108 protein-coding genes, 1 other RNA gene and 1 other annotated feature (2 of these 110 only partly in view) are annotated in these 114152 nt (G+C 55.9%); of the genes, 52 read left to right on the forward strand and 57 right to left on the reverse strand.

Annotated elements, in window-relative coordinates:
- Both purK and mnmH read left to right on the forward strand, forming a co-directional pair.
- On the forward strand, positions 1-770 hold the 3' portion of the coding sequence (purK, locus tag ACOTYH_RS04910; protein ID WP_003858922.1) for a 5-(carboxyamino)imidazole ribonucleotide synthase. Its footprint begins 298 nt before the window's first position; 770 of the gene's 1068 nt are visible here — the last part of the coding sequence; the start codon falls outside the window, past its left edge; its stop codon occupies positions 768-770.
- A gap of 84 nt (positions 771-854) precedes the next feature.
- Entirely contained in the window at positions 855-1925 is a 1071-nt protein-coding gene (mnmH, locus tag ACOTYH_RS04915; protein WP_015571228.1) for a tRNA 2-selenouridine(34) synthase MnmH, read from the forward strand.
- A gap of 125 nt (positions 1926-2050) precedes the next feature.
- Here the strand turns inward: mnmH and ACOTYH_RS04920 are convergent, their stop codons facing one another.
- The 3 genes from ACOTYH_RS04920 to ybbA all read right to left on the reverse strand — a co-directional run bounded on the left by ACOTYH_RS04920 (position 2051) and on the right by ybbA (position 6476).
- The gene (locus ACOTYH_RS04920; protein ID WP_017383228.1) at positions 2051-3196 is read right to left on the reverse strand and encodes a porin; all 1146 of its coding nucleotides are present in this window, start codon (positions 3194-3196) and stop codon (positions 2051-2053) included.
- A gap of 182 nt (positions 3197-3378) precedes the next feature.
- Complete coding sequence (gene ybbP, locus ACOTYH_RS04925) at positions 3379-5793, reverse strand: putative ABC transporter permease subunit YbbP (protein WP_421637591.1); 2415 nt, start codon at positions 5791-5793, stop codon at positions 3379-3381.
- On the reverse strand, positions 5790-6476 hold the full coding sequence (gene ybbA / locus ACOTYH_RS04930; protein ID WP_033486699.1) for a putative ABC transporter ATP-binding protein YbbA: 687 nt from the start codon (positions 6474-6476) through the stop codon (positions 5790-5792). The genes ybbP and ybbA overlap by 4 nt, the downstream gene beginning before the upstream one ends.
- Here ybbA and tesA point away from each other — a divergent pair.
- Genes tesA through ACOTYH_RS04945 form a run of 3 tightly spaced genes read left to right on the forward strand, consistent with a single transcriptional unit; the run spans position 6447 to position 8782 of the window.
- The gene (gene tesA, locus ACOTYH_RS04935; protein WP_003858933.1) at positions 6447-7079 is read left to right on the forward strand and encodes a multifunctional acyl-CoA thioesterase I/protease I/lysophospholipase L1; all 633 of its coding nucleotides are present in this window, start codon (positions 6447-6449) and stop codon (positions 7077-7079) included. The genes ybbA and tesA overlap by 30 nt on opposite strands.
- On the forward strand, positions 7060-7869 hold the full coding sequence (locus tag ACOTYH_RS04940; protein WP_006809829.1) for an SDR family oxidoreductase: 810 nt from the start codon (positions 7060-7062) through the stop codon (positions 7867-7869). Before tesA ends, ACOTYH_RS04940 begins: the two co-directional genes overlap by 20 nt.
- Before the next feature lie 58 nt (positions 7870-7927).
- On the forward strand, positions 7928-8782 hold the full coding sequence (locus tag ACOTYH_RS04945; protein WP_003858935.1) for a co-chaperone YbbN: 855 nt from the start codon (positions 7928-7930) through the stop codon (positions 8780-8782).
- A gap of 51 nt (positions 8783-8833) precedes the next feature.
- On the opposite strand, the gene fetB is transcribed toward ACOTYH_RS04945, so the two are convergent.
- Together fetB and fetA are read right to left on the reverse strand one after the other, a co-directional pair.
- Positions 8834-9616: an iron efflux ABC transporter permease subunit FetB gene (fetB, locus tag ACOTYH_RS04950; protein ID WP_017383223.1), complete on the reverse strand. Its 783-nt coding sequence runs from the start codon at positions 9614-9616 to the stop codon at positions 8834-8836.
- Positions 9609-10280 carry an iron efflux ABC transporter ATP-binding subunit FetA gene (gene fetA, locus ACOTYH_RS04955; protein WP_015571235.1) on the reverse strand — a complete coding sequence of 224 codons (672 nt, stop codon included), beginning with the start codon at positions 10278-10280 and terminating at the stop codon, positions 9609-9611. Before fetA ends, fetB begins: the two co-directional genes overlap by 8 nt.
- A gap of 142 nt (positions 10281-10422) precedes the next feature.
- Between fetA and ACOTYH_RS04960 the strand changes: the two genes are divergently transcribed.
- From ACOTYH_RS04960 to ACOTYH_RS04970, 3 genes are all read left to right on the forward strand, one after another.
- Positions 10423-11277: a hypothetical protein gene (locus ACOTYH_RS04960; RefSeq protein ID WP_015571236.1), complete on the forward strand. Its 855-nt coding sequence runs from the start codon at positions 10423-10425 to the stop codon at positions 11275-11277.
- Between the two features lie 154 nt (positions 11278-11431).
- On the forward strand, positions 11432-12346 hold the full coding sequence (locus ACOTYH_RS04965) for an SPFH domain-containing protein (RefSeq protein WP_003858941.1): 915 nt from the start codon (positions 11432-11434) through the stop codon (positions 12344-12346).
- Positions 12343-12795 carry an NfeD family protein gene (locus tag ACOTYH_RS04970; RefSeq protein ID WP_015571238.1) on the forward strand — a complete coding sequence of 151 codons (453 nt, stop codon included), beginning with the start codon at positions 12343-12345 and terminating at the stop codon, positions 12793-12795. Before ACOTYH_RS04965 ends, ACOTYH_RS04970 begins: the two co-directional genes overlap by 4 nt.
- On the opposite strand, the gene cueR is transcribed toward ACOTYH_RS04970, so the two are convergent.
- Positions 12792-13202 (reverse strand): Cu(I)-responsive transcriptional regulator, encoded by a 411-nt coding sequence (gene cueR, locus ACOTYH_RS04975; protein ID WP_017383222.1) that lies wholly within the window; start codon positions 13200-13202, stop codon positions 12792-12794. The genes ACOTYH_RS04970 and cueR overlap by 4 nt on opposite strands.
- A 108-nt stretch (positions 13203-13310) precedes the next feature.
- Between cueR and copA the strand changes: the two genes are divergently transcribed.
- The 3 genes from copA to ybaK all read left to right on the forward strand — a co-directional run bounded on the left by copA (position 13311) and on the right by ybaK (position 17332).
- Positions 13311-15809 (forward strand): copper-exporting P-type ATPase CopA, encoded by a 2499-nt coding sequence (gene copA, locus ACOTYH_RS04980; protein ID WP_421637592.1) that lies wholly within the window; start codon positions 13311-13313, stop codon positions 15807-15809.
- Between the two features lie 50 nt (positions 15810-15859).
- Positions 15860-16654, forward strand: coding sequence for a TraB/GumN family protein (locus ACOTYH_RS04985; RefSeq protein WP_032671355.1), 795 nt, complete (start codon positions 15860-15862; stop codon positions 16652-16654).
- A gap of 198 nt (positions 16655-16852) precedes the next feature.
- On the forward strand, positions 16853-17332 hold the full coding sequence (gene ybaK, locus ACOTYH_RS04990) for a Cys-tRNA(Pro)/Cys-tRNA(Cys) deacylase YbaK (RefSeq protein ID WP_010428207.1): 480 nt from the start codon (positions 16853-16855) through the stop codon (positions 17330-17332).
- 89 nt (positions 17333-17421) lie between these two features.
- Here the strand turns inward: ybaK and ushA are convergent, their stop codons facing one another.
- The gene (ushA, locus tag ACOTYH_RS04995; RefSeq protein WP_017383219.1) at positions 17422-19074 is read right to left on the reverse strand and encodes a bifunctional UDP-sugar hydrolase/5'-nucleotidase UshA; all 1653 of its coding nucleotides are present in this window, start codon (positions 19072-19074) and stop codon (positions 17422-17424) included.
- A 164-nt stretch (positions 19075-19238) separates the two neighbouring features.
- Between ushA and ACOTYH_RS05000 the strand changes: the two genes are divergently transcribed.
- Both ACOTYH_RS05000 and ybaL read left to right on the forward strand, forming a co-directional pair.
- Positions 19239-20459: an MFS transporter gene (locus ACOTYH_RS05000; RefSeq protein ID WP_015571242.1), complete on the forward strand. Its 1221-nt coding sequence runs from the start codon at positions 19239-19241 to the stop codon at positions 20457-20459.
- A gap of 232 nt (positions 20460-20691) precedes the next feature.
- Complete coding sequence (ybaL, locus tag ACOTYH_RS05005) at positions 20692-22368, forward strand: YbaL family putative K(+) efflux transporter (RefSeq protein ID WP_017383218.1); 1677 nt, start codon at positions 20692-20694, stop codon at positions 22366-22368.
- Between the two features lie 93 nt (positions 22369-22461).
- On the opposite strand, the gene ACOTYH_RS05010 is transcribed toward ybaL, so the two are convergent.
- The 9 genes from ACOTYH_RS05010 to ACOTYH_RS05050 all read right to left on the reverse strand — a co-directional run bounded on the left by ACOTYH_RS05010 (position 22462) and on the right by ACOTYH_RS05050 (position 31852).
- A complete protein-coding gene (locus tag ACOTYH_RS05010) occupies positions 22462-23766 on the reverse strand; it encodes an inosine/guanosine kinase (RefSeq protein WP_032104066.1) in 1305 nt (434 codons plus the stop codon).
- Positions 23767-23828: 62 nt separating this feature from the next.
- Positions 23829-24791 (reverse strand): ferrochelatase, encoded by a 963-nt coding sequence (gene hemH, locus ACOTYH_RS05015; RefSeq protein WP_017383216.1) that lies wholly within the window; start codon positions 24789-24791, stop codon positions 23829-23831.
- Positions 24792-24915: 124 nt separating this feature from the next.
- The gene (adk, locus tag ACOTYH_RS05020; RefSeq protein ID WP_006809841.1) at positions 24916-25560 is read right to left on the reverse strand and encodes an adenylate kinase; all 645 of its coding nucleotides are present in this window, start codon (positions 25558-25560) and stop codon (positions 24916-24918) included.
- 218 nt (positions 25561-25778) lie between these two features.
- Positions 25779-27653, reverse strand: coding sequence for a molecular chaperone HtpG (gene htpG, locus ACOTYH_RS05025; RefSeq protein WP_032670453.1), 1875 nt, complete (start codon positions 27651-27653; stop codon positions 25779-25781).
- Between the two features lie 110 nt (positions 27654-27763).
- Entirely contained in the window at positions 27764-28369 is a 606-nt protein-coding gene (gene recR, locus ACOTYH_RS05030) for a recombination mediator RecR (protein WP_006809843.1), read from the reverse strand.
- Entirely contained in the window at positions 28369-28701 is a 333-nt protein-coding gene (locus ACOTYH_RS05035) for a YbaB/EbfC family nucleoid-associated protein (protein WP_003858972.1), read from the reverse strand. The genes recR and ACOTYH_RS05035 overlap by 1 nt, the downstream gene beginning before the upstream one ends.
- A 53-nt stretch (positions 28702-28754) precedes the next feature.
- The gene (gene dnaX / locus ACOTYH_RS05040; RefSeq protein WP_017383214.1) at positions 28755-30683 is read right to left on the reverse strand and encodes a DNA polymerase III subunit gamma/tau; all 1929 of its coding nucleotides are present in this window, start codon (positions 30681-30683) and stop codon (positions 28755-28757) included.
- Positions 29361-29425 (reverse strand) — a sequence feature (DnaX frameshifting element). It overlaps the preceding gene by 65 nt.
- Positions 30684-30771: 88 nt before the next feature.
- On the reverse strand, positions 30772-31323 hold the full coding sequence (apt, locus tag ACOTYH_RS05045; RefSeq protein WP_000127359.1) for an adenine phosphoribosyltransferase: 552 nt from the start codon (positions 31321-31323) through the stop codon (positions 30772-30774).
- 151 nt (positions 31324-31474) lie between these two features.
- Positions 31475-31852 (reverse strand): DUF454 family protein, encoded by a 378-nt coding sequence (locus ACOTYH_RS05050; protein ID WP_015571246.1) that lies wholly within the window; start codon positions 31850-31852, stop codon positions 31475-31477.
- A 50-nt stretch (positions 31853-31902) separates the two neighbouring features.
- On the opposite strand from ACOTYH_RS05050, the gene priC reads away from it, so the two are divergent.
- Complete coding sequence (gene priC / locus ACOTYH_RS05055) at positions 31903-32430, forward strand: primosomal replication protein N'' (RefSeq protein ID WP_047734340.1); 528 nt, start codon at positions 31903-31905, stop codon at positions 32428-32430.
- A gap of 12 nt (positions 32431-32442) precedes the next feature.
- Positions 32443-32619 carry a pleiotropic regulatory protein RsmS gene (gene rsmS, locus ACOTYH_RS05060; protein WP_017694394.1) on the forward strand — a complete coding sequence of 59 codons (177 nt, stop codon included), beginning with the start codon at positions 32443-32445 and terminating at the stop codon, positions 32617-32619.
- Position 32620: 1 nt separating this feature from the next.
- Here the strand turns inward: rsmS and mscK are convergent, their stop codons facing one another.
- Positions 32621-35968, reverse strand: coding sequence for a mechanosensitive channel MscK (mscK, locus tag ACOTYH_RS05065; RefSeq protein WP_033486648.1), 3348 nt, complete (start codon positions 35966-35968; stop codon positions 32621-32623).
- A gap of 113 nt (positions 35969-36081) precedes the next feature.
- On the reverse strand, positions 36082-36735 hold the full coding sequence (acrR, locus tag ACOTYH_RS05070) for a multidrug efflux transporter transcriptional repressor AcrR (protein WP_015571247.1): 654 nt from the start codon (positions 36733-36735) through the stop codon (positions 36082-36084).
- Between the two features lie 141 nt (positions 36736-36876).
- Between acrR and acrA the strand changes: the two genes are divergently transcribed.
- From acrA to ACOTYH_RS05100, 6 genes are all read left to right on the forward strand, one after another.
- Positions 36877-38070, forward strand: coding sequence for a multidrug efflux RND transporter periplasmic adaptor subunit AcrA (gene acrA / locus ACOTYH_RS05075; protein ID WP_017694395.1), 1194 nt, complete (start codon positions 36877-36879; stop codon positions 38068-38070).
- 22 nt (positions 38071-38092) lie between these two features.
- A complete protein-coding gene (gene acrB, locus ACOTYH_RS05080; RefSeq protein WP_015571248.1) occupies positions 38093-41239 on the forward strand; it encodes a multidrug efflux RND transporter permease subunit AcrB in 3147 nt (1048 codons plus the stop codon).
- A gap of 510 nt (positions 41240-41749) precedes the next feature.
- Positions 41750-42124, forward strand: coding sequence for an Hha toxicity modulator TomB (tomB, locus tag ACOTYH_RS05085; RefSeq protein WP_006809850.1), 375 nt, complete (start codon positions 41750-41752; stop codon positions 42122-42124).
- Between the two features lie 27 nt (positions 42125-42151).
- The gene (locus tag ACOTYH_RS05090; protein WP_015571250.1) at positions 42152-42370 is read left to right on the forward strand and encodes an HHA domain-containing protein; all 219 of its coding nucleotides are present in this window, start codon (positions 42152-42154) and stop codon (positions 42368-42370) included.
- 208 nt (positions 42371-42578) lie between these two features.
- Positions 42579-43130 (forward strand): maltose O-acetyltransferase, encoded by a 552-nt coding sequence (gene maa, locus ACOTYH_RS05095; RefSeq protein WP_015571251.1) that lies wholly within the window; start codon positions 42579-42581, stop codon positions 43128-43130.
- A 116-nt stretch (positions 43131-43246) separates the two neighbouring features.
- The gene (locus ACOTYH_RS05100) at positions 43247-43714 is read left to right on the forward strand and encodes a YlaC family protein (RefSeq protein ID WP_023296041.1); all 468 of its coding nucleotides are present in this window, start codon (positions 43247-43249) and stop codon (positions 43712-43714) included.
- Here ACOTYH_RS05100 and ACOTYH_RS05105 read toward each other — a convergent pair.
- The gene (locus ACOTYH_RS05105) at positions 43686-45146 is read right to left on the reverse strand and encodes a PLP-dependent aminotransferase family protein (RefSeq protein WP_058689252.1); all 1461 of its coding nucleotides are present in this window, start codon (positions 45144-45146) and stop codon (positions 43686-43688) included. The genes ACOTYH_RS05100 and ACOTYH_RS05105 overlap by 29 nt on opposite strands.
- Positions 45147-45247: 101 nt before the next feature.
- Between ACOTYH_RS05105 and ACOTYH_RS05110 the strand changes: the two genes are divergently transcribed.
- Positions 45248-45958 (forward strand): GNAT family N-acetyltransferase, encoded by a 711-nt coding sequence (locus tag ACOTYH_RS05110; protein WP_047057871.1) that lies wholly within the window; start codon positions 45248-45250, stop codon positions 45956-45958.
- On the opposite strand, the gene ykgO is transcribed toward ACOTYH_RS05110, so the two are convergent.
- Together ykgO and ACOTYH_RS05120 are read right to left on the reverse strand one after the other, a co-directional pair.
- Positions 45955-46095: a type B 50S ribosomal protein L36 gene (ykgO, locus tag ACOTYH_RS05115; RefSeq protein WP_003859006.1), complete on the reverse strand. Its 141-nt coding sequence runs from the start codon at positions 46093-46095 to the stop codon at positions 45955-45957. The genes ACOTYH_RS05110 and ykgO overlap by 4 nt on opposite strands.
- 2 nt (positions 46096-46097) lie before the next feature.
- Positions 46098-46358, reverse strand: coding sequence for a type B 50S ribosomal protein L31 (locus ACOTYH_RS05120; RefSeq protein ID WP_015571255.1), 261 nt, complete (start codon positions 46356-46358; stop codon positions 46098-46100).
- A 217-nt stretch (positions 46359-46575) separates the two neighbouring features.
- Between ACOTYH_RS05120 and ACOTYH_RS05125 the strand changes: the two genes are divergently transcribed.
- On the forward strand, positions 46576-48144 hold the full coding sequence (locus tag ACOTYH_RS05125; RefSeq protein WP_015571257.1) for an EAL domain-containing protein: 1569 nt from the start codon (positions 46576-46578) through the stop codon (positions 48142-48144).
- Here the strand turns inward: ACOTYH_RS05125 and ACOTYH_RS05130 are convergent.
- Positions 48137-48409: a metal-sensing transcriptional repressor gene (locus tag ACOTYH_RS05130; protein ID WP_015571258.1), complete on the reverse strand. Its 273-nt coding sequence runs from the start codon at positions 48407-48409 to the stop codon at positions 48137-48139. The two genes, ACOTYH_RS05125 and ACOTYH_RS05130, sit on opposite strands and share 8 nt — an antisense overlap.
- 134 nt (positions 48410-48543) lie before the next feature.
- Here ACOTYH_RS05130 and ACOTYH_RS05135 point away from each other — a divergent pair, with 134 nt between their 5' ends.
- The gene (locus ACOTYH_RS05135; protein WP_045907189.1) at positions 48544-49359 is read left to right on the forward strand and encodes a nickel/cobalt efflux protein RcnA; all 816 of its coding nucleotides are present in this window, start codon (positions 48544-48546) and stop codon (positions 49357-49359) included.
- A gap of 35 nt (positions 49360-49394) precedes the next feature.
- Here ACOTYH_RS05135 and ACOTYH_RS05140 read toward each other — a convergent pair whose 3' ends face one another.
- The 3 genes from ACOTYH_RS05140 to ACOTYH_RS05150 all read right to left on the reverse strand — a co-directional run bounded on the left by ACOTYH_RS05140 (position 49395) and on the right by ACOTYH_RS05150 (position 54347).
- Entirely contained in the window at positions 49395-52484 is a 3090-nt protein-coding gene (locus ACOTYH_RS05140; RefSeq protein ID WP_063413622.1) for a beta-galactosidase, read from the reverse strand.
- Between the two features lie 103 nt (positions 52485-52587).
- On the reverse strand, positions 52588-53658 hold the full coding sequence (locus tag ACOTYH_RS05145; RefSeq protein ID WP_063659020.1) for a LacI family DNA-binding transcriptional regulator: 1071 nt from the start codon (positions 53656-53658) through the stop codon (positions 52588-52590).
- A 77-nt stretch (positions 53659-53735) separates the two neighbouring features.
- Positions 53736-54347 (reverse strand): YczE/YyaS/YitT family protein, encoded by a 612-nt coding sequence (locus ACOTYH_RS05150; protein WP_015571261.1) that lies wholly within the window; start codon positions 54345-54347, stop codon positions 53736-53738.
- 84 nt (positions 54348-54431) lie between these two features.
- On the opposite strand from ACOTYH_RS05150, the gene ACOTYH_RS05155 reads away from it, so the two are divergent.
- Positions 54432-55853: a PLP-dependent aminotransferase family protein gene (locus ACOTYH_RS05155; protein ID WP_045614997.1), complete on the forward strand. Its 1422-nt coding sequence runs from the start codon at positions 54432-54434 to the stop codon at positions 55851-55853.
- Positions 55854-55923: 70 nt separating this feature from the next.
- Here ACOTYH_RS05155 and ACOTYH_RS05160 read toward each other — a convergent pair whose 3' ends face one another.
- From ACOTYH_RS05160 to ffs, 3 genes are all read right to left on the reverse strand, one after another.
- Complete coding sequence (locus ACOTYH_RS05160; RefSeq protein ID WP_015571263.1) at positions 55924-56139, reverse strand: hypothetical protein; 216 nt, start codon at positions 56137-56139, stop codon at positions 55924-55926.
- Positions 56136-56387, reverse strand: coding sequence for a hypothetical protein (locus ACOTYH_RS05165; RefSeq protein WP_006809862.1), 252 nt, complete (start codon positions 56385-56387; stop codon positions 56136-56138). The genes ACOTYH_RS05160 and ACOTYH_RS05165 overlap by 4 nt, the downstream gene beginning before the upstream one ends.
- Positions 56388-56634: 247 nt before the next feature.
- Positions 56635-56731: signal recognition particle sRNA small type (gene ffs, locus ACOTYH_RS05170), an RNA gene on the reverse strand.
- A 170-nt stretch (positions 56732-56901) separates the two neighbouring features.
- On the opposite strand from ffs, the gene ACOTYH_RS05175 reads away from it, so the two are divergent.
- Positions 56902-57213 (forward strand): MGMT family protein, encoded by a 312-nt coding sequence (locus ACOTYH_RS05175; RefSeq protein ID WP_003859016.1) that lies wholly within the window; start codon positions 56902-56904, stop codon positions 57211-57213.
- Positions 57214-57250: 37 nt separating this feature from the next.
- On the opposite strand, the gene ACOTYH_RS05180 is transcribed toward ACOTYH_RS05175, so the two are convergent.
- The gene (locus ACOTYH_RS05180) at positions 57251-57778 is read right to left on the reverse strand and encodes a YbaY family lipoprotein (protein ID WP_017383199.1); all 528 of its coding nucleotides are present in this window, start codon (positions 57776-57778) and stop codon (positions 57251-57253) included.
- 203 nt (positions 57779-57981) lie between these two features.
- On the opposite strand from ACOTYH_RS05180, the gene tesB reads away from it, so the two are divergent.
- Positions 57982-58842 carry an acyl-CoA thioesterase II gene (gene tesB / locus ACOTYH_RS05185; RefSeq protein WP_015571264.1) on the forward strand — a complete coding sequence of 287 codons (861 nt, stop codon included), beginning with the start codon at positions 57982-57984 and terminating at the stop codon, positions 58840-58842.
- A gap of 95 nt (positions 58843-58937) precedes the next feature.
- On the opposite strand, the gene amtB is transcribed toward tesB, so the two are convergent.
- From amtB to ACOTYH_RS05210, 5 genes are all read right to left on the reverse strand, one after another.
- Positions 58938-60224, reverse strand: coding sequence for an ammonium transporter AmtB (amtB, locus tag ACOTYH_RS05190; protein ID WP_015571265.1), 1287 nt, complete (start codon positions 60222-60224; stop codon positions 58938-58940).
- A gap of 35 nt (positions 60225-60259) precedes the next feature.
- A complete protein-coding gene (gene glnK, locus ACOTYH_RS05195) occupies positions 60260-60598 on the reverse strand; it encodes a P-II family nitrogen regulator (protein WP_006809867.1) in 339 nt (112 codons plus the stop codon).
- A gap of 211 nt (positions 60599-60809) precedes the next feature.
- A complete protein-coding gene (locus ACOTYH_RS05200; protein ID WP_023296031.1) occupies positions 60810-62591 on the reverse strand; it encodes a SmdB family multidrug efflux ABC transporter permease/ATP-binding protein in 1782 nt (593 codons plus the stop codon).
- Entirely contained in the window at positions 62584-64338 is a 1755-nt protein-coding gene (locus ACOTYH_RS05205) for a SmdA family multidrug ABC transporter permease/ATP-binding protein (protein WP_017383197.1), read from the reverse strand. The genes ACOTYH_RS05200 and ACOTYH_RS05205 overlap by 8 nt, the downstream gene beginning before the upstream one ends.
- Before the next feature lie 33 nt (positions 64339-64371).
- Complete coding sequence (locus ACOTYH_RS05210; protein ID WP_058689257.1) at positions 64372-64827, reverse strand: Lrp/AsnC family transcriptional regulator; 456 nt, start codon at positions 64825-64827, stop codon at positions 64372-64374.
- Positions 64828-64942: 115 nt separating this feature from the next.
- Here ACOTYH_RS05210 and ACOTYH_RS05215 point away from each other — a divergent pair, with 115 nt between their 5' ends.
- Positions 64943-65989 carry a PLP-dependent cysteine synthase family protein gene (locus ACOTYH_RS05215; RefSeq protein WP_045338273.1) on the forward strand — a complete coding sequence of 349 codons (1047 nt, stop codon included), beginning with the start codon at positions 64943-64945 and terminating at the stop codon, positions 65987-65989.
- 41 nt (positions 65990-66030) lie between these two features.
- On the opposite strand, the gene cof is transcribed toward ACOTYH_RS05215, so the two are convergent.
- A complete protein-coding gene (cof, locus tag ACOTYH_RS05220; RefSeq protein WP_017383195.1) occupies positions 66031-66849 on the reverse strand; it encodes an HMP-PP phosphatase in 819 nt (272 codons plus the stop codon).
- Positions 66850-66950: 101 nt separating this feature from the next.
- Here cof and ACOTYH_RS05225 point away from each other — a divergent pair, with 101 nt between their 5' ends.
- Together ACOTYH_RS05225 and queC are read left to right on the forward strand one after the other, a co-directional pair.
- Complete coding sequence (locus tag ACOTYH_RS05225; protein WP_063134746.1) at positions 66951-68651, forward strand: SgrR family transcriptional regulator; 1701 nt, start codon at positions 66951-66953, stop codon at positions 68649-68651.
- Positions 68652-68717: 66 nt separating this feature from the next.
- Positions 68718-69413, forward strand: a complete 696-nt coding sequence (gene queC, locus ACOTYH_RS05230; protein WP_015571271.1) for a 7-cyano-7-deazaguanine synthase QueC — start codon at positions 68718-68720, stop codon at positions 69411-69413.
- Between the two features lie 3 nt (positions 69414-69416).
- Here the strand turns inward: queC and ACOTYH_RS05235 are convergent, their stop codons facing one another.
- The 11 genes from ACOTYH_RS05235 to bolA form a co-directional block, all read right to left on the reverse strand.
- Complete coding sequence (locus tag ACOTYH_RS05235) at positions 69417-69746, reverse strand: DNA-binding protein (RefSeq protein WP_022650480.1); 330 nt, start codon at positions 69744-69746, stop codon at positions 69417-69419.
- Positions 69733-70083 (reverse strand): type II toxin-antitoxin system RelE/ParE family toxin, encoded by a 351-nt coding sequence (locus tag ACOTYH_RS05240; RefSeq protein WP_032670484.1) that lies wholly within the window; start codon positions 70081-70083, stop codon positions 69733-69735. Before ACOTYH_RS05240 ends, ACOTYH_RS05235 begins: the two co-directional genes overlap by 14 nt.
- A 47-nt stretch (positions 70084-70130) precedes the next feature.
- Positions 70131-70529: a YbgC/FadM family acyl-CoA thioesterase gene (locus ACOTYH_RS05245; protein ID WP_017694410.1), complete on the reverse strand. Its 399-nt coding sequence runs from the start codon at positions 70527-70529 to the stop codon at positions 70131-70133.
- Between the two features lie 97 nt (positions 70530-70626).
- Complete coding sequence (locus ACOTYH_RS05250) at positions 70627-71007, reverse strand: helix-hairpin-helix domain-containing protein (RefSeq protein ID WP_017383193.1); 381 nt, start codon at positions 71005-71007, stop codon at positions 70627-70629.
- A 148-nt stretch (positions 71008-71155) separates the two neighbouring features.
- Positions 71156-73027, reverse strand: coding sequence for a peptidylprolyl isomerase (gene ppiD / locus ACOTYH_RS05255; RefSeq protein WP_032670485.1), 1872 nt, complete (start codon positions 73025-73027; stop codon positions 71156-71158).
- A 212-nt stretch (positions 73028-73239) separates the two neighbouring features.
- Positions 73240-73512, reverse strand: a complete 273-nt coding sequence (gene hupB, locus ACOTYH_RS05260) for a nucleoid-associated protein HU-beta (RefSeq protein WP_002444653.1) — start codon at positions 73510-73512, stop codon at positions 73240-73242.
- Positions 73513-73722: 210 nt separating this feature from the next.
- Entirely contained in the window at positions 73723-76077 is a 2355-nt protein-coding gene (gene lon / locus ACOTYH_RS05265; protein ID WP_014882775.1) for an endopeptidase La, read from the reverse strand.
- Between the two features lie 184 nt (positions 76078-76261).
- Positions 76262-77536: an ATP-dependent protease ATP-binding subunit ClpX gene (gene clpX / locus ACOTYH_RS05270; RefSeq protein ID WP_015571275.1), complete on the reverse strand. Its 1275-nt coding sequence runs from the start codon at positions 77534-77536 to the stop codon at positions 76262-76264.
- Between the two features lie 127 nt (positions 77537-77663).
- Positions 77664-78287, reverse strand: coding sequence for an ATP-dependent Clp endopeptidase proteolytic subunit ClpP (clpP, locus tag ACOTYH_RS05275; RefSeq protein WP_006809880.1), 624 nt, complete (start codon positions 78285-78287; stop codon positions 77664-77666).
- Positions 78288-78547: 260 nt separating this feature from the next.
- Positions 78548-79846, reverse strand: a complete 1299-nt coding sequence (gene tig / locus ACOTYH_RS05280) for a trigger factor (RefSeq protein WP_015571277.1) — start codon at positions 79844-79846, stop codon at positions 78548-78550.
- Positions 79847-80177: 331 nt separating this feature from the next.
- Positions 80178-80495 (reverse strand): transcriptional regulator BolA, encoded by a 318-nt coding sequence (gene bolA, locus ACOTYH_RS05285; protein WP_003859051.1) that lies wholly within the window; start codon positions 80493-80495, stop codon positions 80178-80180.
- 303 nt (positions 80496-80798) lie between these two features.
- Here bolA and ACOTYH_RS05290 point away from each other — a divergent pair, with 303 nt between their 5' ends.
- From ACOTYH_RS05290 to cyoE, 7 genes are all read left to right on the forward strand, one after another.
- The gene (locus ACOTYH_RS05290) at positions 80799-81377 is read left to right on the forward strand and encodes a lipoprotein (RefSeq protein ID WP_003859052.1); all 579 of its coding nucleotides are present in this window, start codon (positions 80799-80801) and stop codon (positions 81375-81377) included.
- 45 nt (positions 81378-81422) lie between these two features.
- A complete protein-coding gene (ampG, locus tag ACOTYH_RS05295; protein WP_017383190.1) occupies positions 81423-82898 on the forward strand; it encodes a muropeptide MFS transporter AmpG in 1476 nt (491 codons plus the stop codon).
- A 478-nt stretch (positions 82899-83376) separates the two neighbouring features.
- The gene (gene cyoA / locus ACOTYH_RS05300) at positions 83377-84324 is read left to right on the forward strand and encodes a cytochrome o ubiquinol oxidase subunit II (protein ID WP_006809886.1); all 948 of its coding nucleotides are present in this window, start codon (positions 83377-83379) and stop codon (positions 84322-84324) included.
- A 16-nt stretch (positions 84325-84340) separates the two neighbouring features.
- Complete coding sequence (cyoB, locus tag ACOTYH_RS05305; protein WP_017383189.1) at positions 84341-86332, forward strand: cytochrome o ubiquinol oxidase subunit I; 1992 nt, start codon at positions 84341-84343, stop codon at positions 86330-86332.
- Positions 86322-86936, forward strand: a complete 615-nt coding sequence (locus ACOTYH_RS05310; protein ID WP_003859057.1) for a cytochrome o ubiquinol oxidase subunit III — start codon at positions 86322-86324, stop codon at positions 86934-86936. The genes cyoB and ACOTYH_RS05310 overlap by 11 nt, the downstream gene beginning before the upstream one ends.
- Complete coding sequence (locus tag ACOTYH_RS05315) at positions 86936-87262, forward strand: cytochrome o ubiquinol oxidase subunit IV (RefSeq protein ID WP_006809888.1); 327 nt, start codon at positions 86936-86938, stop codon at positions 87260-87262. The genes ACOTYH_RS05310 and ACOTYH_RS05315 overlap by 1 nt, the downstream gene beginning before the upstream one ends.
- A gap of 11 nt (positions 87263-87273) precedes the next feature.
- Positions 87274-88161: a heme o synthase gene (cyoE, locus tag ACOTYH_RS05320; protein ID WP_017383188.1), complete on the forward strand. Its 888-nt coding sequence runs from the start codon at positions 87274-87276 to the stop codon at positions 88159-88161.
- A 40-nt stretch (positions 88162-88201) separates the two neighbouring features.
- Here the strand turns inward: cyoE and fucU are convergent, their stop codons facing one another.
- The 3 genes from fucU to fucI are packed head-to-tail and all read right to left on the reverse strand — an operon-like array spanning position 88202 to position 91854.
- Complete coding sequence (fucU, locus tag ACOTYH_RS05325) at positions 88202-88630, reverse strand: L-fucose mutarotase (RefSeq protein ID WP_033486678.1); 429 nt, start codon at positions 88628-88630, stop codon at positions 88202-88204.
- Positions 88623-90026, reverse strand: coding sequence for an L-fuculokinase (gene fucK / locus ACOTYH_RS05330; RefSeq protein ID WP_058689286.1), 1404 nt, complete (start codon positions 90024-90026; stop codon positions 88623-88625). Before fucK ends, fucU begins: the two co-directional genes overlap by 8 nt.
- A gap of 49 nt (positions 90027-90075) precedes the next feature.
- Positions 90076-91854 (reverse strand): L-fucose isomerase, encoded by a 1779-nt coding sequence (gene fucI, locus ACOTYH_RS05335; protein ID WP_032671376.1) that lies wholly within the window; start codon positions 91852-91854, stop codon positions 90076-90078.
- 407 nt (positions 91855-92261) lie between these two features.
- On the opposite strand from fucI, the gene ACOTYH_RS05340 reads away from it, so the two are divergent.
- From ACOTYH_RS05340 to ACOTYH_RS05370, 7 genes are all read left to right on the forward strand, one after another.
- Positions 92262-93761 carry a sugar ABC transporter ATP-binding protein gene (locus tag ACOTYH_RS05340; RefSeq protein ID WP_017383184.1) on the forward strand — a complete coding sequence of 500 codons (1500 nt, stop codon included), beginning with the start codon at positions 92262-92264 and terminating at the stop codon, positions 93759-93761.
- A gap of 2 nt (positions 93762-93763) precedes the next feature.
- Positions 93764-94747, forward strand: a complete 984-nt coding sequence (locus ACOTYH_RS05345; RefSeq protein WP_017383183.1) for an ABC transporter permease — start codon at positions 93764-93766, stop codon at positions 94745-94747.
- Positions 94748-94793: 46 nt separating this feature from the next.
- Entirely contained in the window at positions 94794-95744 is a 951-nt protein-coding gene (locus ACOTYH_RS05350; protein WP_000858088.1) for an ABC transporter substrate-binding protein, read from the forward strand.
- A gap of 11 nt (positions 95745-95755) precedes the next feature.
- Positions 95756-97345, forward strand: coding sequence for an FGGY-family carbohydrate kinase (locus tag ACOTYH_RS05355; RefSeq protein ID WP_058689258.1), 1590 nt, complete (start codon positions 95756-95758; stop codon positions 97343-97345).
- A gap of 61 nt (positions 97346-97406) precedes the next feature.
- On the forward strand, positions 97407-98402 hold the full coding sequence (locus ACOTYH_RS05360) for a LacI family DNA-binding transcriptional regulator (protein ID WP_015571284.1): 996 nt from the start codon (positions 97407-97409) through the stop codon (positions 98400-98402).
- Positions 98403-98430: 28 nt separating this feature from the next.
- Positions 98431-99078: an L-fuculose-phosphate aldolase gene (fucA, locus tag ACOTYH_RS05365; RefSeq protein WP_017383181.1), complete on the forward strand. Its 648-nt coding sequence runs from the start codon at positions 98431-98433 to the stop codon at positions 99076-99078.
- Positions 99079-99192: 114 nt separating this feature from the next.
- A complete protein-coding gene (locus ACOTYH_RS05370) occupies positions 99193-100554 on the forward strand; it encodes an MFS transporter (RefSeq protein WP_421637593.1) in 1362 nt (453 codons plus the stop codon).
- Positions 100555-100586: 32 nt separating this feature from the next.
- Here ACOTYH_RS05370 and ACOTYH_RS05375 read toward each other — a convergent pair whose 3' ends face one another.
- Positions 100587-101078: a YajQ family cyclic di-GMP-binding protein gene (locus ACOTYH_RS05375; RefSeq protein ID WP_017383179.1), complete on the reverse strand. Its 492-nt coding sequence runs from the start codon at positions 101076-101078 to the stop codon at positions 100587-100589.
- A 125-nt stretch (positions 101079-101203) separates the two neighbouring features.
- Here ACOTYH_RS05375 and panE point away from each other — a divergent pair, with 125 nt between their 5' ends.
- Both panE and yajL read left to right on the forward strand, forming a co-directional pair.
- A complete protein-coding gene (gene panE / locus ACOTYH_RS05380; RefSeq protein WP_033486684.1) occupies positions 101204-102115 on the forward strand; it encodes a 2-dehydropantoate 2-reductase in 912 nt (303 codons plus the stop codon).
- On the forward strand, positions 102078-102671 hold the full coding sequence (yajL, locus tag ACOTYH_RS05385) for a protein deglycase YajL (protein ID WP_047637563.1): 594 nt from the start codon (positions 102078-102080) through the stop codon (positions 102669-102671). Before panE ends, yajL begins: the two co-directional genes overlap by 38 nt.
- 94 nt (positions 102672-102765) lie before the next feature.
- Here yajL and thiI read toward each other — a convergent pair whose 3' ends face one another.
- Complete coding sequence (gene thiI / locus ACOTYH_RS05390) at positions 102766-104214, reverse strand: tRNA uracil 4-sulfurtransferase ThiI (protein WP_006809903.1); 1449 nt, start codon at positions 104212-104214, stop codon at positions 102766-102768.
- A gap of 178 nt (positions 104215-104392) precedes the next feature.
- On the opposite strand from thiI, the gene xseB reads away from it, so the two are divergent.
- The 4 genes from xseB (at position 104393) to ACOTYH_RS05410 (ending at position 108459) form a co-directional block, all read left to right on the forward strand.
- The gene (xseB, locus tag ACOTYH_RS05395; protein WP_003859094.1) at positions 104393-104635 is read left to right on the forward strand and encodes an exodeoxyribonuclease VII small subunit; all 243 of its coding nucleotides are present in this window, start codon (positions 104393-104395) and stop codon (positions 104633-104635) included.
- Entirely contained in the window at positions 104636-105535 is a 900-nt protein-coding gene (gene ispA / locus ACOTYH_RS05400; protein WP_017383172.1) for a (2E,6E)-farnesyl diphosphate synthase, read from the forward strand.
- A 24-nt stretch (positions 105536-105559) separates the two neighbouring features.
- The gene (gene dxs / locus ACOTYH_RS05405) at positions 105560-107422 is read left to right on the forward strand and encodes a 1-deoxy-D-xylulose-5-phosphate synthase (protein WP_015571294.1); all 1863 of its coding nucleotides are present in this window, start codon (positions 105560-105562) and stop codon (positions 107420-107422) included.
- A gap of 62 nt (positions 107423-107484) precedes the next feature.
- Complete coding sequence (locus tag ACOTYH_RS05410) at positions 107485-108459, forward strand: aldo/keto reductase (protein ID WP_421637594.1); 975 nt, start codon at positions 107485-107487, stop codon at positions 108457-108459.
- Between the two features lie 90 nt (positions 108460-108549).
- Here ACOTYH_RS05410 and thiL read toward each other — a convergent pair whose 3' ends face one another.
- The 5 genes from thiL to nrdR all read right to left on the reverse strand — a co-directional run bounded on the left by thiL (position 108550) and on the right by nrdR (position 112156).
- The gene (thiL, locus tag ACOTYH_RS05415; protein ID WP_421637595.1) at positions 108550-109521 is read right to left on the reverse strand and encodes a thiamine-phosphate kinase; all 972 of its coding nucleotides are present in this window, start codon (positions 109519-109521) and stop codon (positions 108550-108552) included.
- 78 nt (positions 109522-109599) lie between these two features.
- The gene (gene nusB, locus ACOTYH_RS05420; RefSeq protein ID WP_006809908.1) at positions 109600-110019 is read right to left on the reverse strand and encodes a transcription antitermination factor NusB; all 420 of its coding nucleotides are present in this window, start codon (positions 110017-110019) and stop codon (positions 109600-109602) included.
- Between the two features lie 21 nt (positions 110020-110040).
- The gene (ribE, locus tag ACOTYH_RS05425) at positions 110041-110511 is read right to left on the reverse strand and encodes a 6,7-dimethyl-8-ribityllumazine synthase (RefSeq protein ID WP_003859098.1); all 471 of its coding nucleotides are present in this window, start codon (positions 110509-110511) and stop codon (positions 110041-110043) included.
- 87 nt (positions 110512-110598) lie between these two features.
- Complete coding sequence (ribD, locus tag ACOTYH_RS05430) at positions 110599-111702, reverse strand: bifunctional diaminohydroxyphosphoribosylaminopyrimidine deaminase/5-amino-6-(5-phosphoribosylamino)uracil reductase RibD (protein ID WP_017383169.1); 1104 nt, start codon at positions 111700-111702, stop codon at positions 110599-110601.
- 4 nt (positions 111703-111706) lie between these two features.
- On the reverse strand, positions 111707-112156 hold the full coding sequence (gene nrdR / locus ACOTYH_RS05435; protein ID WP_003859099.1) for a transcriptional regulator NrdR: 450 nt from the start codon (positions 112154-112156) through the stop codon (positions 111707-111709).
- 152 nt (positions 112157-112308) lie between these two features.
- Here nrdR and ACOTYH_RS05440 point away from each other — a divergent pair, with 152 nt between their 5' ends.
- Together ACOTYH_RS05440 and ACOTYH_RS05445 are read left to right on the forward strand one after the other, a co-directional pair.
- Positions 112309-112848, forward strand: a complete 540-nt coding sequence (locus tag ACOTYH_RS05440) for a DUF3251 domain-containing protein (protein ID WP_032649957.1) — start codon at positions 112309-112311, stop codon at positions 112846-112848.
- Between the two features lie 268 nt (positions 112849-113116).
- Positions 113117-114001, forward strand: coding sequence for a nucleoside-specific channel-forming protein Tsx (locus ACOTYH_RS05445; protein WP_026080602.1), 885 nt, complete (start codon positions 113117-113119; stop codon positions 113999-114001).
- An 87-nt stretch (positions 114002-114088) separates the two neighbouring features.
- Here the strand turns inward: ACOTYH_RS05445 and ACOTYH_RS05450 are convergent, their stop codons facing one another.
- Positions 114089-114152, reverse strand: partial view of a helix-turn-helix transcriptional regulator gene (locus tag ACOTYH_RS05450; RefSeq protein WP_421637596.1) — the end only. 617 nt of this gene lie beyond the right edge of the window; 64 of the gene's 681 nt are visible here — the last part of the coding sequence; its start codon lies off the right edge, out of view; it ends in the stop codon at positions 114089-114091.

Raw genomic sequence — 114152 nt, forward strand, 5'->3', positions numbered from 1 at the left:
TTTCCGATAAGCGCGAGTGGGATGACGTGTTTGCGATGCTGGGAGACCTGGCGATTGTGAAGCGTCGCGTCGGCGGCTACGACGGCCGCGGGCAGTGGCGCCTGCGCGCGAACGACACCGCCGAGCTGCCGGACGACTGCTACGGCGAGTGCATTGTTGAGCAGGGCATTAACTTTAGCGGTGAAGTGTCGCTGGTTGGCGCGCGCGGGCATGACGGGCACACCGTTTTTTACCCGCTAACGCATAACCTGCATCAGGACGGGATTCTGCGCACCAGCGTCGCCTTCCCGCAGGCCAATGCTGACCAGCAGGCGCAGGCGGAAGAGATGCTCTCTGCCATTATGCATGAGCTGGGCTATGTGGGCGTGATGGCGATGGAGTGTTTCGTCACGCCGTCGGGTCTGCTGATCAACGAACTTGCGCCGCGCGTGCACAACAGCGGCCACTGGACGCAAAACGGCGCCTCCATCAGCCAGTTCGAGCTGCACCTGCGCGCCATCACCGATCTGCCGCTGCCGCAGCCGGTGGTGACCAGCCCGTCGGTGATGATCAACCTGATCGGCACCGATCTGAACTACAACTGGCTGAAGCTGCCGCTGGTGCACCTGCACTGGTACGACAAAGAGGTGCGTCCGGGGCGTAAGGTCGGCCATCTGAACCTGAACGATACCGACACGGACCGCCTGAGCGCCACGCTGGAAGCGATTGTTCCCCTGCTGCCGCCAGAATATGCGAGCGGTATTGTCTGGGCGCAGTCAAAACTGAAGTAAGTATCCCTCGCCGGGGAGTTGACCTTCCCCTTCCCCGGCGTACAATCCCCGCCCATTGCTGCTCAGTTTTCTTCTGGAACCACCATGAACGATGGAACGGACTATCGCGCGATCCTCGCGTCCGATACCCCTTTAATCGACGTTCGCGCGCCGATCGAATTTGCCCAGGGTGCGATGCCCGCCGCACTCAACCTGCCCTTAATGAACGACGACGAGCGTGCCGCCGTCGGCACCTGCTATAAACGCCAGGGTCCGGACGCCGCGCTGGCGCTCGGCCATAGCCTGGTCAACGGCGAGACGCGCGAGGCGCGCATCAGCGCCTGGCGGGAAGCCAGCCTTGCCCATCCTGAGGGCTACCTTTGCTGCGCGCGCGGTGGCCAGCGCTCACACATCTCCCAGGCCTGGCTGAAAGAGGCGGGCATCGACTACCCGCTGATCCGCGGCGGCTATAAGGCCCTGCGTCAGACGGCGATTCAGGTGACCATTGAGCAGTCACAAAAGCCGATGGTGCTTATCGGCGGCTGTACCGGTAACGGTAAAACGCTGCTGGTTAAGCAGCATGCGCAGGGCATCGATCTGGAAGGGCTGGCGCACCATCGCGGCTCGTCGTTTGGCCGCACGCTCACCCCGCAGCTTTCTCAGGCGAGCTTCGAGAATCACCTTGCGGTTGAGCTATTGAAAAAAGACGCCGCGCGCTGGGTGCTGGAAGATGAAGGCCGGATGATTGGCTCTAACCACCTGCCGGAGTGCCTGCGCGACCGCATGGCTGAAGCGCCTGTCGTGGTGGTTGAAGATCCGTTTGAGATCCGTCTTGAGCGCCTGCGCGAAGAGTATTTCGTCCACATGTGGGCCGACTTTTCTGCCGCCTGCGGTGAAGAGGCGGGCTGGAAAGCGTACAGCGAATATCTGCATCACGGCCTGTACGCCATTCGTCGCCGTCTGGGGCTGCAACGCTTTGCGGAATTTACCGCCCTGCTGGATGCCGCGCTTGTCGAGCAACAGCGTACTGGCAGCACTGACGCGCACTTCAGCTGGCTTGTGCCGCTGCTGAAGGACTATTACGACCCGATGTACGGCTATCAGCTGGAGAAAAAGGCGGAGAAGATTGTGTATCGCGGGACGTACGAAGAAATTGCTGAGTGGCTCGATCGCTGAAAAATAAAGCCGGGTGGCGAGGTAAAAGCAAAACGGCAACCTGGGTTGCCGTTTTTAATGTTTTTTCCCTCTCCCCGTGGGAGAGGGTCAGGGTGAGGGCATCAGGCCGCACCCTACATGACAACTTAGAAGTCGTAACGCAGACGCACCAGGTTCATATCGCCCAGGTTGTCGGTGCTGGAGGTGAACACGTGTTCGTAATCCACGCGGAAACCGTAATCCAGCTGGAAGCTGATACCCACACCGTTGTCGATGCGCTGGTAGTTACGGCCATTCACGTACTCAATACGGTCGCCCATGAAGTACGGCTGGATGGATTTCACCGCATACTGACCAACCGGGAACTTGTAACCCGCAAAGTATTCAATACCCCATGCATCACCGGCGAAGTAGTCGTTAACGGACACTTTTTTGGTGGTCAGGAAGTTTTGATACCAGCCGCCGCCTGCGGAGAAGGTCCAGTTATCCGGCGTCCAGCTCAGGGCGGTACCAAGGATATTCTGGTCGTAGGATTTGCTGTCGCCGTTGTCCGGGTTACGCATGTCCGCGCGGGTGTAGTTCCACGCTGCGCCCCAGGTCAGATCGGTAGTCAGGTGATAATCGATACCCAGTGAACCGCCGCCTTTACGTTTGTAACGCAGGCCGTTGCCCGGCAGGTATTCGCTGTCTTCAAACAGGTAAGAGGCGTAGATGTCAGCATCGCCCACGGTTTTCTTGTACTTCAGCATCTGGCGTGAACGGTAAGAGCCGTCATAGTCGCCGTTGATCCCGTTACCTGGCGCCTGACCAATCATGTCGTAGTCCCAGATATCGGTTTTTGCGCCCACTACGTCATAGTACACGCTGTTCTGCTGGCCGAAGGTCAGCGTACCCCAGGTGTCGCTCTTCAGACCGGTGTAGAGCATACGACGAGAGGTGTCGTGCGCGCCGTCGGCGTAGTGATGATCCCAGTTGAACTGCGCCGGAATGTTCACACCCAGCTCGTAGTAGCTGATCCAGCTGATGTCATCGAACAGGTAGTAATCCGCAGCGAAACGGAAGCGGGTGCCGCCGTCAAAGCCGTTGCGCTTGTAGCTGTTTTTGCCGTCATCACCGGTCATATTCTGGAACTGAGGACGAATACTGCCGCCAACGGTGAAGTTCAGGCGGCTCAGCGGGTTACCCGCCTGCGGATCCTGTTTCAGAAGGGTGATTTCCGCCTGAGATGCGAAAGAAGCCAATGCCACTGCTGCGCCGATCGTTGTCGCCAGCGCTGTTTTTCTTATAGTCATTCTTTTTCCTTGATAGACACGCTGCTAAATATTTAGCTGGTGAATATTAACCGGAAAAATTCGGGCTGTGTGGGCGGGTTTTTAATGTTTTGTGCTACTAAATACAGGGGCATTAACGATTTGTGCCGTTAAGCGATGACGCACCAGCAGAAATGCCGGTGCGTCATCATCACGTCAGTAAACTAGCTGACGAACTGGCGGAATAGCGCTTTACCTTTCAACAGCCGGGTTCCGAGCCAGCCGCCGCACAGGGACAGCAGCACGGCGCCGCAGACGGGCAGCGTGAGCCACAGCCGCCAGTCGGGCTCCCACGGGAAGTCGAAGACTTTGCTCTGGAGTACCGCCAGCGCGGTTTCCGCCCCGATGGCCGCCACCAGGCCCGCCACCAGACCGAGCAGGGCAAATTCGCTCCACAGCGTGGCGCGCAGCAGCCGTTTACTGGCTCCCAGCGTGCGGTAGACCACCAGCTCCTGATGACGCTGACGCATGCCCACCTGCACCTGCGCCAGCAGCAACAGCACGCCGCAGACGGTCACCAGCACTACCATCACCTCCAGCGCGCGGCTCACCTGCTCCAGCACCTGCCCGACCTGTTTGAGGATCGCGCCGATATCCAGCAGGCTCACCGTCGGAAATTCCCGGTTAAGCTGCGTCAGCATGCCGTTGCCGTTTTCCCAACGGAAGCTGGTGAGCCAGCTCTGGGGCTGTCCGTCCAGCGCACCCGGCGGGAAGATGAAGAAGAAGTTTGGTCGCAGGCTTTCCCAGTCCACCTTACGCAGGCTGGTAACTTTGGCGGTGAAATCCTGGGTATCACCGGTGAAGGTCACGCTGTCGCCGAGGTTCACGTTCAGCCGTGTTGCCAGCCCCTCCTCCATCGACACTTCCCCCGCTTTCGGCGGCCAGGTGCCGGCAACGATCGGGTTATGGTCCGGACGTTTCGCCTGCCAGGTCAGGTTGAGTTCGCGATTGAGCGATTCATCCTTATTTCCCTCCGTCGACTGGCCGTTGATCTGCGTCAGGCGGGCGCGCACGATCGGATAGAACGATTCCGGAATAATGTGATGCTCAGACAGGAAACCCTTCAGCGGCGTCACCTGTTCTGGAGCAATGTTGATCAGGAAATAGTTCGGGCTTTCCGGCGGAAGCTGTTGCTGCCAGCGATCCAGCAGATCCCCGCGCAGCACCAGCAGAAGCGCCAGCAGCATAAACGACAGCGAAAATGCCGAGAGCTGGCTGAGGGTAGACCACGGCTGGTGCAGCAGTCGGTTAACCGCTAACCGTATGGGGAGTGATTTAACTGTCAGCTTTCTCAGGACATTAAGCAGTATCCAGCCCACTACGCCGCACAGCAGCGCCAGCACCACCGCGCCCGCCAGCACCGCCCACAGCAGCGTACTGCCGCCCATCAGCCAGGCCAACAGCCCGACCGCCACCGCAATAATCACCGGCAGATAGAACTTCAGCGGCCAGACGCTGGCCACCACATCGCGGCGCAGCACGCGCAGCGGCTGGGTGGCGAGCAGCAGCCGGTACGGGCGTAACCCCACCAGCAGGGAGATCGTCGTCATCGCGCCGATGGCCCACAGCCACGGCCAGAGGCTGGCAGGCGGTAATGCGGCGGGCAATACCGGTTTGAGCAGCACCATCAGCAGCTTTTCAAACAGCAGCCCTATCGCCCCGCCGGTCAGAGCCGACAGCGTCAGCACCATCAGCCACTGGCCGACAATCAGCTTGCGCAGCTGCGCGCGGCCCGCGCCGAGGGTTTTGAGGATCGCCACCAGATCGTAACGGCTGCGGCAGTAGTGCCCCATCGCCACGGCAACCGCCGCAATGGCAAGCAGCAGAGTTAACAGCGCCGACAGCAGCAGGAACTGCTGGGAACGTTCGAGGGATTTGCCGAGCGCCCCGTCATCCTGCTCCAGCCCGTACCAGCGGTGTTCCGGCTTGAGCTGCGGCAGGAGCCATTTTTCGTACGCCTCCAGCTGCGCAGGCGTCCCGCCAAACTTATACCGCCAGGTGACACGGCTTCCCGGCTGGACGGCGTTGGTTTTCGCCACATCAGCGGTGTTCATCAGCAGGCGCGGCGCAAGCTGGAACGGATTAAATCCAGAGTCGGGCTCCTGCACCACTTCCCCGGCAATTTTGAGTGTCGCGTCGCCGACGTCGATACTGTCGCCTGGTTTCAGATTCAGCAGCGCCATCAGTCGCGATGCCAGCAGGACCGTACCGGCCGTCGGTTTTAGCCCCGGCGGGCTGGTTTGTAAGTCACCGTACATCGGGTAGATGTCATCCACGGCTTTTACGCTGGCAAGCTGCGGCGTGTCGCCCGCAAAGGTCATAGTCTGAAAGGTGATCTGCTCCCCTACCTTCAGCCCCTCTTTGCGCGCTTCCTCAATCCAGCCCGGCGGCACGGGGCGAGAACTTTGCAGAGCTCGGTCTCCGGCCATAAATTCCCGACTCTGCTGGCTAAGCCCTTTCTCCATACGATCGCTGACGCTACCGAGCGCCAGCACGCAGGCCACCGCCAGGCTCAACGCCAGCCAGACAATCAGCAGCGAGGGCGAGCGCCACTCGCGCCAGAACCAGCGGGCAATCATGCTTCCTCCTGAAGAATACCGTTCACCAGCCGCAGGCGGCGGTCGCAGCGGGCGGCCAGCTGCGGATCGTGGGTAACCAGAATCAGCGTGGTGCCGTGCTCGCGGTTGAGGGAAAACAGCAGATCGGCAATCTTGTCTCCGGTTTTACGGTCAAGGTTACCAGTGGGTTCATCGGCAAACAGCACTTCAGGGCGCCCGTTAAACGCCCGCGCCAGCGCCACGCGCTGCTGCTCACCGCCGGAAAGCTGTGCCGGAAGATGGTCGAGACGTTTTCCCAGCCCCAGCTGTTCCAGCAACGCCGTGGCGTGATCGCGGCTTTCACGAGTATTGTCACCACGCAGCAGGCCGGGCAGCTCAACGTTTTCCAGCGCGTTCAGCGTCGGGATCAGCATGAATGACTGAAAGACAAACCCGATATGCCGGGCACGCAGCGCGGCGCGGGCCTCTTCATCAAGCGCGTGGAGGGGCTGGCCGACCAGGTTCACTTCCCCACTGCTGCCATCGTCCAGACCGGCGAGAATGGCCAGCAGCGTGGACTTACCGGAACCGGATTCACCAATCAGGGCGATGGTTTCGGCACGTTTGACAACGAGTTCAACTCCGGTGAGGATGGAAAGCTCGTGTTCTCCCTGACCGACGGACTTCTTAAGACGATGAACTTCAACAATGTTTTCCGCTGGCATTTGCCCTTCCTGTTTTTGATGCTGATGACCTTCCGCGCGGCGGCTGCGGACACGTTATTGATTCTGGGCGACAGCCTGAGCGCGGGCTATCGTATGGCCGCCAGTGCGGCCTGGCCCGCCCTGCTCAATGATAAATGGCAGTCCCGGGCGTCTGTCGTGAACGGCAGCATCAGCGGCGATACGTCGCAGCAAGGCTTATCGCGCCTGCCTGCCCTGCTTAAGCAGCATCAACCGCGTTGGGTGCTGGTTGAACTGGGCGGTAATGATGGTTTGCGCGGCTTCCAGCCTCAGCAAACGGAGCAAACGCTGCGGACCATTTTGCAGACCATTAAGGCCGCCAATGCCCAGCCGCTGCTGATGCAAATTCGCCTGCCCGCCAACTACGGCCGTCGGTATAATGAGGCGTTTAGCGCGATCTATCCTAAGCTTGCCAAAGAGTTTGATATTCCGCTGCTGCCATTTTTCATGGAAGAGGTCTATCTGAAACCCCAGTGGATGCAGGATGATGGCATTCACCCCAATCGCGATGCCCAGCCGTTCATTGCCGACTGGATGGCAACCCGGCTGGCTCCTTTAGTAAAACATGACTCGTCAAACAGCTGAGAACCTGACAGGTAAAGTTATGCAAAAATCGGTCTTAATAACAGGATGTTCCAGCGGAATTGGCCTTGAAAGCGCCCTTGAACTGAAACGTCAGGGGTTTTGGGTACTGGCAGCCTGCCGCAAACCCGAGGATGTCGAACGCATGCGAGGGCTGGGATTTACCGGCATTCTGCTGGATCTTGATTCGCCAGAGAGCGTAGAGCAGGCCGCCGATGAGGTTATCGCCCTGACCAACAACCGTCTTTACGGTCTGTTCAACAATGCGGGCTACGGCGTGTACGGCCCGCTACAGACTCTCTCACGGGAACAGCTGGAGCAGCAGTTCTCCGCAAACTTTTTCGGGGCGCATCAGCTTACCATGCGCCTTCTCCCCGCCATGCTGCCGCACGGCGAAGGGCGCATCGTGATGACCTCCTCGGTCATGGGCCTGATCTCCACGCCGGGCCGCGGGGCTTACGCCGCCAGCAAATATGCGCTTGAAGCCTGGTCCGATGCGTTGCGCATGGAGCTGCGCCACAGCGGTATTAAGGTCAGCCTGATTGAACCGGGCCCGATCCGCACCCGCTTTACGGAAAACGTTAACCAGACGCAGGCGGACAAACCGGTCGAAAACCCCGGCATCGCGGCGCGTTTTACGCTTGGGCCAGAAGCCGTCGTTGCCAAAGTGCGCCACGCGTTTGAGAGCGATACCCCTAAAATGCGCTATCCGGTCACGCTGGTAACCCATGCCGTCGGCTGGTTGAAACGCCTGCTGCCGGGGCGGATGATGGACAAAATTTTGCAGGGTTGAGTTGAAGCGACGACGCTTACCCCCATGTAAAGAGTAAACCGATAAAAGAGAATGCCGCATGTCCGTACAGAATATCGTCAACATAACTGAAGCTAACCTGCAACAGACGCTCGAACAGTCAATGACTAAACCGGTGCTGTTCTACTTCTGGTCTGAACGCAGCCAACACTGCCTGCAACTGACGCCGGTCCTGGAAAGCCTTGCCGCGCAGTACAACGGTCAGTTCATTCTGGCGAAGCTGGATTGTGACGCCGAACCAATGGTGGCTTCCCAGTTTGGCCTGCGCGCGATCCCAACCGTCTATCTGTTCCAGAACGGTCAGCCGGTGGATGGCTTCCAGGGGCCGCAGCCGGAAGAGGCGATCCGCGCCCTGCTGGATAAAGTTCTGCCGCGCGAAGAAGAGCTGAAAGCGCAGGAAGCCATGGCGCTGATGCAGGAAGGCAAGTACGACGAGGCGCTGCCGCTGTTAAAAGACGCGTGGCAGCTGTCGAACCAGAACAGCCAGATTGGTCTGCTGCTGGCAGAGACCCAGATTGCGCTGCACCGCCCTGAAGACGCGGAAGCCGTGCTGAAAACGGTGCCGATGCAGGATCAGGATACCCGTTATCAGGGTCTGGTGGCGCAGATTGACCTGCTGAAACAGGCGGCCGATACCCCTGAAATTCAACAGCTTCAGCAGCAGGTTGCGGACAACCCGCAGGATGCCGCGCTGGCAAGCCAGCTGGCGCTTCAGCTTCATCAGGTGGGGCGTAACGAAGAGGCGCTGGAGCTGCTGTTTAGCCATCTTCAGAAGGACCTGGGCGCCGCAGACGGACAGGCGCGGAAGATGTTCCAGGAGATCCTGGCCGCGCTGGGTACCGGTGACGCGCTGGCGTCGAAATATCGTCGTCAGCTGTACGCGTTGCTCTACTAGTAAAAAAATGCCCGGTGGCGCTAACGCTTACCGGGCCTACAAAAGCCGATATTACCCCGTCTTTTTCAACTGCGTCACCACCAGCTGGTGGCGCGCGTTGTAAAACTTCCGATAGGTCAAGTAGCAGGCAATGATGGTGGACAGGCTCGCCGTAGAGAGCAGCATAAACGTCACCATAATCTGGTACTTAATCGCTTTTACCGGATCGATACCGGCAAAAATCAGCCCCGACATCATGCCCGGCAGGCTCACCAGACCCACCGTTTTGGCGGAATCCACCGTTGGGATCAGCGAAGAGCGAATGCTGTCGCGGATCAACCGCGCCGAGGCCACCTTCGGCGTCGCGCCCAGGCTTAGCTTCTCCTGAAGCTGCTGCTGTTCACTGCTGAACCGTTGCCCCAGATTGTTGTAGCACAACCCGACCGCCACCATCGCATTGCCCGCAATCATCCCGGAAATGGGGATCACCTGCATCGGCGTAAATTCTATCGAGCCGGAGAGTACCAGTACCGCCAGCGTTAACGCGGTCCCGGTAGTGATGGCGATCAACGACGAAATGAACGCTTTATCGATGTATTTACTGCGTTTCTGCGCGTTCCATGCCGCGTTAAAGCAGATAAACAGCACCATCAACAGGGTCAGCACGGCATGATTGACGTTGAAGATGTATTTCAGCACATAGCCGACGATGATGAGCTGAATGACCGCGCGGGCGATACTCCAAAGAATATCTTTTTCCAGCCCCAGCTTTTCCCGGTAGCTGACCACAATCGCCACCAGCACCAGGACCATCGACAGCGCCAGCGATTCGTTGGTTATGTTATGTTCACCCACGGTGAGCCTCCTCCATTTTCCCGCCCTGCGGCCTGAGCGTGATGACATCATCCGCATGGGTAATTTCATTTGAATCATGCGTCACCCACAGCACGGCAATATTCTGCTCCCGGGCGTAGCGATGGATAATGTCATTGACGTTGCGCTTGTTAGCGTCATCCAGCGCGCTGGTGATTTCGTCCAGCAACAGCGCCTTCGGCAAGAATTGCAGGTTACGGATCAGCGAGACGCGCTGCTTTTCCCCTCCCGACAGTTCGGCGATCGATTTGGTCAGCGTCTCCGGCGAAAGCCCGAACCGAGTCAGATCGTCGGTAAACTTTTTTGGATCAGGCGTTTGGTTGCGGATGTGCCAGGGGAAAACCAGATTGTCGTACACCGTGTCGCCAAACAGGGACGGCGTTTGCACGCAGTATGACACCTGCTGGCGATAGCTTTCCGGTGAAAGCGTGGCGATATCTTTTCCTGCAAACAGGATGGTTCCCTCCGTTGGGCTCAGTAGCGAAGCCACGATTTTCAGGAGGGTGCTTTTGCCGCAGCCGGAGGGGCCAGTTATCAGTTTAAATTCGCCCGGAGAGAGACAAAAATCAACGTGCTGAAGGATGGTGTTATCACCCACACGAAAGCCAACATCCCTGATATCCAGAAGATTTTTTTTATTATTCATTCCGATTCCATTAACCGCTGTAATAAGAACAGCCTTTAGCATAATCCTTTCCGCTACGCAGCGCGAATAGCCTTAACCTATAGCAAGTGTTAAACTTTTTGCTCGCTAATTGTCACCTCTATAACTACAGGAAGTCAGCAACATGACACATATCTTTTATGAGTTCTCTTCCCTGAAGCCTGGTGTTCCTGATGTGGAAACATTAATGGAAGTCATCAATTCTTCTGAACTCACGCGTTTTGTCATGGGTGCAGAGGTGGTCGATTTTGTTAAGAAGGCGCTCATCGTTAACACCACAATCGGTAGCTTTAAAAACTGCTATTTTGCATTCGATGATGGAGCGTACTTTCTCGAGTTTGACGGCAAGGGTAAATCCAGACGCTTTACTGAGGTGCCGGACTGGTTCGTTTCCCCCGCGGAATTTGCCCGCTCGCAATGGCTGATTAACCATGATCTGGCCGATGTGAAGGCGACGGCGTTTATTGACGTGCTGATGTCCTATCCGCTTAAAGAGCGCCGGGCGCACTGCAATCTGCTGTTTGGTCTGGATCTGCATAAGGTCAATGTGGTTCCGGCGCCTACAGCCCCTGCCGGAAAAATGGGGAATAAAAACGGAAAAACCACCAAGCCTCGCGTCACGGATCTCGGCTCTTTTGAGCTTTTTACCGCGTTCTTTGCGCGTATGAAAACCGCCGTCAATGCTAATGAATTCCCTACCCTACAGGTGCTGACCGGCCAGGAGGATCTTACAAAAGCGCCGCACAGCTTAAAGCAAGGGATCAGAACCTGGTTTAAGGCGATTACCGGCGATCTGCCGCCGAACAACAAACGTGTCGGGGCGGGCAATGCGGTATTGTTCTGCGCTCCCGTTCGCGAGCAGATCCAGCAGATAGAGGCCATCGGCCTGGAAAAATACTATCAGGGCTTATCAAAAGCCATCGCTGACGCCGGGGATGGGTTTATCACCGACTTCAGCTATACCTGGTCTGAAAAGTAACGTTTTGCGCCCCGCATTCCGAACGGGGCGTTTTATTTCTGCCAGTCCGGTTCCCACCTCTTTACAGGGGCGAAATCCTGTTCGTTAGCCGATATACTTACGTTCAACAAATACGCAGTTTTTCTCGTTACGGCATGCAAAACAGGAGGTTTTTATGCTCATCGTTGTTCCTGTCCTTATATTCGTTGCGCTGGTTATCGTGGGCGCAGGCGTCAAAATTGTCCCGCAGGGTTACCAGTGGACCGTCGAACGCTTCGGTCGCTACACCAATACTCTTCAGCCGGGTTTAAGCCTGATCGTCCCGTTCATGGACAGAATTGGGCGTAAGATCAATATGATGGAGCAGGTGCTGGATATCCCTTCCCAGGAAGTCATCTCCAAGGATAACGCCAACGTCACCATCGATGCGGTGTGCTTTATTCAGGTGATTGATGCGCCGAAAGCGGCCTATGAGGTGAGCAACCTGGAGCTGGCGATCGTCAACCTGACCATGACCAACATCCGTACCGTGCTTGGCTCAATGGAGCTGGACGAAATGCTCTCCCAGCGCGACAGCATAAATACCCGCCTGCTGCACATTGTGGATGAAGCCACCAATCCGTGGGGGATCAAAGTGACACGCATTGAGATCCGCGACGTGCGCCCACCGGCAGAGCTGATTGCTTCCATGAACGCGCAGATGAAGGCCGAGCGTACCAAGCGTGCCTATATTCTTGAAGCCGAAGGGGTGCGTCAGGCTGAAATCCTGAAAGCGGAAGGGGAAAAACAGTCGCAGATCCTGAAAGCCGAGGGCGACCGTCAGTCTGCCTTCCTCCAGGCGGAAGCGCGTGAACGTTCGGCAGAAGCGGAAGCCCGCGCGACGCAAATGGTCTCCGAGGCGATTGCCGCCGGGGATATCCAGGCCGTGAACTACTTCGTCGCGCAAAAATATACCGATGCGCTGAAGGAGATCGGCTCCGCGAACAACAGCAAGGTGGTAATGATGCCGCTGGATGCCAGCAGTCTGATGGGATCTATCGCCGGAATTGCCGAGTTGATCAAAGACGGCGGAAACGAGCGTAAAAAATGATAGAGCTCATCGTTGCACATCCTCATGCGTTCTGGCTAAGCCTTGGCGGCTTACTGCTGGCCGCCGAGATGCTTGGCGGCAACGGTTATCTGCTGTGGAGCGGGGTTGCCGCGGTGATTACCGGGCTGGTCGTCTGGCTGCTGCCTGTCGGCTGGGAGTGGCAGGGCGCGCTGTTTGCCGTGCTGACGCTGCTGGCCGCCTGGCTGTGGTGGCGCTGGCTGAACAAACGGGTGAAGGCGCAGAAGCCGGTCGACGCGCACCTCAACCAGCGTGGGCAGCAGATCGTGGGTAGACGCTTTACGCTTGATAACGCGCTGATCAACGGACGCGGTCATATGCGCGTGGGGGACAGTTCGTGGCCGGTGGTGGCCGACGATGACCTCAGCGCCGGCACGCGGGTTGAGGTCATTGCGGTGGAAGGCATTACCCTGCGGGTTAAAGCCTGTTAGGCGTGGGTTTTACGGTGGCAGCAGCCGGAAAGATTGTCGATAATCGGGCACTCGGCGCTGTCATCTCCCGGGCAGGATTCTGCCAGCTGTAACAGTTGCTCACGCATCGCCTGTAATTCGATGATATGGCGTTCGATCTCCGCCACTTTTTCCAGCGTACGTTTTTTCACGTCGGCACTGTGGCGTTTCGGATCGTTAAACAGGTTAACCAGCTCGCCGCACTCTTCAAGGTTAAATCCTACCTGTCTTGCCTGGCGCAGTAACGTCAGTTCATCAAGATGCAGCTGCGTATAGCTGCGGTAGCCGTTCTCACTGCGCAACGGTGGCGTCACCAGCCCTTTTTCCTCATAAAAGCGAATCGCTTTGCTGGTTAAGCCGGTTTTTTTCGCAACATCGCTGATATTCACATTTCCCCCTTGACCTTCCCCTTGATGGAAGGTTTAACCTTCATAACAGTTAGCGAAAAGCAAAGTGAAGGTCAACAATTGACCAGAACATTATACGGGAGTTTTGTTATGTCTCACACTATTGACCTGACACTGGACGGCCTCTCCTGCGGCCACTGTGTCAAACGCGTTAAAGAAAGCCTGGAGCAGCGTCCTGACGTGGAAAGCGCTGAGGTGAGTATCGATCATGCCGCCGTGACCGGCAGCGCCAGCGCCGACGCGCTGATTGATACCATTAAACAGGCCGGTTACGGGGCGGAGTTAAGCCACCCAAAGGCTAAACCGCTGGCAGAGTCATCATCCCCGTCGGAAGCACTGACAGCGGCCACTCCTGAGCTTCCGGTAGCTGATGATATTGATGACAGCCAACAGCTGCTGATCAACGGCATGAGCTGCGCCAGCTGCGTCTCCCGGGTACAAAACGCCTTACAGGCGGTACCGGGCGTCGCACAGGCACGGGTAAACCTGGCGGAGCGTACTGCGCTGGTGATGGGCAGCGCCTCCGCCGCAGAGTTAGTGCAGGCCGTGGAGAAAGCGGGCTACGGGGCGGAGGCCATCGAAGATGATGCCGAGCGCCGCGAGCGCCAGCAGGAAACGGCTGTCGCCACTATGAAGCGTTTCTGCTGGCAGGCGATTGTCGCCCTGCTGGTCGGTATTCCGGTGATGGTGTGGGGCATGATGGGTGACAACATGATGGTCACCGCTGACAACCGCACCCTGTGGCTGGTGATTGGTCTGATTACCCTTGCGGTGATGGTGTTTGCTGGCGGACATTTCTATACCAGCGCCTGGAAGAGCCTGAAAAACCGCACCGCGACGATGGACACGCTGGTCGCGCTCGGTACCGGCGCGGCGTGGCTGTATTCGATGAGCGTGAACGTCTGGCCGCAGTGGTTCCCGATGGAGGCGCGCCATCTCTATTATGAAGCGAGTGCGATGATTATCGGTCTGATTAACTTAGGCCATATGCTCGAAGCCCGCGCGCGTCAGCGCTCGTCGAAAGCGCTGGAAAGATTACTCGATTTAACCCCGCCGACGGCCCGCGTGGTCACGGACGACGGGGAAAAAAGCGTTCCGCTCTCAGAGGTACAGCCGGGAATGACGCTGCGCCTGACCACCGGCGACCGCGTGCCCGTCGACGGTGAAATCACCCAGGGCGATGCCTGGCTGGATGAAGCGATGCTGACCGGCGAGCCGATACCCCAGCAGAAATCTCAGGGCGATGCGGTGCATGCGGGTACGGTGGTACAGGACGGCAGCGTACTGTTCCGCGCCAGCGCGGTCGGGAGCCATACCACGCTGTCACGCATCATTCGCATGGTCCGCCAGGCGCAGAGCAGTAAGCCGGAGATTGGTCAGCTTGCCGATAAAATCTCCGCCATTTTTGTGCCGGTGGTCGTCGGTATTGCCCTGCTGAGCGCGGCGATCTGGTATTTCTTCGGCCCGGCGCCGCAGATTGTCTACACCCTGGTGATCGCCACCACGGTGCTGATCATCGCCTGCCCTTGTGCCCTTGGCCTGGCCACGCCGATGTCGATTATCTCTGGCGTCGGACGCGCCGCCGAATTTGGCGTACTGGTCCGTGATGCTGACGCCCTGCAACGGGCAAGCACGCTGGACACCCTTGTCTTTGATAAAACCGGCACGCTCACCGAGGGCAAACCGCAGGTGGTGGCCGTCAGTACCGTTGGCTGTACGGAGACGGACGCCCTGCGCCTTGCCGCCGCGCTGGAACAAGGTTCCAGCCACCCGCTGGCGCGCGCCATCCTGGAGAAAGCCGGTGATGGCCGTCTGCCGCAGGTCAGCAACTTCCGCACCCTGCGCGGTTTAGGGGTCAGCGGTGAAGCCGAAGGCCATACGCTGCTGCTGGGCAACCAGGCACTGCTGACTGAACACGGCGTTGATACGTCCGCGCTGGACGCAGAGCTAAACGCGCAGGCCTCTCAGGGCGCGACGCCGGTTCTGCTGGCGAGGGATGGTCAGGTGGCGGCGCTGCTGGCCGTGCGCGATCCGTTGCGCCAGGACAGCGTAGATGCCTTACAGCGCCTGCACCGCGCGGGCTATCGTCTGGTGATGCTGACCGGGGACAACACGACCACCGCCAACGCCATTGCGAAAGAAGCCGGTATTGATGAGGTGATCGCGGGCGTGCTGCCGGACGGCAAAGCGGACGCCATCAAGAACCTGCAAAGTCAGGGTCGCCAGGTGGCGATGGTGGGCGACGGCATCAACGACGCCCCGGCGCTGGCGCAGGCTGACGTAGGCATTGCGATGGGCGGCGGGAGCGATGTCGCCATTGAAACCGCGGCGATCACCCTGATGCGCCACAGCCTGATGGGGGTGGCGGATGCGCTGGCGATTTCGAAAGCCACGTTGCGCAACATGAAGCAGAACCTGCTGGGGGCCTTCGTCTATAACTCGCTCGGCATTCCGATTGCCGCCGGGATTTTGTGGCCGCTGACCGGCACCCTGCTGAACCCGGTTGTTGCGGGTGCGGCGATGGCGCTCTCGTCAATTACCGTGGTAAGCAACGCTAACCGTCTGCTGCGGTTTAAACCGAAGGATTGAACCTTGTACCCGTACGCGCTAGCATGAACCTTTCCGATCATGGAGCGCGTATGGGTCTGTTTAATCGTCTAAAAACATCGTTTCGCGCCCTTTTTCCCCGCCGTTATGCCTGGCCCGGTATGGATATTTCGCTTCCGGGCGGGCAGCATCTGCACCTGGTGGGAAGCATTCATATGGGCACGCAGGACATGTCCCCCCTGCCCTCCGGCCTGATTAAACTGCTGAAGCGCGCCGACGCGCTGATCGTCGAAGCCGACATCTCCGGCCATGAATCGCCGTTTGCCGGGCTGGAAAGCGATCGCCCCCTGGCGGAACGTCTTAACGAGACGCAGCTGGCTAAGCTTACCCGTCTTGCGGATGAGACCGGCGTCTCGCTCTCAATGCTCGACACTCTGCCCCTGTGGCAAATTGCCATGGTGCTACAGGCCACCCAGGCGCAGCGCCTGGGGCTGCGCGGCGATTACGGTATCGATTATCAACTGCTGAATGCGGCAAGGGCGCGCAACCTGTCCGTCATTGAACTGGAAGGCACGGACAGCCAGATTGCGCTTCTTCGCCAGCTTCCCGATGACGGCCTGATGCTGCTGGATGATACCCTGACCCACTGGCACACCAACGCGCGTCTGCTGCAAACGATGATTGGCTGGTGGCTGGATGCGCCGCCCGCAGACGGTAAGCTGGCGTTACCGTCGACGTTCAGTGAATCGTTGTATGATGTGCTGATGAACGCGCGCAACCAGGCGTGGCGGGAGACACTATATGCCCTGCCTGCCGGTCGTTATGTTGTCGCGGTTGGCGCGTTGCATTTGTACGGAGAAGGGAATTTGCCGTCGCTGCTGAAATAAAAAAATGGCCAATATCTCTATTGGCCCGTCAAAGAGGAATTTCATCGTTTTTATTATGCCGAAGTGACCTTCGGCTACGCCGATTGTCGCTCAAAGTAACCATCACTGCCAATACTATTGCGCAAGATGGTGCTATTTTTTAGACAAACGTCAGGCGTATGCTGCTGGTATGAATCGTCTGTCGTAAGAAGGATAGCCATGACTCCCGCCGTTAAATTACTCGAAAAAAACAAAATTTCTTTCCGGATCCACACCTACGATCACGATCCGAACGAAACCAACTTTGGTGATGAAGTGGTGCGCAAGCTGGGGCTGAACGCGGACCAGGTCTACAAAACGCTGCTGGTCGCGGTGAACGGCGATATGAAGCACCTCGCCGTGGCAGTGACGCCCGTCGCCGGACAGCTTGATCTGAAGAAAGTGGCCAAAGCGCTGGGAGCGAAAAAGGTCGATATGGCTGACCCGATGGTTGCGCAACGCACAACGGGTTATCTGGTCGGCGGGATCAGCCCGCTCGGCCAGAAAAAGCGTCTGCCGACGCTGATCGATGCGCCTTCGCAGGAATTTGAGACGATCTATATTTCTGGCGGCAAGCGCGGGCTGGATATCGAACTGGCCGCAGGCGATCTGGCAAAAATGCTGGACGCGAAATTTGCGGATATTGCGCGCCGGGATTGAGAAAATTGCCCGGTGGCGCTGCGCTTACCGGGCCTACGATTCGAATGTAGGCCGGGTAAGGCGAAGCCGCCACCCGGCAAAAAAACGCACTACTGCCAGCTCACCTCGCCTTTCGGCTCATACATGTTCACGTCAATCGGTGAATTTTGCTGGATAAACTGCTTCAACACTTCCGCATCAATAAACCCGGTATTTACATAGCCCGGTTTGTTATCGATATGCGGATAGCCGTCGCCGCCGGTGGCGTTAAAGCTTAACGTTGCCAGGCGGTAGGTTTTCGCCGGATCAACCGGTTCGCCTTTGATTTTGAGATCGTTAAGCTTGCCGTCCTTCGCGACGAAGCTGACGTTAGCAAACTGCGGATACGCCCCGGAATCCGGCTTCATCTGCGCCACGGCGGTCAGGTAGTCAATCACCTCCTTCCCGCTCATGTCCGCATAGACCACCACGTTGCCAAACGGCTGCACTTTGAGCACGTCTTTATAGGTGATGTCTCCGCCTTCGATGGAATCACGAATACCGCCGCCGCTCATCACGCCGAAATCCGCATTCGTGCGCGCCATCTGCGCGGCCAGCACCAGACGCCCCATGTTGGTCTGTACGAAGCGGACTTTGCTGCGGTCCCCTTCCAGTCGTCCGTTAAGCGTGCCAATCTTCACGTCCAGCTGCGCTTTCCCTTTGCTCTGGAACGGCGTCAGCAAAGAGAGCATCTGCTGGTTTTCAGCGATCTCTGGCGTGTAGAGTACCCGCTCGCTTTTGCCGTCCGGGTAGGTCACTTTCTTCTTCAGGTTGACCGGGATGAGCTGATAGTGCACCAGCTTCATCTCGCCGTTACGGAATTCGAAATCCGCGCGGCCAACGTATTTACCCCACTCGTGGGCCTGTACAATCCAGATCCCGTTCTGACGATCAGGCGCGCACGGCGTGCCGGGCACATAATCTGCCTGCTTTTTATTCTCAGAAGCCATGCAGACCGGATCCTGTGAGTGACCGCCCACAATCATCGCCAGCGAGCCCGCAGGAAGGCTGCGCGCCATCTCCACGTCGCCCGGCGCGTTAGAGCCGTGCTGACCGTTATCGTAATGCCCCATGTGGGTGGTCGCGATAATCACATCCGGTTTTTCATTCTGCTGCAACTCCTGGATCACCAGCTTCGCTTCGTCCGCCGGTTTACGGAATTCGATGTCGGTGAAAAATTCAGGATTACCAATTTTGGCCGTATCGTCGGTGGTTAAGCCGATGACCGCGATCTTCAGATCCTGACGCTTAAACAGCGCCCACGGTTTAAACAGGCGCTCGCCGGTGCTTTTCTGATAAATATTGGCGGAAAGGAACGGGAATTTGGACCACTTCTCTTGCTGGCGCAACACGCTCAGCGGATTATCAAACTCGTGGTTTCCGACCGCCATCGCGTCGTAACCAATTAAATTCATGCCGCGGAAATCAGGCTCGGCATCCTGTAAATCAGATTCCGGCACCCCGGTATTAATATCCCCGCCCGACAGCAGCAGGACGCTGCCGCCCTGGGCCGCGACCTCTTTACGAATGCCGTCCACCAGCGTTTTTTGCGCCGCCAGGCCATATTCACCGTATTCGCTGCGCCAGAAATGGCCGTGATGATCGTTAGTATGCAGAATGGTAATTTTATAGGTTTTATCTTTTTCATACGCCTGCGCGGGCAGGCTTGTCAGCCCCCATGCGGCGATGAGCGCCAGCGCGACGCCACGCTTCATTAACTTCATCTTCTCTCTCCCTGACCCATAGACAAACGCAAAAATTACAGTGACTCACAAGAATAGACAAATAAGTTTTCAGAATTGCGACTTTCTTCAAATGTCACGGACGGGTATGTTAGTCGGATAATAATTACTCCCTGCATCTCTAATAACAAATCGACGTGGTATTTATGGCAATCAGTGAATCAACCCAGCCCGTCCAGGGCGCTCCGGCGTCGCCGCCGAAATCGCGCACTTCCTTTAAAGTATTAGGCGCAATCAGTCTCTCTCATCTGCTCAACGACATGATCCAGTCGCTGATTCTGGCGATCTACCCGCTGTTGCAGTCTGAGTTCTCATTAACCTTCGTGCAGATCGGGATGATAACCCTGACCTTCCAGCTGGCCTCTTCGCTGCTACAGCCGGTGGTGGGCTACTGGACGGACAAATACCCGATGCCATGGTCGCTGCCCATTGGCATGTGCTTCACCCTGAGCGGGCTGGTGCTGCTGGCCATGGCGGGCAGCTTTGAGGCGGTACTGGTTGCCGCGGCGCTGGTGGGAACCGGTTCATCGGTGTTCCATCCGGAATCGTCCCGCGTGGCACGTATGGCCTCCGGCGGACGTCACGGGCTGGCGCAGTCTCTGTTCCAGGTGGGGGGTAACTTTGGTAGCTCCCTCGGTCCTCTGCTGGCGGCGGTAATTATCGCGCCTTACGGCAAAGGCAACGTGGCGTGGTTTGTGCTGGCCGCGCTGCTGGCGATTGTCGTCCTGGCGCAAATCAGCCGCTGGTATGCCGCGCAGCATCGCGTAAATAAGGGAAAACCTGCCGCGAAGATAACCAATCCCCTTCCGCGCAATAAGGTGATCCTTGCCGTCAGCGTGCTGCTGGTGCTGATTTTCTCGAAATATTTCTATATGGCGAGCATTAGCAGCTATTACACCTTCTATCTGATGCAAAAATTCGGATTATCAGTACAAAACGCCCAGTTCCACCTCTTTGCCTTCCTGTTTGCGGTGGCGGCAGGCACGGTGATTGGCGGCCCTGTGGGGGATAAAATTGGACGTAAATATGTGATTTGGGGCTCTATCCTCGGCGTTGCGCCGTTTACGCTTGTTTTACCCTACGCCACGCTGGAATGGACCGGAATATTGACGGTGATTATTGGTTTTATTCTCGCCTCGGCATTTTCAGCCATCCTGGTCTATGCGCAGGAGCTGCTGCCGGGACGTATCGGTATGGTTTCCGGCCTCTTTTTCGGTTTTGCCTTTGGCATGGGCGGCCTTGGTGCAGCCGTGTTGGGGATGGTTGCAGACCACACCAGCATCTTCCTGGTCTATAAAATCTGCGCTTTCCTGCCACTTCTGGGGATGTTGACCATATTCCTGCCTGACAATCGTCATAAAGCGTGACTTCACGGCTGCCAAAGTTAAACTTTGGCAGCCGGATAACCTGATGCCATAAGGCTTTCCTCTCCCTCCCCTCAGCAAATTTATCAAAATCTGCCTTTTTTCATGCTTATTGCCTTTTTATTGTGATTTCAACAATTATTCATAAACATAAGCGTAAAAATTGTCATAAACTATTAATCGGCTTTTTGGTATTTGCACCAAAAATGGATCACCCATCGCGAAAGGAGACGGAATGCACCACGCCACACCGCTTATCACCACCATTGTTGGTGGACTTGTGCTTGCTTTTATTCTCGGCATGATTGCCAATAAATTGCGTATTTCGCCCCTGGTAGGCTATTTGCTGGCGGGCGTGCTGGCAGGGCCCTTTACGCCGGGTTTTGTCGCAGATACCAAACTGGCGCCTGAGCTGGCGGAATTGGGCGTGATCCTGCTGATGTTTGGCGTCGGGCTGCATTTTTCCCTGAAGGATCTGATGGCGGTAAAGTCGATCGCCATACCAGGAGCGATCGCCCAGATAGGGGTGGCGACGCTGCTGGGCATGGCGCTTTCGGCGGTGCTGGGCTGGTCAATCATGACAGGTATCGTATTTGGGCTGTGTCTTTCAACCGCCAGTACCGTGGTGCTGCTGCGCGCGCTTGAAGAGAGACAGCTGATAGACAGCCAGCGCGGACAAATCGCGATAGGCTGGCTGATTGTTGAAGATCTGGTAATGGTGTTGACGCTGGTTCTGCTGCCTGCCGTTGCCGGGATGATGGAAAAAGAGAATATCGGCTTCGCCTCGCTGGCGCTGGATATGAGCATTACCATCGGTAAAGTCGTGGCGTTTATCGCCATCATGATGCTGGTGGGCCGCCGTCTGGTGCCGTGGATCATGTCCCGCAGCGCCGCCACGGGCTCGCGTGAACTGTTCACGCTTTCGGTCCTTGCGCTGGCGCTGGGCATTGCCTTTGGCGCCGTCGAGCTGTTTGACGTCTCCTTTGCGCTGGGCGCGTTCTTCGCCGGGATGGTGCTGAACGAGTCCGAGCTGAGCCACCGTGCCGCGCACGATACCCTGCCGCTACGTGATGCATTCGCGGTGCTGTTCTTTGTCTCCGTCGGGATGCTGTTCGACCCGCTGATCCTCATTCAGCAGCCGCTGGCCGTGCTGGGTACGCTGGCAATCATCATCTTTGGTAAGTCCGTTGCCGCCTTCTTCCTGGTACGGATGTTCGGTCACTCGCCGCGCACGGCGCTGACCATCGCCGCCAGCCTGGCGCAGATTGGCGAGTTCGCCTTTATTCTTGCTGGTCTGGGGATGGCCCTGAACCTGCTGCCACAGGCGGGGCAAAATCTGGTGCTGGCGGGGGCGATCCTCTCCATCATGCTAAACCCGGTATTGTTTGCCCTGCTGGAGAAATATCTCGAGAAGACCGAAACCCTCGAAGAGCAAACCCTGGAAGAAGCGATTGAGGAGGAGAAACAGATCCCCGTAGATATCTGCAACCACGCGCTGCTGGTCGGTTTTGGCCGCGTCGGCAGCCTGCTCGGTGAGAAGCTGATGGCCCAGGGAATCCCCCTGGTAGTGATTGAAACCTCCCGCACTCGCGTCGACGAGCTTCGCGAGCGCGGCATCCGCGCGGTGCTGGGCAACGCGGCTAACGAAGAGATTATGAATCTGGCGCATCTGGACTGCGCTCGCTGGCTGCTGCTCACTATCCCGAACGGTTACGAGGCTGGCGAGATTGTCGCCACAGCCCGTGAAAAATGCCCACATATCGAAATTATTGCCCGCGCCCATTATGATGACGAAGTGGAGTACATCACCGAGCGCGGCGCGAATCAGGTGGTGATGGGTGAGCGTGAGATTGCGAATACAATGCTGACAATGCTGACAAAACCGCCAGTTGAAGAGGCGGTGACGGGTTAAGTTTTGTGCGGCCTGATGCCCTCACCCTGGCCCTCTCCCACAGGGAGTGGGAACAAACACTAAAAACGGCAACCACAGGTTGCCGTTTTGCTTTTACCTGTCCCAATACGCCTCTTCGAGGCTGTCTTCCCGTTCCGGCAGCCCCCGCGTTAAGCGCGGTGAATGCTGGTTCAGCACCTGATAACTCACGCGGTTCGCGTACTTGCACACCTGCGCCAGCGAGGAGTAGGTCAGCCAGTTGAAGGTGTGCTTGCTGGAATTCGGCACATTGGTTTTGTGGTAGGCGTTGGCGGTGATGTCGTGCAGCAGCGCGGCCAGCGCGCCGTCGCCCGCGCCGTTGGTGTTCATGATCTTCTCGGGGCCACCCATATACGGTGCGATGTGGGAGAAGATACGCAGCGGGTTGATGCAGTCTTTATGACGCATGGCGCGGCTGAACTCGTACTGGTTAAATTCGGCGATTGCGCCCGGCAGCAGCGGGTGCTGGGTTTTCCGCTTGCTCTCTTCTTCCGTGAAGCCCGCCATATACAGCCCGACCGGCCCGGCGGTGCAGAGCACCAGATCTACCCAGTCCAGCGCCTTATCAGACGCCAGCAGCGGATCGCTTTCGCCGGTCAGCGCTTCGGCTTCTTCTTCATTCATCGCCAGAATCGAGACGTGTTCTTTCAGGAAGGCCTGCCACCACTCCGGGTTGTCGGCAATGACGAATTTGGTGCCCAGCGTCAGAACCACAGGCACGTTGTATTTCTTCGCGTACTCAATTGCCTTCATGGTTGCGTCCGGCATTGGTTCGCCCGGCTTGCAGCGCACCAGATAGGAGGTCAGTACCAGCGCAGACGCGCCCGCGATCACCTCTTCCGGGATACTTTCAGCGCGCAGCTTGTTCATATGGCCGGGGCTGATGGCAAAGGTACGCTCGCCGGAATCGCTTATCAGCGTAAAGCAGCGGCCAATCGGCCCGTCAACGCCCTGCAAATAGTTCAGATCGGTGCGGCTGGAGGTATTGCACAGGTAGCGGTAGGCATAGCCACCGATTTCGATATTGCTGCACATCACGCCAAGCAGCACCGAGCGGTCGTCTGCCAGTACGGAGTAGTTGTGCATGGTGTTGCCGATGGTGCCGCCGGCAAACTGGTGGGTGATAAGATTTTCGCGCACCAGCTCCTGATACAGCGCTTCAGCAACGTCATCCTCAATCACCAGCGAGTGCCCGGCGCTCAGACCGTAACGTGCGACAAACGCATCATCCACTTTGGCTTCAATGTCCACCAGCGTCTGATCGATACCGACCACCCAGGCAGCGCTGGTTTCGCTTTCCTGCTGAATTTGCTGTAACAGCGGATCGCGGGCATCGACGGGGAAATAGTGTTTGGACTTACGTTTACCGGGAAATTTCATGGTCTGAACTGTGCAAAGAATACGGGCCGGGAATGGTAGCACAAACCCGGCCCGTAACGCGATCAGCGGCGGGTGGTGACCAGTGACACCATCATGTCGATGTGTTCAGGGGAGTCGTTAAGCGCAGGAATGTATTCGTATTTCGTTCCGCCCGCCTCCATAAAGAACTCTTTGTTCTGGACAGCAATCTCTTCCAGCGTTTCCAGACAGTCCGCCGAGAAGCCCGGCGACATCACCTGAATGTGCTTCACGCCCTTCTCGCCCAGCATCTTAAGCGTTTCATCAGTATACGGGGTGAGCCACGGTTCACGGCCGAAGCGCGACTGGAAGGTCATCATCACCTTCTCAGGCGGCAGGCCGAGGGCGGAGACCAGCTCGCGGGTGGTATCGCGGCAACGCTGGGGGTAATCATCCCCTTCGTTCGCGAAACGCTGCGGAATACCGTGATAGGAGAGCAGCAGCAGATCCGGCTCGCCGTGTTTTTCAAACGACGCGCGCGCGCTGCTGGCAAGCGCCTGAATGTACAGCTCGTTATCGGCGTAGTCGCGGATAAAGGTGATACCCGGTATACGGCGGCGGGTCGCCAGAATGCGCGCCAGTTCGTCCCAGACGGCAGCTACCGTGGAGCACGAATACTGCGGATAAAGGGCCAGCACCACAATGTGTTCAACGCCCTGCGCCAGCAGAGAGTCGACGGCGCTTTCCAGGGACGGCTTACCGTAGCTCATGCCGAGCGCAACGGGCATGTCCGGCAGGCGGGCGGCCAGCGCCTTCTCCTGACGACGGCTGTACACCATCAGCGGCGAGCCCTCTTCCATCCACACGGACTGATAGAGCTTTGCCACACGCGGGGAACGAATCGGCAGAATGACGCCACGCAGCAGTGGCCACCACAGCAGTCTTGGGGTGTCCACGACGCGCGTGTCGCTTAAAAATTGTCGCAGGTAGCGTTTGACCGCCGCTGGAGTAGGTGCTTCTGGGGTGCCCAGATTGGCAAGCAGGATGCCGGTTTTCGCCTGACTCATTCACGCCTCTTAACCATTTGATAGGTTGTCAATTGTAGCGGAAATGCGTTTAAACGAAACCCATTGCTGTAATAGGTAAGATGAGAATTTTTCTCACCCGGGGCTCCGGGTGAGAGAGGTGTGCTTAGCCGAGGATTTTTTCCAGCTCTGCACGTACGTCAGCCACGGCTTTGGTGCCGTCCACTTTCGCGTATTTGGTGTTACCCGCCTGCGCTTCTTTGGTGTAGTAGCCGATCAGCGGTGCGGTCATCTGATGATATTCCACCAGGCGTTTACGCACGGTTTCTTCCTGATCGTCTTTACGGGTGGTCAGCTCTTCGCCGGTCACGTCGTCTTTGCCTTCAACCTTAGGTGGGTTGAATTTGATGTGGTAAACGCGGCCAGAAGCAGCGTGTACGCGACGGCCAACGATACGGTCAACGATCAGCTCGTCTGGTACGTCGAACTCCAGCACGTAATCCACGTTGATGCCCGCTTCTTTCATGGCGTCAGCCTGAGGAATGGTTCGCGGGAAGCCGTCCAGCAGGAAACCGTTACGGCAGTCTTCCTGAGCAATGCGCTCTTTAACCAGCGCGATAACCAGTTCGTCGGTCACCAGTTTGCCTGCGTCCATGATGTCTTTCGCTTGTTTACCCAGCTCGGAGCCAGATTTAACAGCGGCGCGCAGCATGTCACCGGTGGAGATTTGCGGAATACCGTATTTCTCCATGATGAACTGAGCCTGAGTTCCTTTACCCGCGCCCGGAGCGCCAAGCAGAATAATACGCATTGCGAAAATCCCCTCAAAAGTCGATTCAATTTTTCAAAAAGCGCTAAACAATACCACCAGAACGGGTATGGCTCAAGGAAGGCGGGAAGGCTGAAACGGTTAACGGGGGGAGATAATTTGGCTTCGGGCGGTCTGGTGCCCTCACCCTAACCCTCTCCCACAGGGAGAGGGAACTCTTTCACCCTCTCCCTGTGGGAGAGGGCCGGGGTGAGGGAAGATTACGCCAGCAGCAGCGCATTCACACGTTTAATGAACAGGTTAGGATCTTCCAGCGTACCGCGCTCGGCCAGCAGGGACTGATCCAGCAGCAGTTCAACCCACTCCGCAAAGCGGGCGTCGTCCTGGGTATCCGCCGCGCGTTTCACCAGCGGGTGATCCGGATTAAGCTCAAAGATATATTTCACATCCGGCACGGCCTGGCCCGCCGCAGCGAACAGTTTCGCCATCTGGGTGCTCATTTCGTCCGCATCGGTGGTGACAATGGCTGGCGTATCGGTCAGACGGTGCGTGAAGCGCACCTCTTTCACGCGGTCGCCCAGCAGCGTTTTAACGCGCTCAACGAACGGCTCCAGCGCCTTCTCGGCTTCTTTCGCGCTGTCGTCCACTTCATCCGCCAGCTTATCGATAGACTCGTCGGCTTTGGCAACGGACTGGAAGGATTTACCGTCGAACTCGGTCAGGTAGTTCATCATCCACTCGTCGATGCGGTCAGACAGCAGCAGCACTTCGATGCCTTTCTTACGCAGCAGTTCCAGATGCGGGCTGCTCTTCGCTGCCGCATAGCTGTCGGCGGTGATGTAGTAGATCTTCTCCTGCCCTTCTTTCATGCGGGAGACGTACTCTTCCAGCGACACGGTCTGGGCGGAGGAGTCGTTGTGCGTAGAGGCGAAGCGCAGCAGTTTAGCGATAGCTTCCACGTTCGCAGTATCTTCCGCCGGACCTTCTTTCAGCACCAGGCCAAACTGTTTCCAGAAGGTCTGGTATTTTTCCGCATCGTCCTTCGCCAGTTTTTCCAGCATCTGCAACGCACGTTTGGTCAGGGCGTTGCGCAGGTTACGGGTGACGGTGCTGTCCTGAAGAATTTCACGGGAGACGTTCAGCGGCAGATCGTTGGAGTCTATCAGGCCACGCACAAAGCGCAGGTAGTTCGGCATGAACTGCTCGGCGTCGTCCATAATGAACACGCGCTGCACGTACAGCTTCAGGCCGTGCTTGTGATCGCGGTTCCACATGTCCCACGGCGCCTGCGCCGGAATGTACAGCAGGCTGGTGTACTCCTGCTTCCCTTCAACACGGTTGTGGCTCCAGGTCAGCGGATCGGTGAAGTCGTGGGCGATGTGCTTGTAAAACTCGTTGTACTCGTCGTCTTTAATTTCAGCTTTATTACGCGTCCACAGCGCCTGCGCCTTGTTGATTTTCTCCCAGGAAACCACGGTTTCGCCGTCTTTCTCTTCCTGTTTTTCAATCTCTACCGGCAGCGCGATATGGTCGGAATATTTGCTGATGATGGAGCGTACGCGCCAGTCGTTCAGGAAATCGTCTTCGCCTTCACGCAGGTGCAGGGTGATTTCGGTGCCGCGATCCGCTTTGGTGATGTCATCAACGGTGTATTCACCTTCACCTTTAGACTCCCACAGCACGCCATTCTCGGCGCTGTCGCCCGCGGCGCGGGTGCGCACGGTGACTTTGTCCGCCACGATGAACGCCGAGTAGAAGCCTACGCCGAACTGACCGATCAGCTGGCTGTCTTTCGCCTGGTCAGAGCCCATGGACTCAAGGAACGCTTTGGTGCCGGATTTGGCGATGGTCCCGAGGTGGTCAATCACCTCGTCGCGGTTCATCCCGATGCCGTTATCGGCGATGGTCAGGGTGCGGTTCTCTTTATTAAACGAGACGCGCACGCGCAGCTCGCCGTCGCCTTCATACAGATCCGGGTTAGACAGCGCGCGGAAGCGCAGCTTATCCGCCGCATCAGAGGCGTTGGAAATCAGCTCACGCAGGAAGATTTCTTTGTTGGAATACAGGGAATGGATCATCAGGTGCAGAAGCTGTTTTACTTCTGACTGGAAACCACGGGTTTCTTGTCCTTTCATCTAAGTCGACCTCAACAATGCCATTTAATGGGGTTGTAAAACGTTGAGTGAGAGATGGGGATAAGGGGAGGAATTTTCAAGCGGAGGCCGCGCGCGCAGCCTCCGTTTGGTCAGAAAATAATCTTGTGACGTCCGGCCAGCGAGTGTGACAGCGTGGTGCCGTCGACCATCTCCAGCTCACCGCCGACCGGCACGCCGTGGGCGATGCGGCTGGCGTCAACGCCGTACTGCGCGCACAGTTCGGCGATGTAGTTGGCGGTTGCCTCCCCTTCCACCGTCGGGTTGGTGGCGAGGATCACCTCTTTGATGGTTTCCGACTCCAGGCGCTGCTCCAGGCGATCGAGACCAATATCGTCCGGGCCGATGCCATCCAGCGGGGAGAGATGCCCCATCAGCACGAAATAGCGGCCGGAAAACTGCCCGGTTTGTTCGATGGCGTAGATGTCCGCCGGACTCTCCACCACGCAAATCTGACCGTTTTCCTGACGACGCGGGTTCGTGCAGATGTTACATACGTCCTGCTCGGTAAAGGTCCGGCAATCCGCACAGTGGCCAATTTCTGACATGGCGCGGGTCAGAGCCTGCGCCAGGCGCATCCCGCCGCTGCGGTCGCGCTGCAATAGCGTAAACGCCATACGCTGCGCCGACTTCGGGCCAACGCCCGGCAGGCAGCGCAGTGCTTCCATTAACTGCGTGAGCAGCGGACTGGTTTGCATCAGAATGGCATCTTAAAGCCCGGCGGCAGTTGCATACCGCTGGAAACAGAGGCCATTTTCTCTTTCTGGGTTTCGTCGATACGGCGAGCGGCATCGTTAAACGCGGCTGCAACCAGATCTTCCAGCATCTCTTTGTCGTCTTCGAGCAGGCTCGGGTCGATTTCAACGCGACGGCAGTTATGCGCACCGTTGATGGTCACCTTGACCAGACCGGCACCGGATTCACCCGTGACTTCCAGCTGAGCGATCTCTTCCTGCATCTTCTGCATTTTTTCCTGCATCTGCTGAGCCTGCTTCATCAGGCCACCCAGACCGCCTTTTCCACCAAACATAGGCTTCTCTCTTCTTTCACGTTAAGGATTACAACCGTAAGTCAGACTCACGATCAAATGGGGCGAATACTCTCTTCATCCAGATCGGCGTCGAAGAACCGACGCAGGGTCTGGATGTTGTTATCCGCAATTATCGCCTCGCGCGCCTGCGCGAGCTTCTCTTCATAAATGGCCTGACGCCACTCGAGCGGCGTTTTCACCGCCGGATTATCATCTTCAATGATAGTCAATTCAACCGGTACACCCTGTAATGCGGTAAGCGCCTCGGCCAGCGCCTTTTGCGCGCCAGGGGAGTTGAGGTGCCGCTGGCCAGGGCGCAGGTGCAGACGCACCTGATTACCGTCCTGCTCTTTCCAGGCGTTCAGCGCGACCTGCTCCACCAGCTTCGGCAGTTGCAGTTTGCTGACCTCGGCGGCCCAGGCATCGCGCTCAATGGATTCTTCCGCGAGCTTCGCGGATAGCTCCGGCGTTTTTTCATGCTCCAGCGCCTTTTTCAGCGCTTTTGGCGTGGCGACCACTTCCTTGACCGTTTCAACAACGGTGGTCGCCTTCCAGCGGTATGCCTCTTCTTTCGCCGGGGCTTTTTGCTCGAGCGCGGACGGTGCCGGACGCGACTGCACGCGCTCCGTTACCGAGGCCAGTCGTTCAAGCGCGGCGTTGTTCACCGGCCGCGCTCTTGCAGGCGCTGCCGGTTCACTCTTTTTTGGTTTGGTTGCTCCCTGCGCACGTTGCAACTGGCTTCGTGCGGCAAGCACCGAACTGGTGGCATCCGACAGCGGCACGTTTTGCGGCGGCGGCGATGCCGGTTGCGGTGGCACCTGCTGCGGTGACATTACCGCGGTCGGCGCAACCGGCGCAAAGGACTGCCGGGGCGTTTCCGGCTCCGGCAATGGCTTGCGCGGATGGAAGGCCAGCGCGCGCAGCAGCGTCATTTCAACGCCCATCCGGCGATCCGGTGCAAACGGCAGCTCTTTGCGGCCAATCAGCAGCGTCTGATAATAAAGCTGAACGTCAGCCGGCGGCACGGTGCGCGCAAGTTCACGCATCCGCTGTTCAATGGTCGCCATGTCCGCGCCAATGGCCGACGGAGACAGTTGCAGCATCGCCACGCGGTGCAGCAGGCTGAGCATCTCGACCAGCAGCGCTTCCCACTCAATGCCACGGGCAGCGGCGTCGTTGACGAGGGTCATTACCCGCTCACCGTTGGCGGCAATCATCGCTTCAATAAGCGACAGCGCCTGATCGTCATCCAGCGTGCCGAGCATAGTGCTGACCGCGTCGGTGGAGAGTTTACCGTCACCGCTGGCAATCGCCTGATCGGTCAGGCTCAACGCATCGCGCAGGCTGCCGTCCGCGGCACGGGCCAGCAGTTGCAGCGCACGTGGCTCGTGGACAATGTTCTCTTCATCGAGGATATGCTCAAGCTGAGCGCGGATCTGCTCAACGTCGAGCGCCTTCAGATGGAATTGCAGGCAGCGCGAGAGGATCGTGACCGGCAGCTTTTGCGGATCGGTGGTCGCCAGCAGGAATTTGACATGCGCAGGCGGCTCTTCCAGCGTTTTCAGCAGGGCGTTGAAGCTGTGGCGCGACAGCATGTGCACTTCATCGATCAGATAGACCTTGAAGCGGCCACGCGCCGGGGCGTACTGCACGTTGTCGAGCAGATCGCGGGTGTCTTCCACTTTGGTGCGCGAGGCGGCGTCGATCTCAATCAGATCGACAAAACGCCCCTGCTCGATCTCACGACAGTTGTCGCACACGCCGCACGGGGTGGCGGTGATCCCGGTTTCGCAGTTCAGACCTTTTGCCAGCAGACGGGCAATAGAGGTTTTACCGACGCCGCGGGTGCCGGAAAAAAGATAGGCGTGATGGATGCGACCTAGCGACAAGCCGTTCGCCAGGGCCGTCAGCACATGTTCCTGACCGACAACGTCAGCAAAGGTTTGTGGTCGCCATTTACGGGCTAACACCTGATAACTCATGGGCAGGCTCTGCAACGCTGGAAGGTGAATTAATGGAGGGGAATGCTATCACAACCTCACCCATTGAGCGAGGTTGTGAGATACGGGATTAATGTCCCGGGAATGGCACCAGGCTGTAGCTGGTAATACCCTGTTTTTCCAGGCGCTGCTCGCCGCCGAGATCGAACAGGTTGATGATGAATGCCGCGTCGGTCACTTCCCCGCCCAGACGACGGATCAGCTTCACGGTCGCTTCGATGGTGCCGCCGGTTGCCAGCAGATCGTCCACCACCAGCACTTTGTCGCCTGGCTTGATGGCATCAACGTGAATTTCCAGCTGATCGGTGCCGTATTCCAGCTCATAGCTCTCAGCAATGGTTTCACGCGGCAGTTTGCGCGGCTTACGCACCGGCACAAAACCCACGCCCATCGCCAGCGCAACCGGTGCGCCAAACAGGAAGCCACGGGCTTCAGTACCTACTACTTTGGTGATCCCGGCGTTTTTATAACGCTCAACCAGCAGTTCAATGCTGAGGGCGTACGCTTTCGGGTCTTCCAGCAAGCTGGTGACATCGCGGAAAAGAATGCCAGGTTTTGGATAGTCCTGGATACTTTTGATGCTATTTTTCAGATATTCAAGCTGCTGTGCAGTTGCGGTCATCGGTTTGTGCCTAAATGAAACAGTGTTACTCACGGCGCGCGACGAGTCGGTCAAAGTAACAGTTGTTTAACCTTTGACCAGGCGCACCTGTGCTCGAAAACGGTCGAATTTACTGGCTGTGCGCCATAATTGCAACCGCCATGATGAGGCTTCAGTGCTTTTGTTGCTTTTCATCAACCACGGGGATCCGCCACATAAAGATCAGCAGGCAAACCAGGATCGCCAGCAGCAGAATGCGCACCCACATCATTTTCACCAGCCATAACGAGACGGCGAAGGTGATCAGGATGAAGGCAATGGCGCGCGGCTTGGCCCCGGGCGGCATGGCCCGGTGTTTTTGCCAGTGCCGCAGGTAGCCGCCAAACCACGAGCGGTACAGAAGCCAGTGGTGAAAACGCGGCGACGAGCGGGCGAAGCACCAGGCGGCCAACAGGATAAACGGGGTGGTCGGCAGCAAGGGTAAAACCACACCCAGCGTGCCCAGCACTACCGCGAGCCAGCCAATGATGATTAAAATAGTACGCTGCATAATGCGAATCGTTATCAAACTGAACGGCTACTTTACCACTGGAGAGCGCCTTGAAAACAGCACTGCTTCTTGAGAGGCTGCAAAATCAGCTGATCGCGCTGCGGGCGCAGGCCACGCCGTTGATGGGCCACGCCACGCTGAAACCGCGCTTTGACCGACAGCTCTTCCGCACCCGCAGCACCGTCATTGAGGATTATCTTGCTGAAGCGCAGACCAATCTCGACGAGCTTCGTCACGCGGTTGAGAGTGAACAGCAGGAACAGGTCGCGTGGCTTGCGGAGCATCTTACCGAGCAGATCACCGCCCTGCACCGGGAAATCGCCGCCTGGCCGTTACGGGCGTGGGACAGCGCCTCGCCGGGACTCGGAAAATGGCAGCGCAAGCGGCTGGAGAACCAGGAGTTTGAGCGCCGTCTGTTTGAGATGAAGCGCGAGCGCGAAGCCCGCCTGAACAACAGCGAAACGCTGGAAGAGCAGCAGTTATTAATGCGTGAAATCAGCGCGCTGGAAGGCCGCATCGTCCGCTGCCGTCAGGCGCTGGATGAGATTGAACGCGTCATCGAACGCCTGACCCGTTAACAGGAGCCACTGATGTCACTGGAAAATGCCCCCGACGAGGTCAAGCTGGCCGTCGATTTAATTATGCTGCTGGAGAATCACGAGATCCCGGCGGAGACGGTGCTGAAAGCGCTGGAGATTGTGCGACGAGATTTTGAGGGGAAACTTCCCCCTCACCCTACCCTCTCCCCAGAGGGGAGAGGGAAATAGATTAGGCGGGAGTAGGGTCGTCCCCCTTAATCTCGCGCTTCACTTCCGTATGCTCATCGCCTTTCTCGTTGCGCAGATGAACCTCAAGCTGGTTAAAGGCGATATTAATATCGTTTTCACGACACAGACGGTCAATGGTGCGGTTCAGCTCATCGACGGTGTAGCTGCGATCGCGCAGTTCGCGTACGTACAGGCGCAGCTCATGATCCAAAGTGCTCGGCCCGAAGGTGGTGAAGAATACCGCTGGCGCAGGATCGTGCATCACTTTTGGATGGTCAGCTGCCGCCTTCAGCAGTACCTCTTTCACCTTGTCCAGATCCGAGCCATAGGCCACCCCGAGTCGGATCACCACGCGAGTGGTGGTATCCGAGAGCGACCAGTTGATCAGACGCTCGGTCACAAACGCTTTGTTCGGGATGATCACCTCTTTACGATCGAAGTCGGTAATGGTGGTCGCACGAATGCGGATCTTGCTGACGGTCCCGGAGAAAGTACCGATGGTGACGGTATCGCCGATACGCACCGGACGTTCGAACAGGATAATCAGGCCAGAGACAAAGTTACCGAAGATCTCCTGCAAGCCGAAGCCCAGACCCACCGACAACGCCGCCGCCAGCCACTGGAGTTTATCCCACGAGACGCCCAGCGAGCCGAATACCGTCATCGCCCCGACAATAATAATGACGTAGTTCAGGATGGTGGTAATGGCGTACGACGCCCCCTGACGCAGGTTCAGCCTTGAGAGCACCAGCACTTCCAGCAGACCCGGCAGGTTGCGGATCAACGCCCAGGCAACCACTGACGACACCAGCGCAAAGAGCAGGCTGCCCATGGTGACGCTTTTCATTACCGCAGCGCCCGCTTCGGTACCGTTGTATTGCCAGAGCGTGATACTGTCGAGGTAGGCGAAGACGGTAATTAAATCAGACCAGATGGCCCAGAACATCACCGCAAACAGGGCGATCATCACCAGCATGGTAATACGCATCGTTTGCTGGTTAACCTGCTCCAGAGCAATGGTCGGCTCTTCCTGCGGCTCTGCCCCTTCAGCCCCCTCTTTCACCTGATGCTGCCGACGGGCAACAGCACGACGATACGCAATGCGGCGCGCCGCCACGCTCAAACCACGCAGCACGGTCTGGAACAGCAGGTTCCATACAATCACCAGATAAACCGTTTCGATCCAGCGGCCGGACAGACGCAGCGTGGTATAGAAGTAACCCGTCGCCGTCAGCACCATCAGCGCCAGAGGAATGATCGCCAGTACAGTTACGGTAGCCAGACGAAGATTGTGGGACTCTTTATCCCGCCAGCTGTCGCGGCACATTGGCCACATCAGAACGGCAATCAGCAGCAGGTTCAGCATAATCACCAGTTGCCCCAGCACGTCATCCATCAGGTGCAGCGGGGAAAGCTCCGCCACAACTGACCAGAAGTGCAGCGGCAGCAGCGCGAGGCTGATGCGCACAATCTGGCGACGCCAGTGGCTGGTGAGTTTTTCCGGCATGTTGAAGTGGCGGACGGCGACGCCATCTTTTTCCAGCACTTTCCAGCACAGACCAAACACCAGCCAGAACAGCGCCAGCTTCTTGCTGAACGCCCACAGCAGATCGCTGATATTCAGCTGCATGGTCAGCAGGATCAGGCCCACGGCGAGTATCAACAGGCAGACCGGCAGAGCACGGATCAGATCGATCAGGATCGCTTTCGGGGTGTGCAGCTGGCTGTCGTTACGCAGTTGCCCCACTTCCGAGGCCAGCTTCGCCTGGTACTGTTTCAGCCATTTCAAACGCCAGCGTATGACGCCAGCGATGAGCAGCAAAGGCAGCCCCGTCAGGAAGGCGATCATCACCGCAGGCCAGGCTTTCTCCCAGTTCACGGTAATTTTCATGCTTTTGATCTGGGATTTCAGCGTTTCCGGGAAAGATTTAAACCAGTCCCAGTCCATGGGTTTATTGCTGTTCACCCAGAAAATCTGCTGGGTCAGGATCTCCTGGAGGCTTTTAGAAACGCTCACCAGCTGCTGCTGGTTGATTTGCAGGTTAATCGCCATCATCAGCTGGTTGCCCAGCTGCTTGTTAAGCTGATCGAGCAATTCGCGGCGCATGTCCACCACCTGCAACAGCGCGTCGTGAACTTCAGCGTTCACTTCACCTGAATGGCCCTCTTCCACTTTGGCAACGAAGGTATCGCTCTGAAATAGCGCATCGCGCTGCTGGTTAACGTCAAACTGTTCAAGACGCAAATCCGCAATGCGGTTGGTCATGTCTTCCAGCTCGTCGGCGGAAGGCAGCGTCTGCTGTTGCTGGTAGAGAATGCGCGACAGCAGCAGGCTGCCCTTCAGGACGGCAATCTGCTCCTTGACGTTGCGCTCGGCCTGCAAAGCGCGATCCAGCCAGTTTTTGACCTTAATATTTTGCTGCACCAGCGCGCTGCCGTTTTCAGTCGCCTGAATCAGACGCTCGCTCAGCTGGTGGTTAATCTCCAGCTCCTGCTTCACCAGCGGGTTGGCCTGAATACGGGCCGTCTCGTCTGGCGAAACCGCTTCCTGCGCCGTTTTTTCAGTCAGTGTCAGGCGCTTGCTGTTCACCGCTTCCTGCAACAACTGAAGCTGATGCTCAAGCCGGTTGATATTCGCGGTCACGTAGTCACGCTGTTTTTGCAGCGCATCCTGTAGCACCGTGTTGCCTTCCAGACTCTTACGCTGCTGTTCAATCTCCGCGTTTAGCAGCGTCTGCTGGATGTTCAGCAGCGTTTGCTGGGTGGGACGAAGCGCCCCTTCCCCCACGGTGATGCCATTCAGACGGTTACGTATCTGCTGTAGCTGTTGCGACGCCGAGTACATGGCGTTCTGCACGCGCTCAGGCTGGGTTTGCAGCGAAACCAGCTGGCTGTTGTAGGTTGAGAGATCGGATTGCGCCGTTTGCAGATCGTCCAGCAGCTGCGCCACGCGCGACTCAAGCTGGCGCAACGACAGCGTGGCAAGCGTTTTTCGGGTTTCATCGTCGTTATCGACGTCGCTGAGCGCACTCAGCGCCTCCGTTGCCTTACGCATGTTCTCCGGCGCCTGAGCGACCTTCTGCCGTAGCTGGGCCGTTTCGGCTTTGATGCGTTCGATCTTGTCCAGCGTTTCCAGGGTTTCCGTCAGATCCTGCTGAACGAGTTTTTCCTGGGCGGAGAGATCTTTTTGCTTATTCAGGGTGTCGAGTTGCGACTGAACATCAGCACGCGTGGGAATGTCACTGCCGTTGTCTGCACGGGCCCATGAAAGCGGCGCGGCTGCAAAGTAAAACAGCAGGATCAAAAACAGGGCCAGAACAGGATGTTGCGAGCGATTGATGTGCAGCATAGTTGTGAATGTGATGTGAGAAATGACCGGAAATAGTCGGGCATGAAGGATATCACGCCCGGCTGAAGCAGAATAGTACGACGGAAAGGGTCTACGATTTTTCCCATGCCCGATCAGGCAGAGCGCGGGCTAAGTTTACTTTGAAGGGTCGGACAGAGCTGGCACATCTCAAGAAAAATTTCGACGTAGCTGCGCGCCTCTGATCTGAGATCGAACGACTCCGGAGCAAAAAGCCAGTTTTCCATCAGGCCGGAAATATAGCTGCGCATCAGGATCGCCGCCCGGCGGGTGAGTAATGTGGCAGGAAGCATTTTGGCCTGCATGCACTCCGTGAGGACCTGTTCGATGCGATCGTAGCTTTCCAGACACAGGTCGCGCTGCGCCTGTTGAACCACCGCCATTTCACCAACGAACTCACATTTATGGAAGATGATTTCCATCATCAGACGACGACGCTCTTCAACAACCGTCGCTTCAAGGATATATACTAGAATTTCTCTTAACACTGAGAGTGGATCGTGAGGGAATTTTGCCCGATACTCACTCTCAAGATCGCTAATGCTGGACTCTGAAAGCTCCCAGATTTCACCAAACAGATCGGACTTGTCTTTGAAATGCCAGTAAATCGCTCCCCGCGTGACGCCCGCGGCCTGAGCAATCTGTGCCAGCGAGGTTGCCGAAACACCCTGCTGTGAGAACAAACGCATTGCCACATCCAGAATGTGTTGTCGGGTTTCCAGCGCTTGTTGTTTGGTTTTTCGTGCCATACGTTGATGAATTTACAGGAGTCAGATTTACATACATTTATGAATGTATGTACCATAGCATGACGATAATATAAACGCAGCAATGGGTTTTTAGACTCAGGACCCTTGATCAATTTGAAATCGGACACTCGAGGTTTACATATGAACAAAAACAGAGGGTTAACGCCTCTGGCGGTCGTTCTGATGCTCTCAGGCAGCTTAGCGCTTACAGGATGTGACGACAAACAGGCTCAACAAGGAGCTCAGCAGGTGCCAGAAGTTGGCGTCGTGACGCTCAAATCCGAACCTCTCCAGATGACAACAGAACTACCGGGCCGCACCAGCGCCTACCGCATTGCGGAAGTGCGTCCGCAGGTGAGCGGTATCATCCTGAAACGTAACTTCACCGAAGGCGGTGATGTCAAGGCAGGCGAGTCTCTGTATCAGATTGATCCAGCAACCTATCAGGCGTCTTATGAGAGCGCTAAGGGCGATCTGGCTAAAGCCGAAGCGGCAGCCAAAATCTCGCAGCTGACGTTGAATCGTTACAAGAAACTGCTCGGCACGCAGTACATCAGCCAACAGGATTACGATTCTGCCCTGGCCGATGCACAGCAAGCCAACGCAGCCGTTGTGGCGGCGAAAGCGGCGGTAGAAACCGCGCGTATTAACCTGGCCTACACCAAAGTGACCTCCCCTATCAGCGGTCGCATTGGTAAATCAGCCGTCACCGAAGGTGCGCTGGTGCAGAACGGTCAAACCAACGCGCTGGCCACCGTGCAGCAGCTCGACCCGATCTACGTTGACGTCACCCAGTCCAGCAACGATTTCCTGCGTCTCAAACAGGAGCTGGCTAACGGCACCCTGAAACAGGAAAACGGTAAAGCCAAAGTGGAACTGGTTACCAACGACGGTATCAAGTTCTCACAGACTGGCACACTGGAATTTTCTGATGTGACCGTCGATCAGACCACCGGCTCTATCACCATCCGGGCCATTTTCCCCAATCCGGATAAAACCCTGCTGCCCGGTATGTTCGTACGCGCCCGTCTTGAGGAAGGGACTAACCCAAGCGCCATTCTGGTTCCTCAGCAAGGTGTGACCCGTACGCCACGCGGCGATGCGAGCGCACTGGTTGTGGGTGCCGATAACAAAGTCGAAACACGCAATATCACTGCAACGCAGGCGATTGGCGACAAGTGGCTGGTAACGGAAGGTCTGAAAGATGGCGATCGCGTAATTATTACTGGTTTGCAAAAAGTTCGTCCTGGTGCGCAGGTCAAAGCTCAGGAAGTGAAATCTGACGACAAACAACAAGCGTCGGCCGCTGGCCAGTCAGAACAAACCAAGTCTTAACTTAAACAGGAGCCGTTAAGACATGCCTAATTTCTTTATCGATCGCCCCATATTTGCGTGGGTGATCGCCATAATCATCATGCTGGCCGGGGGACTTGCGATCCTGAAGCTGCCTGTCGCGCAATATCCAACGATTGCGCCGCCGGCAGTGACGATCTCCGCAACCTATCCGGGCGCTGATGCCAAAACGGTGCAGGATACCGTTACGCAGGTTATCGAACAGAACATGAACGGTATCGATAACCTGATGTACATGTCCTCAAACAGTGACTCAACCGGTACGGTTCAGATCACCCTGACCTTTGAATCCGGTACGGATGCGGACATTGCACAGGTTCAGGTGCAGAACAAATTGCAGCTGGCGATGCCTCTGCTGCCGCAGGAAGTACAACAGCAGGGCGTGAGCGTCGAGAAATCGTCCAGTAGCTTCCTGATGGTTGTCGGCGTGATCAACACCAACGGCACCATGACGCAGGAGGATATTTCCGACTACGTGGGCGCCAACATGAAGGACGCCATCAGCCGTACGTCTGGTGTGGGTGACGTTCAGCTGTTCGGTTCCCAGTACGCGATGCGTATCTGGATGGATCCGAATAAACTGAACAACTTCCAGCTGACGCCGGTTGACGTGATCAGCGCAATTAAAGCGCAGAACGCCCAGGTTGCCGCCGGTCAATTGGGTGGTACACCGCCGGTGAAAGGCCAGCAGCTTAACGCGTCGATCATCGCGCAAACGCGTCTGACCTCCGCCGATGAGTTCAGCAAAATTCTGCTGAAGGTGAATCAGGACGGTTCGCAGGTTCGCCTGCGTGACGTGGCGAAGGTTGAGCTGGGCGGTGAGAACTACGACATCATTGCGAAGTTCAACGGTAAACCGGCTTCCGGTCTGGGTATCAAACTGGCGACGGGCGCGAACGCCCTGGACACCGCGACGGCTATCCGTGCAGAACTGAAGAAGATGGAACCGTTCTTCCCGTCAGGTCTGAAAATCGTTTATCCGTATGACACCACGCCATTCGTTAAAATTTCGATTCACGAAGTGGTGAAAACCCTGGTTGAGGCGATCATTCTCGTCTTCCTGGTGATGTACTTGTTCCTGCAAAACTTCCGCGCAACGCTGATCCCAACCATCGCCGTGCCGGTTGTACTGCTCGGGACCTTCGCGGTGCTGGCGATATTTGGCTACTCGATAAACACCCTGACGATGTTCGGGATGGTGCTCGCCATCGGCTTGCTGGTGGATGACGCCATCGTGGTGGTCGAAAACGTCGAGCGTGTCATGGCGGAAGAAGGCCTGCCGCCGAAGGAAGCAACCCGTAAATCAATGGGCCAGATCCAGGGCGCGCTGGTCGGTATCGCGATGGTACTGTCTGCGGTATTTATCCCGATGGCCTTCTTTGGCGGCTCTACCGGTGCGATTTACCGTCAGTTCTCCATCACCATTGTTTCGGCGATGGCGCTGTCGGTACTGGTTGCACTGATCCTGACGCCAGCCCTGTGCGCGACGATGCTGAAGCCGATTCAGAAAGGCGGTCACGGCGAGCATAAAGGCTTCTTCGGCTGGTTCAACCGCATGTTTGATAAGAGTACGCACCACTACACCGACAGCGTGGGTAATATCCTGCGCAGCACCGGTCGTTACCTGCTGCTCTATATCATCATCGTGGTGGGCATGGCTTTCCTGTTCGTTCGTCTGCCAAGCTCGTTCCTGCCAGATGAAGATCAGGGCGTGTTCCTGAGTATGGCGCAGCTTCCGGCCGGTGCGACGCAAGAGCGTACGCAAAAGGTGCTGGATGAGATGACCGACTACTTCCTGACCAAAGAGAAAGACAACGTCGAATCCGTGTTTGCGGTTAACGGCTTTGGCTTCGCGGGTCGTGGTCAGAACACCGGTATCGCCTTCGTTTCTCTGAAAGACTGGTCTGAACGTCCGGGCGCAGAGAACAAGGTAGAAGCCATTACCGGCCGCGCGATGGGCACCTTCTCACAGATTAAAGATGCGATGGTCTTCGCCTTTAACCTGCCAGCGATTGTTGAACTGGGTACGGCGACCGGCTTCGACTTCCAGCTGATTGACCAGGGCGGTCTGGGCCACGAAAAACTGACTCAGGCGCGTAACCAGCTGTTTGGCGAGGTGGCAAAACACCCTGACCTGCTGGTGGGCGTTCGCCCTAACGGTCTGGAAGATACGCCGCAGTACAAGATCGATATCGACCAGGAAAAAGCGCAGGCGCTGGGTGTTTCCATCAGCGACATTAATACCACGCTGGGTGCAGCCTGGGGTGGCAGCTACGTCAACGACTTCATCGACCGTGGTCGCGTGAAGAAAGTCTACGTGATGTCCGAAGCGCAATACCGTATGCTGCCGAACGATATCAACAACTGGTATGTTCGCGGCAGCGATGGCCAGATGGTGCCATTCTCCGCCTTCTCAACCTCGCGCTGGGAATACGGTTCACCGCGTCTGGAGCGTTATAACGGCTTGCCATCGATGGAAATCCTCGGTCAGGCAGCGCCGGGCCGAAGCACCGGTGAAGCCATGAACCTGATGGAAGAACTGGCTAGCAAACTGCCTGCGGGTGTCGGCTACGACTGGACCGGCATGTCCTATCAGGAACGTCTGTCCGGTAACCAGGCCCCTGCCCTGTACGCCATTTCACTGATTGTGGTGTTCCTGTGTCTGGCGGCATTGTATGAGAGCTGGTCGATTCCATTCTCCGTTATGCTGGTGGTTCCGCTGGGGGTTATCGGTGCGCTGCTTGCCGCAACGTTCCGTGGGCTGACCAACGACGTTTACTTCCAGGTGGGCCTGCTGACAACCATTGGCTTGTCGGCGAAGAACGCGATACTAATCGTGGAATTCGCCAAAGATCTGATGGAGAAAGAAGGAAAAGGCCTGATTGAAGCAACGCTGGAAGCCGTTCGTATGCGTTTGCGTCCAATCCTGATGACGTCCCTGGCATTTATCCTCGGCGTTATGCCGCTGGTTATCAGCTCCGGCGCGGGCTCCGGCGCACAGAACGCAGTAGGTACCGGCGTAATGGGTGGGATGGTAACCGCGACCGTTCTTGCGATCTTCTTCGTACCGGTGTTCTTCGTGGTGGTTCGCCGCCGCTTCAGCCGTAAGAATGAAGACGTTGAGCACAATCATTCGGTAGAACATCACTGATACCGGTTTCACATGATAAAAAGGCCGCATTTGCGGCCTTTTTCTTTTTCAGAAAAAATCATAAAATAGACCTATTGCCTTTCTATTTATTTTCCTCCTTTTTAATAAGGCCTATCATAATAGGCCGATAACTTACACCAGGAACTCAGCATTCTTTTATTATCATTTCGTGACGTAAATTATTCGGACTATTCCTAAGCAATGGAAAATATCTGAAGATATCTGGTTTCGGACTTCACATGAAACTTTGCGCTAACTCAATGAATTCTAAGGAACCGATAAAAATCGTCTTTTTTATTGATTAACGCGTTCGCTGCAAAAGGTAGATTTGCGTAAAGGCTCGAACAGTAACGATTTAATTGTAATTTTTCGTAATAGCGCGGTGAAATCTTGATCAGAGTGGCTTATAGTTAGAGTTATCAGGAACACAGCTCCCGTGTGGCTAAGCAAGTTGTATCCATCCCGACATGATGTTCGGTGAGTAAAAAATCACTCAGAAGGGGATGCGCTATGGACGAGTACTCGCCAAAAAGGCATGATATCGCGCAGTTGAAATTTCTCTGCGAATCCTTGTACCATGACTGCCTTGCCAATCTTGAAGAAAGTAACCATGGCTGGGTGAACGATCCAACGTCTGCTATCAATTTACAGCTCAACGAGCTGATCGAGCATATCGCCACCTTCGCACTTAATTATAAAATTAAGTACAATGAAGATAATAAGTTGATAGAGCAAATTGATGAATACCTGGACGACACCTTTATGTTGTTCAGCAGCTACGGCATTAACGCACAGGATTTGCAGAAATGGCGTAAATCAGGAAACCGTCTATTTCGCTGCTTCACTAATGTCAGCAGAGCTAATCCGGTTAGTCTTTCCTGTTAAAATTATTACAATTACTAAGGTGAATTTATGTCTGATAAACCATTAACAAAAGTCGATTATTTGATGCGCCTGCGACGCTGCCAGTCAATTGACACCCTTGAACGAGTTATTGAGAAAAATAAATACGAGCTGTCTGATAATGAACTGGCGGTATTTTATTCAGCTGCCGACCATCGTCTTGCTGAGCTGACCATGAATAAACTGTATGACAAGATCCCCTCTTCGGTGTGGAAATTTGTTCGTTAATCGTTGAAGAGAGACTGTAAAGGCATTACGCCCGTTGTTAAGCTGAATTTACCTTTCGAATTACGCTTCAAATGCAAACGCCAGGTTCCCGTATAAAACGTATTTATGCGCAAGAATGTTGTGACTCCCGTCACAGCCACTTTTAGGGAACGTTCCCTTTCTGGTTAATCCTCTTTACGCTGCGTAAAACGATTCCAGAGAGGTTCCCATGAGTGAAGAAAAACAGAAGATGATTGCAGGTGAATATTACCGCCCTGGCGATGACACGCTGAGGGCTGACCGTTTACGCGCGCGTCATCTTGTTCACCGCTATAACCATACCGCACCCGATGAGAAGGCCGAACGTCGCGCCTTATTAGCTGACCTGCTGGGTCAAAGCGAAGGTGCCTATATAGAGCCAAGCTTCCGCTGCGACTACGGGTATAACATCTATCTGGGCAACAATTTTTACGCTAACTTCGATTGCGTCATGCTGGACGTCTGCCCTGTCCGCATTGGCGATAACTGTATGCTTGCGCCGGGAGTGCACATTTATACGGCCACGCATCCTCTGGACGCGACCGAACGTAACAGCGGGCTGGAGTACGGTAAACCGGTCACCATTGGTGATAATGTCTGGATCGGCGGACGCGCGGTGATTAATCCAGGCGTGACCATTGGCGATAATGCGGTTATCGCTTCCGGCGCGGTAGTGACCAAAGACGTGCCGGCCAATGCGGTAGTGGGCGGGAATCCGGCGAAAATCATTAAAATGATCTAAGCGCATCCTGAGTAACTGTTATGCTTTTTCCTGGCATAACTGTTACTTTCATCGCATAAACCCCTCTCATAAAATAGGCAGATCACCTGTATTTTTAACAATCATAAAGGCAAAAAATGACAGAGATACAGCGCCTGCTTACCGCCACCATCGACGATCTCAATACCCGCGAAAAGCGCGACAATCGCCCGCGCTTTAGCATCAGCTTTATTCGCAAACACCCCGGATTGTTCGTCGCCATGTACGCCGCCTGGCTGGCAACGCTTATCGTCATGCTGAAGTCTGAAACACTGGTCGATTCCGTCTGGCTACTGGTTGTGCTGTTCGTGGTGTTTAACGCATTTTTCTTTTTCGACGTCAATCCGCGTTACCGGTATGAAGATATCGACGTACTCGATTTCCGCGTGTGCTACAACGGGGAGTGGTACAACACGCGTTACGTGCCGAAGGAGCTGATCGACAATATCCTGCTCTCGCCGGCCGTCGAAGCCGGGCAAAAAGAGAAGTTGCAGAAAATGGTCATCACTAAGGGCCAGCTCTCTTTTTATGATGTCTTTACCCTTTCCCGCCCCACTGCTGTGTAATGAGCGCCTGAAGACGTCGGATACCCGGCGCAAACTGCGAAGCAGAGGTATTACCGTAACCTAAAACCAGACCGGTTTGCCCCTGCTTCGTCTCAAGGTAATACCCGCTCAGCGCAGCGGGTGCCAGCTGAAGCGCTCTCGCCTGCTCCACCAGCCGCTGGTCGTCGATACCGTCAATCGCCAGCGTCAGGTGCATTCCCCCTTCCCCGGCAAGAACACGGTGCGGCGTATGAAGCTCTGCGCTCAGCACCTCCCGCAGCTGGCGGTAACGCTTACGATAAAGGCGGCGCATGGCGGCAAGATGTCGTGCATAGTGGCCTTCCTCAATAAACAGCGCCAGGGTGCGCTGTTCAGCGCGATGCCCGCCGCGCAGCAGCGAGCCGATGGCCGGACGCGCCGCCTTCGCCAGCGCTGGCGGTAACACCATGAACCCCATCCGGAGCGATGGAAACAGCGTTTTGCTGAACGTCCCCAGATACACAACGGGCGCATTGTTGACCATTCCGAGCATCGCCGGGACGGGCTCACCGGTATAACGAAATTCGCTGTCGTAATCATCCTCAATGATCCACGCGCTGTGCTGCCGGGCCAGTTCCAGCAGCGCCAGACGCCGCCGCGCGCTGAGCACGCTTCCGCAAGGGAACTGATGCGATGGCGAGGTAAAAATCAGCGTGGGTGAAGGCGCAGACAGCCCTTCCCAGCACATCCCCTCGTCATCCACCGGTATGCCGGACATCGCCAGGCCGGTTTTGACGAAAGCGCTTTTGGCGCCGCTATAGCCGGGATTTTCCACCCAGGCAACATCCCCCGGCTCGCTTAACAGCATCGTGCACAGATTGACGCCCTCCAGCGCCCCTTCGGTTATCACAATCTGGCTGGCATCGCAGTCAATGCCGCGGGACAGCGCAAGGTGGCGGGCAACGGCGGCCCGCAGCGTCGGCTCGCCGGCCGGGTCGCCATACCCTAACAGGGTGCTTCCCTCCTCGCGCAGAACACGATCGTACAACCGCCGCCACAGCGGTAAGGGGAAATAGTTGATGGCAGGCGTTCCCGGCGTAAACGCCATCACCGGGGTGTCGCGCAGCACAGGCGCGGGCAGCAGGGCGACACGTTTTGTCAGCCTGACGTCCGGGTCCGGTAATGTCCGGGTAATCGTCCGAGGAGCGAATTGCCCCACCCGCGTACCCTGGCGGCTACGCAGCAAATAACCTTCGAGCGTGAGCTGGTCCAGCGCCGCATTGACGGTGTTTCGGGACACCGAGATCTGCTGCGCCAGCGTTCGCGAGCCGGGCAAATGGCTGCCGGACCGAAGCCTTCCGCACAGTATGGCCTCCCGCAAAGCAAGATAGAGCGCACGCTGGAGCGTCTCTTCCCCACGTTTTTTCAGCGCAGCATGGAGCAAGGTGTAAAGCTCATCACCCGGTATATTCATCATTCCTCCTCGTGGTACCAGAAAAACATAGCCTGGTGGTTCTTTTTAAGGAACCAGCAATTCATTAATCTGGAGATCTTTTCAATATGATGGGAATAAAGATGAATACATTCAATGAGTTTGGACAACCTGTAGGTGAAAGCCTTTTCGACTGGCAGCCTCGCCCGCACCCGTCCCGGGTGATACTTCAGGGTCGCTATTGTCGGCTTGAGCCGCTGCGCGTGGAGCATGCCCCGGCGTTGTTCTCTGCGTATTCCCTGGCCGGAGATACCCGAAGCTGGACGTGGCTGCTGCGTGAACCCGATGCCACCGCAGAGGAGTTTGCCGAATGGGTGGCGAGCGTGAGCGAATTAGCCGATCCCATCCACTTTACCGTTATCGATAACCAGACCCAGTCTCCTGTCGGGACGCTGTCCCTGATGCGGATCGATCCTAAAAACGGCGTTGTGGAAGTGGGACATGTTCACTTCTCGTCACTGTTAAGTCGCACGCCCATGTCGACAGAAGCGCAGTATCTGCTGATGCGGTACGTGTTCGATACCCTGGGCTACCGGCGTTATGAATGGAAGTGCAACAGCCTGAACGAACCCTCCCGCAAAGCGGCTCTGCGTCTGGGCTTTCAGTTTGAAGGGCGTTTTCGCCAGGCGCTGGTCATTAAAGGCCGAAACCGGGACACCGACTGGTTTTCAATTCTCGACAAAGAGTGGCCAGCGCTGGCGAGCGCGTTTGAAAGCTGGCTTGCCACCGACAATTTTACCGCCGATGGCAAACAGAAAAGCGCCCTGGAAAGCTGGCGAGAGACGCGCGTTTAGCGTCTTTTTTTACGTCCCTGCACCGCCTTAAAGCGCGGGTTAGATTTGCAGATCACGTATAAGCGTCCCTTGCGTTTGACTATCTGGCAATCCGGGTGACGCTGTTTTGCACTGCGCAACGAGTTCAGCACCTGCATGATTAGCCTCGCTTCGCATCAAGAAAGCCACCAAAACGCTTGCGGAAGCGTGCCGCGCTGCCATCCGTCGAGAAGGTCTTCTGTTTCCCGGTATAAAACGGATGTGATTTAGAGGAGACATCAAGGGTAACGTAGGGATACGTTTTCCCCTCCAGCTCAATTTCACGGTCTGTCTTAATTGTTGAGCCGACTTTAAAGTATTCATTAGCCGTGGTGTCGTGAAACACAACGGTGCGATAGGTTGGATGGATATTCGGTTTCATCTCTGGCCTTCATGTATTGTTATAACATAACAAAATACTATCTGAGCTTTGCTGCAAAAACAACCCCTGTCACGCACAGCCTGTTTTTGAAAGGTTGATTCAGATACCTGCCTGAGACTGTCACATGCTATAACTATATCATTTAGCGATAAAAAACTTTTTCTTCTGGCGCGCAAACTCCAGGCCCAAGGTGGGCATATGGAAAGGATAAAGCAGCATGCGAACCCGACATCTGGTCAGCCTGGTAACAGGCATACTGATCTTCTCTGTGCTGGTCCCTGTGTGCCTCAGTATCTGGCTGGCGCATCGTCAGGCAGAGGATAAATTTGTGGACGCTCTGGACAGCTATGCCTCGCGCGTCCTGATCCGTACCGACAGAGTCGTTGCGCAGGCAAAACAGGCGCTCACGCACCTACAGACATTCCACGCCCCACCCTGCACTCCCCCGCATTTACGCGAAATGCGTCGGGTTGAATTCTCATGGCGCTATATTCAGGAAGTGATGTATATCGATAACCTGAAGCCGCTCTGCTCATCCCTTGAACAATCCAGTAATACGGCGATCTTACCGCCCCCGATGCGGATCACCGCAGACGGGTATAGCGCGTGGCTCACCTCGCAAAACGACCTCGGCATTCACCGCTATATGGCCGTTCTGGGGAAAGGACATTATCTGGTGATGGTTGATCCTGCCTCGCTTGTGGATGTTGTCCCGTTTGGTGAAATTTCGATGGATGCCGCCCTGGTGGGCAGTGAAACCCATCGGATATTTGCCAGAAGCAATATTGTCGACCCGTATATTCTTTCTGTCGTTAAGGAGCAGCAGGACGTTACGCGCGTACAATACAACGGCTCGATGTACGTGTTGAAACCTGTACCCGAACTGGGGTTTACGGTGATCGCGTGGGCGTCGTTAAAACCGCTGGCGGAATCCTGGCACCAGCAGCTGATCATCTGGCTACCGGCTGGCATCTTGCTAAGCCTGGCTGCTGCCCTTATTGTCCTGCGCATCCTCCGCCGTTTGTTATCCCCGCGTAACCGCCTGATCGACGCGATCAACAACCGGGAGATCGAAGTTTACTATCAGCCCATCGTGGCGCTGTGCAGTGGAAAACTGGTGGGTGCTGAAGCGCTGATGCGCTGGCCGCAGCCAGATGGCAGTCACCTGTCGCCCAATCTCTTTGTGCCGCTGGCTGAGCAGACGGGGCTTATTTCAACGCTGACGCAGCTGGTGGTGAATAAGGTGTTTGAGGATTTAGGCGCCTGGCTGCATCATCATCCGGAACTGCACATTTCTGTCAACCTTGCGCCATCGGATTTAACGTCCCCCGAGTTGCCTCGCCAGCTGAGTCAGTTGCTCAACAAATGGGGCGTCCACCCGCGCCAGATCGCCCTTGAATTAACCGAGCGCGGCTTTGCCGATCCCGCCGTCAGCGTGCCTGCCATCGCTGCGTTTCGCCGCGCCGGGCACGCTATCTACATTGATGATTTTGGTACAGGTTACTCCAGCCTGAGCTATTTGCAGGACCTGGATGTCGATACCCTGAAGATTGATAAATCCTTTGTGGATGCGCTGGAGTACAAGAACGTGACTCCCCACATCATCGAAATGGCCAAATCGCTTAAACTGGCGATGGTCGCAGAAGGCATTGAAACTGAAGGGCAGATTGAATGGTTGCATCGCCACGGCGTGCAGTACGGCCAGGGCTGGTATTTCAGCAAGGCACTGCCTAAAGAGGATTTCATTCTCTGGGCCGGGCACAACCTGGAGAAGCACATTACTTAAGGTACGATTTGATCACCTGCATCACGACCCCGAGATCGGCCTCGCGCTGCGCTTCCTCTGGCTCTTTCACCACGTGATCGGTTAAATGTCCCTCAATTACTTGCATCATCATGCCGTTTACCGCGCCCCTGATCGCCGCCAGCTGCTGTAACACCTCGGCGCATTCATGATCGCTGTTGAGCATTTTTTCCAGCGCAGCGCTTTGCCCCTGAATTTTTTTCAGGCGGGTCAATAACTTCTTTTTATCACGAACTGTGTGTGACATCGCTTAGCTCCTCTTAGGTGGCGTAAAAAGCATATCACGCTCTACTCCCCCTGGGTATTTTTCTACTGGGGGGTAGTATTATACTACTGGGGGGGAGTAGTATTCTCGGCATGTTTTCCACCCCGGAATGTTCAATGAACGCTTTTTCTTCTCTTCTTCAGCAGGGTAACGCCTGGCTGTTTGTCCCCAGCGCCATCCTGCTTGGCGCGCTCCACGGCCTCGAGCCAGGCCATTCAAAAACAATGATGGCGGCTTTCATTGTGGCGATCCGCGGTACGCTGAAACAGGCTGTGTTGCTTGGGTTGTCCGCAACGCTGTCTCATACGGCGGTCGTCTGGATCATTGCGATGGCAGGATTAGGGTTTGGTCGGGGATGGGACGCAGATACATCTGAGCCCTGGTTTCAGTTGATTTCCGGGGTTCTGATCGTGTTGATCGCCCTGTGGATGGCGTGGCGAACCTGGCAGGAGAGCCAGCCGCATCACCACCATGATGATCATCATCACCATCATGATCATCACGACCACGCGCATCATCACGACCACACGTCTCCTCTGGTTGAAGAGGAGTGGCAGGATGCCCACCAGCGCGCACACGCCCAGGACATTAACCGACGCTTCAACGGTAAAGAGGTCACCACCGGGCAAATCGCGCTATTCGGCCTGACCGGTGGGCTTATCCCCTGTCCGGCCTCCATTACGGTGCTGATGATCTGCCTGCAACTGAAACATTTCGCGCTCGGCGCCACGCTGGTGTTCAGTTTCAGTATCGGACTGGCGCTCACTCTCGTCGCCTCTGGCGCAATTGCCGCATTAAGCATGAAACATGCGGCGAAGCGCTGGCCCGGCTTTAGCGCCTTTTCGCGCAAGGCGCCGTGGATCTCAGCGGCACTGATCGCGGTAGTCGGGATTTATATGAGCATTCACGGCGCAAGCGGGATCCTGAGATAAGCATTGCGGCCACGGCAGTGGCCGCACGTGTCGGCTCAGCCGTTCTGCTGCCAGCTAAACGTGTAGCGCAGCCGGCGGTTTTGCAGAATGAAGGCCGGGGCTACGCTCGGGCTCCATGAGTCGTCCCCCCCTACGCCCATGTGAAACGCATCAAGATTCAACCAGCAGCCAGCCTCTTCCCGCAGCAAATGCTGATGCGTTGTCTCATGCAGCTGCCGCTGGCTATAACGGCTCAGGGAGAAATGGAACTGTCCCTGCAACTGATGGGAGCCAAACGTCAGCTCGCGGGTGTCGCAGCGCAAACCGTTCTCCGTCGGGAAGATATACGGCGTCTGCATCTCTTCCAGCGGTAATGCCCAGCGCCCCTGCTGCGCCGCCAGTTTTCTGTCCGGATAGTTCTCCAGCGGGCCTAGCCCCAGCCAGCGCACCGTTTCCGGGATATCCGCCAGCATAACGCTCAGGCCCACGCGAGCGGGCTCAGGAATGTCAGACGCCACCGTCACCTGCACATCACCGTGCAGCACCCCGTGGTCATCAATCCGCCAGAGCTTGCAGCTGATAAACAGCGCTTTACCCTGATGCTCCCAGACGTGCTGCGTGGTCACCACCACCTCACGGGCATGCTGCTCCGCTTCACACTGGAGGAGGCGCGCGGACATCCCATACATCCCTGCCGCTTTCCAGCGTTCCACCCACGCGTTCGGATCGATGCGGGTCGCCTCGCTGACGCCAATGTCATTGTCCAGCGGCGCGCGGGTGAAGTTATCCGTTAGCGGGGAACGGAGCGTTTCAGCGCCCTCGTTCCACCACTGGGTCAGGTTTCCGGTGAGACGGCTAAACTGCCAGCGCTGCTGCTGATGAGTAATGTCCAGCGCTTCGTCCTGCACCGTTAGCTGCGGAGGGGTTCCGCCTGCTTTCGGTGGCGCAAGGTACAGCGGAGCCGGGAGCGGCCACTGATCCCAGGCACAACGGTGGCCGGGCGGCGACCACGGCGTGGCCTGCGGCTGAACGATCTCCACGTTGAGCCAGACCTCGCCCGGCTCAGCATCAAGCTCAGGCGGCGGGATCTCAACGCGCTGCGTCTCCTGAGGCGCAATAGAAAGGGGTGTTTCGCCGGAAGCCAATACCGCACCGTCACGCGCCACTGACCATCGCAGATGCTCGTTGTCAGTATGACGGAACAGATAATCGCTCTGGATATCGACGACCAGCGGAACGGTGCTCACCAGCGTAAAGGTAAAGAACTGCTGGGCACGCTGCGCCTCGTAAAGGGCGGGGTGCGGAGTGCGATCGGGAAACACCAGCCCGTTGAGGCAGAACTGACGGTCGTTGGGCTTATCGCCAAAATCGCCGCCGTAGGCCCAGTATGCCGTGCCGTCTTCCGCTTTTTTCGTCAGCGCCTGATCGACCCAGTCCCAGACAAACCCGCCCTGCAACCGGGGATGGCTGCGGAATGCCTGCCAGTAGCTGGCAAAGCCGCCAAAGCTGTTGCCCATCGCGTGGGCATACTCGCACAGGATCAGCGGACGGGTTTCGTCCGGCATGCCGATCCACTTTTTAATCGACCACTTTGGCACCGCCGGGAATGGCTGATCCTGATCGACGCGGGCATACATCGGGCAGACAATATCGGTAGCGGCCGTACTGGCGCCACCGCCTTCGTACTGCACCGGCCGCGTGGGATCGGCGGTTTTCAGCCAGCGGTACAGCGCATCGTGATTCGCCCCATGCCCGGACTCATTCCCCAGGGACCAGATGATGATGGACGGATGATTCCGGTCCCGCTGCACCATACGCGTTACGCGTTCGCTCATGGCAGGCAACCAGCGCGGATCGTCCGCCAGGCGGCTCATCGGCACCATGCCGTGGGTTTCAATATTCGCCTCATCGACCACGTACAGGCCGTAGCGATCGCAAAGCGTGTACCACAGAGGATGGTTCGGATAATGCGAGCAGCGCACGGCGTTGAAGTTATGCTGCTTCATCAGTTCGATGTCGCGGCGCATGGTCGCCTCATCCATCACCTGCCCCTTCTCAGGATGATGTTCGTGACGGTTCACGCCGCGGATCAGCAGCGGTTTGCCGTTAAGCTTCAGCAGGCCGTTGCTGATTTCGACGCGTCTGAAACCGACATCGCAGGCTTCAGTCTCCAGCACGTTACCCTGCGCATCCCGAAGCGACATTGTCAGCCGATAGCATTCCGGTGTTTCAGCGCTCCACAGCGCGGGAGCGTTCACGGGGATCGCCACCGTGAGCCGTTCTGCCCAACTGCCACGTTCGTCCACGATGGCCGATCCGGGCTGCTGCGTGGTTTGCGCGCAGGCTTCGCCGTTACGCCACAGGGTAAACGCCACCTCACATTCGGCGTAGCGTGAGCCTTCCAGCGCAACGTCAACCCGGAGTATCGCCCGATCGCATTCGGCATTCAGATCGGTCACGATCTGATAATCGGCAATTCGCGTTTCCGGCTTGTGCAGCAGCGAGACGTCACGGAAAATGCCGCTCATCCGCCACATGTCCTGATCTTCCAGGTAGCTTCCGTCGCACCAGCGTAACACCATCACCGCCAGACGGTTCTGCCCCGGTCGCAGCACCGCGCTGAGATCGAACTCCGCAGGCAGACGGCTGTCCTGCGAATAGCCCACCCACTGGCCGTTACACCACAGATGAAAAGCTGAATTCACCCCGTCAAAAATAATGCGGGTTTGCCCGCTGCACAGCCAGGCGTCATTCATCTCAAATGTGAGCGAGTAACAACCAGTTGGGTTTTCAGCCGGAACATACGGCGGGTTCACATTTATCGGATAGGTGACGTTGGTATAGATGGGAGTGTCAAATCCCTCCATCTGCCAGTTCGACGGCACGGGCATCTCAACGGCGTCAGCCAGATCGTCCGTTATCCATGCCTCGGGAACCTGCTCTGGCGCCGGGAAAAAGCTGAATCGCCAGACGCCGTTAAGCAGACGCTTGCTTAGCGAAAGTTTATCCTCGCGGGCGAAGGTTTCATCGCGCCAGCTATGAAAAGGCGCGTGTGTGGCCAGACGATTCCACTGCGTCACGCCCGGGTTTTCCCAGTCACGACGCGCCAGAAGTGCGCTGAGGGTCAGCGGCAATGTAGAAGACATATCAACCTCTTTGCGAAGCGCTCACAATTTCAGCCAACATGCCCTGGTAAACGGTGGCGGTAAAGACTTTGATCGTCACCAGGCGAGCACGATCACAAAAGTGCTAGCTGCGCGCCAGTTTCTCCGCCAGCAGCGCCAGCGTTCTGAGCTGTTGCGCCAGATCTTCACGATCGGCCTGCTGTGCGGCGCGCGGCGCGGTGGAATGACGTACTATCAACGTAACGGGAAGTTGTTCCTGCCAGCATTCGTCGTGATGGTCAGGTGCCATCAGCCACTCCACGCTGCGCTCACCGGCCTCGCGGAACGCCTGCCGAACGGTGGTGAGCGGAGGTGAAAACCACGCGCTGTCAGCCGTATCATCAAACCCGACAACCGAGATCTGCCCCGGTACCGCAACGCCTTTTTCCGCACAGGCGCGTAAAACGCCAAGCGCCATCTGATCGTTAGCGACGAGGATCGCCTCCGGCAGCTGCGCGCCCGCCAGGAGCTGATGCCCTTTCTCATAGCCCGAGGCCGCGCTCCAGTCGCCCTGCGCCACCGCAAACGCCTCCACACCGGCCTGAGCCAACGTGGTTTTCCATCCCGCCAGACGAGCCCGGGCAGAGACTGAACTTTCCGGCCCGGCGAGCAGTGCAATTCGCTGGTGCCCCAGCGAAAGCAGATGCTCTGCCCCCAGGCCAGCGCCCTGTTCGGCATTGAAAACAAGGCTGTTAACCCGAGCTGTGGGGGAAACATCGAGAAAAAGAACCGGGGTCGGCGAGGCCATTTCCTGAAGCATTTCTGCCTGTGCATCTTCCAGCGGAACGTTCACCAGCAGCGCCTCCACGCGCTGCGCCAGTAATTCCTGCAAAGCAGCCTGACACTGCGCGGGTTGCTCCACCATGGAGATGAGTACGCTAGCCCCCTGCTCCACTGCACGGGATTTTACAGCTGAGGCGATTTGCGACGGCGCATGCAGCGCCAGATCGCTGGTCATTAGCCCCAGCGTGCGGGTACGTTTCCCGGCCAGCTGCTGCGCGCCACGGTTAGGCACATAGTGTAGCGCCGCCATGGCCTGCCGGACCTTTTCCCGCGTACGGGCAGAAACGTGTTCTGCGTCGTTAATCACCCGGGAAACGGTCTGATAGGAAACCCCCGCCACGCGGGCAACGTCATAAAGAGTGATCGCTTTCATACATTCTGGCGTCGTAAAAAGAGAAGTCTCTATTCTGACACAGTTACGCCATCATAGCCTGTGAGCGCTTCGCAAAATTAAACAATCCGCTCCGGCCGCGCGGCTTTCTGAATGCGCGGTCCCTGACGAAACCACGGCAAACAGAGCTGGATCAGCGGGCCGATGGTTAATGCATACAGTACGGTTCCAACGCCAAACGCTCCCCCGAGGAGGTAGCCGACGATCAACACGGTCACCTCGATCGCGGTACGCACGCTGCGGATCGACCAGCCCAGCCGGGCATGTATGCCGGTCATCAGACCATCGCGCGGGCCTGCGCCAAAACCCGCGCCGATATACATCCCGGTGGCAAGGGCGTTAACCACAATGCCGGAAACCAGCAGGGTGATGCGCACGGGCAGCGAGGTGAGCTCAGGGATCAGCGCCATTGACGCATCGGCCGCCAGACCAATACAAATCACATTACTGATAGTACCCAGTCCCGGCAGCTGACGCAGCGGGATCCACAGCAGCAGCACCGCGGCCCCGGTTAAAATAATCACCGTGCCGATGCTCATCCCGGTCTGGATGGCGACGCCAAGGTGAAAGACATCCCACGGGTCGACACCCAGATCCGAACGAATAAACATCGCGGTTGAAAGCCCGTACAGGCCTAAACCGACATAAAGTTGTACCAGACGACGTACCATTTTCTCTTCTCCGAAGAACCAGGTTCCATCTTCGGTGAAAATGGCACTATGATTAATGTCCAGTTTTCAAATAGTGGACTGCATATGTCATCACGTCGTTTTGGAAGCCAGTCTCTGGTACGCCTGTTAGGGCACTGGCAGCAAGCCTCTTCCCGCACCCCGCTGTGGCGCCAGCTGGCTGACGCGTTACGCCTGTTAATTCTGGATGGCAGGCTGGCGTTAAACACGCGCCTGCCCGGAGAGCGGGAACTGGCCGCCGCTCTGAGCGTAAGCCGCACCACCATCAGCAGCGCGCTGGCGCATCTGCGGGAAGAGGGTTATCTGGAGAGCCGTCACGGCAGCGGTTCGCGGGCGATCCTGCCAGACCGCCGCGCCGTGCCCACGCTTTCTACTGCCAGCGCGGCGCTGGATCTCTCAACCGCCGCACTCAACGCGGGACCAGAGATCCACCAGGCCTACGCCCACGCGCTGACGGCCATCACGCCGAATCTGGCGCTGACCGGGTACGATCAGCTTGGGCTTCCGGCGCTGCGTGAAGCTATTGCCGCCCGCTACACCGCACGCGGTCTGCCCACCCGGGCAGACGAAGTGATGGTAGTGAACGGCGCCGTCAGCGGCTTCGCCCTGATCTTAAGAATGATGACCGGTCCCGGGGATCGCGTGGTGGTGGATCATCCCACCTACCCGCTGGCGATAGCCGCTATTCAGGGGGCGCTATGCCGGCCCGTGGGCGTTTCGCTGCCTGAAACGGGCTGGGATACCGACGGTTTTGCCGCAACGCTTGCCCAGACCGCCCCGCGTCTGGCCTATCTGATGCCGGATTTTCATAATCCAACCGGACGTTGCATGGATGCCGCGACGCGCCAGACCATAACCGACATCGCCGCGCAGACCCGCACCACGCTGGTGGTGGATGAAACCATGGTAGATCTCTGGTTCGATGTTCCCCCGCCGCCGCCGCTGGCCGCCTTTAACCCGGAGGCCACGGTGATGACGCTGGGTTCCGCAGGCAAAAGCTTCTGGGGTGGGCTGCGTCTCGGCTGGATCCGCGCCTCGTCACGCACTATCGCCACCCTCGCGCAAACGCGCGACACGCTGGATCTGGGCTCTCCGGTGCTGGAACAGCTGGCCACGCTGTGGCTTATCGAAAACAGTGCAACCTTCCTGCCTGCCCGGCGGCAAATGCTGGCAGAACGGCGCGACCGCTGCGGCCAGATGCTGCGGGAACATTTCCCCGAATGGCGGTTTCAGGAAGCGGAGGGAGGGCTTTCATACTGGATTGAATTACCCGGCATGCTGGCGACACAGCTGGCGGCACGCGCCGAAACGACAGGCATCATTATGGGCACCGGCACGCGTTTTGGACTATCAGGCGCGTTTGACCGCTACCTGCGTATGCCCTTCTCACTCAGTTCACCAGAACTTGAAGAGGCATTATTGCGGATCAAACCGCTGTGGCGTGCATTAAATAAAAGTGTAGCGCCAGTAAAACGGAGCCTGGTGTAAATTATTCGCCAGAAACAATAAAAACTGCTGACTGTATCGCATGCAGTCAGCAGTTTTCATGAAGAACAACTTAATGTTGAGGTGGAATCGGGAAGCCTTTCAGCGAAATAATGAAATTATCCCCTTCTTTCTTTATTTTTGCACCGGTATCACACCAGTCAGACGCAATACGAAAGAACTCATCACTTCCTACATTCCAGCCAAGACGAACATGTTTCACGTAGCCGGAACGTAACAGATTGCAGGCCTCGTTGTAGTCACTGGCAGTCGATAGTTGTTGTTTCATTTTCTCTTCTTCAGAAGTTTACGTAGTGCTTTGATTTCTTTAGGAGTAAATGGAGTTACGCTCTCTTCTTCCGTATGCTGATTATCAACATCCTCTTCCGATACTCCCGCCTCTTCTACTGCTTCAAATGCCAGCAGCAGCAGTTTCTCTGTGGTCACGCTTAAATTCTCATTATTGTCTTCCGCATAGTGGCGAAGTCTTTCTTTTAGCGCTTCATCAATTTTAACGTTTAAAACCGCAGTAACCATGATTGTCACATCCTTTCGGAACACGTGTTTAATTTAATACACGAAGATAAGTTTGTTATCCAGATATATATTTTTTAGCTTATGACAGAATAAAGGCATCGAAAAATAAAATGACAGTCTATTATTACAGGTTTATGACATTATTATTTCAGTTAAATGAAGGTTGCATTACAAAAAATACAATAGTCACATAATTTAGAAGGTTTATTCAGGGGAACGACTGGAGAGGAGCACAAATGGGTGGGGGCCCTGCCAGCTACATCCCGGCACCCACGTCGTCTGCCCTGGCTGCTTCCTTCCGGACCTGACCTGGTGAACAGAGTAGCGTTGCGGGAGAACCAACAGAGCCCCCATTGAGAGCGTTGATAACCAACGCGCTGGCGCATTATCCCTGTGGAGCACCTCAATTGCAAGCCGCTGGCAACCGGATGCTGGATTATTGCGCAAACTGCCCCGACAATCTTCTTTATCTTCGTATAACATTACCCTTCGCTGATTTCCCGCAGGAGAAACAATGGACGAACATGACACTTTCCCACAGCGAGTGTGGCAAATCGTAGCCTCGATCCCGGAAGGCTGTGTCACGACCTATGGGGAAGTCGCCCGGCTGGCGGGTTCTCCGCGCGCGGCGCGTCAGGTAGGCGGCGTGCTGAGGAGGCTACCGGAAGGAAGCACGTTACCGTGGCACCGGGTCGTCAATCGCCATGGCGCCATTTCCCTCACCGGGCCAGACTTGCAGCGCCAGCGTCAGGCTTTACTTTCAGAAGGGGTGCAGGTGTCCGGGGCAGGACAAATTGATATGCAGAAGTATCGCTGGGAGTACTGACGCCCTCTCCCGTCAACATAGAGAGGGCGAAAGAGAATTACAGCTGTGTTGGCGGTGTAGGCAGAGTCGGCTGATTGTTCTGCGTTGCAACAGGTACTTCAGTTTGCTGCACCGGTACCAGGGTCAGGTCGATTTTGGTGCCGCCTTTGTTGACCGCTTCCTGCACGGTATCGGTGATAAAGACCAGCTTATCGTTGATCGTTACCGCCGCGCTCAGGAGGATACGCGCATTGGGTTGCACGTCAGACGGGTTGTACGGCAGCACAAAGCTGAACGGCGCCTGTTTACCCTCTGTACGAACCGCGCGCTGCGCAAGCACTTTGGACGGCGCATCCGCCAGGGAAGCATCAGACAGCGTGACCGTTAAAACCGCATCCGGCGGCAGCGCAACCTTCTGTTTGATCCAGATCGTACCGGAAACATTTGGCTGCTGAATAGCTTGCTGTGAAAGGGTGTTAATCCCGTTTGCGCTTGCTGTTGGCACCGGTACATCGGCACTCTTACCAGCACAGGCGGACAACGCTACCGCAATTGCTACACCACTGAGCATAGGCACGAGTTTCATTGAAGTCTCCTTATCATCAATGCACCAGCGGGATCGATCCCATCTGATGTCGTTTTATTCACATAACGAATACAAGTGTGGCACAAATCACGGATTTATGCCTAATTTCGTCCGGATATTAAGATTATTCTACCCATCGGACCACTTTCATTTCTGGGTTATACTCAGCGTATCTTTCGCCACGGCGTTTATTGAGGACCACTATGAGTCAGGCACTGAACAATCTGCTGACATTACTGAACCTGGAAAAAATAGAAGAAGGGCTATTTCGCGGACAGAGCGAAGATTTAGGCTTACGCCAGGTTTTTGGCGGCCAGGTCGTGGGGCAAGCGCTGTATGCCGCCAAGGAGACCGTCCCGGCAGACCGTCTGGTGCACTCGTTTCACAGCTACTTTTTACGCCCCGGTGACAGTGCTAAACCGATTGTTTACGACGTGGAAGTTCTGCGTGACGGTCAAAGCTTCAGCGCCCGTCGCGTGGCGGCCATCCAGCATGGCAAACCCATCTTCTACATGACCGCCTCGTTCCAGGCGCCAGAGCCGGGCTATGAGCATCAAAAAAAGATGCCGTCTGCCCCGTCGCCGGACGATCTGAAATCGGAAACCGAAATTGCCCGCGCTCTCGCGCATCTGCTGCCGCCGCAGGTAAAAGAGAAGTTTCTGTGCGATAAACCGCTGGAGATCCGCCCGGTCGAATTTCATAACCCAATGAAGGGGCATACCGCTGAGCCCGCCCGCCAGGTGTGGATCCGCGCCAACGGCAGCGTACCCGCAGATTTACGCGTGCATCAGTACCTGCTGGGGTATGCGTCGGATTTCAACTTCCTGCCGGTTGCGCTACAGCCGCACGGTGTGGGCTTCCTCGAAAAAGGGATGCAGGTAGCCACAATTGACCATTCCATGTGGTTCCACCGTCCATTCGATATGAACGAATGGCTGCTTTACAGCGTGGAAAGTACCTCTGCGTCCAGCGCGCGCGGCTTTGTACGCGGGGAGTTTTACACTCAGGATGGCGTGCTGGTGGCTTCTACCGTGCAGGAAGGTGTGATGCGTAATCGCGGGTGATGTAAAAAGCCCGGTGGCGCTGCGCTCACCGGGCCTGCGAATTGTGCTTTTTCAGGCCGGGTAAGGCGAAGCCGCCGCCCGGCAAGGCACTCAAATTATGCGTTATAGGCATTCTCGCCGTGGCTGTTGACGTCCAGGCCTTCGCGCTCCTGCTCTTCCGGCACGCGCAGCCCAACGGTCATATCAGCCAGCTTGTAACCGATAAAGGCCACAACACCGGACCAGACAACGGTGATCGCGATGCTTTCCAGCTGTACCAGCACCTGATGCATCATGGTCACGCCTTCTGCGTAACCCACACCGCCCAGAGATTGGGCAGCAAAGATACCGGTCATGATACAGCCGACGATGCCGCACACACCGTGTACGCCAAATACATCACACGGATCGTCAACGCGCAGAACACGTTTCAGTGCGGTAACGCCCCACAGCCCCGCCAGTCCTGCGACGATACCGATCAGCAGCGCACCGCCCACGCCCACGTAACCGCACGCTGGTGTAATACCTACCAGACCGGCAATCGCCCCGGAACAGGCACCCAGCAGCGATGGCTTGCCGCGAACGGCCCACTCGCCAAATACCCATGAGAGGATAGCGCCGGCGGTTGCCACAACGGTATTCACGAAGGCCAGCGCGGCGATTTCGTTAGCGGCGCTGGCTGAACCTGCGTTGAAGCCGAACCAGCCAAAATAGAGGATGGCGGTGCCGGTAAAGACCATCGGCAGATTGTGCGGCTTGAATGCTTCCTTCCCGAAGCCCACGCGCTTACCAATCAGGTATGCGCCTACCAGACCTGCTACCGCGGCGTTGATGTGCACAACGGTACCGCCCGCAAAGTCCAGCGCGCCATGGGAAGCCAACAGACCACCTCCCCAGACCATATGCGCAATCGGGATATAGGAGAGCGTCAGCCAGACCACCACGAAAATCAGTACCGCAGAGAAGCGGATACGCTCAGCCAGCGCGCCCACAATCAGCCCCACGGTGATGCAGGCGAATGAGCCCTGGAACGCGACATGAATATACTGATAAAAACTGCCCATCACCGCGGTCAGTTCGATATTTTTCAGCATCGCCCAGTTAACGTTGCCGAAGAAGGCGTTGCCCTCCCCGAAGGCCAGCGAGTAACCGTAAACCACCCACAGCACGCACACCAGCGCGAACGTGACGGCAACCTGCGTCAGCATGGAGAGTACGTTCTTGCCGCGGATCAGGCCGCCGTAAAACAGCGCGATCCCCGGAATCGTCATGAACAGCACCAGCGCGGTGCAAATCATCATAAAGGCGTTATCGGCTTTGTCTGCCACAGCAGGTGCAGCCATTGCCAGGCCCGGCAGCAGTGCCAGCGAACCCAGACCTGTTTTCATTGTTGCTTTCTTCATTTTCTCGATCCCTATCACTGTGTGCCAGGAGTTACTTACAACGCCGCTTCGTCAGATTCGCCGGTACGGATGCGAATGACGCGCTGTAGTTCGGCAACGAAAATTTTGCCGTCGCCAATTTTTCCGGTGTAGGCTGCTTTGCTGACGACATCAATCACCTCATCAAGCTGATCGTCGGCAATCGCCACATCAATCTTCACTTTTGGCAGGAAGTTAACGCTGTATTCCGCCCCGCGATAAAGCTCGGCATGACCTTTCTGACGCCCAAAGCCTTTCACTTCGGTGACAGTCAGTCCCTGAATACCCATGGAAGACAGCGCTTCACGCACGTCTTCGAGTTTGAATGGTTTGATTACCACCGTAACCAGCTTCATATATCCCCTCCAGTCAGAATTCGGTAATGGCCGCAGCTAACACGAAAGGGATATTGCAAAGGGTGTGCCAGAAGTGAAAGGTGAGGAGGAAAGCGCCGCGGCGCGCATGCGCCGGGTAGGGATGAAAAAAAACGCACCATGGCAGTGCAGGGTGCGTTTCAGTTTTGCACCAACGGTTAAGTCTGTTAGCGCATTGCCTTGTTATGGTGCATCAGGCGCTGAGTGACTCTTCCTCGCGCTCGCTGGCGGCCAGTTCGTCGCCTGCCAGCTGCAACTGATACATCTGCCAGTAGCGTCCTTTTGCCTCAAGCAGCGCTCTGTGCGTCCCCCGTTCAACGGCCTGGCCACGGTGCAACACCAGAATGGTATCGGCATCGACGATCGTTGAGAGGCGGTGGGCGATTACCACCAGCGTAGTGCGATCCCGCACGGCAGCCAGCGCCTGCTGGATCGCCTGCTCGGTACCGGAGTCAATGCTTGCGGTCGCTTCATCCAGAATTAACACCTGTGGCGTCTCAATCAGCACGCGCGCCAGCGCAAGAAGTTGCTTTTGCCCGACCGAGAGATTATTGCCCTGCTCACCCAGCCGGGTATGGATCCCCTCGCTTAACCCGCGCGCCAGATCCGCAAGCTGCACCGTTTCCAGCACCTCCCACACCTGCTCAGGCGTGAAAGGTCGTCCCAGCGTCACGTTGGCATAAAAGGTATCCGCCAGTACCACCGGATCCTGCTGCACCATCGCGACGCCCTTACGTAACGCGTTGTGGCTAAGCGCGGCAAGCGGCCGTCCGTCCAGACGGATCTCCCCCTGCGTCAACGGATAGTAGCCCATCAGCAAACTGGCGAGCGTGCTTTTGCCGCTACCGGTATGCCCAACCAGGGCGACAAAACCGCGCGACGGTACCTCGAGGTTGATATCCTGCAAGACAAGCTGGTCGTCGCGGTAGGCAAACGAGACATGATCAAACGCTATGGATCCACTTTCCAGCGGGCGTTCGTCATCGCCATAGGTCTGACGCGGCCTGTCCATCAGCTCGAATACACGTTCGCCCGCGACCACTGCCTGTTGCAGCATCGATTGCTGCGTGGTGAGTTCAATCAGCGGTTCGTTAAGGCGTCCAAGGTAGCTGATAAATGCGTACAGTACCCCCACCTCGATGGTTCCGCGCGTCGTCAGGCCAAACAGCATCAACAGCCCGCACAGCACCAGCGCAGAGAAGAGGCTCAGCAGCGGGCGTAACAGGAAGCCATCCAGCCGTAACGTCTGCATCCGCGCCATATAGTGCGAGCGGCTGGCTTCTCCCATTCGCTCGCCAAAACGCGCCTGCTGGCGAAACTGCTGGATAACGCTCATGCCGTTGATCACTTCGTTGAAGCCATCATTGATATCTGCGAGGTAAGCGCGCACGCGACGAACAATCGGCGTGCTGTAGCGCTGGTAAATTACCATTACAATCAGCACCGCCGGGAAAATAGCGATCGCCACCAGCGCCATACGCCAGTCCAGGCTGAACATCGCCACCAGCATCGCGCCAATTAACGCGGCACTGCGCAGAACCGTTGCGACAACGGTTACATAGAGGTCGCGGATCACCTCGGTGTCATTGGTGACGCGCGAAATAACCTGTCCGACCGGCTGGGTATCAAACTCGCTCAGCGGCTGGCGCAGCGCGGCATCCATCACATCCGTGCGTAGCTGCTGGACCACGCCCACGGCGGCCCGGTTAAACAGCAGCGACTGCGCATAGTGCAGCCCCGCCGCCGTCAGCTGTAGGCCGACATACGCCACGCCCAGCCCCGCCACCAGCCCCAGCGGCAGATAGTTTTTCGCCACCATATTGTCGATGAAATAGCTGATAAGCAGCGGACCGGTCACCTCCGCAATCGCGGCGATCCACAGCAACAGCACGGCGATGGAAAGCGGTTTGCGCCACGGTGAGCCATAGGCCAGCAGCCGTTTTAACGTCGGCCACATCTGTCCAAACTTACGCATCGGCGACCTCCTCATCCAGCGCGGCTTCAAGCTGTTGATAGCGGTACATATCCCGATACCATCCGGTCTGCCCGGCAAGCTGCTCATGCTGACCACGCTGAGCAATATGCCCGTGCTGAAGCACCAGAATTTCGCTGGCTTCGGTAAGGGCCGACAGACGGTGCGCGCTGATGATGACCGTGCGCCCCTCTCCCCACTGGCGAAGGTTATGCAAAATTTGATGTTCAGTACGTCCGTCAACCGCGGACAGCGCATCATCCAGTATCAGGATCTCAGCGTCCAGCAGCAGCGCGCGGGCAATAGAGATACGCTGTTTTTGTCCGCCGGAGAGCATAACGCCCCGCTCCCCCACTTCCGTGTCGTAGCCCTGCGGCAGGCGCAGAATATCCTCGTGGACGCTGGCCAGACGCGCCACGTGCTCGATCTGGTCCTGTGTCGCCGTCGGACACCCGAGCGCGATATTGTTGGCAATGGTGTCTGAAAACAAAAACGGCGTCTGGCTGACGACCGCCAGGCGGCTGCGCCAGTCATCCAGCAGCAGACGTGGCAGAGGGACGTCGTGGAAACGGATATCGCCTTCGCTCACGTCAAAATGGCGCTGAATCAGTGACAGAATGGTGCTTTTACCGGAACCCGTCGGGCCACAGATGCCCAGCATCTGACCAGGACGCAGCGTGAAACTGACGTTCTCAAGCACCGGATGTTCCGTTTGCGGGTAGATAAAGGCGCGGATATCAGCCTTGAGAATACCCGGACCTTCCGGCACCGGCTCGCTGCCATCGTTCACGACCGGCACTTCCGCCAGCATGGCGCGGATACGGCTGTAAGCGGCGCTCCCGCGTTCAACGATATTAAACATCCAGGCCAGCGCCAGCATCGGCCAGATCATCAGCCCAAGGTACATCGCAAAGCTGGTTAACTGCCCGAGGGTCATCGTGCCTTGCACCACCATCCAGCTGCCGCCGCCCACTGCCAGCAGGTTCGCCATGCCAATCGCAATATAAATTGTCGGATCGAAACGGGCATCAATACGCGCCACGCGCATGTTTTTCGCGCCGGTATCGGCGGCGTCGGCGGCAAACAGCGCGGACTGGCGGTCTTCCAGACCAAACGCTTTAATCATGCGGATGCTGGTCATGCTCTCCTGGGTGCGATCGTTCAGCGACGAGAACGCCGCCTGCGCCAGCTTAAAGCGTTCATGGAGCTGCTCGCCGTAGCGGTTAATTGCCAGCGCCATCAGCGGCATCGGCAGCAGCGCCAGCAGCGTGAGCTCCCAGCTAATTTGCGTAGACATCACAATCAGTACCGCACAGCCCATCACCAGGGAATCCACCAGCGTTAGCACCCCTTCACCGGCGGCAAACACCACGCGGTCTACATCGTTAGTGGCGCGGGCGATGAGATCCCCGGTACGGTGACGCAGATAAAACTCAGGGTGCTGGCGGCTCAGCTGGCGGTAAAAGTCCTCACGCAGCTCAACGGCAAGCTGATAGGACGCGCCGAACAGCAGCACGCGCCAGACATAACGCAGCAGGTAAACCACCACGGCCGTCAGCACCAGCGTACCGCCCCACATCATCACCCGTGCGGCGGTGTAATGTTGTTCCGTAACGCCATCCACGACGTAACCCACCACTTTGGGCGGGATCAGTTGCAGAATGGCAATGATAATAAGCAGGGCCACCGCGCCGAGGTAGCGTTGCCACTCCCGACGAAAGTACCAGCTTAATTGGGCAAATAATCGCACGCGGTCTTTTCCTGAAGGTATTTTAAGAAGTTATTAAATGGGTAACGCTGTGGTGTATTTAATCTGTTCCATGGCGAAACTGGAGGTGACATCGGACAAGCCTGGTACGCTATTGACCAGCCGCTTGTAGAAATCATCGTAGCGCTTCATGTCTGCCACCTGAACGCGCATCAGATAGTCGTATTCCCCCGCCATGCGCCAGAAGCCGAGCACTTCGGGCATGTCGGAAACCTGGGTGACGAAGCGGCAGTACCATTCGCTACTGTGATGCTGCGTTTTTATCAGGACGAAGGCGGTCAGTCCAAGCCCCAGTTTTTCGGGATCCAGCAACGCCACGCGTCCCAGCAGAATGCCATCATCTTCCAGCTTCTTGAGGCGCTTCCAGCACGGTGTGGTGGTCAGATTAACGGCATCTGCCAGCGCCTGCAAAGAGAGGGTGCAGTCGCTTTGCAGCAAAGAAAGCAGCTTACGATCAATTTTATCTAACATAGCCACCTCGAAGAGAAAATTATTCTCCTTACATTCTATTTTAAAGGTCAGATAGCAACAATTTTTTCTGTGCTTTTCGCTATGCTGGGCACAAAATGACAAACGGATAACTACGATGAATAGCACCTGGGTTAAACATGCCATCAGCGAAATAAATGCCGACTATCAGCGCTCGGCAGACACCCACTTGATCCGCCTGCCTCTGCCTGGATTTCCCGGCATTCAGCTTTACCTGAAGGATGAAAGCACCCATCCTACCGGCAGCCTGAAGCATCGCCTGGCGCGTTCACTCTTTTTATACGGTTTATGTAACGGCTGGATTAAAGAAGGCACCACGATTATTGAATCGTCGTCCGGATCAACTGCCGTCTCCGAAGCCTACTTTGCCCGCCTGCTGGGCCTCCCGTTTATCGCCGTGATGCCCTCCTGCACGGCGAAACGTAAAGTCGAACAGATCGAATTTTACGGCGGACGCTGCCACTTTGTGGAAAGCGCCTGCGAAATCTATGCGGCCTCCGAAATGCTGGCCCGCGAACTGAATGGTCACTATATGGACCAGTTTACCTTCGCCGAGCGCGCCACCGACTGGCGCGGCAATAATAACATTGCGGACAGCATTTTCCGCCAGATGACCCACGAGCCGCATCCTGTTCCCTCTTACATTGTCATGAGCGCGGGCACGGGCGGAACCTCCGCCACCATCGGACGTTATATCCGCTGTCAGGGTTATGATACGCAGCTGATGGTGGTTGACCCGCAAAACTCGGTGTTCCTCGATTACTGGCAATCCCGCGATGCCAGCCTGCGCAGCCCCGTGGGGAGCAAGATCGAAGGGATTGGTCGCCCGCGCGTCGAACCCTCGTTCATTCCGGACGTTGTGGATGAGATGCTCCGCGTGCCGGACGCCGCCAGCGTCGCGACGGCGCACTGGCTGGAGACACAGCTTGGCCGTAAAGTCGGGGCTTCCACCGGCACCAATATGTGGGGCGCGCTACAGCTGGCCGCGAGGATGCGCGAAGAAGGCCGTACCGGCTCTGTCGTCACGCTGCTGTGTGACAGCGGGGAGCGCTACCTGGACACCTATTACAACGCAGAATGGGTGCAGGCAACTTTTGGCGATGTAGAACCGTGGAAAGCGCAGATTTCGCAGCTGGTGAAATAAAAAAAAGCCAGGCTAAAGCCTGGCTTGCTGGAAGGGTCTCACTATTCGGGGGAATATGGGAGGTTATTTTTGTCCAGCCAATGCGTCAAAAAATGGGACACCGCTTCGTTACGACAGTGTCCGATAACCGGTAAATGCGGGAGCGCGGCAATAAGTTGCGGCATCGCGTTCCCCATAATCAGTCCTCGACCCACGCTGCTCAGCATCTCGTGGTCGTTCATGGCGTCACCAAAGGCCATACAGTCCTGCATCGTCAGCCCCAGATGATCGCTCAGCACCGCCAGCGCAGATCCTTTGTTACAGCCCACCGGCAGCACTTCAAGGCAGTCCACCGCCGAGAAGGTCAGGTGCGCCCGGTCGCCCAGCGCCTCGTTAAGCTGAATACGCAGGCGGCAGAGATCGTCGTGATCGCCACAGAAGCAGATCTTGGTCACCTTGTGTGCCGGAATGCGGCGCAAATCGATAAGCTGATATTTAAAGCCGCTGTAAACGTGAGCGTGCAGCAAGGCCGGGATCTCACGCCCGGTAAACCAGCCTTCATCATTAAAAACATGCACGCTGGCCTGCGTATCCCAGGTGCTGTGCAGGACAATGTCCGCCACTTCCGGATTCAGATCCTGACGGTGCAGCATATTGCCGTCGACGGAGTGAATGCGCGTCCCGTTGCCGGTGATCAGGAACGCATCGAGGGCAAATGTTCCCAGCAGATGGCGCATCTCGAGAACATGACGACCAGTGGCAAACGTCAGGGTGACTTCACGCTCGCGCAGGCGCTTAAGTGTGTTCAGGGTTTTCTCCCCTAAACGGTGATCCGGCATTAACAGCGTGCCGTCCATATCAAATGCAGCGAGCCGAGCCATAATTACTCCCGAAATGTGATGCGGTTAACTTGTGCATCAGTATTACGTGAGATATACGGAAGTAATAGTGAATAGATGATAATTATTGTTCCGGGTTTTTCATGCGCCAGCTTAATCGTCTTAACCAGTATCAGCGTCTGTGGCACCCCTCCGCCGGCGCACCGCAGCAGGTGACCATCAGTGAACTTGCCAGCCGCTGCTTTTGCAGCGAGCGACATGTTCGCACCCTGCTGCGCCAGGCGCAGGAGGCGGGCTGGCTAAGCTGGCACGCCCGCTCCGGACGAGGTAAGCGTGGGGATTTACGCTTTCACGTCACCCCGGACTCGTTGCGTAATACGATGATGGAAGAGGCCCTGAAAAGTGGACAGCAGCACAACGCGCTGGAGCTGGCCCAGCTCGCGCCTGAAGATTTGCGATCGCTGCTGCATCCGTTTATGGGCGGGCAGTGGCAGAACGATACGCCGACGCTGCGTATTCCCTACTATCGCTCGCTGGAGCCGCTTCAGCCGGGGTTTCTCCCTGGCCGGGCGGAGCAGCATCTGGCGGGACAGGTATTCTCAGGTTTGACGCGTTTTAATGGTACCAGCAGTGAACCCACGGGCGATCTGGCGCATCACTGGGAAATCTCCGCTGACGGCCTGCGCTGGCATTTCTACATTCGCTCCACCCTGCACTGGCATAACGGCGATAAAATAGAGACGGCACAGCTCCGGAAAAGCCTGACGGCGCTGTTATCGCAGCCCGGCATGGGCACGCTTTTCCGCAGCGTCTTACGTATTGAAACCACGCATCCGCAGTGCCTGACGTTTATTCTCCATCAACCTGACTACTGGCTGGCGCACAGGCTGGCAACCTACTGTAGCCGTCTGGCGCATCCCGATTACCCCGTGGTGGGCAGCGGTCCCTTTCGACTGAGCGTTTTTGAGCCTGAACTGGTGCGTCTGGAAAGCCACGAGCAGTATCACCTTGGCCATCCGTTGCTTAAGGCTATCGAGTACTGGATCACGCCCCAGCTTTTTGACTACAGTCTGGGCACCAGCTGTCGCCACCCGGTGCAAATCGCCATTGGCGAGGCCGACGAGCTGGCCAGCCTGCGGCTGGTGAGTAACAGCACCAGTCTGGGTTTCTGCTACCTCACGCTGAAACAGAGTCCGCGTCTGAGCGAACTTCAGGCAAAGCGGCTGATTAATATCATCCACCTCTCAACGCTGCTGCACACGCTTCCTCTGAACGAAGGACTCATCACCCCTACCGAGGAACTGCTTCCCGGCTGGGCAATCCCCCAATGGCCTGATTTAACCGACGTTGCGCTGCCAGAGGCATTGACGCTCGTCTACCACCTGCCGGTTGAGCTTCACACCATGGCCAGCCAGTTAAAAGCATACCTTGCGCGGCAGGGTTGTGAACTGACCGTCATCTTTCACGACGCCAAAACGTGGGACGGGTGCCAGCAGCTTGCCGATGCAGACATCATGATGGGAGACAGACTGATTGGCGAAGCGCCAGCGTACACGCTTGAGCAGTGGCTCCGCTGCGATGCGCTCTGGCCGCATCTGCTGAGCGCACCGGCATACGCCCATTTGCAGGCCACGCTGGATGCGGTGCAGACGCAGGCCGACGAACGTGACCGACACGCAGGACTTCAGGCTATCTTCAGCCGGTTAATGGAGACAGCCGTCCTGACGCCGCTCTTTAACTACCAGTATCAAATCAGCGCGCCTCCGGGCGTCAACGGCATACGCCTTAACACTCGCGGCTGGTTTGACTTCACCGAAGCCTGGCTTCCTCCCCCAAACGCGTGAAGAAGCTGGTCGCCGCTTTAGCCAGGCGTTAACATGACGCTTTTACTGTAACTGTCGAGATGATCTATGAAACGTGCCGTCGTCGTGTTCAGCGGAGGACAAGATTCCACCACCTGCCTGATTCAGGCGCTTCACCAGTATGATGAAGTGCACTGCGTCACTTTTGATTATGGTCAGCGTCATCGCGCTGAAATCGATGTCGCTCGTGAACTGGCCCTCAAACTGGGCGCCCGCGCTCATAAAGTGCTGGACGTGACGCTGTTAAATGAACTTGCCGTCAGCAGCCTCACCCGCGACAGCATTCCGGTGCCTGATTACGAACCGGATGCCAGCGGCATTCCGAACACCTTCGTACCGGGCCGCAACATTCTCTTCCTGACCCTGACGGCGATCTATGCCTACCAGGTGAAAGCCGAAGCGGTGATCACGGGCGTGTGTGAGACCGACTTCTCTGGCTACCCGGACTGCCGGGATGAATTCGTGAAAGCACTCAATCACGCTGTCGATCTGGGAATGGCAAAAGAGACCCGCTTCGAAACGCCGCTGATGTGGCTGGATAAGGCTGAAACCTGGGCCCTGGCCGACTACTGGGGCAAGCTGGATGTTGTTCGCAACGAGACCCTGACCTGCTACAACGGCATTAAAGGGGACGGCTGCGGGCAGTGTGCCGCCTGTAACCTGCGCGCGAACGGTCTGAATCATTATTTTGCGGATAAAGCGGGCGTGATGGCCGCGATGCAGAAAAAGACCGGGCTGAAATAAGGGCTACCTGACCGTGCTGTCGAACAGTTTTACACCGGCAGCACGGGTGATTTTCATCAGTGTAGTCAGCGTTGGGTTACCATTTTCGGACAGGGTGCGGTATAGCTGCTGACGTGAAAGCCCCGCTTTGGCTGAAATCTCTCCGATACCGCCGCGCGCTTCGATAACGCGTCTGAGGGCAATCAAATAGGCTGGGATCCCCTGGTCTTCGTAAATTTCATCCAGTGCAATTTGCAGATAGAGTTGCGCGTAAGAAGGATTTTCGCGCAGCATTTTGACTACAGCTTCATCATGGCTGACGGTACTTGAGAATTTTCGCTCACTTTTGCTCATTGGGTTTATCCTTTTGATGATCTTTCCAGTAGTCTATTGCCAGCATCACATCCGCTTTCTGGCTCTTTTTATCACCGCCGATCAACAACAATAAGATTTCCCGACGCTGGACTGCAAAATAGACTCGATAACCGGGACCACAATCAACCTTCAACTCCCAGACACCCTCTCTGAGATAACGGTAATCGCCAAAATTCCCCTTCTCCGCGCGGTCGATTCGCAGAAGGATCCGAAACGCCAGCTCCGGATCCTTTCGTCTCATCTTTGCTACCCAATCCTCAAACGGTATTTTTCCGTCGCGGGTTCGGTAACGTTTAACAACGTAGTCCCTGTTCATGATTTTATCCCTGAAAACCCTTTTTGTCTTTTATAAAAGACAAAACTTTACGCGATCATCAGCTCCAGCTTTTCGCGCAACTCCCCTTCCAGCGGCAACGCTTTCTGGGTTTTGAGATCGATACAGACAAAGGTGATCAGCGCATCGGCCACCACCTGCCCTTCTGGCTCCAGCGTAACGACCTGGCTCAATACACCACTTTTGCCATTCAGTTGTTGGACCTCACTGGTCACGGTGAGCACATCCCCCAGCACTGCCGGGCGGCGGTAGTTAATGTTGATATTGACGACCACAAACGCGATGTTGTGTGCGGTCAGCCACTGGAAGCTTTCGCTGTTCTCCAGGCCGTCCCAGCGCGCCTCTTCAAGAAATTCAAGGTAGCGGGCGTTATTGACGTGCTGGTAAACATCGAGGTGATAACCACGGACTTTGATTTGTGTCTGCATAGCGCAATAGCCTTACGTTGTTATAGGTTCAGAGGTCATAACTGGTATGACCTCTTTATCCTGGCAAATTTTTGCCGCAGTGCAAGTGATTACGCGATTACAGCGTCAGGTGTGCGAGATTGCGCTCAACCAGCGCGCTGCCCATACCCGGCACCTGCTTGAGATCGTCAAGGGTTTTGAAAGGGCCATACTCTTCACGATAGCTGACGATGGCCTGCGCTTTTTTTAGACCCACGCCATTCATAACGCGGGCAAGATCGTCCGCAGAGGCAGTATTGATACTGACCCGCGTACCCTCGTCCTCAATGGCTTTCGTGCTGGCCGTCGCGTTGGCTTTAACATGACCTTGTGACGTTGCATCGGCCTGGTTTTGTGCAGCCTGCGCTTTAACCGAGGGGGACGCCGCCAGCGCGCCCGCACTCATCCCGGAAGTGGCAATAGCCAGTGTAATTAACAGTGCTTTGATTCCACATTTCATGCTGTTTTCTCCTTGTTTGTTGACAGCCACGCCACGATAACCGCACGGGAAAACAGGGACAAACAACAGATTGCAGAAATGGAAAAGGCCGCGAAAGCGGCCTTTAATTTTTGCAGAGCGTTACGAAAATCTGCGAGCAGATACGTAATTATTGCTCCTGAGTGACCACATCACCCAGTTTGATTTTGGCTTCTTTACGCAGGTTGCTCATCATCGCTTCGAAAGCAATCTGGGCATTGTTCTGGGTAATTCCCTGAACCATGGCCTTCTTCTGCGCGTCTGGCAGCGTACCGGCTTTTACTTCATCCAGCGCCAGAAGCACCACGTTACCCTGCATATCGGTCGTGGTACCATAGACAGGTTTGTCTTTCGCCGGCAGACTCAGACCAAACGCCGCCTGGCTGACAGGGTCCTGACCGGTACGGCTCAGCGTTTTTGCTTCGCCAAAGCTCAGGCCAGCCGCTTTCAGCGCATCGTTCTTACCGGCTTTCAGATCGGCCAGAATTTTCTCTGCATCCAGTTTTGCCTGCTGTGCCGCTTTGTTGTGTTTGACCAGCGCCACCACCTGATCTTTCACTTCCGCCAGGGGCTTCACTGCCTCGGCTTTGTGCTCGCTGACGCGCAGTACGAACGCTCGGTCACCATCAACGGTAATGATGTCTGAGTTGCTGCCCGGCGTACCGTTCTCACCGACCAGACCACCATTGAAAATGGCATCTGAAACCGGTTTGAAGTTCAGTTCTTCCGGCAGGTTTTCGTGGCTGAACCAGCCTGTCTCAACCGCTTTCACGCCAGCAGCCTGCTCAGCGCCCGCCAGTGATTCGTTGTCGTTGCTTGCGGCATCGCTCACTTTCTGTTGCAGAGCATAGAAGGCGTCCAGCGCTTTCTCCTGCTTCACTTTCGCAGCGATATCATCACGAACGTCAGCCAGCGGCTTGGTTTTCGCCGCCACAACATCGTCCAGACGCGCCACCAGGAAACCAACGGAGGATTTGATTACACCAGACAGTTGGCCTTTCTCTTTCAGGCCTGCATTTTTCAGCTCGTCCGGGGTAGTGGACTCTTCCAGCCAGCCCATATCACCGCCGTTTTTGGCAGAAATAATGTCGGTGGATTTTGCTTTCGCTAAGGTGGCGAAATCAGCGCCTTTGTTCAGCTCGTCCAGCACGGCTTTCGCTTCTGCTTCCGTTTTGGTCTGGATCACGCTGTAACGGTTACGCTGCGGCTGAGTGAACTGATCCTGATGCTGGTCGTAATAAGACTGGATCTCGGCGTCAGTCGCGTTTTCCTGCATCGCAGCTGCATCCAGCTTGATATAGCTTACGCGGAACTGTTCCGGAGAGATGAAGTTGTTCTTGTTTTGCTCGTAGTAAGCATTAACTTCAGCGTCGCTAACCTGCTGTTTCGCTGCCAGTGCGTTGACATCAATCGTCGCTTCACGCACCACGCGTTGCTGCGCCACCAGTGCCGCCAGCTCTTCAGTTTCGCCTTTCAGCATGAAATCGGTGCCCACCACCGCGTTGATCAGCTGTTGCGTGGTCAACTGGTTACGCAGCGCCTGAGCGTACTGGTCAGCCGTCATACCCATCTGGTTAACAATGCTGTTGTAACGCGCGTTGTCGAACTTCCCATTAGACTGGAAAGCCTGCGTCGAGAAGATAGCTTTTTTAACCTGCTCATCGCTGATGCCCAGACCGAGGCTTTTCGCGTACTGATCCAGCAGCGCTTCGTCGATAAGGCGGTTCAGCGTCTGCTGACGCAGGTTTTTCATATAGCCTTCGTTGGCTGCAAGTTCAGAGTATTGGTCGCCCAGTTGCTGCTGCATGCGGTTACGTTCACCAGCAAAAGCGTTCTCGAACTGCCCACGGCTAATTTCCTGGCCATTCACTTTTGCGGCGTAGTTCGCGCCACCGCCGATGAGGTAACTACTCACACCGGTCAATATGAACGACACGATAATGATACCGAAAATAATCTTGAGCACGAGACTGTTAGCAGCCGTGCGTAAGCTGTCCATCATGGTGTAACAACACTCCGCTGTAGGTGACTGGTTACCTGACGCTGACGGAAAATCCTGACCGTCGCGCGTAAAGGCGTATTGTGACAAGAAAACAGGGCAATTGTCAGCCCACAACTCGCATAAACTCGCACAAATCAGGTCTGGACAAACAAAAAAGGCACATCAAACGATGCGCCCTTGTACTTTTCAGCTTCCCTGGAGCGGGAAAGCAATCAGTTTACTGCGTCTTTCAGCGCTTTACCTGCACGGAAACCCGGCACTTTAGCGGCAGCAATGGTGATCTCTTTACCGGTCTGAGGGTTGCGGCCAGTACGGGCTGCACGCTCTTTAACCGCAAAAGTACCGAAGCCTACCAGTGCAACGTCGTCCCCAGCTTGCAGAGATTCAGTAACAGAAGCAATTAAAGCATCTAAAGCACGTCCCGCTGCAGCTTTAGAAATATCAGCACCCGCAGCAATTTTGTCAATCAGTTGAGATTTATTCACTGTTCTCTTCCTCTCTTTATAATTTATATCGCACCTGAATCCTTCACAGCGCGACCGCGCAGCAGTTATATCAGTCCTGCTATGACCTTACAACACCCGTTGTTGATGGCTAACCCAATCAGCAATCTAAATTAGCTATACAAAAAAAGGCTGGCAAGTACGAAATGACTTACCAGCCTTGTTTTTATTGGCGCTCTTTGCGCGAGGTCACTATTTTGCGGTTACAACCTGCATTCCGGACGGTTCATTTTGCAGTGCGAGAGTCAGAACTTCCTCAATGCGTTTCACCGGATGGATCTGCAAATCGGCAATAACGTTGTCCGGAATCTCTTCCAGATCGCGTTTATTTTCGTAAGGGATCAATACGGTTTTGATCCCACCGCGGTGTGCCGCCAGCAGTTTTTCTTTTAACCCGCCGATAGGCAGTACCTGACCACGCAGCGTAATTTCACCGGTCATGGCCACATCAGCACGAACCGGGTTCCCTGTCAGGCAGGAAACCAGCGCCGTACACATGGCAATACCCGCGCTTGGGCCATCTTTCGGCGTCGCCCCTTCCGGAACGTGAACGTGAATGTCGCGTTTTTCGTAGAAATCCGGGTTGATACCCAGTTTTTCCGCGCGCGCGCGCACCACGGTCAGCGCCGCCTGGATGGACTCCTGCATCACTTCACCCAGTGAACCGGTGTAGGTCAGCTTGCCTTTGCCCGGGACACAGGCGGTTTCGATGGTCAGCAGATCGCCGCCCACTTCCGTCCATGCCAGACCGGTCACCTGACCAACGCGGTTTTCGTTGTCCGCACGACCGTAGTCGAAGCGCTGAACGCCAAGGTAAGCATGCAGATTGTCGCCGTTAATCACGATGTGCTTCAGGCTCTTATCCAGCAGCAGCTGTTTCACCGCCTTACGGCACAGCTTAGAGATCTCACGCTCGAGGCTACGAACGCCCGCTTCACGGGTGTAATAGCGAATGATGCCGATAATCGCGCTGTCCTCGACGGTCAGCTCGTTGGCTTTCAGCGCGTTACGCTCAATCTGTTTCGGCAGCAGGTGCTGCTTAGCAATGTTCAGCTTCTCATCTTCGGTATAACCGGAGAGACGAATCACTTCCATACGGTCCAGCAGCGGGGCCGGAATGTTCATGGAGTTGGAGGTCGCCACGAACATCACATCGCTCAGGTCGTAGTCCACTTCCAGGTAGTGATCGCTGAACGCCACGTTCTGTTCTGGATCAAGCACTTCCAGCAGCGCCGACGCCGGATCGCCACGCATGTCCGAAGACATTTTGTCGATCTCATCGAGCAGGAACAGCGGGTTTTTAACCCCCACTTTCGCCATCTTCTGGATCAGCTTGCCCGGCATGGAACCGATATAGGTGCGACGATGGCCGCGGATTTCCGCTTCATCGCGTACGCCGCCCAGCGCCATACGGATATACTTACGTCCGGTCGCTTTGGCGATGGACTGGCCCAGAGAGGTTTTACCCACGCCTGGAGGCCCTACCAGGCACAGGATTGGGCCTTTGATTTTGTTCACACGGCTCTGTACCGCGAGGTACTCAAGAATGCGGTCTTTCACGCGTTCCAGGCCGTAGTGGTCGGTATCGAGGATTTCCTGCGCCTGACGCAGGTCTTTTTTGACCTTGCTGCGGGCATTCCACGGAACCTGCACCATCCACTCAATATAGCCGCGCACGACGGTCGCCTCTGCCGACATCGGAGACATCATTTTCAGCTTCTGCAACTCAGCTTCGGCTTTCTCTTTCGCCTCTTTCGGCATCTTCGCCGCGTCGATCTTACGCTTCAGCGCTTCGTTTTCATCCGGCGCATCGTCCATCTCGCCGAGCTCTTTCTGAATGGCTTTCATTTGCTCGTTCAGATAGTACTCACGCTGCGATTTTTCCATCTGCTTTTTGACGCGGTTGCGAATGCGCTTCTCAACCTGGAGCAGATCGATCTCAGACTCCATCATCGCCATCAGGTATTCCAGACGTTCGTTAACGTCGGACATTTCCAGCACGGACTGTTTGTCGGCAAGCTTCAGCGGCATGTGCGCAGCGATGGTATCCGCCAGACGTGCAGGATCGTCGATGCTGTTCAGCGACGTCAGCACTTCAGGTGGGATTTTCTTATTCAGCTTGATGTAGCCTTCGAACTGGCTGATCGCGGTGCGTACCAGTACTTCCTGTTCGCGCTCATCAAGTTCCGGTGAATCAAGGTACTCCGCCTTCGCAGAGAAGTGCTCGCCATCGTCTGACAGAGTGGTAATACGCGCACGCTGTAAGCCTTCCACCAGCACCTTCACGGTGCCGTCTGGCAGCTTCAGCATCTGCAAAATAGAGGCCACGGTCCCGACGGTGAAAAGATCGTTTACACCCGGCTCATCCGTTGATGCTTCCTTCTGCGCGACCAACATGATTTTTTTATCATGATCCATGGCGGCTTCGAGGCAACGGATAGATTTTTCCCGCCCTACAAATAAGGGTATGACCATGTGCGGATAAACCACCACATCGCGCAACGGCAATACGGGGATTTCAATGCGTTCAGAACGCTCAGGATTCATAGAGCTCTCTCTTAGTTTAGTGTCCGCCAGGTAAACTGGTCATGTAACTGTGCTTCACACAACCATTAACATGTAATCCAGTATATGGGGATGTTTCCCATACATTCAACGCCATGAATACGGAAAAAGTAAAGGGGAGATAAAATCCCCCCTTTTTGATTAACTGATTGTATGAAATGGTGAATTATTCGCCAGATGCCTGCTGCGCTTCCGGTTTACCGTAAATCAGTAACGGCTTGGACTGGCCACCAATGACGGACTCGTCGATCACGACTTTTTCAACGTCTTCCATAGAAGGAAGATCGTACATCGTGTCGAGCAATGCTGCTTCTACGATAGAACGCAGGCCACGGGCACCGGTTTTACGCGCCATCGCTTTCTTGGCAATCGCGTCCAGTGCTTCGTCACGGAATTCCAGCTCAACGCCTTCCAGATTAAACAGCGCCTGATACTGCTTGGTCAGCGCGTTTTTCGGCTCTTTCAGGATCTGAATCAGCGCGTCTTCGCTCAGTTCGTTCAGGGTCGCCACAACCGGCAGACGGCCGATAAATTCCGGAATCAAACCGAATTTGATCAGATCTTCCGGTTCAACCTGCGCCAGCAGCTGGCCTTCGTTTGGTTTTTCAGACGTGGCTTTCACCGTTGCGCCAAAACCAATGCCGGAGCCGGTTTCCACACGGTGAGAGATCACTTTATCCAGGCCTGCAAACGCACCACCACAGATAAACAGGATCTTGGAGGTATCAACCTGCAAGAATTCCTGCTGCGGATGTTTACGCCCACCCTGCGGTGGAACAGCCGCAACCGTACCTTCGATCAGCTTCAGCAGCGCCTGCTGCACGCCCTCGCCCGAGACGTCACGGGTGATCGACGGGTTGTCTGATTTACGGGAGATTTTGTCGATCTCATCGATATAGACGATCCCGCGCTGGGCTTTCTGTACGTCGTAATCGCACTTCTGGAGCAGCTTCTGGATAATATTTTCAACGTCTTCACCCACATAACCGGCTTCGGTCAGGGTGGTGGCATCCGCCATGGTGAACGGAACATCCAGCAGGCGCGCCAGCGTTTCCGCCAGCAGGGTTTTACCAGAGCCCGTAGGCCCGATCAGCAGAATGTTACTTTTGCCCAGCTCTACGCCATTGCTGGTATCGCCGTTACGCAGACGTTTGTAGTGGTTGTATACCGCCACCGCCAGCACTTTTTTCGCCTGCTCCTGACCAATGACATAGTCATCCAGGTGGTGGCGAATCTCGTGTGGCGTTGGTAACGCGCTGCGCTCACGGTGCGGCGCGACTTCTTTAATCTCTTCGCGAATGATGTCGTTACATAAATCGACGCATTCGTCGCAGATATACACGGACGGCCCGGCAATCAGTTTACGCACTTCATGCTGGCTTTTGCCGCAAAAAGAGCAGTACAGCAGTTTGCCCGAACCATCTTTGCGTTTATCTGTCATGAGTCCAAACCTCTTTTTAAGTTCTATGTGCCGCACATGACGACGCAAATGCCATTCTCAGACGCAAGCTGCTTACAGGCAACGTTCCGCCCTACCTTAGTATAGCGGCACACTCGCGTCGCGGGCATCAATTACGATGGGTCAAAATGGAGTCGACTAAGCCGTACTCAACTGCCTCTGGTGCAGAGAGGAAGCGATCGCGCTCGGTATCGCGCTCGATCTGCTCGAGAGGTTGACCCGTATGCTGCGCCATAAGTTCATTCATGCGCGCTTTTACTTTCAGAATTTCTCGGGCGTGGATTTCAATATCCGTCGCCTGGCCCTGGTAACCACCCAGCGGCTGGTGAATCATCACGCGGGAGTTAGGCAGGCAGAAACGCTTACCTTTCGCCCCTGCGGTTAACAGGAAAGCACCCATGGATGCCGCCTGCCCCATACAGATGGTACTGACATCCGGCTTGATGAATTGCATGGTGTCATAAATTGACATGCCCGCCGTAATCACACCGCCTGGCGAGTTGATGTACAGGTAAATGTCTTTTTCCGGGTTTTCCGCTTCCAGGAACAGCATCTGCGCCACGATCAGGTTAGCCATATGGTCTTCCACCTGGCCGGTCAGAAAGATAACGCGTTCCTTGAGCAGACGGGAATAGATATCGAAAGAACGCTCACCGCGTGAGGTCTGTTCAATAACCATTGGCACCAGCGCCATATGGGGTGCAAAGTTATCTCGTTCGCCACTGTATGACATTTCCGTCTCCTGGTTCAAAATTGAAAACACCTGCTGTACTGATTGTAACCTTATGGACGGATTATCAGCCAGTCTCAATCATCGTGATTACATACTAATGGGGGTCGTCATGCCCTATTTCAAGCATAACAACGTTTTGTTGTAACGCTAACACTGAAAGGGCGTTTTAGCACCCTTCCAGGACTAAAGCTGTGATAAAAAAAACCCGTCGCCGGAGGGCAACGGGTTTTTTGTTCAAACTTTAAACCGTCGGGGCGAAATTACGCCTGCTGGTTCATCAGTTCGGTGAAAGAGGTCTCTTTTTCGGTCACTTTCGCTTTCGCCAGTACCGCTTCAACAGCCTGCTCTTCCAGTGCGACGTTGCGCATGTTGTCCATCAGCTCTTTGTTCTTACCGTAGAACTCGATCACTTCAGATGGATCTTCGTATGCAGAAGCCATCTCTTCGATCAGGCCTTTCACACGCTCTTCGTCAGCTTTCAGCTCGTGGGTACGAATCACTTCGCCCAGCAGCAGGCCGACAACAACGCGACGTTTCGCTTGCTCTTCGAACAGCTCGCGTGGCAGTTCCATCGCTTGCTGCTGGTTGCCACCGAAGCGCTGTGCAGCCTGACGGCGCAGAACGTCGATTTCGCTGTCGATCAGGGCAGCAGGAACGTCGATGTCGTTCGCTTTCACCAGACCTTCAATCGCCTGAGACTTCACGCGGTTACGTACAGCGCCGTTCAGCTCGCGCTCCATATTTTTACGCACTTCGGTACGCAGGCCCGCAACAGAACCATCTTCCACGCCGAAACGCTTGATGAATTCTTCGGTCAGTTCTGGCAGTTCGCGCTCTTCCACTTTCTTCAGGTTGATAACGAACTTCGCTGCTTTACCTTTCAGGTTTTCAGCGTGGTATTCTTCAGGGAAGGTCACGTCAATGGTGAACTCTTCGCCCGCTTTGTGGCCTTTGATACCGTCTTCGAAGCCTGGGATCATACGACCCTGGCCCATCGCCAGTACGAAGTCAGACGCTTTACCGCCTTCGAACTCTTCGCCGTCTACAGAACCGGTGAAGTCGATGGTTACGCGGTCTTCCGCGTCAACAGCGCCTTCTTTCTCTTTCCAGTTCGCCTGCTGCTTGCGCAGGGTATCCAGCATGCCGTCAACGTCTTCGTCAGTCACGGAAACGATCGGTTTTTCAACTTCGATAGATTCCAGACCTTTCAGCTCAACTTCCGGGTACACTTCGAACTCTACGGAGTAGGTGAAGTCTTCGCCCTGCTTGTATTCACCTGGAACGTAGTTCGGCGCGCCGGCTGGATTGATTTTTTCTTTGATGATCGCGTCGATAAAGTTGCGGCTCATCAGTTCACCCAGCACATCCTGACGCACGGAAGCGCCATAACGCTGAGCAACAACATTCATTGGTACTTTGCCCTTGCGGAAGCCGTCAATACGTACTTTTTTTGCTACGTTGACCAGCTCGCTTTTCACAGCAGTTTCGATGCTGTCAGCAGCGATAGTAATCGTTACACGGCGGCCAAGGCCTTGAGTGGTTTCAACTGAAACTTGCATCTTGTTACCTCAAAAAAATCACAGTGCTCGGTCAACTCTGAATCTGTCTGTTATACCGGGATGCTCTCTTATGTGCAGATTCACATTCCCTGTCGCCAGAATCATCCCGAAGACATTCAATAAGACGCGGCATTATAGCGGCATCACATAGGTGAGTCGAGAACGGTTGGAGCATGTTGCTGCGGCTTTTTTCACACTTTAAGGCTATTTTTAGCCTTAAAAACGCGCCATCCGCTCAAAACTCAGACAAAACAAAACGGCCCGAAGGCCGTTTTGACGAAATCTGTAAGCAACATACTGGAAAAACTCCGGCGGTTGCAAATCCGATTTATCAGGCGATGGTGCCTGCACCCCGACAAGGCGGTGATGCGAATACCGTATCCTGTAGCCCTTCCCATTCCTTAATGGTGTAGGTATGCAGCGCCAGCGCATGTACGGTTGTGGAGAGTTCTTCCGTCAAGGTGCTGTAGATCAAGCGGTGTCGGTTCAGGAAACGTTCTCCCGTGAAGCGATCGCTGACCAGAACCACTTTAAAGTGGCTTTCAGAACCTGCCGGCACGTTATGACGATAGCTTTCGTCGACAACTTCGAGAAACACAGGGTTGAACGCTGCCCTTAATTTTTCTTCTATCTGTTCACGTATCATCATGAAATCACTCCTCCGACAACGCTAAGGTGTCACCCATCCCTTTAAATATTAGCCGCTTTTACCGGTTCCATTACACCTTGACAACAAATATTTAGCTTTCGTCTGATTTTCTCATCCAAACGAATGAAGTTCACTATGAGGTTCATACGTTTTGTCACTTACAGGCAGAGAAAAGCGGAAAGGTGGTCAGTTTTCGGACAAGGCGATGAATTTACATGCGTTGACCACTTCCCCTGGCCGTTAGCGATGTTATGATGGCGGCAATTTTTCTCTCTTTGCTTACGATTCGTTGAGAACCCGAAAATGTTAAAAAAACTCTTCTTTCCGTTGGTAGCACTCTTTATGCTCGCCGGCTGCGCGACTCCGCCGACGACCATTGACGTTTCACCAAAAATTACCCTGCCTCAGCAGGATCCAAGCCTGATGGGCGTCACAGTCAGCATTAATGGCGCCGATCAGCGTCAGGACCAGGCGCTGGCGAAAGTGACTCGCGACAACCAGCAGGTCACGCTGACCGCCTCCCGCGACCTGCGCTTCCTGTTGCAGGAAGTGCTGGAAAAACAGATGACCTCCCGTGGCTACATGATTGGCCCAAGCGGCGCGGTTGATCTGCAAATCATCGTGAACAACCTGTACGCTGACGTCTCCCAGGGTAACGTTCGCTACAACATTGCGACCAAAGCCGATATCGCCATCATTGCTACCGCGAAGAACGGCAATAAAATGAACAAAAACTACCGTGCAAGCTATTCCGTTGAAGGCGCATTCCAGGCCTCCAACAAAAATATCGCTGACGCGGTTAACAGTGTGCTGACTGACACCATTGCCGACATGGCACAGGACACCAGCATTCACGACTTCATCAAGCAGAACGCCCGTTAATCCTGCTGACTGACCCGGTGCTTCACCGGGTCAGTTCATAAGAACATGTCCAGTCACTACTTACGTATTTTCCAGCAACCGAAATCAGCTATTCTGCTGATCCTTGGTTTCGCCTCCGGTTTACCCCTTGCGCTCACCTCCGGCACGTTACAGGCGTGGATGACGGTTGAGAACATCGATCTTAAAACCATTGGTTTCTTCTCGCTCGTCGGCCAGGCTTACGTCTTTAAGTTCCTGTGGTCGCCGGTGATGGATCGCTATACCCCACCGTTCCTCGGGCGCCGTCGCGGCTGGTTAGTGATGACGCAGGTGCTGCTGTTGCTGGCCATTGCCGCAATGGGTTTCCTTGAGCCGTCAACACAGCTGCGCTGGATGGCCGCGCTTGCGGTGGTCATCGCCTTCTGCTCCGCTTCGCAGGACATTGTTTTTGACGCCTGGAAGACGGACGTCCTGCCAGCAGAAGAGCGTGGCGCCGGTGCGGCAATTAGCGTGCTTGGCTACCGCCTGGGTATGCTGGTTTCCGGCGGGCTGGCCCTCTGGCTTGCCGACCGCTATCTCGGCTGGCAGGGAATGTACTGGCTGATGGCCGCTCTGCTGATCCCCTGCATTATTGCCACGCTATTCGCGCCTGAACCGAGCGATGTGATTCCGGTCCCCCGCTCGCTGGAGCAGGCCGTCGCCGCACCGCTCCGCGACTTCTTTGGTCGCAATAATGCCTGGCTGATCCTGCTGCTGATTGTCCTTTATAAGCTTGGCGACGCTTTCGCCATGAGTCTGACCACCACCTTCCTGATCCGCGGCGTCGGGTTTGATGCGGGCGAAGTCGGCGTGGTGAACAAAACCCTGGGACTGTTTGCCACGATCGTCGGCGCGCTGTACGGCGGTGTATTGATGCAGCGCCTGACGCTGTTCCGCGCTCTGCTGATCTTCGGCATCCTTCAGGGCGCATCGAATGCCGGTTACTGGCTGCTGTCGATCACCGACAAGCATATGATCAGCATGGCGACGGCGGTATTCTTTGAAAACCTGTGTGGCGGTATGGGCACTGCGGCATTTGTCGCCCTGCTGATGACGCTGTGCAATAAGTCATTTTCCGCCACCCAATTTGCGCTACTGTCTGCCCTTTCTGCCGTCGGGCGCGTATACGTTGGCCCCGTCGCGGGCTGGTTTGTTGAAGCTCACGGCTGGCCGACGTTTTATCTCTTCTCGGTGGTGGCGGCGGTGCCGGGGATTTTATTGCTGCTGGTCTGTCGCCAGACGCTGGAATATACCCAGCGGACGGAACACTTCATGCCGCGCACGGAATATCAGGCTGCCTATCGGTTTGCCCTGCGTCTGCTGATGGCTGGTTGTCTTGCGCTGGTAGTGTGGCTCGCGGTACTCATCTTGAATGCGACGACCACCTTGTCGCTTCCGTTTGAAACCCAGCTGCTTGATGCAGGGGTGTTACTCGCCATCGTGGGTATCCTGACCGGTGGGATGCTGGATTTCATGTCATTGCGGAAAACGCAGATGACATGAAGTAAAAAGCGAAAGGTTATTTCCCGTTGTAATAACGACACGAAATTATAACGGCGAAATAACCGCCATCGGCAAAAAAAATATTTGTTGTTTTGTGCGGGATAGCATTCGGAAATTATTGGAGCTTATTTCGCTACGCTATTTTCCGTTAAACGATTCAGCATTCGAAAGATTGAATTTTCGTTTTTTAGTTGTCTTTTTATTGATAATTAATTGTTAATTATTTGTGTATTTTTCACAATGGTTATACCAATTGTCCCTTTTGCGGTATGCTGGGGCACCCTTTCGTTATAACGCCCGCTCCGTGCGGCTTCCCCCGGAAAACGCGACATAATTTGCAACACTTGTGACATGTGCGGCAGAACCCGGTAACACCTTCCTGACACAGGGCTAATGATGTTTACAGTAATGTAACCTTCCCGTAAAATGCCCCCACACTTTAAACGCCACCAGACTCCCGTGGAATTGAGGTCGTTAAATGAGACTCAGGAAATACAATAAAAGTTTGGGATGGTTGTCATTATTCGCAGGCACTGTATTACTCAGTGGCTGCGATTCTGCACTACTAGACCCCAAAGGACAGATTGGACTGGAACAACGTTCATTGATACTGACGGCTTTTGGCCTGATGTTGATTGTGGTTATTCCTGCCATCTTGATGGCTGTTGGTTTCGCCTGGAAGTATCGTGCGAGCAATAAAGATGCGAAGTATAGCCCTAACTGGTCACACTCCAATAAAGTGGAAGCTGTGGTCTGGACGGTACCTATTCTGATCATCCTGTTCCTTGCTGTACTGACCTGGAAAACCACTCACGCACTTGAGCCGAGCAAACCGCTGGTTCACGATGAAAAACCTATTACCATTGAAGTGGTCTCCATGGACTGGAAATGGTTCTTCATCTATCCAGAACAGGGCATTGCTACCGTGAATGAAATCGCCTTCCCGGCGAACACTCCGGTTCAGTTCAAAGTGACCTCCAACTCCGTAATGAACTCCTTCTTCATCCCACGTCTGGGCAGCCAGATTTACGCGATGGCCGGTATGCAGACTAACCTGCACCTGATCGCGAATGAAGCAGGCACCTACGACGGTATCTCCGCCAGCTATAGTGGCCCGGGCTTCTCGGGTATGAAGTTCAAAGCTATCGCTACGCCAGACCGCGCGACTTTCGACCAGTGGGTTGCAAAAGCGAAGCAGTCTCCAAACACCATGTCTGACATGGCGGCGTTCGAAAAAGTGGCTGCACCTAGCGAATACAACAAGGTGGAGTACTTCTCTAACGTGAAACCGAATCTGTTCAAAGACGTTATTGGCAAATTTATGGATCACGGCATGAGCATGGACATGACCCAGCCTGAAGGCGAGCACAACACGCACCAGGGTATGGAAGGCATGGACATGAGCCACGCGGAAACCGCTCACTAAGGGGCCGAGGAAGAAAATGTTCGGAAAATTGACACTGGATGCAGTGCCCTACCATGAACCGATTATTATGGTTACGGTGGCTGCAATTATCATTGGTGGCGCGGCCTTAGTTGGCCTGATCACTTACTTCGGTAAGTGGAGCTACCTGTGGAATGAGTGGCTGACTTCGGTTGACCACAAAAAACTCGGTATCATGTACTGCATCGTCGGTATCGTCATGTTAATTCGTGGCTTTGCGGATGCAATCATGATGCGTAGCCAGCAGGCGCTTGCGTCTGCGGGCGAAGCCGGCTTCCTGCCACCGCACCACTACGATCAGATCTTTACCGCCCACGGCGTTATCATGATCTTCTTCGTGGCGATGCCGCTGGTAATCGGTCTGATGAACGTGGTCGTTCCGCTGCAAATCGGCGCGCGCGACGTTGCGTTCCCGTTCCTGAACAACCTGAGCTTCTGGTTCACGGTTGTCGGCGTTATCCTGGTTAACCTGTCACTGGGTGTGGGCGAATTTGCTCAGACTGGCTGGCTGGCCTACCCGCCGCTATCAGGAATTGAGTACAGTCCGGGCGTGGGCGTTGACTACTGGATTTGGGCGCTTCAGCTCTCCGGTGTCGGTACCACCCTGACCGGTATTAACTTCTTCGTGACCATCCTGAAGATGCGTGCACCAGGTATGACGATGTTCAAGATGCCAGTATTTACCTGGGCATCTCTGTGCGCCAACGTCCTGATTATCGCGTCGTTCCCAATTCTGACCGTCACCATCGCGCTGCTGACCCTGGATCGCTATCTGGGTACCCATTTCTTCACGAATGATATGGGTGGCAACATGATGATGTACATCAACCTGATTTGGGCCTGGGGTCACCCGGAAGTGTACATCCTGGTTCTGCCGGTGTTCGGTGTGTTCTCCGAAATCGCGGCAACCTTCTCGCGTAAACGCCTGTTTGGTTACACCTCTCTGGTGTGGGCAACCGTATGTATTACCGTCCTGTCGTTCATCGTCTGGCTGCACCACTTCTTCACCATGGGTGCGGGTGCCAACGTAAACGCCTTCTTCGGTATTACCACCATGATTATCGCGATCCCGACCGGGGTTAAGATCTTCAACTGGCTGTTCACCATGTACCAGGGTCGTATCGTGTTCCACTCAGCTATGCTGTGGACCATCGGCTTCATCGTGACCTTCTCCGTAGGTGGGATGACCGGCGTACTGCTGGCCGTACCAGGTGCTGACTTCGTTCTGCACAACAGTCTGTTCCTGATTGCGCACTTCCATAACGTTATCATCGGTGGCGTGGTCTTCGGCTGCTTCGCTGGTGTGACCTACTGGTGGCCAAAAGCGTTCGGTTTCACCCTGAACGAAAAATGGGGTAAACGCGCGTTCTGGTTCTGGATCATCGGCTTCTTCGTGGCGTTTATGCCGCTGTACGTGCTGGGCTTCATGGGGATGACCCGTCGTCTGAGCCAGCAGATCGATCCGCAGTTCCACCCAATGCTGATGGTTGCAGCGGGCGGCGCAGCGCTGATTGCCTGCGGTATTCTGTGCCAGCTGATTCAGTACTACGTGTCTATCCGTGACCGTAACCTGAACCGCGACCTGACCGGTGACCCATGGGGTGGCCGTACGCTGGAGTGGGCGACCTCTTCTCCGCCTCCGTTCTATAACTTTGCCGTAGTGCCGCACATTCACGAGCGTGATGCATTCTGGGAAATGAAAGAAAAAGGTGAAGCGTACAAGCAACCTGAGCATTACGAAGAGATCCATATGCCGAAAAACAGCGCCGCGGGCATGGTTATTGCCGCTTTCGCAACGGTATTTGGTTTCGCAATGATCTGGCACATCTGGTGGATGGCGATTGTTGGCTTCGCTGGCATCGTAATCAGCTGGATTGTGAAGAGCTTTGACGAGGACGTGGACTACTACGTACCAGTCCGTGAAGTTGAAAAGCTGGAAAACCAGCATTTTGACGAGATTTCTAAAGCGGGGCTGAAAAATGGCAACTGATACTCTGGCGCACTCAACTGCCCACGCGCATGAACATGCGCACCATGATACAGGACCGACGAAAGTCTTCGGTTTCTGGATCTACCTGATGAGCGACTGCATCCTGTTCTGCTGTCTGTTCGCAACCTATGCCGTTCTGGTGAACGGCACAGCGGGCGGCCCGACCGGTAAGGACATCTTTGAACTGCCGTTCGTTCTGGTTGAAACCGCACTGCTGTTATTCAGCTCCATCACCTACGGCATGGCGGCTATCGCCATGTACAAAAACAACAAGAGCCAGGTTGTCTCTTGGCTGGCGTTGACCTGGCTGTTTGGTGCTGGCTTTATCGGGATGGAAATCTATGAATTCCATCACCTGATCATGGAAGGTTTCGGCCCGGATCGTAGCGGCTTCCTGTCAGCGTTCTTCGCGCTGGTAGGCACCCACGGTCTGCACGTGACCTCGGGTCTGATCTGGATGGCGGTGCTGATGTTCCAGATCTCCCGTCGCGGCCTGACCAGTACTAACCGTACCCGTATTATGTGCCTGAGCCTGTTCTGGCACTTCCTGGACGTGGTATGGATCTGTGTGTTCTCTGTTGTCTATCTGATGGGGGCGATGTAATGAGTCATTCTAACGATCATGGCGCTTCCCACGGCAGCGTAAAAACCTACATGACAGGCTTCATCCTGTCGATCATTCTGACGGTGATCCCGTTCTGGATGGTGATGAACGGTTCTGCATCTAAGCCGGTTATCCTGGGCGCAATCCTGGTGACCGCGGTGATTCAGATTCTGGTGCATCTGGTTTGCTTCCTGCACATGAACACCAAGTCCGATGAAGGCTGGAACATGACGGCCTTTATCTTTACCGTGATTATCATCGCTATCCTGGTAGTCGGTTCCATCTGGATTATGTGGAACCTTAACTACAACATGATGGTTCACTAAGAGCGGCGAGTATGTTTAAGCAATACCTGCAAGTCACGAAACCAGGCATCATCTTTGGCAACCTGATCTCCGTAATCGGAGGGTTCCTGCTGGCCTCTAAAGGCAGCATTGATTACACCCTCTTTATTTACACGCTGGTCGGTGTGTCACTGGTGGTTGCGTCCGGTTGTGTATTTAACAACTACATCGACATGGATATCGACAAGAAGATGGAAAGGACCAAAAATCGGGTGCTGGTTAAAGGCCTGATTGCTCCTTCCGTCTCGCTGGTGTACGCCACCTTGCTGGGTATTGCTGGCTTTATGCTGCTGTGGTTTGGTGCTAACCCGCTGGCCTGCTGGCTGGGGGTGATGGGGTTCGTGGTGTATGTGGGCGTCTACAGCCTGTATATGAAACGTCACTCCGTCTACGGCACGCTGATTGGTTCTCTCTCCGGCGCGGCGCCGCCGGTGATTGGCTACTGCGCCGTCACGAACGAGTTCGACAGCGGTGCGCTCATCCTGCTGGCTATCTTTAGCCTGTGGCAGATGCCGCACTCCTACGCCATCGCGATTTTCCGCTTTAAGGATTATCAGGCGGCGAACATTCCGGTTCTGCCGGTCGTGAAAGGCATTTCGGTTGCCAAGAACCACATCACGCTCTACATCATCGCTTTTGCCGTGGCAACGCTGATGCTCTCTCTGGGCGGTTACGCCGGATATAAATATCTGGTGGTAGCAGCTGCGGTGAGCGTATGGTGGCTCGGCATGGCCCTGCGCGGTTATAAAGTGGAAGATGACAAGGTCTGGGCACGCAAGCTGTTTGTGTTCTCGATTGTCGCCATCACCTCACTGTCCGTGATGATGTCCGTAGACTTCATGGTGCCAGATTCACAACACCTGCTGACTTACGTCTGGTAAGAAGACTGATGTAAAAACGCCGGGTTTAGCCCGGCGTTTTTTATTGGTACGGCGTAACCCCTTTCTTTAACAGTATATTGCCGTATTTCGCGGTCTCGCCCGTCACCACGATGGCGTACGCTTTCTGTGCCCGCGCATAAAACGCATAACGGTCAATACGCGTAATCCCCTCCCCTCCCGCCTCACCAAAGAGTGCGTTGCGATAGCGCGCTTCTACCTGTATATCGAGCGTATCCCCGTCGACAGGGGCCATCATCACCAGCGGTGGCGCATAGCTGTCCAGTTCAAACAGCGGTATCACCGCGGCCAGCAAATCGCTGATGAGCAGGCCATCTGCGCGGATCGTCTTTGGCCCCAGGCTGTGCGCGGGAAAGTGAGCATCTGCAAAAATAATCTCGTCACCATGACCCATTTCTGCCAGCGTTTTCAGCAGCTCGGGTGAAATCAGAGGGGATATCGTTTTAAGCACAAGGTTGCTCCTCAGGATAGAAATAACGGTAACGATAGTGGACCCGATCGCGAGCAGCCTCAGCGCTGGCCGTTTCTCCGACGCCCCACCATCCGTACAAAGACGCCCCCAGCACGGTCGTATCAGCCTCTTCAAGAACCTTCACCGGGATCCCAAGCGCATTGGACTTGAGCTGATTCCACAGCATATTGCGGCTACCTCCCCCCACCAGCAGGAGTTCACGCGCCTTAAATTGCGCGATCGCCTCCAGCGCCAGGCATTTTTCTTGCAGATGCACCGTGAGTCCTTCCAGGGCTGCGCGGTAAAAATGGGCTGGCGTTGTGGTGAGCGTAACGCCCTGCCAGCCGGCGAGTGGAGAATCGAGCAGTTGGGTATTCATCGTGACGCCATCCGCGCCGTTCGGAATTGCCGCCGCCTGAGCCAGAATAGTGTCCCAGTCGGTACCAGGCGACCAGAACAGCGCGCGGATCCACTCCAGTACGCCAGACGCCAGATATTGCATTCCCGGATTATAAAGCCCCGTCCGGCTATCCAGTTCGCAGGTCGCACCCGGGTATTGCCCCAGTAAAGCGGTATCAACCTGCGAGGTGCGCGCCATTAAAATCTCCCAGGTACCCGAAGAGAGAACTGGCTCATTAATTCCCGCCCCGGCGCCAAAAAGGGCAAACTGCGTGTCGTGCCCGGCGGAGATCACCGGCACACCGCAAGGCAATCCGAGCCTGGATGCAGCGTCGGGCCGCAATTCACCAATCCTTTCTCCGGGGGAAACCAGCGGCGGGAAAAGGGAATGAGGCACGCCGATCTTGCTTAAGATCGTTTCACTGAAGCGCTGCTGATGCAGATCGAACATCTGACTGGTACCGGCCATCGTGAGATCGGTCGTCATCTTTCCGGTCAGGCGATGGTTGATTAGCGAGGAGATAAAAAGCCAGGCGTGAGCACGCTGTAACAGATCGGAATGGTTGTCCTGAAGCCAGCCTAGCTTATACAACGTGTTAAAACTAAACTGCCCAACGCCGGTGATCTGCTGTAGTTCTGCCGGGGAGCATGAACGGGCAATCGCTTCCATCACCGGCACGGTCCGCGGGCACTTCCAGCTGATGATCGGGTAAAGCAGTTCTCCCCGCTCATCTACCAGTGCGCCATCCACGCCAAAGGTCGTCACACTCATTCCGCACAGGTGATGCTCGCTCAGCGCTGCGCTGATTTTCTGACAACAGACGGCAAACCGTTGCATGATGGCGTCGAGCGACCACTGGTGCCAGGCCGGATTTTCAGCGGCGCTTTCGCTTTCGTTCGCCACCGTGGCGCGCGCCACAATATTCCCTTCGGGATCCAGCGCAATGGCGCGCACGTTCGTCGCGCCACAATCGAGAACCAGAAAACATTTTTTCATCGCGGTCCCCACAGGCTGCCAGCCCGCCGGAGCAGGCTGGCAGGCCGGATTAATGTTTGTATAACGGTCCGTAATTTTCACAGGCGCGGTAATCCTGCCCTTCCGGATCCATACCGTGAGCGCCCCAGGCCGTCGGCCGATAAATCAGCGCCTCCGGTACGTTATGCATGCATACAGGGATGCGCAGCATGGACGCCAGGGTGATGAAATCAGCGCCGACGTGCCCGACGGTTAATACCCCGTGGTTAGCGCCCCAGTTCGCCATCACTGAATAGACGTCGCTGAACGGGCCTTTACCGGTCAGGCGTGGGGCAAACCAGGTGGTGGGCCAGGTTGAATCGGTGCGCTTATTCAGAATGTCATGTACGTGTTCCGGCAGCTCAACACTCCAGCCTTCCGCTATCTGTAATACCGGACCCACACCCTTGATGAGGTTTACGCGGGTCATGGTAAATGGCACGCCACCCCGGGTGAGGAAGTTTGATGAGAAACCGCCCCCGCGGAAGTATTCATGCACCGCCGGACACCAGTGGGTTGCGGCCAGGCACGCGTTGGCTTCCTGCTCAGTAATGTCCCAGTGTGGTTTCAGGGTCGGTTTCCCCTCGGCGTCTTTCTGCTCCGCTGTACCGTCCAGCGCCGCCGAGCCGGAGTTGATCAGATGAATAATGCCGTGCTCAGCCCGTCCAGTGAGCTTCTGGCCGGAAACACGCTCAACCGACTCCGGCGACCAGTAGGTGCGTACATCAGCAAAAATCTGCGCGGTGCCGGTCATCAGATGCCCAAACAGCATCGCTACCCCGTTAAGGCTGTCATTTTCCGTCGCCACTACCAACGGCTGGCGAATACCGTTCCAGTCGAAAGAGCTGTTCAGCAGCGCCTCTGCGGTATCGCCATTTGGATACTGATCCGTCCAGTGGCGCTGCCCCTGGAAACCCGACGCAATGGCGTTATAGCCCAGCGATTCCTCCACGCGGCCCATCGCAGCGAGTTTAGGGTTGCCCTGCATCATGTCGCGGATGCACATCGCCATTAGCAGGCTCTCCCGCAGGATCGCGGCATTTTCCTGTTCATTGCGACGATACTGCTCTGCGTTTTTATCCTCGCCGAAACGGAAATGTGCCTTCGCCCAGCTCAGGGCCAGCTCAAGTTCTTGCTCGTCGTAAATCTTATGATCGATGCGGCGACGCAGTTCGGTCATATCCACCGCCTGCACCTTCATCCCCAGCCAGGATTCAAAGAAGTTGTGATCGACAATCGAGCCCGCGATCCCCATTGAGACACCGCCCACCGACAGATAACTTTTCCCCTTCATGCTGGCGACCGCCAGGCCCGCCCGGGCGAAGCGCAACAATTTTTCCTCAACGTCTGCCGGGATGGTCTCGTCGCCCGCATCCTGTACATCGTGGCCGTAAATGGAAAACGCCGGGATCCCTTTCTGGTTATGCGCTGCCAGCGCCGCTGCGAGGTATACCGCCCCCGGACGCTCGGTGCCATTAAAGCCCCAGATCGCTTTCGGGCGCAGCGGATCCATATCAATGGTTTCACTCCCGTAACACCAGCAGGGGGTGATGGTGATCGTCAGACCAACGTGGCACGTGCTGAACTTCTCTTCGCAAGCGGCGGATTCCGCCATTCCGGCAATGCAGCTGTCGGCAATTACGCACTCTACGGGCGTACCGCAGGGGTGGCGTAATTTTTCACTGAGTAGCGCCGCCGTGGCTTTCGCCATGTTCATGGTCTGCTCTTCCAGAGACTCGCGTACGCCCATTCGGCGGCCATCAATAACAGGTCGAATGCCAATCCGGGGTAACGCTTTTATCGTTTTCATAGCCCTTCCTCACGTTGGTTAACCTATCCGTCTCAGGGGCATAGCCGTGAAAAAGCGCCCGGGCAGCACCGTGAACGGAAAGCGGTGAAATTTGCTAACTCGAATTAGCTTAGGGTTCTCACTAAAAATGAGACAAGATAAATGTGCAGGATCTGTGAGCAGTTTCACGATGAGAGGTCAAAATTCGATCAGCGTCAGGTATTACGATTCAGCAAAAACTAAACATATCGTTTAAATTCAATTAAATAAAAAAATACCTTTGCACGACGTCACAATTTGAATACAAATGATTTGGCTAAATTATGACCCTAAAATAGCTTTTAAGGACGAAAGCTAAGTCGAGTTAGCTTAATAACTAAATCACTATGGCTTGTGATTCATTGCCTTTCCAACACAGGAATTTTGCAATGTCAGAGACTCTTATTCAGATGACGCGCATCACCAAACGCTTTCCCGGCGTGCTGGCGCTGAATCAGGTTGATTTCGATTTACGCCGCGGCGAAGTTCATGCCCTGTTAGGTGAAAACGGTGCCGGCAAATCGACGCTGATGAAAATATTATCCGGTGTTTACCAACCCGATTCCGGTGAAATTCGCTTTGAAGGGCAATCCGTATCATTCAGCGATCCGCTAAGTGCTCAGCACGCAGGTATTACGATTATCCATCAGGAATTTAATCTCTTTCCCGATTTAACCGTGGAAGAGAATATCTTTATTGGCCGTGAATTCTGCAAAAATAGTCGCTGGCAGTTAGATAAACGCGCCCAGCGACAGGCGGTTGAGAAAATACTGCACACGCTGAATTTAAAAATCGCCCCGGACGCCCGCGTCAGTGAATTAACCGTAGCCCAGCAGCAGATGGTGGAAATTGCCAAAGCGATTTCGGTCAATGCCAAAGTGCTAATCATGGATGAACCCACCGCCGCGCTGACCGAAAGTGAAATCGAGAGTTTGTTTGACGTCACGCGGATGCTCAAGGCTCAGGGCACGGGGATAGTCTACATCTCGCACCGTCTGGAAGAATTGGCGCTGATCGCCGATCGCGCGACCGTCATGCGCGACGGACAATACATCGCCACCGTAGATTATGAAACGGTTCAGATCGGCGAGCTTATCGCCATGATGGTTGGCCGCAATCTCGATAACATCTACCCAAAACGCCCGCCGCATCAGCGCAGAGAAAAAGTGCTGGAGGTGAATGGCCTGACGCGAAATGGTGTACTGCACGACATCAACTTTACCCTCTGGCGCGGTGAGATCCTCGGCCTCGCTGGCTTAATGGGCGCAGGCCGAACGGAACTGGGCCGGGCCCTGTTTGGCGCCGATGCGATCGACGCCGGTACACTGACGCTGAACGGCACCCCCACACGGATTAAAGACGTGGCTGACGCCATTGAGAAAGGCATCAGCTATTTAACAGAAGACCGCAAAAAAGAGGGACTCGCCCTCGGCCTTTCCGTTGAGATGAACATTATGCTCGGCAATTACCCGGACTACGCCGGCGCCGCGGGTAATGTCGATGAAAAACGCTGCCGGGAGTCCAGCCAGAAACTGGTGGATGCGCTGCGAATAAAAACGCCGCATCTGGAACAGGCGGCACTGAATTTAAGCGGCGGTAATCAACAGAAGATCATTATTGCCCGCTGGGTCTGTAAAGATACCGATATTTTAATTTTTGATGAGCCAACCCGGGGAATTGATGTTGGCGCCAAGCTGGAAATTTATGAACTAATGAACCGCCTTGTCGCTAAAGGTAAATCGATCATCATGATTTCATCCGAACTGCCGGAAGTATTAGGAATGTGCGACCGCATACTTGTGATGCGCAGCGGCCACATTGCCGGCGAAATAGAGGCTGAGCACGCCACCCAGGAAAAAATCATGCAATACGCCACGCTGGAGGATTAATCATGTCCGTTACCGTTCCATCGCCGCAAAGCGGAAGTCATACGATGAAAATAAATAAAGCGCTCCTGATGCGTCTGGCGCCTCTTTTTAGCCTGGTATTGCTGGTTCTGTTTTTCAGCTTCAGCTCACCGTTCTTCTTTAATACTGAAAATATCATGACCATCGCCTTGCAAACGGCGGTGATTGGCATCATGGCCATTGGCGTAACCTTTGTGATTATTACCGCCGGGATCGACCTGTCGCTCGGATCGGTGGTGGCGTTCTCAGGGGTTGCGGTGGGCATCGCCGCCGGATTTGGTATGCCGCTGCCGGTCTGTATTCTGGCAGGCGTGCTCGCCGGCGGGCTTTGCGGCTATGTGAACGCGTTTCTGGTCACCAAAATGACCATACCACCGTTTATTGCCACCCTCGGCTTAATGATGTCGGTACGCGGCATCAATATGGTGATGACCGATGGCCGCGCGATTTATTTTTCTGACTACCCGCAGTTCAAGCTGCTAGCGCAGGGTCGCCTGTTCGACGTCCTGCCTTACCCGGTGTTCTACCTGGTCATCGTGGCACTGATCGCCATGTGGATCCTGAAGAAAACGGTGATGGGCCGCTATATCTACGCTGTCGGCAGCAATGAAACGGCGGCACATCTTTCCGGGATTAAAGTCCAGCGCGTGAAAATTTTCGTTTACGCCTTATGCGGCCTGTTAACCGGCGTGGCCGGGGTGATCCTCGCCTCTCGTCTCAATTCAGGCCAGCCAACCGTAGGCGTGGGTTATGAGCTGGAAGCCATTGCGGCGGTAGTGATCGGCGGTACCAGTCTGATGGGCGGCGTGGGCACGATTGGCGGCACCATCATAGGCGCGTTCATTATGAGCGTGCTGAAAAACGGCCTCAATCTCATGGGCGTGTCCCAGTTCTGGCAGATGGTGGCGATGGGCGTGGTCGTCGTTGCCGCCGTCTACCTGGACACGTTACGTAAAAGAATGCGTTAGGTTCTCGATACAACAAGCCCTGCCAACCCTACAACGGAGCAAAATAATGAAAACCAGCCATATCCTGAGCGCCCTGTCGCTCGTTGCCATCCTGTCCAGCAGCGCGCTGGCAAAAGATTTAAACCTGCCGGTAGTCAGTAAAGGTTACCAGCACGAATTCTGGCAGACGGTCAAAATGGGGACGGAAGCTGCCGCAAAAGAGTTGGGTGACAAAACCAGCTACGTTGGCCCTGCCGATGAAACGCAAATCGCCGAGCAGATCCAGTTAGTCGAAAACACCATGGCACAAAAGCCAAACGGCCTGTTGCTGGCCGCGCTTGATGCAAACGCCCTTGCCCCGCTGGTCGAAACCGCCAACAGCCGGGGGATCAAAGTGGTGACCTTCGACTCGGGCGTGAACTCCGATATCCCGGCCAGCTTTGTCGCCACCAATAACCGTAAGGCGGGCGCACAGGCTGCGGATGCGCTGGCGGAGCAGGTAGGCCAGAAGGGGAAAGTGGGTATTATCGCCCACGTAGCCGGAACGACGTCCGCCATTGAGCGCTCTGAAGGATTCAGCGAGCGAATGAAAGAGAAGTACCCGAATATTCAGGTACTGCCGGTGCAATATAGCGATGGCGACCCGCAAAAAGCGATGGATAAAACCATTGATATGGTTCAGGCCAACCCGGATATCGCCGGTATTTATGCCACCAACGAAGGCTCAACCTTGGGCGTTGCGAACGCTATCGACAGCCAGAATCTGAAGGGCAAAGTGAAAGTCATCGGTTTTGACAGCACCGAAGCCATCATTAACTTCCTCAAAAACGGCGTGATTCAGGGCTTCGTGGTGCAGGACGCGTACCAGATTGGTTATCAGGGCATAAAGGCGCTGAACGCGGTGATTTCCGGACAGACGGTGGCTAAGGAAATTGATATTCCAGTGAAATATGTCAATGCGCAGAATATCAACACCCCTGAAATTGATAAACTGTTACATCCGTTTGGTAAAAAATAAGGAAGTTTATGATGAGTGACGGCTATTTCCTCGGGGTCGATGTGGGTTCAGCCAGCGTTCGTGCTGGGCTTTACTCTGCGCAAGGCGAGCGTTTGAGCTTCGCGACCCGTCCGATTTCGCAGTTTCACGCCAGCAACGCGCGCGTGGAACAGTCCTCCGCGGAGATCTGGCAGCAGGTTTGCGCGGTGGTGCGGGAAGCCGTCGACTCCTCTGGGATCTCACCCGACGCCATTCGTTCGATTGGCTTCGACGCCACGTGCTCGCTGGTCGCGCTGGATGCTGAGGGTAACGGCCTGAGCGTGTCCCCCGACAGTCCGGCATCGCAGGACATCATTATGTGGATGGATCATCGTGCTCACGAAGAAACTGTTCGCATCAATGCCACACGCGATCCTGCCCTGTGCTACGTGGGCGGCGAGGTGAGTATTGAAATGGAACTGCCAAAACTGCTGTGGTTGCAGCGACATCATCCTGAAACATGGAATCAGGCCTGGCGCTTTTTCGACCTTGCCGATTTTCTGGTCTGGAAAGCGACGGGCCAGGACGCCGCCAGCCTGTGCACCCTCACCTGCAAATGGAACTACCTTGCGCATGAGGCGCAGTTCAGCGAATCGCTGCTCAGGGAGGTGGGGCTGGAGACCTTACTGACAAAAATTCCCGATACTATTCTGGACGTCGCTGAATGCGTCGGGAAACTCAGCCCACAGGCAGCGCAAGCTCTGGGGTTGCCCGAAGAGGTGGTTGTGGCAAGCGGCATGATCGATGCCCACGCGGGTGGCGTGGCGCTGACGGGCTCACACCCGGAGGGCACGCTGGCGCTCATCAGCGGAACCTCGAACTGCCATATGCTTGCCAGTCAGACGGAGATCCATACGCCCGGCGTCTGGGGGCCTTACTGGAGCGTCATGCTGCCGGGCTACTGGCTGACGGAAGGCGGGCAAAGTGCTGCCGGGGCGCTGGTCGACTGGACGTTGCGCGAGCACGGAGCCAGCGCAGACCTGTTTGCAAAAGCAGAAGCGGCGCAACGCCATCCGGTGGCGCTGCTCAACGACTGGGTAGCCGCGCTTGAACAGGAAGAAAAATATCCCACCCGCAACCTGCACATTCTGGCCGATCACCACGGCAACCGCTCGCCGCGTTCGCGTCCGGATGCGCGGGGCAGCGTGGTTGGTCTGACATTAGAAACCGGTGAACGTGCGCTGGCGAGGCTCTATCTGGCCACGCTACAGGCCATAGCCTATGGCACACGACATATTATGGATACCCTGAAACATCACGGGCACACCTTGTCGCGCATTGTCATTTGTGGAGGAGCCACCCATAACCGGCTCTGGCTGCGGGAGTATGCCGATGCCACGGGCTGCGATATTCATCTCTTAGCCGAAGAAGATGCCGTCACTCTCGGCGCGGCCATTTGCGGCGCTGTGGCGAGCGGTGCATGGGCAACGCTCACCGATGCCACCCGGGAAATGGTCAAAGCCGGCGACATCATCACCCGTCGGCCGGAAACCGCGGCTTTCCACAGGCAAAAATATGAGGCGTACCTGATGCTGTGGACCCAGCAGCAGGCGCTTAATCTCCTGATGCAACAGGAAATGTAATGGCAGGATGCGTATGCTTTATCAGCAGTTTTTTACGTACGTTAAGGATTGAGGCGTAGCGATGGCCAAAACAGTTGAACAGATAGCGAAGGATCTGAATTTATCCGTCACCACCGTGCGGCTGGTACTGAGCGGGAAAGCCGAACAGTATCGGATCAGCGTGAAAACACAGTCCCGAATTAATGAACACGTCGAGCGCTTCGGCTATACCCTCAACCATTCGGCGCGCAGTCTTAAGCTAAACAAAACCGAGACGCTGGGACTCATCGTGCCCAACATCTCGAACGTGTTCTTTGCAACGCTCGCCGAGAAACTCGAACTGCGCTGCCGCCGTTCGGGCTACCAGCTGATGATCAGCTGTACTTACAACGATGTGGATTACGAAAATAAGCTGGTCAAAGCCCTGATGGCGCGCAACGTGGACGGCTTGTTTATCGTTCCCTCGACGCTGGAAAACCAGCAGCATCATTTGCGGCAGATCCAAAAACCACTGGTGCTCCTCGACCGGGATTTTGGCTTTACTGACAACGCGCTGGTTGAGAGTCATAACGAGGCCGGGGGGGATGAACTGGCCCGCAACATGCTGGCAGAGAGAAAAACGCCGCTCTGGTTCCTTGTGGGCGATACCGCACTGCCCAGTATTACGGACCGTCTGAACGGCTACTTACAGGCCCTGAAAACAGCCGGTATTCACCATCGCGAGTGGGTCATCGAAGGGCCGGACAATACGCCGGAGGGCGGATATGCCCTGATGGATTCGCTTATCGATAGCCAGGGTGTTCCGCAGGCGTTTATCGCCTCATCGTTACCCGTTCTGGAAGGGGCAATTGAAGCCCTGCGGACGCGTACCGGCACCGTGCCCCAACACATCAATATCGGCACCTTCGATGAGCACCCCATGCTGGGGTTCCTGCCTAACAGCGTCTGGTCCATGCAGCAGGATGAAGATACCTGGGCGGAAAAAGCGTTTGAACTGATGCAGCGAGCCATCGACGGCGAAGCGGTTAACGAGACGGCGAAAGTCGATATGAAGCTGGTCAAACGTTCCCGCCAGTAAAAATAAAACTGTACCCGGAGAATAAAAAATGGAACGAGCCCGATTAGCCAGAGACATTATCGACACCTGCCTTGAGATGACCCGCATGGGGTTAAATCAGGGCACCGCCGGCAATATCAGCGTTCGCTATCGCGACGGCATGCTGATTACGCCGACCGGAATTCCCTACGAGCATCTGACCGAAGAGAGTATCGTCTATGTAGATGCACAGGGGCGACACGAAGAAGATAAACTGCCCTCCAGCGAATGGCGTTTTCATCAGGTTGTGTATCAGACCCGCCCGGATGCTAACGCCGTCGTCCATAACCATGCGGTTAACTGTACCGCCGTCTCGATACTCAACCGCCCCATTCCTGCTATTCACTATATGATTGCCGCCGCCGGGGGAAACTCCATTCCCTGCGCCCCTTACGCGACCTTCGGGACGCGCGCGCTGTCAGAGCATGTCGCGGTCGCATTACGCGATCGCAAAGCGACGCTCTTACAGCACCACGGCCTGATAACCTGCGAAGAAAATCTTGAAAAGGCACTGTGGCTGGCGCAGGAGGTAGAGGTGCTGGCAAAACTCTACCTGGCCACGCTGGCGATAGTAGATCCCGTTCCTGTACTCAGTGACGATGAAATTGCCATTGTTCTTGAGAAATTCAAAAGCTACGGATTGCGCGTCGAGGCGTAATTTTTTATCCGGGGGTGCTTTTATCACACCCTCGTAATATCTCTTAAACAAACACCTATTTACCGCACTTATCACCCCGCCTAAACTATGGCCTGCTTTTTGGTAGAGGTGGTAATGAACGATTATAAAATGACGCCAGGCGAACTGCGTGCGACCTGGGGTTTAGGGACTGTTTTCTCGCTGCGGATGCTTGGCATGTTTATGGTCCTGCCCGTTCTGACCACATATGGCATGGCGTTACAGGGTGCCAGCGAAGCGCTGATTGGTCTGGCGATTGGTATCTACGGCCTGGCGCAGGCGATATTCCAGATCCCCTTTGGCCTGCTCTCCGACCGCGTAGGTCGCAAACCGCTGATTGTCGGCGGGCTGCTGGTGTTTGTACTTGGCAGCATCATCGCCGCCCTCTCCCACTCCATCTGGGGAATTATTCTTGGGCGCGCCCTGCAAGGTTCCGGGGCGATTGCCGCCGCCGTGATGGCGCTGCTGTCAGACTTAACCCGCGAGCAAAACCGCACCAAAGCCATGGCGTTTATCGGCGTCAGCTTCGGCGTCACGTTTGCCATTGCCATGGTGCTGGGGCCTGTTATCACTCATGCGCTCGGCCTGCACGCCCTGTTCTGGATGATTGCGGTGCTGGCGACCATTGGGATCGCACTCACGCTGTGGGTTGTGCCTGACAGTAAAAACCACGTCCTCAACCGTGAATCCGGGATGGTGAAAGGCTGCTTCAGCAAAGTCATCGCCGAGCCGCGCCTGCTTAAGCTGAACTTCGGCATTATGTGCCTGCACATTCTGCTGATGTCCACCTTCGTCGCCCTGCCCGGTCAACTTGCCGCAGCCGGTTTCCCGGCGGCAGAGCACTGGAAAATTTATCTGGTCACAATGCTGATCTCGTTTGTCTCCGTTGTGCCCTTCATTATTTACGCCGAAGTGAAGCGCAAAATGAAACGCGTCTTCGTGGGCTGCGTGGCGTTATTGCTGATTGCCGAGATTGTGCTGTGGGGCGCTGGCCCGCATTTCTGGGAACTGATCGCCGGCGTACAGCTGTTCTTCCTGGCGTTTAATCTGATGGAAGCCCTGCTGCCGTCGCTTATCAGCAAAGAGTCTCCGGCAGGATACAAAGGCACCGCGATGGGCATTTACTCCACCAGCCAGTTTCTCGGCGTGGCGATCGGCGGGTCGCTCGGCGGCTGGGTGGACGGTCTGTTTGACTCCCAGACCGTTTTCCTCGCCGGTGCGCTGCTGGCGATGCTCTGGCTGTTTGTTGCCAGCACCATGAAAGAGCCGCGCTATGTAAGTAGCCTGCGGGTAGAAATTCCCGATGACGTGGCAATCGGTGACGCGTTAAAACAGCGTCTGGAAGCGACAAAGGGCGTGAGCGAAGTGCTGATTGTCCCGGAAGAGCGCAGTGCGTATGTCAAAATTGACAGCAAAGTGACTAACCGCTTTGAGGTGGAGCAGGCGCTGAAGGCCTGAAAAAATGCCCGGTTTAGCCGGGCATGATTGTCTTAATCGCGGAAGTTTTTAAACTGGAATGGCTGACCGAGATCGCCGCCACGCACCAGCGCCATCACGGATTGCAGGTCATCACGGGATTTTCCGGTCACGCGGATCTCTTCACCCTGGATCTGCGCCTGCACTTTGAGCTTACTGTCTTTGATAAGCTTAACGATTTTTTTCTGTACCGCGCTCTCAATCCCCTGCTTCAGCTTCGCTTCCACAAACCAGGTTTTGCCGCTGTGAACAAAATCTTCCGGTACATCGAGTGAGGTCCCTTCAATGCCGCGCTTGAGCAGCTTGGCGCGCAGGATATCCAGCAACTGGTTGACCTGGAAATCAGACTCGCTCAGGACTTTGATCGTCTTGTTCGCGTCGTTCAGTTCAATGGTCGCCTCAACGCCACGAAAATCGAAACGTGACTCAACCTCACGGACAGCATTTTCTACGCCGTTACGCGCTTCCTGCAAATCAACTTCAGAAACAATATCGAAAGATGGCATCTTTTCTTCTCCCTTCATTTTTGTTGCGTTGCATAATACCCGCAACGAGGCATAACGAGAAGCTTAGCTGATGGCGCTATACTTAGCGTCATAGCACCTGGCGTCGTTGCAGGTGAGGAGGAACGATGAAAGTAACAGTGCTTGGATGCGGAGCCCTTGGCCAACTCTGGCTTACAGCGCTATGCAAACAGGGACACGACGTTCAGGGCTGGCTGCGAATTCCCCAGCCCTATTGCAGTGTGAACGTAATTGGTACAGACGGTTCAATTTTCAACGAGTCTTTGACGGCAAACGATCCGGAATTTCTTGCCACCAGCGATTTGCTGCTGGTCACGCTGAAGGCCTGGCAGGTCTCCGATGCGGTGAAAAGCCTGGCCGCCCAGTTACCTGAAAGCACGCCAATCCTGCTGATTCACAACGGTATGGGTACCATTGAAGAGCTAAAATCTGTCCGACAACCGCTGCTGATGGGGACAACCACCCACGCGGCACGTCGCGACGGTAACGTCATTATCCATGTTGCCAGTGGTATCACCCATATCGGTCCTGCGCGTGAACAGACCGGCGATTACAGCTATCTTGCGGATACCCTGCAAAGCACGCTGCCTGACGTCGCCTGGCACAATAACATTCGCGCGGAACTGTGGCGCAAACTGGCGGTGAACTGCGCGATCAATCCGCTGACCGCCCTGCTGGATTGCCCTAACGGTGAGCTGCGCCAGCACCCCGATCGGGTAGCGCTGATTTGCCGGGAAGTTGCCGCCGTCATTGAACGCGAAGGCTACCACACCTCAGAATCCGATTTACGTTATTATGTCGACCAGGTCATTGAGAGTACGGCAGAAAATATCTCCTCAATGTTGCAGGATATCCGGGCTATGCGGCATACCGAAATTGATTACATAACCGGTTATCTGTTAAAACGCGCCCGGGCACACGGCATTACCGTTGCGGAAAACAGCCGTCTGTTTGAGTTAGTAAAACGAAAGGAGAGTGAGTATGAGCGCATCGGCACTGGTATGCCTCGCCCCTGGTAGCGAAGAGACAGAAGCGGTCACCACCATTGATTTGCTGGTGCGTGGTGGTATTAAGGTTACTACCGCCAGCGTCGCCAGCGACGGAAGTCTGGCGATTACCTGCTCGCGTGGGGTGAAGATCCTGGCGGATGCACCGCTTGTACAGGTGGCGGACGGTGATTACGACATTATCGTTCTGCCGGGTGGTCTGAAGGGGGCTGAGTGTTTCCGCGACAGCCCACTGCTGGTTGAAACCGTTCGTCAGTTTCATCTTTCCGGGCGTATCGTCGCGGCAATCTGTGCGGCCGCGGGCACGGTACTGGTTCCGCACGACATTTTCCCCATCGGCAATATGACCGGCTTCCCTGGCCTGAAGGACACTATTCCGCAAGACCAGTGGGTGGATAAGCGCGTGGTCTGGGATCCACGCGTTAACCTGCTCACCAGCCAGGGGCCGGGCACCGCCATTGATTTTGGCCTGAAGATTATTGACCTGCTGGTCGGGCGCGAGAAGGCCTACGAAGTGGCTTCGTCGCTGGTGATGGCGGCGGGTATTTATAATTACTATGAAGAGTAGTGCATAAAAAAAGCCGGGTGGCGGCTACGCCTTACCCGGCCTACAAATGCACGGTACCGTAGGCCCGGTAAGCGAAGCGCCACCGGGCGAGAAACTACGGGCGATACACCTTCACGTTCGCAAAGCCCTGCTCACGCAGATACAGCGCCTGCAAACGGCTCATGACCCCACGTTCGCACCACAGCAGATACGTTTTGCTCTGGTCGAGATCGCCAAACTGGGTGCTCAGCTTGTAGAACGGCAGCGAAACCACCTCGACGCCTTCCACCTGCAACGGCTTGTCATCCTGCTCATCAACAGAACGGATATCCAGAATCGTATCGTTAGCACCGAAGCCGCTGACCGTCTCCACCTCAACCACTTCCTGCTCGGTCTGCTGAGCGATCTCACGGATATCGATGTTGGACGCTTCCGCCACCACTTTTTCCAGGATGCTGAAATCGAAGTTCTCTTCTTCCGCTTCGATCTTCGCCTTCACCGCTTTGATGGTTGGACTTTTTGAGATCACACCGCAATATTCCGGCATGGTGCGGGCAAAATCTTCAGTACCTATTTTACGCGCCAGATCGATGATGTGCTCTTTATCGTGAGAGATCAGCGGACGCAGGATCAGCGTATCAGACACGTTATCGATAAGACGCAGGTTAGTCAGCGTCTGGCTGGAGACCTGCCCCAGCGCTTCACCGGTGACCAGCGCCTGCACGCCGTAGCGCTCAGCCACTTTGGACGCCGCACGCACCATCATACGCTTCAGCACCACGCCCATCTGGCCGTCGTCCACTTTTTCGAGGATTTCGCCGACCACCGGCTCAAAGTTGATCGCCACAAAACGCACGCGGTGAGAGCTGCCGAAGCGGTTCCACAGGTAATGCGCCACCTGACGTACGCCGATTTCATGCGCCGCGCCGCCCAGGTTAAAGAAGCAGTAGTGCACGCGGCAGCCGCGACGCATCAGCATATAGCTGGACACGCCGGAGTCGAAACCACCGGAGATCAGCGACAGCACATCTTCCTGAGTGCCGATAGGGAAACCGCCAATACCTTCGTAACGGCCCTTGACCAGCAGCAGGCGATCGTTTTCGATCTCAAGATTAACGGTGACGTCCGGGTTAGTCAGGCGCACGCGCGCCGTTTCAACGTGCTGGTTCAGACCACCACCGACGTAGCGCTCAACCTCAATAGAGCTAAACTCATGCTTACCCCGGCGCTTCACGCGCACGCAGAACGTTTTCCCTTCGATCTGGTCGCGGTACTGCACCAACGCCTTTTCGAAGATATCGTGCATATCGGTGAAGGGAACGTCTTCCACTTCCAGAATATGGTGAATACCCGGGATACGGGTCAGCGCGTCGCGAATATCAAGACGTTTGTTTTCGTCTTTCGCGCGGACTTCTACATGGTCCCAGTGACGCACCACGGCGAGCGTTTCGTCGTAGTGTTTTAATACGTTACGAATGTTCCCGGTGAGAATTTTAATAAAGCGCAAACGCACGGATTGGCTTTTGATAGTGATTTCAGGGAACAATTTAATGATAAACTTCATGGCGGCAATGTTTCTTAGGCAAGCTTATAAAGGCTTGTAGTGGAAAATGATACAGCAGCCCACACCCGTGGCTGCATCCAGGCGCGCAAGTATACCACCATCGCGCCACTCGCGTTATTTGATAATTGCCCCGAGTCCGTTACCATGTCAGGGCGAAAAATTTAAGAGTCAATTCACTATGCCGAAGAAAAACGACGCACCGGCCAGTTTCGAAACTGCGCTGAGTGAACTGGAGCAGATCGTTACCCGTCTTGAGAGTGGCGATCTCCCGCTGGAAGACGCGCTCAACGAATTTGAACGCGGCGTGCAGCTCGCGCGCCAGGGGCAGGTAAAACTCCAGCAGGCCGAGCAGCGTGTGCAGATCCTGCTTTCCGACAGCGAAGACGCTAAAACCACGCCATTCACACCGGACGCCGAGTAAATGGATTTTTCCAACGCGCTTCAGGCGCGCGTCATCCGCGCCAACGATGCGCTGCGCCGATTCATTGAGCCGCAGCCTTTTCAGAACACTCCACTGGTTGAAGCCATGCACTATGGCGCACTCTTGGGGGGTAAACGCCTGCGTCCGTTCCTGGTGTATGCCACGGGCAATATGTTCGGTATCAGCGATAACACGCTGGACGCCCCGGCAGCCGCCGTGGAGTGTATCCACGCCTATTCGCTGATCCACGATGATTTGCCGGCCATGGACGATGACGATTTGCGTCGCGGTCAGCCAACCTGCCATATCAAATTTGGCGAAGCGAATGCCATTCTGGCGGGGGATGCGCTGCAAACCCTGGCCTTCTCCATTCTGAGCGATGCGCCGATGGTTGAGGTGAGCGATCGCGATCGTCTGGCAATGGTGTCCGAACTGGCAATGGCCAGCGGCGTCGCCGGGATGTGCGGCGGCCAGGCGCTGGATTTAGAGGCTGAAGGGCGTCAGGTTACTCTGGAACAGCTGGAGCGCATCCACCGTCACAAAACGGGCGCACTGATTCGTGCAGCCGTTCGCCTGGGCGCGCTGAGCGCGGGTGAACGCGGGCGTAAAGCCCTGCCGGTTCTGGACAGATACGCAGAAAGTATCGGTCTGGCATTCCAGGTTCAGGATGACATTCTGGATGTGGTGGGCGATACTGCAACATTGGGAAAACGTCAGGGTGCGGATCAGCAGCTTGGCAAAAGTACCTACCCCGCCCTGTTGGGCCTTGAGCATGCCCAACGTAAAGCCCGGGATCTGATAGACGATGCCCGCCGGTCGCTGAATGAGCTGGCCGCGCAATCGCTGGATACCTCGGCACTGGAAGCGCTAGCGGACTACATAATCCAGCGTGATAAATAAACTATAAATCTCGATGAGCCTTTGATGAGTTTTGATATTGCCAAATACCCGACACTGGCGTTAGTTGACTCCACTCAGGAGTTACGTCTGTTGCCGAAAGAGAGTCTGCCGAAGCTGTGTGACGAGCTGCGTCGCTACCTGCTCGACAGCGTTAGCCGCTCCAGCGGCCACTTCGCCTCCGGACTTGGCACGGTTGAGCTGACCGTGGCGTTGCATTACGTCTATAACACGCCGTTCGATCAGCTGATCTGGGATGTAGGCCACCAGGCCTATCCGCACAAAATTCTGACCGGACGTCGCGATAAAATTGGCACCATTCGCCAGAAAGGGGGCCTGCACCCGTTCCCGTGGCGCGGCGAGAGTGAATATGATGTGTTAAGCGTCGGCCACTCTTCCACCTCCATTTCTGCGGGCATTGGTATTGCCGTTGCCGCCGAAAAAGAGAATAAACAACGCCGCACCGTCTGCGTGATTGGCGACGGGGCGATCACCGCCGGGATGGCCTTTGAGGCCATGAACCACGCGGGCGATATCAAACCAGACATGCTGGTGATCCTCAACGATAACGAAATGTCGATCTCCGAGAACGTCGGCGCGCTGAATAACCATCTGGCGCAGCTGCTGTCCGGCAAGCTTTACTCCTCACTGCGTGAAGGTGGTAAAAAAGTCTTCTCCGGCGTACCGCCGATTAAAGAGCTGCTTAAGCGTACCGAAGAACACATCAAAGGCATGGTCGTGCCGGGTACGCTGTTCGAAGAGCTGGGCTTTAACTATATTGGCCCGGTGGACGGCCACGATGTGCTGGGCCTGGTGACGACGCTTAAAAACATGCGCGACCTGAAAGGCCCGCAGTTCCTGCATATCATGACCAAAAAAGGGCGTGGTTACGAACCGGCGGAAAAAGATCCGATCACCTTCCACGCGGTGCCTAAGTTCGACCATACCAGCGGCTGCCTGCCGAAAAGCAGCGGCGGGATGCCGAGCTACTCAAAAATCTTTGGCGACTGGCTGTGCGAAACGGCGGCGAAAGACAACATGCTGATGGCGGTGACGCCTGCCATGCGTGAAGGCTCCGGCATGGTGGAGTTTTCCAAAAAATACCCGGACCAGTATTTCGACGTGGCTATCGCCGAGCAGCACGCGGTAACCTTTGCTGCGGGCCTGGCGATTGGCGGCTACAAACCGGTGGTAGCGATCTACTCTACCTTCCTGCAACGCGCCTACGATCAGGTTATCCATGACGTTGCCATCCAGAAGCTGCCGGTGCTGTTTGCTATCGATCGCGCGGGCATTGTGGGGGCTGATGGCCAGACGCACCAGGGCGCGTTTGATCTCTCCTTCCTGCGCTGCATCCCTGATATGGTGATCATGACGCCAAGCGACGAAAACGAGTGTCGTCAGATGCTGTATACCGGTTACCACTATCAGGACGGCCCCTGCGCGGTACGTTATCCGCGCGGTAATGCCCTTGGCGTTGAATTACAGCCGCTGGAAAAACTGGATATCGGTAAAGGTCTGGTGAAACGCCGTGGTGAAAAAGTGGCGATCCTGAACTTTGGTACGTTGATGCCGGAAGCGGCAAAAGTCGCTGAAAACCTGAATGCGACGCTGGTCGATATGCGCTTCGTGAAGCCGCTCGATGAATCTCTGATTCTGAGCATGGCGGAAAGCCATGACGTTCTGGTCACGCTGGAAGAGAACGCCATCATGGGTGGAGCGGGTAGCGGCGTGAACGAAGTGCTTATGGCGAACCGTAAAGCCGTTCCGGTGCTTAATCTCGGCCTCCCTGACCACTTCATCCCGCAAGGCACCCAGGATGAGGCGCGCGCCGACATTGGTCTGGACGCCGCCGGTATCGAAGCTAAAATCCGCACCTGGCTGGCCTGATCCCTCCCCTTTTCTGCTCCTGCTATGCTTAAACGTATTGTTTAAACAGCAGGAGCGGAACCATGCAATACACGACATTAGGAAAAACGGACCTTAAGGTGTCCCGGCTTTGCCTGGGATGCATGACGTTTGGCGAGCCTGACCGGGGAAATCATGCCTGGACGCTGCCGGAAGAGAGCAGCCGCCCTATCATCAAGCGCGCCATTGACGGCGGTATCAACTTCTTCGATACCGCCAACAGCTACTCAGACGGCAGCAGCGAAGAGATTGTGGGCCGCGCCCTGCGAGATTTTGCCCGTCGTGATGACGTTGTGGTCGCCACTAAGGTGTACTACCCGTCAGGCGATCTGGCGGAAGGCCTTTCTCACGCGCAGATCCTGCGTTCCATTGATGACAGCCTCAGACGCCTGAACATGGATTACGTCGACCTGCTGCAAATCCACCGCTGGGATTACAACACCCCGATCGAAGAGACGCTTGAAGCGTTAAACGACGTTGTGAAAGCCGGTAAAGCGCGCTACATCGGCGCATCGTCCATGCATGCCTCACAGTTTGCCCAGGCGCTCGATCTCCAGGCGCAGCACGGCTGGGCGCGCTTTGTCACTATGCAGGATCACTACAACCTGATTTACCGGGAAGAAGAGCGCGAGATGCTGCCGCTCTGCTACCAGGAAGGCGTGGCGGTGATCCCGTGGAGCCCGCTGGCGCGCGGAAGGTTAACCCGTCCGTGGGGGGAAACTACCGCCCGGCTGGTATCGGATGAAGTGGGTAAAAACCTGTATGACGATACAGAAGCCAGCGATGCGTTAATTGCCGAACGCTTAGCCGGGATCGCCGACGATATCGGTGCAACGCGCGCGCAGGTGGCGCTGGCGTGGCTGCTGAGCAAGCGCGGTGTCGCCGCGCCGATTGTGGGCACGTCGCGGGAAGAACAGCTGGATGAGTTGTTGAGTGCGGTGGACTTATCGTTGACGCCGGAGCAGATTGCCGAGCTGGAGACGCCGTATCAGCAGCATCCGGTGGTAGGGTTTAAATAAACACTTGCCGGGTGGCGCTGCGCTTACCCGGCCTACAAATAAAGTGCGATCGTAGGCCGGGTAAGGCGAAGCCGCCACCCGGCAAAACACTCACCCAAAGTGATCGTACCCTTTCCAGTCAAGCGTAACCGGGGCGCCGTCGCGGACAAACAGCAACCCTTCACTTTCCGGCATCACCTGCCCGATGCAGGTAAATTTCGCCCCCAGATGCGCTAGCGCCACATCCAGCGTCCCGCGATTCAGCTCAGGCACGGTGAAGCACAGCTCATAGTCTTCTCCACCGGATAACGCCCAGCGCAGCGCCTGTTCAGGTTCGACATGGCGAAGCAGTTGCTCCGACAGCGGGAACAGATCCAGGTCAACGCGTGCGCCCACGCCGCTGGCCTTCAGGATATGGCCGAGATCGGAGATCAGCCCGTCAGACAAATCGATAGCCGAACTGGCCCGCTCGCGCAGCGCCTGACCGTGCAGAATACGCGGCATTGGCCGCAGATGGCGCTTCACCAGATACGCCGCATCGTCAGCCTCTTCAACCGTTAAACGGTTCTGAAGGATCGCCAGCCCTGCCGCGCTGTCGCCCGGCGTACCGGTCACGTAGATCCAGTCGCCTGGTTTTGCACCCGAGCGCTTCAGCGCGCGCCCGGCAGGCACATAGCCGTGGATTGCCAGGGTCATGGACAGCGGACCGGCGGTGGTATCACCGCCAATCAGCTGCATATCGTAATAATTCAGCTGTTCAAACAGGGCATCGCTGAAGGCTTCAAGCCAGGCTTCATCCACCTCCGGCAGGGTCAGAGCCAGCGTCAGCCAGGCCGGGTCGGCGCCCATTGCCGCCAGATCGCTGACGTTCACCGCCAGCGCTTTATACGCCAGATCGGCAGGATCGATATCCGGCAGGAAATGACGCCCACACACTAAGGTGTCGGTGCTGATTGCCAGCGTCTGTTTTTCGGGAATATTGAGAAGTGCGCAGTCATCGCCAATGCCGGTTTCAACATCAAGACGAGAGGTTCTGACACGGTCGAAATAACGGGCAATCAGGGAGAATTCGCCGCATGCCATACGTTATGCCTCAGCAAATTAAATAAAAAAACCGGAGCCGCACTGCCAAAAAGGCAATGCAAGACTCCGGTTTGCGGATCACTTTTTGTGGGGACGGATCGCAGGTGCGGCTTTATCCAGCACGCCGTTAACAAACTTGTGGCTGTCTTCAGCGCCGAAGGTTTTCGCCAGTTCGATCGCTTCGTTGATGGCCACTTTGTACGGCACATCATCACGTTTAGACAGCTCAAACAGCGCGATACGCAACACTGCTTTTTCGACCTGGCCCAGCTCTTCGAGCAGACGGGACAGGTATGGCTTCATCAGACCATCGAGATACGCGCTATTAGTCGCCACTCCCGACAGCAGTTCACGGAAGTACAGAACGTCAACGTCTTTCACGTCCTGTTCTGACAGGAACTGGTATTCAACATCAGCGATGTCGTTCTGGGACAACTGCCAGGAGTAAAGTGCCTGGACGGCACATTCACGGGCGCGGCGACGAGCAGCAGGTTTCACGGAATTCCCCTTACAAAAAAATCAGGCCTTGATGGCTTTCAATACATTGATCATTTCAAGCGCGGTCAGTGCAGCTTCTGCACCTTTGTTACCGGCTTTAGTGCCAGCACGTTCGATGGCTTGTTCAATACTTTCGGTGGTCAGCACGCCGAACGCGACAGGGATTTCAGCATCCTGTGCAACGTGTGCCAGACCGTTGCTTGCACCGCCCGCAACGTATTCGAAGTGCGCAGTGCCGCCACGAATAACGGTACCCAGCGCAATCACCGCGTCGTATTTACCGGTTTTCGCCAGCGCGCCCGCTGCCAGTGGCAGTTCGTAAGCACCTGGTACCCAAACGACGGTAATGTTGTCATCTTTAACCTGGCCGATACGTTTCAGGGCGTCAACCGCACCTTCCAGCAGGCTATCGTTGATGAAGTTGTTGAAACGCGCAATGGTGATGGCGACGCGAGCGTCCGGGGTAGCTACAGCAGCTTCAATAATGTTCATACTCTTCCTTTACGGGTTCATTTGGCCCCGCAGGGGGGCGGATTTTATCATAATACTTTGCGCACTGCTTCCCTATTTCAGGAGCAATTACGCTGTCGTTAAATGGAGGCAGACATCCGGACCTACCGGACGAATCTCGCTGAATGAGAGTTGCGGCGCATCGGCCAGTTTTTCAAGGCCGGGCAGCACAAACAGGCCGCGCGCGTCATTACCTAACAGTTTAGGCGCAACGTAGACGAGAAGCTCATCCACCAGCCCCGCCTGAAGCAGTGCGCCGGCGAGCGTCGGGCCAGCTTCAACCCAGATGCTGTTGACCTGCTGTTTGCCGAGCAACATCATCAGCACCACGAGATCGAGATGCCCGTTATGTTCCGGCACCATAATGCTGCGCACGCCTTCCGGCCACTCGCGCGTATCTTCTTTGGTGCGGGCAATCCAGGTTTCACCCGGCTGCTGCACGATGCGGTGCTCCGGCGTCACGCGGTTCTGGCTATCAACAATAATGCGCAGCGGCTGACGCAGGTTCTCCTGCGGATAGAGCGCCTGCGTATCCGCATTCAGCTCTTCCCAGCGCACGGTCATGGCCGGATCGTCGGCCAGTACCGTTTCACTGCTGGTGAGAATAGCATGGCTTTGCGCGCGCAGACGTTGCACATCGCGCCTTGCCTGCGGCGAGGTGATCCACTGGCTCTCGCCGTTCGCCATCGCCGTGCGGCCATCCAGTGACGCGCCAAGCTTAAGCTGGATAAACGGGAAGCCGGTGCGCATACGCTTCAGGAAGCCTTTGTTGATGTTTTCGGCATCCTGCATCATCAGGCCGTGGCTAACGTCGATGCCTTCCTGTTGCAGACGATACAGCCCGCGGCCCGCCACCTGCGGATTAGGATCCTGCATGGCGGCGACAACGCGCGAGACGCCCGCCGCAATCAGCGCCTCACAGCACGGCGGCGTGCGTCCGTGATGGCTGCATGGCTCCAGCGTCACATAGGCCGTCGCGCCACGCGCTTTCTCACCCGCCATGCGCAGGGCATGCACTTCAGCATGCGGCTCGCCTGCGCGGTAGTGAAAACCTTCCCCCACGATCTCGCCATCTTTAACAATGACGCACCCGACATTGGGGTTAGGGTGAGTGGTAAACCGACCGCGCTGCGCCAGCTTCATGGCGCGCGCCATGTACATCTCATCGTGCATGGGCTTAATCCTGTAAGCGGGCGATCTCTTCGCCAAACTCTTTAATGTCTTCGAAGCTGCGGTAAACGGAGGCAAAGCGGATATAGGCGACTTTATCGAGCTTCTTCAGCTGTTCCATCACCAGATTGCCGATCATTTTGCTCGGCACTTCGCGCTCGCCTAACCCCCGCAGATAAGATTTAATATGGTTTAACGCCATTTCGACGTCATCGGAGCTGACGGGCCGTTTTTCCAGCGCCTTGAGCATCCCGCTACGCAGTTTCTCTTCATTGAACGGTTCGCGCACATCGTTACTTTTTACCACGCGCGGCATTACCAGCTCTGCCACTTCAAAGGTGGTAAAACGCTCGTTGCACACCAGACACTGCCGACGACGACGCACGGAAGACCCTTCGCCTACAAGACGCGAGTCGATGACTTTGGTATCCACAGCGGAGCAAAATGGGCAATGCATACGATGTCCCTGTTATCTGGTTAACTGATTTCTATTTTACCCTGAACTGGCCCGACAACAAAGGAAGAGCTTTTTGAGACAAAGGATCTATGCCTGACGGCACTATCCTGTCTACCATTGCAGCAATCTGTGATTTCAAGGAATTAAACGCAATGACAAGACGTTACCTGAAAATAGTGCTCGTGGGGAGCCTGTTCACGCTCAGCGCCTGCGCACAGCAAAGCGAAGTCCGTGAGATGAAACAAAGCGTGAATACGCTTAACGTGGCGATGGACAAACTTAACAAAGAAACCGTGAAGATCACCCAGCAGAACGCGCTCAATGCCAAATCCAGCAATGGCGTTTATTTATTGCCAGGTGCAAACACGCCCGCGCGTCTGAACAGCCAGATTGGCACGCTAAAGATGTCTGTGGTGAATGTTGCAGCGAATGCCGATGGTACTCGCGCAACATTACGCATTCAGGGTGAGTCCAACGATCCGCTTCCCGCGTTCAGCGGCACCGTAGAGTGGGGCCAGATTCAGGGCACCACGGAGAGCTATCAGGAAGTGAACGTGAAGAATCAGCTCTTCACCGCCCCCGCCAGCACGCTGGCGCCGAGCGATGTTGATATCCCGCTCCAGCTGAGCGGACTGACCCCAGAACAGCTGGGCTTTATCCGTATTCACGACATTCAACCCGCCGCGCAATAACCCGCCCTTCTAGCGGAGTGAAATGTCACTCCGCTAACATTTACATTTCGTATGGATTGGCAACATAAATGATTGCCGCTACAATCCCGCCCGTCTAAAGTACGCAAACGTGAACGCAATCGATTACGTATGTGAGAGATATGTGAAACAACACATATTTTTGTGAGCAAGGATTCCTATAATAGGCTCCGCAGAAATACGAAATATTTAGAAACGCAATTCGCGCATTTTTCACTCCCGGAAGGGAATTTCAATCAGTGGCATGATTATGAAAAAAACATTACTCGCAGCCGGTGCAGTTCTGGCACTCTCCACCTCTTTCACTGTTAACGCAGCGGAAAACGACAAACCACAATACCTCTCCGACTGGTGGCATCAGAGCGTTAACGTTGTAGGCAGCTACCATACCCGTTTCGGACCGCAGATCCGTAACGATACCTACCTCGAGTACGAAGCATTCGCTAAAAAAGACTGGTTTGATTTCTATGGCTACATGGACGCACCGGTATTCTTCGGCGGTAACACCGACGCGAAAGGTATCTGGAACCACGGTTCCCCACTGTTCATGGAGATCGAACCCCGCTTCTCCATTGATAAACTGACCGGTACCAGTCTGGCGTTTGGTCCGTTCAAAGAGTGGTATTTCGCAAACAACTACATCTACGACATGGGTCGCAACAAGTCCGGTCGCCAGAGCACCTGGTACATGGGTCTGGGTACAGACATTGAGACTGGCCTGCCGATGAGCCTGTCCATGAACGTCTACGCAAAATACCAGTGGCAGAACTACGGCGCCGCGAACGAGAACGAGTGGGACGGCTACCGTTTCAAAGTGAAATACTTCGTGCCAATTACCCAACTGTGGGGCGGCAACCTGAGCTATATCGGCTTCACCAACTTTGACTGGGGTTCAGACCTGGGCGATAACGATTTCCGCGACCTGAACGGCAGAAAAGCGCGCACTAACGACTCCATCGCGTCCAGCCACATCCTGGCGCTGAACTACGATCACTGGCACTACTCTGTTGTTGCGCGTTACTGGCACAACGGTGGCCAGTGGAACGACGACGCCAGCCTGAACTTTGGCAACGGCGACTTCAGCGTTCGCTCTACCGGTTGGGGTGGTTACCTGGTCGTGGGTTACAACTTCTAATCAGTGCGGATTCCGCCCGGTGGCGCTACGCTTACCGGGCCTACGATCCGAATGTAGGCCGGGTAAGGCGTAGCCGCCCCCGGCTTTTTACTGCCTCACCTTGCGCAAAAAATCTGCCAATGACCTGTCCGCACTTTCGCTAAACCGCCTC

Source organism: Enterobacter cloacae complex sp. SHL001 (assembly GCF_049236825.1).
GTDB lineage: Bacteria > Pseudomonadota > Gammaproteobacteria > Enterobacterales > Enterobacteriaceae > Enterobacter > Enterobacter hormaechei_C.

Bases quoted from the DNA above. Each gene is read 5' to 3' on its own strand.
- mnmH (WP_015571228.1), top strand. From the start codon at position 855: ATGAACGATGGAACGGACTATCGCGCGATCCTCGCGTCCGATACCCCT.
- ACOTYH_RS04920 (WP_017383228.1), bottom strand. From the start codon at position 3,196: ATGACTATAAGAAAAACAGCGCTGGCGACAACGATCGGCGCAGCAGTG.
- ybbP (WP_421637591.1), bottom strand. From the start codon at position 5,793: ATGATTGCCCGCTGGTTCTGGCGCGAGTGGCGCTCGCCCTCGCTGCTG.
- tesA (WP_003858933.1), top strand. From the start codon at position 6,447: ATGAACTTCAACAATGTTTTCCGCTGGCATTTGCCCTTCCTGTTTTTG.
- ybbA (WP_033486699.1), bottom strand. From the start codon at position 6,476: ATGCCAGCGGAAAACATTGTTGAAGTTCATCGTCTTAAGAAGTCCGTC.
- ACOTYH_RS04940 (WP_006809829.1), top strand. From the start codon at position 7,060: ATGACTCGTCAAACAGCTGAGAACCTGACAGGTAAAGTTATGCAAAAA.
- ACOTYH_RS04945 (WP_003858935.1), top strand. From the start codon at position 7,928: ATGTCCGTACAGAATATCGTCAACATAACTGAAGCTAACCTGCAACAG.
- fetA (WP_015571235.1), bottom strand. From the start codon at position 10,280: ATGAATAATAAAAAAAATCTTCTGGATATCAGGGATGTTGGCTTTCGT.
- ACOTYH_RS04960 (WP_015571236.1), top strand. From the start codon at position 10,423: ATGACACATATCTTTTATGAGTTCTCTTCCCTGAAGCCTGGTGTTCCT.
- ACOTYH_RS04965 (WP_003858941.1), top strand. From the start codon at position 11,432: ATGCTCATCGTTGTTCCTGTCCTTATATTCGTTGCGCTGGTTATCGTG.
- ACOTYH_RS04970 (WP_015571238.1), top strand. From the start codon at position 12,343: ATGATAGAGCTCATCGTTGCACATCCTCATGCGTTCTGGCTAAGCCTT.
- copA (WP_421637592.1), top strand. From the start codon at position 13,311: ATGTCTCACACTATTGACCTGACACTGGACGGCCTCTCCTGCGGCCAC.
- ACOTYH_RS04985 (WP_032671355.1), top strand. From the start codon at position 15,860: ATGGGTCTGTTTAATCGTCTAAAAACATCGTTTCGCGCCCTTTTTCCC.
- ybaK (WP_010428207.1), top strand. From the start codon at position 16,853: ATGACTCCCGCCGTTAAATTACTCGAAAAAAACAAAATTTCTTTCCGG.
- ushA (WP_017383219.1), bottom strand. From the start codon at position 19,074: ATGAAGTTAATGAAGCGTGGCGTCGCGCTGGCGCTCATCGCCGCATGG.
- ACOTYH_RS05000 (WP_015571242.1), top strand. From the start codon at position 19,239: ATGGCAATCAGTGAATCAACCCAGCCCGTCCAGGGCGCTCCGGCGTCG.
- ybaL (WP_017383218.1), top strand. From the start codon at position 20,692: ATGCACCACGCCACACCGCTTATCACCACCATTGTTGGTGGACTTGTG.
- ACOTYH_RS05010 (WP_032104066.1), bottom strand. From the start codon at position 23,766: ATGAAATTTCCCGGTAAACGTAAGTCCAAACACTATTTCCCCGTCGAT.
- hemH (WP_017383216.1), bottom strand. From the start codon at position 24,791: ATGAGTCAGGCGAAAACCGGCATCCTGCTTGCCAATCTGGGCACCCCA.
- adk (WP_006809841.1), bottom strand. From the start codon at position 25,560: ATGCGTATTATTCTGCTTGGCGCTCCGGGCGCGGGTAAAGGAACTCAG.
- htpG (WP_032670453.1), bottom strand. From the start codon at position 27,653: ATGAAAGGACAAGAAACCCGTGGTTTCCAGTCAGAAGTAAAACAGCTT.
- recR (WP_006809843.1), bottom strand. From the start codon at position 28,369: ATGCAAACCAGTCCGCTGCTCACGCAGTTAATGGAAGCACTGCGCTGC.
- ACOTYH_RS05035 (WP_003858972.1), bottom strand. From the start codon at position 28,701: ATGTTTGGTGGAAAAGGCGGTCTGGGTGGCCTGATGAAGCAGGCTCAG.
- dnaX (WP_017383214.1), bottom strand. From the start codon at position 30,683: ATGAGTTATCAGGTGTTAGCCCGTAAATGGCGACCACAAACCTTTGCT.
- apt (WP_000127359.1), bottom strand. From the start codon at position 31,323: ATGACCGCAACTGCACAGCAGCTTGAATATCTGAAAAATAGCATCAAA.
- ACOTYH_RS05050 (WP_015571246.1), bottom strand. From the start codon at position 31,852: ATGCAGCGTACTATTTTAATCATCATTGGCTGGCTCGCGGTAGTGCTG.
- rsmS (WP_017694394.1), top strand. From the start codon at position 32,443: ATGTCACTGGAAAATGCCCCCGACGAGGTCAAGCTGGCCGTCGATTTA.
- mscK (WP_033486648.1), bottom strand. From the start codon at position 35,968: ATGCTGCACATCAATCGCTCGCAACATCCTGTTCTGGCCCTGTTTTTG.
- acrR (WP_015571247.1), bottom strand. From the start codon at position 36,735: ATGGCACGAAAAACCAAACAACAAGCGCTGGAAACCCGACAACACATT.
- acrA (WP_017694395.1), top strand. From the start codon at position 36,877: ATGAACAAAAACAGAGGGTTAACGCCTCTGGCGGTCGTTCTGATGCTC.
- acrB (WP_015571248.1), top strand. From the start codon at position 38,093: ATGCCTAATTTCTTTATCGATCGCCCCATATTTGCGTGGGTGATCGCC.
- tomB (WP_006809850.1), top strand. From the start codon at position 41,750: ATGGACGAGTACTCGCCAAAAAGGCATGATATCGCGCAGTTGAAATTT.
- ACOTYH_RS05090 (WP_015571250.1), top strand. From the start codon at position 42,152: ATGTCTGATAAACCATTAACAAAAGTCGATTATTTGATGCGCCTGCGA.
- maa (WP_015571251.1), top strand. From the start codon at position 42,579: ATGAGTGAAGAAAAACAGAAGATGATTGCAGGTGAATATTACCGCCCT.
- ACOTYH_RS05100 (WP_023296041.1), top strand. From the start codon at position 43,247: ATGACAGAGATACAGCGCCTGCTTACCGCCACCATCGACGATCTCAAT.
- ACOTYH_RS05105 (WP_058689252.1), bottom strand. From the start codon at position 45,146: ATGAATATACCGGGTGATGAGCTTTACACCTTGCTCCATGCTGCGCTG.
- ACOTYH_RS05110 (WP_047057871.1), top strand. From the start codon at position 45,248: ATGAATACATTCAATGAGTTTGGACAACCTGTAGGTGAAAGCCTTTTC.
- ykgO (WP_003859006.1), bottom strand. From the start codon at position 46,095: ATGCAGGTGCTGAACTCGTTGCGCAGTGCAAAACAGCGTCACCCGGAT.
- ACOTYH_RS05120 (WP_015571255.1), bottom strand. From the start codon at position 46,358: ATGAAACCGAATATCCATCCAACCTATCGCACCGTTGTGTTTCACGAC.
- ACOTYH_RS05125 (WP_015571257.1), top strand. From the start codon at position 46,576: ATGCGAACCCGACATCTGGTCAGCCTGGTAACAGGCATACTGATCTTC.
- ACOTYH_RS05130 (WP_015571258.1), bottom strand. From the start codon at position 48,409: ATGTCACACACAGTTCGTGATAAAAAGAAGTTATTGACCCGCCTGAAA.
- ACOTYH_RS05135 (WP_045907189.1), top strand. From the start codon at position 48,544: ATGAACGCTTTTTCTTCTCTTCTTCAGCAGGGTAACGCCTGGCTGTTT.
- ACOTYH_RS05140 (WP_063413622.1), bottom strand. From the start codon at position 52,484: ATGTCTTCTACATTGCCGCTGACCCTCAGCGCACTTCTGGCGCGTCGT.
- ACOTYH_RS05145 (WP_063659020.1), bottom strand. From the start codon at position 53,658: ATGAAAGCGATCACTCTTTATGACGTTGCCCGCGTGGCGGGGGTTTCC.
- ACOTYH_RS05150 (WP_015571261.1), bottom strand. From the start codon at position 54,347: ATGGTACGTCGTCTGGTACAACTTTATGTCGGTTTAGGCCTGTACGGG.
- ACOTYH_RS05155 (WP_045614997.1), top strand. From the start codon at position 54,432: ATGTCATCACGTCGTTTTGGAAGCCAGTCTCTGGTACGCCTGTTAGGG.
- ACOTYH_RS05160 (WP_015571263.1), bottom strand. From the start codon at position 56,139: ATGAAACAACAACTATCGACTGCCAGTGACTACAACGAGGCCTGCAAT.
- ACOTYH_RS05165 (WP_006809862.1), bottom strand. From the start codon at position 56,387: ATGGTTACTGCGGTTTTAAACGTTAAAATTGATGAAGCGCTAAAAGAA.
- ACOTYH_RS05175 (WP_003859016.1), top strand. From the start codon at position 56,902: ATGGACGAACATGACACTTTCCCACAGCGAGTGTGGCAAATCGTAGCC.
- ACOTYH_RS05180 (WP_017383199.1), bottom strand. From the start codon at position 57,778: ATGAAACTCGTGCCTATGCTCAGTGGTGTAGCAATTGCGGTAGCGTTG.
- tesB (WP_015571264.1), top strand. From the start codon at position 57,982: ATGAGTCAGGCACTGAACAATCTGCTGACATTACTGAACCTGGAAAAA.
- amtB (WP_015571265.1), bottom strand. From the start codon at position 60,224: ATGAAGAAAGCAACAATGAAAACAGGTCTGGGTTCGCTGGCACTGCTG.
- glnK (WP_006809867.1), bottom strand. From the start codon at position 60,598: ATGAAGCTGGTTACGGTGGTAATCAAACCATTCAAACTCGAAGACGTG.
- ACOTYH_RS05200 (WP_023296031.1), bottom strand. From the start codon at position 62,591: ATGCGTAAGTTTGGACAGATGTGGCCGACGTTAAAACGGCTGCTGGCC.
- ACOTYH_RS05210 (WP_058689257.1), bottom strand. From the start codon at position 64,827: ATGTTAGATAAAATTGATCGTAAGCTGCTTTCTTTGCTGCAAAGCGAC.
- ACOTYH_RS05215 (WP_045338273.1), top strand. From the start codon at position 64,943: ATGAATAGCACCTGGGTTAAACATGCCATCAGCGAAATAAATGCCGAC.
- cof (WP_017383195.1), bottom strand. From the start codon at position 66,849: ATGGCTCGGCTCGCTGCATTTGATATGGACGGCACGCTGTTAATGCCG.
- ACOTYH_RS05225 (WP_063134746.1), top strand. From the start codon at position 66,951: ATGCGCCAGCTTAATCGTCTTAACCAGTATCAGCGTCTGTGGCACCCC.
- queC (WP_015571271.1), top strand. From the start codon at position 68,718: ATGAAACGTGCCGTCGTCGTGTTCAGCGGAGGACAAGATTCCACCACC.
- ACOTYH_RS05235 (WP_022650480.1), bottom strand. From the start codon at position 69,746: ATGAGCAAAAGTGAGCGAAAATTCTCAAGTACCGTCAGCCATGATGAA.
- ACOTYH_RS05240 (WP_032670484.1), bottom strand. From the start codon at position 70,083: ATGAACAGGGACTACGTTGTTAAACGTTACCGAACCCGCGACGGAAAA.
- ACOTYH_RS05245 (WP_017694410.1), bottom strand. From the start codon at position 70,529: ATGCAGACACAAATCAAAGTCCGTGGTTATCACCTCGATGTTTACCAG.
- ACOTYH_RS05250 (WP_017383193.1), bottom strand. From the start codon at position 71,007: ATGAAATGTGGAATCAAAGCACTGTTAATTACACTGGCTATTGCCACT.
- ppiD (WP_032670485.1), bottom strand. From the start codon at position 73,027: ATGATGGACAGCTTACGCACGGCTGCTAACAGTCTCGTGCTCAAGATT.
- lon (WP_014882775.1), bottom strand. From the start codon at position 76,077: ATGAATCCTGAGCGTTCTGAACGCATTGAAATCCCCGTATTGCCGTTG.
- clpX (WP_015571275.1), bottom strand. From the start codon at position 77,536: ATGACAGATAAACGCAAAGATGGTTCGGGCAAACTGCTGTACTGCTCT.
- clpP (WP_006809880.1), bottom strand. From the start codon at position 78,287: ATGTCATACAGTGGCGAACGAGATAACTTTGCACCCCATATGGCGCTG.
- tig (WP_015571277.1), bottom strand. From the start codon at position 79,846: ATGCAAGTTTCAGTTGAAACCACTCAAGGCCTTGGCCGCCGTGTAACG.
- bolA (WP_003859051.1), bottom strand. From the start codon at position 80,495: ATGATGATACGTGAACAGATAGAAGAAAAATTAAGGGCAGCGTTCAAC.
- ACOTYH_RS05290 (WP_003859052.1), top strand. From the start codon at position 80,799: ATGTTAAAAAAACTCTTCTTTCCGTTGGTAGCACTCTTTATGCTCGCC.
- ampG (WP_017383190.1), top strand. From the start codon at position 81,423: ATGTCCAGTCACTACTTACGTATTTTCCAGCAACCGAAATCAGCTATT.
- cyoA (WP_006809886.1), top strand. From the start codon at position 83,377: ATGAGACTCAGGAAATACAATAAAAGTTTGGGATGGTTGTCATTATTC.
- cyoB (WP_017383189.1), top strand. From the start codon at position 84,341: ATGTTCGGAAAATTGACACTGGATGCAGTGCCCTACCATGAACCGATT.
- ACOTYH_RS05310 (WP_003859057.1), top strand. From the start codon at position 86,322: ATGGCAACTGATACTCTGGCGCACTCAACTGCCCACGCGCATGAACAT.
- ACOTYH_RS05315 (WP_006809888.1), top strand. From the start codon at position 86,936: ATGAGTCATTCTAACGATCATGGCGCTTCCCACGGCAGCGTAAAAACC.
- cyoE (WP_017383188.1), top strand. From the start codon at position 87,274: ATGTTTAAGCAATACCTGCAAGTCACGAAACCAGGCATCATCTTTGGC.
- fucK (WP_058689286.1), bottom strand. From the start codon at position 90,026: ATGAAAAAATGTTTTCTGGTTCTCGATTGTGGCGCGACGAACGTGCGC.
- fucI (WP_032671376.1), bottom strand. From the start codon at position 91,854: ATGAAAACGATAAAAGCGTTACCCCGGATTGGCATTCGACCTGTTATT.
- ACOTYH_RS05340 (WP_017383184.1), top strand. From the start codon at position 92,262: ATGTCAGAGACTCTTATTCAGATGACGCGCATCACCAAACGCTTTCCC.
- ACOTYH_RS05345 (WP_017383183.1), top strand. From the start codon at position 93,764: ATGTCCGTTACCGTTCCATCGCCGCAAAGCGGAAGTCATACGATGAAA.
- ACOTYH_RS05350 (WP_000858088.1), top strand. From the start codon at position 94,794: ATGAAAACCAGCCATATCCTGAGCGCCCTGTCGCTCGTTGCCATCCTG.
- ACOTYH_RS05355 (WP_058689258.1), top strand. From the start codon at position 95,756: ATGAGTGACGGCTATTTCCTCGGGGTCGATGTGGGTTCAGCCAGCGTT.
- ACOTYH_RS05360 (WP_015571284.1), top strand. From the start codon at position 97,407: ATGGCCAAAACAGTTGAACAGATAGCGAAGGATCTGAATTTATCCGTC.
- fucA (WP_017383181.1), top strand. From the start codon at position 98,431: ATGGAACGAGCCCGATTAGCCAGAGACATTATCGACACCTGCCTTGAG.
- ACOTYH_RS05370 (WP_421637593.1), top strand. From the start codon at position 99,193: ATGAACGATTATAAAATGACGCCAGGCGAACTGCGTGCGACCTGGGGT.
- ACOTYH_RS05375 (WP_017383179.1), bottom strand. From the start codon at position 101,078: ATGCCATCTTTCGATATTGTTTCTGAAGTTGATTTGCAGGAAGCGCGT.
- panE (WP_033486684.1), top strand. From the start codon at position 101,204: ATGAAAGTAACAGTGCTTGGATGCGGAGCCCTTGGCCAACTCTGGCTT.
- yajL (WP_047637563.1), top strand. From the start codon at position 102,078: ATGAGCGCATCGGCACTGGTATGCCTCGCCCCTGGTAGCGAAGAGACA.
- thiI (WP_006809903.1), bottom strand. From the start codon at position 104,214: ATGAAGTTTATCATTAAATTGTTCCCTGAAATCACTATCAAAAGCCAA.
- xseB (WP_003859094.1), top strand. From the start codon at position 104,393: ATGCCGAAGAAAAACGACGCACCGGCCAGTTTCGAAACTGCGCTGAGT.
- ispA (WP_017383172.1), top strand. From the start codon at position 104,636: ATGGATTTTTCCAACGCGCTTCAGGCGCGCGTCATCCGCGCCAACGAT.
- dxs (WP_015571294.1), top strand. From the start codon at position 105,560: ATGAGTTTTGATATTGCCAAATACCCGACACTGGCGTTAGTTGACTCC.
- ACOTYH_RS05410 (WP_421637594.1), top strand. From the start codon at position 107,485: ATGCAATACACGACATTAGGAAAAACGGACCTTAAGGTGTCCCGGCTT.
- thiL (WP_421637595.1), bottom strand. From the start codon at position 109,521: ATGGCATGCGGCGAATTCTCCCTGATTGCCCGTTATTTCGACCGTGTC.
- ribE (WP_003859098.1), bottom strand. From the start codon at position 110,511: ATGAACATTATTGAAGCTGCTGTAGCTACCCCGGACGCTCGCGTCGCC.
- ribD (WP_017383169.1), bottom strand. From the start codon at position 111,702: ATGCACGATGAGATGTACATGGCGCGCGCCATGAAGCTGGCGCAGCGC.
- nrdR (WP_003859099.1), bottom strand. From the start codon at position 112,156: ATGCATTGCCCATTTTGCTCCGCTGTGGATACCAAAGTCATCGACTCG.
- ACOTYH_RS05440 (WP_032649957.1), top strand. From the start codon at position 112,309: ATGACAAGACGTTACCTGAAAATAGTGCTCGTGGGGAGCCTGTTCACG.
- ACOTYH_RS05445 (WP_026080602.1), top strand. From the start codon at position 113,117: ATGAAAAAAACATTACTCGCAGCCGGTGCAGTTCTGGCACTCTCCACC.